This window comes from Rhodoferax sp. XS2R6, from assembly GCF_056521365.1.
The window spans coordinates 1-112,195 of sequence record NZ_JBWMAY010000006.1 but is presented as its reverse complement, the minus strand read 5'-3'; the positions used below and the strand labels follow the sequence as shown (position 1 = coordinate 112,195).

Sequence of the window (112,195 nt, the reverse complement as noted above, 5' to 3'; positions counted from 1 at the left end):
TTTGTGCGTGGCTTGTTGTCCGGTTCCGTCAAATAATTTTTCTTCCTTCTGTCCTCTTATGACCAAAGCATCGAACGACAACTGGTGGCGCGGCGGCGTCATTTACCAAATTTACCCCCGCAGTTTTGCCGACAGCAATGGCGACGGCATTGGGGATCTGGACGGTATCACCGCCAAGCTCGACTATGTGGCCGCACTGGGGGCCGACGGCATCTGGCTGTCGCCCTTCTTCAAGAGCCCGATGAAGGACTTCGGCTACGACGTGAGCGACTACTGCGACGTGGACCCGATGTTTGGCACCGTGGCCGATTTCCGCAAGTTGGTGGACCGTGCCCATGCGCTGGGCCTCAAGGTGATGATTGATCAGGTGCTCTCGCACAGCTCCGACCAGCACCCCTGGTTTGTGGAGAGCCGCGCAAGCCTTAACAACCCCAAGGCCGACTGGTACGTATGGGCCGATGCCCAGAGTGATGGCACGCCACCCAACAACTGGCTCTCCATCTTTGGCGGTAGCGCCTGGCAGTGGGACACACGCCGCTGCCAGTACTACATGCACAACTTTTTGACCAGTCAGCCGGACTTGAACTTCCACAGCCCCGAGGTGCAGAACGCCTTGTTGGACACCGTGAAGTTCTGGCTGGACCTGGGCGTGGACGGCTACCGCCTGGACACTGCCAACTTCTACTTCCACGACGCGCAGTTGCGCAGCAACCCCGCCCGCGGCCGCCCTGATGGGGAAGACCCTGCTGTCAATGCTGTGAACCCCTATGGTTGGCAGTGGCACCAACATGACAAGAGCCAGCCCGAAAACCTGGCTTTCTTGCGCCGCCTGCGTGCACTGCTAGACCAATACCCCAACACCACCATGGTCGGTGAAATTGGTGACGACGACGGCCTGGCCCGCGTGGCCGAGTACACCAGTGGTGGCGACAAGCTGCACATGGCGTATTGCTTTGACCTGCTGGGCACGGCGCACAGCGCAGCGCATTTCCGCGGCTTTGTGCAGCGTTTTGAAGAAGTGGCACCCGGGGGCTGGCCCTGCTGGGCACTGTCCAACCACGATGTGGTGCGTGTGGCCAGCCGCTGGGGCCAGGGCACGCAGACTGCCCACCCAGAGCTCTTGCGCCTGGGCGCTGCCCTGCAAATGAGCCTACGTGGCTCGCCCTGCATTTACCAGGGTGACGAGCTGGGCCTGCCCGAAGCCGACATTGCGTTCGAAGATCTGCAAGACCCCTACGGCATCACCATGTGGCCCGAGTTCAAGGGTCGCGACGGTTGCCGCACGGCCCACCCATGGGCCAAGGACTCGGCCGATCTAGGCTTCTCCAGTGCAGCCAAACCGGCGGCGCCGTGGTTGCCCGTGATCGAGCCGCACCGCGCGCTGGCGGTCGATGTGCAGGAGCGAGATGCGGGCTCGCTGCTTAACTTCTACCGTGGACTGCTGCGCTGGCGCAAAAACCAGCCAGCATTGGTCAGCGGCACGCTCACCGTGTTGCCCGTGCATCCACAGGTGCTGGCTTTTGTGCGTGCCTTTGAAGGCCAGCAGGTGCTGTGTGTATTTAACTTCAGCGACACCGCCGCGCAGTGGGACATCCCTGCGGCCTATGCGGCGTCCACGGTGCTGGCAGGTAGTGGTCTGGCCGACGCACCCCGCGCAGGCAACACGCTGCAGCTGGCACCTTGGGGTGGGGCTTACTACCAACTGGGTTAAGCTGTACGCTCAGGGGCTGGCACCATTTGGACCGTGCCGCTCTCCCCTGAAATTCCCCTGATGCCTCCCGTCACTCGCCCGCGTCTCAACACCATTGCCGGCCCCTTGCTGGGCGAGTTTTTACTGGGCATGAGTGTGGCCATGGGGGGCTTGTGGTTGGCCTCGCAGACCTCGGATGCCGCTGCCGGTGCGTTTGGCTTGGTGAACCAGATTCTGGAAACCCTGTTTGTGGTGTTCCGTGTGCTGGCGATTGGCCTGGGCGTGGTGGTGACCCAGTACCTGGGCGGTGGGCAGCATGCCGCCTCGCGGCGGGCTGCCTTGCTGGCCCTGGGGGCCAGCACCTGGGCGGGTGTTCTGGTGGTCTGTACGGTAGTGGCAGGCAATGATCTGGTGCTGGACTGGCTCAATGCGCCCGAGGCTATCGTGGCACTGGCCGCACCGTTTTTGCAGTGGTTTGCGCCTGCACTGATGCTGGAGGCCTACAACCTGAGCATGGCCTCCGTGCTACGTGCCCATCTTTTCTCGCGCGACTCCCTCAAGGTCATGATCGTCATGCACAGCAGCCACTTGCTGTTGGCCGCCGTGTTGATGCGCGGCTGGGGCGAGTGGGACGGCATGGGATTGGAGGGCTACGCAATTGCCATGCTGGTCAGCCGCGCACTGGGGCTGGTGATGCATCTGTGGTTCTGGCGCATCCGCATGCATCTGGTGCCGCAAGGGCGCGATTGGTGGGCGGCGAGCTGGAAAGACCTGGGGCCGGTGCTGCGCGTGGGCTTGCCCGGCGCTGGAGTCGAGGTAGCGTACCGCGGCGCCTTCATGGTGTCGGTGGCGGCCACGGCTCGCTTGGGTGTGACGGCACTGGCCACCCATTCTTACACCCTGCAACTGCTCAAGTATGTGCTGCTGACCAGCATGGCTATTGGGTGGGCCTGCGAGATCATGGTGGGTCGGCTGGTGGGGGCGGGGGACTTGCGCGTGGCCAACGGCCTGGTGCGCAAGGCGGTGCGCAATGGGCTGCTGGCTTCGGGGTCGCTGGCACTGCTGGCTGCGCTGGGCGCCCCTTGGCTGATGCGCATGTTTACCAAAGACCCGGCGGTGATTCAGGCCGCCCAGACTCTGTTGTGGATTTCATTGGTCTTGGAAACCGGGCGCGTATTCAACCTGATCTTGAACGGGGCCCTGCGGGCGACGGGCGACGCGATTTACCCCGCGGCCTCCAGCGTGGCCTCGCTGGTGTTGGTGCTGGGCGTGGGGTCGTTCTGGCTGGGCCGTCTGTTTGGCCTGCCTGGCATCTGGATGGCTTACGCCATTGACGAATGGATTCGTGGCTTGTTGCTCTTGGCGCGCTGGCTGTGGCGCGGTTGGTTGCCCAACGCGCGCGACAGCCGTAGACGCTTGCGCGCCGGCGAGTAAGCGACGACCTAACCAAAGGTGCAGGGCAAGACGCCTTGCACGCCGGGCTCCAAGACAAAAATGCTACCGGCCAGCGGATAACGCTCCAGCGTGGCATCGTCCAGGCCCACACGGGCGCTGGTGACCAGCAGCAGGTCCAGGTTTTTGCCACCAAAGGCCATGCTGGTGATCTGCGGCGCGGGCAGGGGTATGGTGCGCAGCAAGCTGCCTTGCGGGGTGAACTGCCGTATGCAGCTGCCGCCCCAAAACGCGACCCACACATTGCCATCGCGGTCCAGCGTCATGCCATCGGGTGAGCCCTGTTCGCCACCAAAGGTGTTCCACACGGTCTTATTGGACAACGTGCCCTCGGGCGAGAGGTCGTAGCGGTACACCGTCTCCAGGAAGGAGTCGGTGTGCAGCATCCAGCTTGCGTCGTGCGCAATAGCCGGGCCGTTGGCGATGTAGATACCGCTTTCCACCACGTCGAACTCGCCGTTGGGCGAGAGTCTTGTGAGGCGGCCGCGCTGCAGGCTGGCGTCGTCGTTGTGCATGGAGCCGGCCCAAATGCGGCCATGGTGATCGGCCTTGGCGTCATTGAGGCGCACCAGCGGTTCGTCCGGGTGTGGACTGCCGGCGGCTTCGATGCGCAGCTCCGGCTCCAGCCAAAGGCGCACAAAGCCCGACTGCAGGCCGGCCATGAAACCATCGCCATCGGCGCGCGGTACCAGCCAGCAAATGCGCTCGGGCATGGCCCAGCTTTGGCGCGTGTCCGTGGCCGGTGTCCATGCGTGCAGGGCCTTGCCGTGGATGTCGACGAAGAAGAAACGGTCGCTGGCGGCGTGCCACAGCGGGCCCTCGCCCAGCAGCAGTTCCGCAGGCCAGACGGTACGAATGGGGGGCATGTTCAGGTCCATCCGGCGTCCACCACAAAGTCTTGCGCCGTCACCATGCGGCTGTCGTCGGCCGACAGGAACAGGGCCATATTGGCCACGTCGCTGCCCACAATGCGGCCGGGCAGGCACTGGTTCTCGTCCATGGCTTTTTCTCCGGCCTCGTCCACCCACATGGTGAGTTGTTTCTCGGTCATGATCCAGCCGGGTGACAGGGTGTTCACGCGGATATTGAGCTTGCCCAGGTCACGTGCCAGGCTGCGGGACAGGCCCACGGTAGCCGACTTGCAGGTGGCGTACACGGGGTAGCCCGCGCCCTTGATCATCCAGCTGATGGAGCCCAGGTTGACGATGGAACCACCGCCCAGGCGTTTCATGCCCTCCACCACGGACTGTGCCGCAAAGAAGGCAGGGCGCAGGTTAATGGCCACACGCCAGTCAAAGTCGTCGGGCGTCACATCGGCCAGGTCGTGGCGCTGGTCGTTGGCCACGTTGTTGACCAGCACGCTGATGTCACCAAAGCGCTCCGCCGTGGTGGCAATGGCGGCCTTCAGCGCGGCCACATCAGCGGCATCGCTCTGCAAAAACAGCGGGGTGGGTCCAAACGCGGATGCGGCTTCGATGACTTGCGCGGCCGAATCGGCGTTGCGGCCCGTGAAGGCCACCTGGGCGCCCTGGCGGGCGTAGGCGATCACGATGTCCGCGCCAATGCCGGAGCTGCCGCCCGTGACAAAGACCGTGCGCCCAGCGAGGCTGGGGTAGGTCGCAAAGGTGGAAAGAGAGGGGGTTTGCATAGGAGGGTGTGAAGTTGCCTGCAAATTGTAATGGGAATGCCTAAATCATCATACAAATAAACCAGGACCGAAAATCACACAGGCGGCAGAATCACCGCCCGCTTCATCAGCGACCGGGTGTCTGACAACAGACCCGCCATCCGGTGCAGCGCACTCTGGGCGTCACGCGCCTGGATGGCTTCAAACACCTTTTGGTGGTCGGGCAGGGCCTGTTTGAAGTTCTCGGAGGTGCGGGCGCTCACGGCCAGCAGCGACTCCAATGCGCTGCCGATGATGGCGGCCAGTGGCATGAGCAGCGGGTTGTTGGTGGCCTTGAGCACGGCGGTGTGGAAGGCCAGGTCGGCCTGCACCCATTCACTGATGTCGTGGGCTGCCTGCATGGCATCCAACGCGCGCGCAATGTCGGCCAGCTGCTCAGGCTTGTGGCTGGTGGCGGCCAGTGCGGCGGCCGAGGGCTCGATGATTTCGCGCAGCTCGGTCAGGTGCTGCAAAAACTCGGCGTCCGCCCCTGTGGCGCAGCGCCAGGCCAGGATGTCGGGATCCAGCAGGTTCCACTGCTCGGTGGGGCGCACGCGGGTGCCAATGCGCGGGCGGGGCTCCAGCAGGCCTTTGGCCGCCAGCACCTTGATGGCTTCGCGCAGCGCAGTGCGGCTGACCGCCAGCTCGGCGCACAGCTGGTCTTCGTTGGGCAGCAAGGCACCGGCCGCATAGATGCCGCCGACCACCCGGCGCCCCAACTCGTTCACCACCTGGCCATGCAGGTTGCGCCCGGCATAGGTGGCGTGGTTAGGGGGTGCGGAGGGCTTCATGGGGCAGGGCGAAGGTGTTTTGCGACAAAATCGGGTTTAATCATCATATGTTTAAATTTGCCTGAACATCTACTGTGAATTCCAAAAATATGGCCGCCAACCCTGCTGTGTCGATTGTCGGTGTGGACTGGGGTACCACCCACCGCCGCGCCTATGCAATCACGGGCGATGGCCTGCTCACGCGTGAAATCTCCGATTCCGACGGCGCCCTGGCCTGCAAAGGCCGCTTTCCCGCCGCGCTGGATGCCGGCTTGCAGGCGCTGGACGTGCAAGGCACGGGCGTAGTGCTGGCCGGCATGGTGGGCAGCGCGCTGGGCTGGCACGAGGTGCCCTATGTCGACAGCAGTGTGCCGGTGCAAGACCTGGCCGCCCATGCCATGCGGGTGCCCGATGCGGCGCCCGGCGTGTCAGCCATCATCATTCCGGGCTACCGCGTGCGCAATGCGCAGGACGTACCCGATGTAATGCGCGGCGAAGAAACCCAGCTGCTGGGCGCCTGGGCCCTGGGCCACCGCAGTGGCTGGTTTGTGCTGCCCGGCACCCACAGCAAATGGGTGGAGTTATACGAAGGTCGCGTGGTGCAACTGCGCACCTATATGACCGGTGAATTGTTCGACTTGCTCAGCAAACATGGCACCGTGGCCGCGGCGGCTGGTGGCGCGATTCCCGTGTGGGACGAGACCGCCTTTGCCGATGGCGTGAGGGCCGCAGGCCACCATGCGCTGAGCCACCAGATTTTCAGCGTCCGGGCGCGTGTGGTCTGCAAGGACATGCCTGCCTCCAGCACCACCGCCTATTTGAGCGGTTTGCTGATTGGTACAGAACTCAAAGACGTGCTGCAGGGCAGCGCAGGCACGGGCCCGCAGGGCACGTTCAAGCTGCTGGGCTCGCCGCAGTTGGCGGCCCACTACCAAACCGCGGCCCAACACCTGGGCCTGTCGTTTGACATCCTCGATGCCAAGGCTGCCTTTGTGGCGGCTGTCCACCACATCCAACAGAACTGGAAACCCCTATGAGCGATTCGCTGGAACTGCTGGCGCGTGCGCGCCGCGCCCCTTTGGTGGCCATCTTGCGCGGGCTGTTGCCCGCCGAGGCACAGGCCGTGGGCGAGGCCTTGGTCGCGAGCGGTTTTCGCACGCTGGAAGTGCCGCTGAACCGCCCCGGCGCGCTTGAGTGCATTGCTACGCTGGCACGCACGCTGCCGGCCGACGCCATCGTGGGCGGCGGCACCATGCTGACCGTGGCCGATGTGGAGGCCGTGCACGCAGCCGGTGGCCGCCTGATGGTCTCGCCCAACTGCGATGTGGCGGTGATCCGCCGTGCGGTGGAGCTGGGCATGTTGTGCGCGCCCGGCGTGGCCACGCCTACGGAAGCCTTTGCGGCCTTGCAGGCGGGCGCCCATGCGCTCAAGCTGTTCCCCGCTGAGATGGTGGGCCATGGTGGTATCAAGGCGCTGAAGTCGGTGCTGCCCGCCGGGACCGATCTGTGGCCCGTGGGTGGCATCACCCCGGAAAGCATGGGCCCCTGGAAGAAGGCTGGCGCTACCGGCTTTGGTATTGGCAGCCAGCTTTTTGTGCCCGGTACGTCCGCGGCCGATGTGCTGACCCGCGGCCGCGCCTACGTGCAGGCCTGGCAAGAGGCCTAACGCTTTTTAGCCCTGCTTCAGGGCCAGGGCCCGCTCGTACAGCGCGTTGCGTGCCTCGCCCGTGATGTCCGCGGCCAGCTTGACGGCCGTTTTCAGTGGTAGTTCTTCCAGCAGCAGTTTGAGCACTCGGTCGTCTGGCGCCTGGGCGGCACTTGCAGGGGCAGGGTGAATTACCAGCGCAAATTCCCCGCGCAGCCGGTTCGCATCGGCCGCCAACCAGGCGGTGAAATCGTTGGCCGCCACCGTGGCAATGTCTTCAAATTGCTTGGTCAGCTCACGACCGATGGTCACCAGGCGCGTGTCCAGCGGCGCTAGCGCCAGGGCCAACGCCTCAATGCGGTGGGGCGCTTCCAGCAACACGACGGCGCGGCGTTCTTCCGCCAGGAGCTGCACTTCATGGGCACGCTCAGTGGCTTTGGAGGACAGAAACCCCCGGAACACAAAACCACTGTGGCCATCACCACCTTCGGCCAAACCTGCCGCGCACAAGGCCGTGGTCACACTGCTGGCGCCGGGCAGGGGGATGCTGCGCAGGCCCGCGGCACGCACCTGGGCCACCAGTCGCGCGCCGGGGTCGCTGATACCGGGTGTGCCGGCATCGCTCACATAGGCCACACGCTGGTCTTGGCGCAGGCGGTTCACTACCACCTCAGCCGCCTGGGCCTCGTTGTGCTGGTGCACGGCCAGCAGCTGGCCGGAGGATTTGTCGATGCCGTAGGCGCGCAGCATTTGCTGGGTATGGCGTGTGTCTTCGCAGGCAATGGTGTCGGCCAGCGCCAGCACATGCAGCGCGCGCAGGCTGATGTCGGCCAGGTTGCCAATGGGGGTGGCTACCAGGTACAACGCGCCCTGCGGATAATGCTGCGCACCGGCGGCCTCTTTGGCAGCGGACAGGGCAGAGATAAAAGACGCACTCATATGGGGTTCTTTCCAACACGACCAGCACGAAGCGCCACCACCAAACAGCTGGGGGACGCGGGAGAAGATGCCGCTCTGCGTTATTTGCAACGGCAGGGGTTGGTGCTGGTCACCCGCAATTATCGAACCCCCGGACGGGGTGGTGGCGAAATCGACCTGATCATGCGCGCACCCGATGGCACGCTGGTGTTTGTCGAGGTGCGCAAACGGGCTTCCAGCAGCCATGGCGGTGGTGCCGCCAGTGTGGGCGCGGTCAAGCAGCGCCGCATTGTGTTTGCGGCACAGCACTACCTGTTGCGTTTGTCACGGCTGCCGCCCTGCCGCTTCGACGTGGTGGTGCTGGACGGGGAACAGGTCGAATGGCTGCAGGCGGCGTTTGATGCATCCTGATACATCTCAAGACGCCGGGCCCCATGGGGATTTGGGTGCCGCGGTATCATCCCGCCCATGCTTGAGCAACGTATTCAACAACATTTCATTGACAGTGCCGACCTGAAATACCAGTCGGCGCAAGGCTTGAGCAAGCCGATTGCGGATGCTGTGCAAGCCATGTTGGCCTGTGTCACCAGCGGTGGCAAGGTGCTGGCCTGCGGCAACGGTGGTTCCGCCGCCGATGCGCAACATTTTGCGGCCGAGTTTGTCGGTCGTTTTGAGCGTGAACGCCCGGAGCTGGGTGCCATCGCACTGACCACCGACACCTCCATCATCACGGCCATTGCCAACGATTACGACTTCAACGTGATCTTCTCGCGCCAGGTGCGCGCACTCGGGGCCCCGGGCGACGTGTTGCTGGCGATCTCCACCAGCGGCAATTCCGCCAACGTGCTGGCCGCCATTGAGGCCGCCCATGCGCGTGAAATGGTGGTGGTGGGCCTCACGGGGCGCGGGGGCGGAAAAATGGCCCAGGTGCTGCGCGATACCGATGTGCATATCTGTGTGCCGCACGAGCGCACGGCACGTATTCAAGAAGTCCATATTTTGGCGTTGCATTGCATTTGTGACGCCGTTGATGCCCAACTGCTGGGCGAACAGGAAACCAACCCATGAATTCAAAATTGAAACGACTAACTTTGGTAGCCGCTCTCGCGGGCTCTCTGGCCAGCCTGACGGCATGTTTTCCGTTGCTCGTTGGCGGTGCCGTAGGGGGCATGCTGGTTGCCACTGACCGCCGCACCTCCGGCTCGGTGGTGGAAGACGAAGGCATTGAACAACGCGCTACAAGCCGCATTCGTGAGAACCTCGGTGACCGTGTGCATGTGAATGTGACCAGCTACAACCGCCAAGTGCTGTTGACGGGTGAAGTGCCCACTGCGCAAGACAAACAACTGGTCGAGCAGATCGTGTCGCGTGTGGACAATGTGCGCAACATCGTGAACGAGCTGGGCGTCATGGGCAATGCCAGTTTGACCCAGCGTTCGTCAGATTCCCTGGTCACCGGCCGTGTGAAGGCCGCTTTGGTGGATGCCAAAGATTTGTTTGCCAACGCATTCAAAATTGTGACCGAACGTGGCACCACCTATGTAATGGGCCGTGTGACCGAGCGGGAGGCCAAACGTGCCACCGAAGTCATCAGCTCCACGTCGGGCGTGCAGCGTGTGGTGCGGATTTTGGACATCATTTCCGAAGACGAGCTGGCCCGTTTGCAGCCACCGCCTCCCGCAGACACCAAGAAATAAAAAACGGCCCATTCAGGGCCATTTTTGTTTTGGGGCAGCGACCCGCATAGCGGCGGAGCGTGGGGACCTTATTTCAAGCGTTTGATGAGGCTGCTGGTGTCCCAGCGCTGGCCGCCCATGTGCTGCACATCGGCGTAAAACTGGTCGACCAATGCGGTCACTGGCAGGCGGGCGCCGTTGCGTTTGGCCTCGTCCAGCACCAGGCCCAGGTCCTTGCGCATCCAATCCACCGCAAAACCGAAGTCAAACTTGTCGGCCACCATGGTCTTGCCACGGTTGTCCATCTGCCAGCTCTGCGCCGCACCCTTGCCAATCACGTCCAGCACCTGGTTCATGTCCAGTCCCGCTTTTTGGCCAAAGGCAATCGCTTCACTCAGACCTTGCACCAGCCCGGCAATACAAATCTGGTTGACCATCTTGGCCAATTGGCCGGCGCCGCTGTTACCCAGCAGCGTGAAGGCGCGTGAGAACGCCATGGCCACCGGTTTGACGGTTTCAAATGCATTGGCATCACCCCCACACATCACGGTCAGCAGGCCGTTCTGTGCACCGGCCTGGCCGCCGGACACCGGCGCATCGATGAACTGCAAGCCTTTGGCCGCCGCCGCGGCGCTAAGTTCGCGCGCGATATCGGCAGACGCAGTGGTGTGGTCCACAAAAATGGCGCCGGGCTTCATGCCCGCAAAGGCGCCGTCGGTCCCCAGGGTCACGCTGCGCAAATCCGCGTCATTGCCTACGCAGCAAAACACGATGTCGGCCTGCTGCACTGCCTGGCGTGGTGTGACTGCGTGGGCATGGATGCCCAATTGGCTGCTAGCCCCCGAAAATTCTGCGCACCAAGCTATAGATTTCGTAGCGGTACGGTTGTACACCGTGACCTGGTGGCCGGCGCGGGCCAGGTGCCCGGCCATGGGGTAGCCCATGACGCCCAGGCCCAGAAAGGCGACGGAGTAAGCGGGGGACGGGTCGTAGGTTTTGTCGTTGATGTTGGGCATGGGGGAGTGTTAATCAGTTGGGGTCAGAGCACATCGCTTTCGCGAGTGGTCTGACCCCAAGGTCTCACATGATCGCGAAATTCTCGGTACCGGCGGATAGGTCGGTGGACTTGCCGCGTGCACTGTTGAGCTTGATTTGCAGGCGCAGGTCGTTCAGCGAATCGGCGTTGCGTAGCGCATCTTCGTAGGTGATGGCGTTGCCTTCGTACAGGTCAAACAGCGCTTGGTCGAAGGTCTGCATGCCGGCCTGGCGGCTCTTTTTCATGATCTCTTTTACCTCGGACACTTCGCCCTTGAAGATCAGGTCAGAGATCAGCGGCGAGTTGATCATGATCTCCACGGCAGCGACGCGGCCCTTGCCGTCCTGCTTGGGAATCAGGCGCTGCGAAACCAGAGCCTTGAGGTTCAGCGACAGGTCCATCAGCAGCTGGCTGCGCCGCTCTTCGGGGAAGAAGTTGATGATGCGGTCCAGCGCCTGGTTGGCGCTGTTGGCGTGCAGGGTGGCCAGGCACAGGTGGCCGGTTTCGGCAAAAGCCACGGCGTGCTCCATGGTCTCGCGGTCACGGATCTCACCCATCAAAATCACATCGGGCGCCTGGCGCAGCGTGTTTTTCAGCGCCGCTTCCCAGCTGTCGGTGTCCAGTCCCACTTCGCGTTGCGTCACCACGCAGTTTTTGTGCGCATGCACAAACTCCACCGGGTCTTCAATGGTGATGATGTGGCCAAAGGATTTTTCGTTGCGCCAGTCCACCATGGCTGCCAGCGTGGTCGACTTGCCCGAGCCCGTAGCACCAACCATGATGGTCAGCCCGCGTTTGGACATCACCACTTCCTTGAGCACCTGGGGCACGCCCAGTCCGTCGATGGTGGGCAACACCTGTGGAATCACCCGCAGCACCAGCCCGACCTTGCCCTGCTGGATAAACGCGTTGGCGCGGAAGCGGCCAATGCCCGCGGGAGCAATGGCAAAGTTGCTCTCCTTGGTGCGCTCAAACTCGGCCACCTGCTTGTCGTTCATGATGGAACGCGCCAGCGCCATGGTGTGGGCTGAGTTCAGCGGTTGGGGCGAGACCTTGGTGATCTTGCCGTCCACCTTGATGGCGGGCGGAAACTCGGCGGTGATGAACAAGTCGCTGCCATTGCGGCTGACCATCAGCTTGAGCAAGTCATTGATAAATTTTGTTGCCTGATCGCGTTCCATAAGAACACCTCCTTTTCGCTAAATCGACACGGTGGAGCACAAGGCTCCGCAAACCCAGGAACACCGCAGGGCCGGCTTGGCCGGACTGCTGGTGTTGCCCCCTGCAAGGGGGAAAGCGGCCACACGCAGTGGGCAAGCCGGGGGGTGTTCCACAGTCACCCCGGGAAGTTCTCTGGGATTTTGGCTTTGCCGCGGGCTTCTGCGGGGCTGATGATGTTGCGCTTTACCAGGTCGGTCAGGTTCTGGTCCAGCGTTTGCATGCCCACGCTATTGCCGGTCTGGATGGAGGAGTACATCTGCGCCACCTTGGCCTCGCGGATCAGGTTGCGGATCGCGCTGGTGCCCAGCATGATCTCGTGGGCGGCCACGCGGCCCTGGCCATCCTTGGTTTTGCACAAGGTCTGCGAGATCACCGCTTGCAGCGACTCGGACAACATGGCCCGCACCATTTCTTTTTCGTCCGCCGGGAACACGTCAATGATCCGGTCGATGGTTTTGGCGGCGCTGGACGTGTGCAGCGTGCCGAACACCAAGTGGCCGGTTTCTGCGGCCGTCATGGCCAGGCGGATGGTTTCCAGATCGCGCATTTCGCCAACCAAGATGCAGTCCGGGTCTTCGCGCAGTGCAGAGCGCAGTGCGGCGGCAAAGCTCAGCGTGTGCGGGCCCACCTCGCGCTGGTTGACCAGACATTTCTTGGACTCATGCACAAACTCAATCGGGTCTTCCACCGTCAGGATGTGGCCAAACTCGGTTTCATTCAGGTAGTTGACCATGGCCGCCAGCGTGGTGGACTTGCCCGAGCCTGTGGGGCCGGTGACCAGCACCATGCCCCGGGGCTTGAGCGCCAGGTCGGCAAAAATCTTGGGGGCGTTGAGCTGCTCCAGCGAGAGGATTTTGCTTGGAATGGTTCGGAACACCGCACCCGCGCCGCGGTTGTGGTTGAAGGCGTTGACGCGGAAGCGGGCCAGACCATCGATCTCGAACGAGAAGTCGATCTCCAGAAACTCCTCGTACATCTTGCGCTGCGTGTCGTTCATGATGTCGTACACCATGGCGTGCACCTGCTTGTGGTCCAGCGGCTCCACGTTGATGCGCCGCACATCGCCGTGCACCCGGATCATGGGGGGAAGACCGGCAGAGAGGTGCAAGTCAGAAGCCTTGTTTTTGACGCTGAACGCCAGCAGCTGGGTAATGTCCACGGAATCCTCTTTCGCTGAGATGGGCTGGGAAGGGTTTGGTACGCTTGGCAGATTATGACGATGATTGCAGACAATCTCCACGCGGTGCGCACCCGCATTGCCCAGGCGTGCACGGCGGCCGGACGGCCGGTGGACGCAGTGCAGCTGCTGGCGGTTTCCAAGACCTTTGGCCCCGATGCAGTGCAGCAGGCGTTTGACGCCGGCCAGCGTGCGTTTGGCGAGAATTACATCCAGGAGGCCGTGGAAAAAATCACCGCGCTGGCAGCTCTACCCATCGAATGGCATTGCATCGGCCCGATCCAGAGCAACAAGACCCGGCTGGTGGCCGAGCACTTTCAATGGGCCCACACGGTCGACCGCCTGAAGATTGCCCAGCGCCTGAGCGAGCAGCGCCCGGCGCACTTGCCGCCTTTGCAAGTGTGTGTGCAGGTGAATGTGGATGGCGGCCCCACCAAATCGGGCGTGGTGCCCGCCGAGGCCCTGGCATTGGCCAGGGCGGTGGCCCAGCTGCCGCGCCTGCGCTTGCGCGGGCTCATGTGTATCCCTGAGCCTGCTCCTGATTTGGTAGCTGCTTGTGCAGTATTTACAAGGGCTAGAGGCCTTTTTGATGCCTTAAATGCCGCGGGGCTGGGGCTGGACACCTTGTCCATGGGCATGAGCGCCGATGTGGACGCTGCCGTGGCCAGCGGCAGCACGCAGGTGCGGGTGGGTAGTGCGATCTTTGGGGCGCGCAGCTACCCTGCCGCGATTTAGGTGCGCACGCGCCCGTCGCCGGTCAGCATGGACAGCTCGACAAAGTTCGAGGCCACATGCTCATTGCGCGAGAAGTTCACATTGAAGCCGCCAAAAGGCTGGCCATTAATGCTTTCCATGGCGCTGATCAGGCCCTCGGCACCCCCCTTGGCGCCGGAGCGGCGCAGGCCTTCGGCCAACACGCGGGCAGCAATATAGCCCTCCATGCTGGAGAAGTTGGCGTGTACGCCACCGTTGGTCTTGCGCACCGCTTCGGCAAATTCGCGGGAGATCGGTTTGCTGCCTGTGTACGGCGATGGCACGACCTGCGAGACCACCACACCGGCGCCCTCTTTGCCCAACTCGTCGGCCAAGGCTTGGGTGCCCACAAAGGACACGTTGTACAGGCCGCCGCCATAACCCGCCTTGCGCGCCGCACGGACGTAGGCCGCGCATGACTTGTAGGCACTGATTTGCACCACCGCTTCGGGCGCGGCCGCATTGATGGTTTCCACCGCCTTGGCTACGTCCACGGAGTTGCGCTCTACCGTGGCCACGGCCACCGGCTTGAGGTTCAAGGCCGCCAGTGCCAGCGTTACGCCGTCCAGGCCGGCTTTGCCGTAGGCGTCGTTTTGGTAAAAGACTGCGACCTTGGTCAAACCCACGTGGTGCAGTTGCTTGACGATCAGTGCGGTTTCGTCGTTGTAGGACGCACGGACGTGGAAGGCATAACGGTTCATGGGCGTGCGCAAGCCCATGGCCCCGGTGAACGGGGCCACAAAGGGCACTTTGGCCTTGGTGGCCAGGGGCAGGGCGGCCAGGCTGGTGGGTGTGCCGATGTAGCCAAACAGCGCGAGCACGTCATCTTCCAGCAGTTTTTTGGTGTTTTCTGCGCAGCGCTCGGGTTCGTAGCCATCGTCTAGCTTGCGGATCTCTACGCTGCGTCCGGCTACACCGCCCTGGGCGTTGAGCTGGTCAAAGTAGAGCTTGGCACCCGCATGGAACTGGATACCCAGCTGGGCCGCAGGCCCGGTAAAGGCGGCCGACTGGCCGAGGATGATTTTGTCGGACTGGGCGTGCACAGCCGGAAACCCGGCTAGGCCCGCTGCACCGGCAGCGAAAGAGAATTGGCGACGATTGATCATCGCGCTATTGTCTATTACTTAGGGTAAACCCTGACACATTGTTACAACTTGAGATGAGTTGCCCTCTCTACTTTCCCCGTAACTGCCTACAGGGCCCCTTCCAAGGGCTTCACGCTGCCGCAGTCGCTGCCCAGCCACTTGCCGCTGGCCCGCATGTCCATGGTTTCTTCCTTGCCCTTGAGGGTGGTCACGGTCTTCATTGCCATGGTGTAGGCCTCGGTGCTGGTGTAGGTGACTTCCCCCTCGCCGCGGCTAGAGGGTTGGGTACACGCGTAGCTGAACTTCTGCGTGTTGCCCGTGCGGGGGCTGGCCGTGTGGGTGCAGCCACCCTGCTGGCGGGGCGCCACGTCGTTGCGAGCGGCCATCTCGGGGGTGATGCAGACCTTCACGGCCACGCCGCCACCGGGTGCGGTGCCCATCTGCAGCCCCTTCTTGGCCATCATGTCTTCCATCATCTTGCGTTGCTCGGGCGACATGGCCGCCATTTGTTTCTGCATCTGCGCCATGGCCGCATCCACCTTGCTGCCGGCGGCCCCCTGCATCTGGTTGGTGATTTCCCACAGACCCGGCTTCACCGTCTGGGCGCTGGCGACGGCGGTAAGCAGCATGGTGGTGCAGGCAAGAAGGGTGCGGTGCATGGCAGTCTCCGGTGGGCTGATGAGAAGACGATTGTGAGCGCCACAAGACCGTTTGCAAAGTCCGTCAGCCCAGCGGCAGGTGGGTGCTGTTCTTGACCTCTTCCATCACCGCATACGTGCGGGTTTCGCGCACGCCGGGTAATTGCCACAACACCGTACCGGCAAACTGCCGATAGGCCGCCATGTCGGCCATGCGGGTCTTGAGCAAGTAGTCAAACCCCCCTGCCACCATGTGGCACTCCATGATTTCGGGGTACACCTGCACCGCAGCCTTGAAGGCGTCAAACATGTTGGGTGTGGTCTTGTCCAGCAGTACTTCGACAAACACCATCATCCCCGCGCCCAGTTTGAGCGGGTTGAGTCGGGCCTCGTAGCCCAGGATGTAACCGTCCTTGGTGAGCCGCTGCACGCGTGCCAGCACGGCGGTAGGTGACAGCCCCACGGTTTCTGCCAGCTTGAGGTTGGAAAGGCGCCCATCCGCCTGCAGGCTGGCCAGGATGCGCAGGTCAATACGGTCGAGTTCGGGAATGTCGTTCACGGTGTGATGGGGGCCGGGCGGCCAAACAGATAGCCCTGGAAGTAGGTGCAACCCAGCGCCACGAGGGCGTCGCGTTGTTCGGTGGTTTCCACGCCCTCGGCAATTACCTGCAGCTGCAGGCTGTCGCCCAGGGTGACGATGGCGCGCACGATGCTGGCGCTGGAGTGATCCAGCAGCAGGTCGTGTACGAACGATTGGTCGATCTTGAGCTGGTCCAGTGGCAGGCGCTTGAGCACATTGAGTGAGGAATAACCGGTACCAAAGTCGTCCAGCGCAATACGTACGCCCAGCGCCTTGAGCGCGTCCATTTTTTGCACCACGCCGCCCAGGTCGTCAATCAGCTGGCTTTCTGTCAGCTCCAGTTTCAGGCGTTGCGGGTTGGCGCCGGTGGCCTGCAAAACAGACTGCACCTGGGCCACAAAGTCACTCTGGCGAAACTGGCGTGCGCTGAGGTTGACGGCAATGGACAAGCCCGCGGTGTTCTCATGCGCCGCCCAACGCACCAGCTGGGTGCAGGCAGTTTCCAGAATCCAGTGACCCAAGGCAAGAATCAGCCCGGAGCTTTCGGCCACCGGGATAAATTCTGCCGGGGACACCAGGCCCCGTACCGGATGTTGCCAACGCACCAGGGCTTCCACGCCAACGGTCTGCCCCTGTTGATTTACCTGTGTTTGGTAGTACAGCAGGAACTGCCGGGCCTCCAGCGCGCGGTGCAGGTCGGTCTCCAGCGCCGTGCGCGCGCTTACCTGCGCCTGCATCTGCGGGTTGAAGAAGCGCACCGTGTTACGCCCATCGGCTTTGGCCTGGTACATGGCCAGGTCGGCCTGTTTGAGCAGCTCGTCCTGGTCAGAGTCTGGGCCGCCAAACATGGCGATGCCGATGCTGACCGAGGTCTGGTAGCCGTGGCCGTCGAGGAGGTAAGGCTCGCTGAGTTTGCGCAGGATTTTTTCGGCCAGGTGCTGCGTGTGCACCACTGCGTCGTTGAGCGTGGGGCCCAGGCCCTGCACCATGGCCACAAACTCGTCGCCACCCTGGCGTGCCAGGGTGTCCTGCGCCCGCGTGCAGGCGGATAGGCGGGCCGCAATTTCGCCCAACAACAAGTCCCCAATGCTGTGGCCCAGGGTGTCGTTGAGGTCCTTGAAGTTGTCCACATCAATGAACATCAAGGCGCCACAGGCCTGGTTGCGCTGTTGTGCGGCCAAGGCCTGCTGCAGGCGCTCCATCAGCAGGCGCCGGTTGGGTAGTTGGGTCAGCGGGTCGTAAAACGCGAGTTGGTGAATGGCGCGTTCAGTCTGCTTTTGCTTGGAGATGTCGGTGGAGATGCCGCACAAGGCGTAAATGGAGCCGTCGGGCCGGTACAGCGGCAGCTTGACCGAGAGGTAGGTGTGCTCCAGACCTCCAAGCGCATTGCGGTTGGTCTCTTCTTCCTCGACCCGCTCACCGTGTTCCACCACGCGCAGATCGTTGATCCGCAGCTTGGCGACCGTGTGGGCATCGAAGTAACGGGCGTCCGTCTGTCCCACCACCTGTTCGGGTTGGGCGCCAAACAGCTCGCAAACCTTGCGGTTGGCATATTGGTAACGCAGCGCAGTGTCCTTGATATAGATGTACGCATCCACGCTGTCGAGAATGGTGTTGAGCCGGTCTTCGCTGGCGCGCAGGCTGCGGGTTTTTTCGGCAACTTCGCGCCGCAAGAACCACCAGGCGCCCAAGGCCAGCACCAAGACCCCACCCAAGCCACCCAGTACCCACCAAATCAGCGTGGGTACCAAGAGTCGCGGGGGCGCCTCCATCCAGTGTTTGAGCACCTGAAAGTAGTGCGAATCGGGCTGGGCTTGCCAAGTTTTCAAACTGGACTCGATGGCGGCAATCAGGTCCGCGTTTTGCCCTTTGCCGGTGGCAAAAAACAGCTGCGAGGGTTGGAACAACACGGGCGTGGACACCAGCTTGAAACGGGGTGCCTGCAAGTCGCCAAAAAAGCGGTTGGCCACAGCGGCGTCCACCTCGCCACGGGACGCCAGATTGAAGGCCTCTTGCAGGTTTTCCGCAGGCACCAGTTCGGCCTGCACACCAAAACCGGCCATCAGATTGCGCAGGTATTCTTGCTGCACAGAACCTTGCAGCACCGCAATGCGCCGGTCTTTGAGGTCCAGTGCTGAACGGATGGTCGTATCCGGGCGGGCGTAGATTTGTGACCAACTGAGCAGTGCCGGGGTGGCGTGGAAGTCAAAGAGGTTGGCCCGCTCGGGTGTGAACGCAACGTCCGGCATCAGGTCGATACTGCCGTCTTGCAAGCCCGCCAGGCAGGCTTTCCATTCGCACGGCACGGGTACCAGCGTCCAATTGTGCCGCCGGGCCATTTCCAGCGCCAGTTCGCCAAAAATACCGGATGGCTGTTGTCCGCTACTCAGGAAGATTTTGGGTTCGTTTGCGTACACACCCATGCGCACTTCGCGCGGATGGTCGGCCCGTGCGTCCCCGGCCACCCCCAGCAGGCCAGCCAACACGGCCAGCACCGTCATCCAGCGGCGCTCCCCCACAGCAAACAAACAGATCTTGGGCATGCACGGAACTCCTAAGGCGCATTCTGCGCTGCATTCTTGGCGCAAATTTGACCTCCATCAACAGACGGCGCTTTGGGCGAGCCAATATTGCAAGCAGCGAAGGGGAATTTAAATCTATTTATGGCGGTAAATATAGTGATTAATTTTGCATTAAACCCATAAAAATACGCACAAGTTCCACCTATCGCCGGAGTTTGTATGTCCCAGAGTGTCACCCCATCCCGCCTGCCCACCCCGTACCGCCCCGAGGGCGAAACCGTCTCGCACCGCCTGCAGTCGCTGGCCGCCGCGCTGGACTGGGCCGATGCCGCCCGCGTGGCCGCCCCCTGGGTGCAGGCCGTGCGCGACAACCCGCCGCCCTTCTGGGCCATGGAAAGCCTGCTTAAGGAATACCCCATCTCCAGCGCCGAGGGCCTGGCCCTGATGCGCCTGGCCGAAGCCCTGCTGCGCGTGCCTGATGCCGAGACGGCCATCGCGCTCACCACCGACCAGCTAGGCCGCGCCGACTTCGAGGCCAGCGGCGACAAGGTGCTGGCGCGCCTGTCGAGCACGGCCATTGCGCTGTCCAAACACTTTTTGCCCGACGCGCAGCACGAGCCCGGCATCATGGCCAAGCTGGGCGCGCGCACTGTGGTGGCGGCTACTTTGCGCGCCGTGCAGCTGCTGGGCCGCCAGTTTGTGCTGGGCCAAACCATGCCCGAGGCGATGAAAGAGGCCGACGTGGCGCGCAAAAAAGCCAATGTCTGCTTCAGCTACGACATGCTGGGCGAGGGCGCCCGCACCGACGCGGACGCGTTGCGTTACCTCAAGAGTTATGCGGATGCTATTGAATTCATAGCTGCTCGCGCAAATAAGACGGGGGCTTTGGCCAAAAATGACGGTATTTCCATCAAGCTCAGCGCCCTGTTTCCGCGCTACGAAGACGCGCACCGCGACCAGGTGTTGTTTGTGCTGGCGCCACGTGTCTGGACGTTGTGTATGGCCGCCGCCGCCGCCAATATCAACCTGACCATCGATGCCGAAGAGGTGGATCGGCTGGAGCTGTCGCTGGAGGTGCTCGAAGCCCTGCTGGTGCGCGTGGCCGTGCACTGCCCCCAGTGGACCGGCCTGGGCCTGGCCATGCAGGCCTACCAGACACGGGCGCTCGAACTGATTGAGCACGTCACCGCGCTGGCGCGCAAGCACCATGTCAAGCTCATGTGCCGCCTGGTCAAAGGCGCGTACTGGGACGCTGAAATCAAACGCGCGCAGGAGTTGGGCCTGCCGCACTACCCTGTGTTCACCCACAAGCACCACACCGATGTGTCCTACCTGGCCTGCGCGCGTGCGCTCTTGGCCGTGCCCGACGCCATCTTCCCGCAGTTCGCCACACACAACGCGGCCACCATTGCTGCCATCCTCCAGATGGGAGCCCGCACTGGCGCCGCCTTTGAGCTGCAGCGCCTGCACGGCATGGGCGAGGGTGTGTACCGCGAGGTGCTGAAGAACCCGCTCATCAGCTGCCGCATCTACGCCCCGGTGGGCGCGCACCGCGACCTGCTGGCCTACCTGGTGCGCCGCCTGCTGGAAAACGGCGCCAACTCCAGCTTTGTGCACCAGCTGGCCGATGAGTCGGTGGGCATGCAGGAACTGTTGATCTCGCCGCTGCGCCTGGAGCCCGAGCCCAGCCTGCCGCTGCCAGCCGCGCTGTTTGGCAGCCACCCCGGTGCCCGCGCCAACAGCACCGGCCTGGACCTGACCGTGCCCGCCATGCGCGACCCGCTGCTGGCCGCGCTGAACGCCACCCCCGTACCTGCAGTGCCCGAGTGTGATGTCAAAACCATCCCTGGCGCTTATGCTGCCTGCGCTAGCAGCTATCAAAAGTGGAGCAAGCTACCCGTGGAAGCGCGCGCCGTGGTGCTGCGCAAAGCTGCCGACGCGCTGCAAGACGCCATGCCGCAGTTCTGCGCGCTGCTGGTGAAAGAAGCCTTCAAGACCTGGGGCGACGCCGTGAGCGAGGTGCGCGAGGCGGTGGACTTTTTGCGCTACTACGCGGACGAGGCGCAGCGCATCATGCAGCCCATCAGCTGCCCGGTTGTTGCGAACGCGCAGATGGGCTACCAATACGGCGTGACCGGCGAAACCAACACCCTGCGCCTCACCGCGCGCGGCGTGTGGGTGTGCATCAGCCCGTGGAACTTCCCGCTGGCCATCTTTATGGGCCAGGTGGCCGCGGCCCTGGCCACCGGCAACACCGTGCTGGCCAAACCGGCCGAACAAACTCCCGGCGTAGCCAAGGCGGCGGTGGACCTGATGGTGGCGGCGGGCGTGCCAGCCGACGCCCTGCAGCTGCTGCACGGCGCGGGCGAGACCGTGGGCGCGGCCCTGGTGGCCCAGCCCGGCGTGGCCGGTGTGGTGTTCACCGGTTCCACCCAGGTGGCCAAAATCATCCAGCGCGCGCTGGCCGCCAAAGACGGCTCCATCGTCCCGCTGATTGCCGAGACCGGCGGTATCAATGCCATGCTGGTGGACAGCAGCGCGCTGCCCGAGCAGGTGGTGGACGCCGTGGTGCAAAGCGCCTTCCGCTCGGCCGGCCAGCGCTGCTCCGCGCTGCGCCTGCTGGTGGTGCACAGCGCGATTGCCGACGGTGTGATCGAAATGCTGCAGGGCGCGGCCGAACTGCTGGTGGCCGGCAACCCCGCCTACCTGGCTACCGACCTGGGCCCGGTGATTGACCGCGAGGCGTTTGACAACATCCAGCGCCACATTCAACGCCTGAAAAAAGAGTCAAAAGTGCTTCTGGCGACCGCAGAGTCTGCGCAAGCAGCTACGAATACGATAGCAAATCTGATTGCCCCGCACGCCTTTGAGGTGGACCAGATTGCCCATGTGGAGGCCGAAATCTTCGGCCCCGTGCTGCAGGTGGTGCGCTGGGATGGTGAGCCCGCCGAGGTGATTAACCAGATCAACGCGCTGGGTTATGGTCTCACGCTGGGTATCCAAACCCGCATCGACAGCCGCGCCCAGGCGCTGGCCGCTGCCGCCCATGTGGGCAACATCTACATCAACCGCAACATGATTGGCGCCGTGGTGGGCGTGCAGCCCTTTGGGGGCGAAGGTCTGAGCGGCACCGGCCCCAAGGCCGGCGGCCCGCACTACCTGTACCGCTTCTGCGCGGAGCAGACGGTGACGGTGAACACCACGGCCGCGGGGGGCAATGCGGCCCTGCTGGCCAGCATGCACTAAAGAAGAGGCGGCGGGCTCAGGCCCGCGCCGCCACCCACGCGGCCAGCGCCTCGGCGGGCATGGGTCGGGCAAACCAGTAGCCCTGCGCATAGTCGCAGCCGGCCTGCAGTAGCAGGTCGCGCTGCTCGGAGGTCTCCACCCCTTCGGCCACTACCTGCAGGCCCAGCGCATGGGCCATGGCCACCATCGCCTTGCACAGCGTGAAGTTGGTGGACTCGGGGTGCAGGTCACGCACAAAGGACTGGTCGATCTTGATGAAGTCGATGTCGAACTTCTGCAGGTACGACAGCGACGAATAACCGGTGCCGAAGTCGTCCAGCGCGACCTGGATGCCGGCGTCGCGCCACTCCAGCAGTTTGGCGGTCACGCCGGTGGTGCTGTCCAGCAGCACGCCCTCGGTAATTTCGATCGACAGGCTGTTACCAGGGAGGCCCATCGCTGCCAGGCGCCGGACCCAGTTGGTTTCGGGTGGGTGGGTGTGCTGGAACTGCACGGGCGAGGTGTTGATGCTGATCTGGAACGCGGGGTTCAGGCTCTGGCGCCAAGCCTGCACCTGTTGCGCCGCCTGCTCAAACACCCAGTCACCCATGGCCACAATCAGGCCACTGGTTTCCGCGATGGGGATGAAGGCGGCCGGGCTGATCAGGCCGCGCTCGGGGTGCTGCCAGCGCAGCAGCGCCTCGGCCTTGTGCACGGCGCCGCTGGCCAGTTCCACAATCGGCTGGTAGAGCAGCTGCAACTGCTGCAGGCCAATGGCGTGGCGCATATCGTTGGTGAGCCTAGCGCGTGTGAGCGCAGCCTCTTGCAGCGCCGGGGTGAAAAAGCTGAAGCGATTGCGCCCCGCACCCTTGGCCACATACAACGCCTGGTCGGCATGTTTGTACAGCGCCTCCACCTCGGTGCCATCGGCCGGATAGAGCGTCACGCCCACGCTGGCCGACACAAACACCTGCTCCAGCCCGAGCTGAAACACCTGGGCCATGGTCTGCAGCAACTTGTGCAGCAGGCCCTCCAGCCCGGTGCCGGGCGTCAATTCGGTCAGCAGCACGGTGAATTCGTCGCCGCCCATGCGGGCCACGGTGTCGCACTCGCGTACACACTGGCGCAGGCGGCGAGCCGCCTCCACCAGCAGCAGGTCGCCGTTGTCGTGGCCCAGGGTGTCGTTCACTTCCTTGAAGTGGTCCAGGTCAATGAACAGGATGGCGAGCTGCAGGCCGTCGCGCCGGCTGCGTTTGATCTCCTGCTCTAGCCGGTCGCGCAGCATGCGGCGGTTGGGAAGGCCGGTCAGGGGGTCGAAGTAGGCGTGCTGGCGCACCAGCGCTTCGGCGTTTTTGCGGTCGGTGATGTCGGTGTGCGTGCCAATCATGCGCGTGGGTTTGCCCTGCACATCACGGCTGATGACCATGCCGCGCGTGTGCACCCATTTCCAGCGGCCGTCCTTGCATTGCACGCGGTGCTCGTTGGAGTAGGTCGGGGTCAGCCCGTCAAAGTGCGCCTGGCGGTCGCGCTGCATCGCCTCCACATCGTCCGGGTGGGTGCGTTGGTCCAGCGCTTCAGGCCGGTCGGCCAGCTCGGCTTCGGTAAAGCCGTACATCTCCACCAGGCGTTTGGAGAAAAACTCGCGCCCGCTGGTGATGTGCCAGTCCCACACGCCGTCGCCCGTGCTCTCTAGCGCCAGCTTCCAGCGCTCTTCGCTGTCGCGCAGGGCGGTCTCTGAAGTTTTGCGGTCCGAGATGTCGGTGTGGGTACCAATCATGCGCAGGGGCTGGCCCTGGGTGTTGCGGCTGACGATGGTGCCACGCGTGTGGATCCACTTCCAGCTGCCGTCCTTGCAGCGCAGGCGCAGGTCCACGGCGTAACTCGGGCTGCGGCCCTGCAGGTAGTCGGTGAAGGTGGCGCTCACGCGGGGCAGGTCGTCCGGGTGCACGCGGTTCACAAACTCGTGGTTGGCGTCGGCAATTTCTCCGGTCTCGTAGCCCAGCATTTGCTGCCAGCGTTGGGAGTGGATTTGTTCCCCGGTGAGCAGGTTCCAGTCCCAGGCACCGGCGCCTGAGCCTTCGAGGGCCAGCTTCCAGAGGTTGTCGCTGCCGTCTTCAAACTGTGACCCGCTCCAGGCCCTAAAACGGTGGGGCAGGTGCAGACTCTCCAGCGTGGTGGTGGGTACTTCGGTAGGCGTGAGTGATGGGGGTGGGTCTTGGGTCACGGCACCGGGCCTGCTCTGGGTCGACATGGGCAAGCGCCCATTCATCCACTCGACTCTATCCCAAAGCCGGGCCCGCCGCCATGGTGGCTTGCCCTCTGGACGGTGGGGTGGGGCAGCACTGAAATAGGGCGTGGAAAAGCCATCTTTTGCACAAGGTTCTTGCGCCTCGGCGCAATACACTGGGCTGGGTTTGGCCATTTTTCTGCCCGCCCATCCTGCCACCAACCCGTTGGATTCGTTATGACACAGAAAAAACCAACCTCCAGCACGGAGACTTTGGCCATGCTGGGCGACCGCGTCCTGCTGAGCTACATCAGCCTGTCTGCGCTGGTCAGCATTGCCCTGGGGCTGAACTTTGTCGATTCCGGCGTGGCCGTGACGGCCACGGTGGTGTTGCTGGCCATCGCCTTTGGGGTGTTCTGGTTGGCGCGGTACACCACGGCCAGCCGGTTTGTGTTGACCTTTGTCTTGGTGTCGTTTGTGGCTTTGCACATCCAGCTCAGCCGTGGTATGTCCGAGATGCACTTTGGTGTTTTTGTGGCCCTCGCGCTGTTTCTGGTTTACCGCGATTGGCGCGTGATCCTCTTTGGTGCCGTGTTGTTTGCGGTGCACCATGTTGCGTTTGACCGGCTGCAGGCAGCGGGCTTTGGCCTGTACTGCATCACCGAACCCGACTTTGGCCGCATCATCATCCACGCCTTGTATGTGGTGATCCAGTCGGGCGTGGAGGCGGTCATGGCCATCAACATGGCCAAGGCGGCGCGCGAGGGAGACGAGCTGCGCATTTTGGTGGCACGCGTCAACCGGGACGACAGCATTTCCCTGGACGTGCAGGACACCACCACCACCACCCGGGGCGGCGAAGCGCTCAAAGCCACACTGGGCCGCATGGATATGGCGGTTGCTGCGGTGCGCAGCAGCTCCGCCAGCATTGAAGTGGCCTGCTCCGAAATTGCCAGCGGCAACCAGGACCTGAGCAACCGCACCGAACAGACCGCCGCCAACCTGCAGCGCACCGCCAGCAGCATGAGCCAGCTCACCGGCGCGGTCAGCCTGTCGGCCGACAACGCACGCGAGGCCAACACCCTGGCCATGGCCGCCAGCACCACCGCCACCAAAGGCGGCGAGGTGGTGGCCCAGGTGGTGCAGACCATGCAAGGCATCAACGACAGCTCGCGCAAGATCAGCGACATCATCAGCGTCATCGACGGCATTGCCTTCCAGACCAACATCCTGGCGCTCAACGCCGCAGTGGAAGCCGCACGGGCCGGCGAACAGGGCCGCGGTTTTGCGGTGGTGGCCAGCGAAGTGCGCAGCCTGGCCGGGCGCAGTGCTGAGGCTGCCAAAGAAATCAAGCAACTCATCAGTGCGAGTGTGGAACGGGTGGAGCAGGGCAGCGCGCTGGTTAACCATGCGGGCGAGACCATGACCGAGGTGGTGGGCAGCATCCGCCGGGTGACCGAAATCGTGGGTGAGATCAGCGCGGCCAGCGCCGCGCAGGCAACCGGTGTGGCTGAAGTGCGCGACGCCGTGGCCCAGATGGACCAGGCCACCCAACAGAATGCGGCGCTGGTGGAAGAGATGGCCGCCGCAGCCGGCAGCCTGCGCAGCCAAGCGCAAGACCTGGTGCAAACCGTGGCGGTGTTCCATGTGGACGCAGCGACATTGCGCAGGTGAGTTGCATGCAAAATGCGGCGATGCAACATAAATGCCTGCAAGGCGGTTGCCAAACAAGACGGATGTCGCGATGAAAACAGTGCAATCGGGTGGAAACCCATGGGGTGTGGGTGCAAAGGTGTCCGCCAGCGTATTGGTGTTGGTGGGCGTATTCTTTGCGGTTTTGATCACCGTCATCGGGTATTCGCTGGGCAAGGTGATTGAAGAGCGCGCCAACCGTGAGGTGGCAGACAAGACCAAGCTGGTGGTTGATCTGGTGGACGAATCGGACAAAGACCTGCGCAGCCGCGCCAATGGCCTGGGCAAGGCCTTTCAGAGCAATCTGCCCGGTGTGTTTACGCTGGATAGCGCCACGGTCGTCGAGATTGCTGGCAAGCCTACCCCCACCCTGGCGCTGGACGGCAAGCCTTTGAATCTGCAGTTTGAGCTGGTGGACAAATTCACCGCCAGCACCGGCGCCGTGGCCACCGTGTTTGCCAAAACAGGTGATGATTTTGTGCGCATCACCACCTCCCTCAAAAACGAGAAGGGGGACCGCGCCGTGGGTACCTTGCTGGACCGCGCGCACCCCGGCTACAAAGCCACCCTGGAAGGCGGAAGTTTTGTGGGCTTGGCCACGTTATTTGGCCGCCAGTACATGACACGGTATGACCCCATCAAGGACGCCAGCGGCGCTGTCGTTGGCCTGTCTTTTGTGGGGCTGGACTTTACCGAATACCTGGTCAACCTCAAGGCGACCTTGCGTGCCCTCAAGATTGGCGATACCGGCTACTTTTATGTGCTGGACGCGCGCCCCGGCAAGAGTTACGGCACCCTCATCGTCCACCCTGCGGAGGAGGGCAAGAACCTGCTGGAGGCCAGGTCGCCCGATGGCCGTGAATTCATCAAGGACATGTTGGAGCAAAAGAACGGCCTGATCCGCTACCCCTGGGTCAACCAGGAGCTGGGCGAAACCCGGGCGCGTGACAAGGTGGTGGCGTTCTCTTACCTGAAGAACTGGAATTGGGTGATTGCTGGCGGCACCTACGTGGACGAGTACACCGCAGAAGTGCGCCACCTTCGCAACCTGTTCGCCGGCATGGGGGTCTTCATGGTCTTGTTGACCGCGGGAGCCGTGTACCTGGTCTTGCGCAATATGGTGAGTCGCCCCTTGGCGCAGGCCAGCGAGGCCGCGCAACGGATTGCACAAGGCGACCTCACGGTGCAGTTGCAGTCGCGCAGCGGTGACGAGATTGGCCAGCTCACCGGCGCGATGAACCAGATTGGTGGCGGGCTGATGCAGGTGGTGCAGGCGGTGCGCCAGGGAGCCGAGAGTGTGGCCACAGCCAGCTCCGAAATTGCCCATGGCAACCAGGACCTGTCGGCCCGCACCGAGCAGCAGGCCAGTGCTTTGCAGCAAACCTCGGCCAGCATGGATGCGCTGGCCCACACCGTGCGCCAGAACGTAGATGGTGCGCAACAGGCGAACTCCCTGGCCCAAAATGCCTCCAGTGTGGCCGTGCGCGGAGGCCAGGTGGTGGGCCAGGTGGTGCAGACCATGAAGGGCATCAACGAGTCGTCCGCCAAGATTGCCGACATCATCAGCGTGATTGACGGTATTGCCTTCCAAACCAACATCCTCGCGCTGAACGCGGCGGTAGAGGCGGCACGGGCCGGTGAGCAGGGCCGTGGTTTTGCGGTGGTGGCGTCCGAGGTGCGGTCCTTGGCCGGGCGCAGTGCTGACGCAGCCAAAGAGATCAAACAACTCATCAGCGCCAGCGTGCAGCGCGTAGAGCAAGGTACTGCGCTGGTGGACCAGGCGGGCACCACCATGACTGAGGTGGTGGACAGTATCCGCCGCGTCACAGAGATCATGGGCGAGATCAGCGCCGCCAGCTCGGCGCAGAGCGATGGTGTCGCCCAAGTGGGCCATGCCGTGGCGCAGATGGACCAAGCGACCCAGCAGAATGCGGCGTTGGTAGAAGAGATGGCCGCTGCGGCCAGCAGCCTCAAAGGCCAGGCCAATGAGCTGGTGCAGACCGTGTCCGTCTTCAAGACCCAGGGGGGCTGAGTCGGGCGAGTTCGCTTATTTGCGCATCAAGGTGCTTTTGCCAAACAGCGATTCGATCAGGTCCACCGCCACCTCGGCCGTGCGGTTGCGCTCGTCCAGCGCGGGGTTGAGCTCAAACACATCCAGGCTGGCCATGCGGCCGGTGTCGGCAATCATTTCCATGCAAAGCTGCGCTTCGCGGTAGGTGGGGCCGCCACGCACCGTGGTGCCCACGCCGGGTGCAATGTCGGGGTCCAGAAAGTCCACGTCAAAGCTCACATGCAGGTGGGTGTTGGCGTCGGTCAGCGCCAGCGCCAGCTCCATGGCCGCGCGCATGCCCATCTCGTCGATGTAGCGCATGTCAAAGACCTCCAGGTCCTGTTCATGCACAAAACGCTTCTCGCCTTCGTCCACACTACGAATGCCAATCTGCCGCACCCACTTCGCTTGAATCGCCGGCACGTGGCCACCAATCTCGATCAGCTCCTGCGGGCCAAAACCGCACAGGCAGGCCACGGGCATGCCGTGGATGTTGCCGCTGGGGGTGAGCGTGTTGGTGTTGAAGTCGGCGTGCGCGTCCAGCCACAACACACGCAACTTTTTGCCCACGTCGCGGCAGTGGCGCGCCACGGCGCTAATCGACCCTATGCCCAGGCAATGGTCGCCGCCCAGCACGATGGGCAGGCGCCCGTCCTGCAGCTCGGCGTATACGGCGTCGTGCAGGCTGCGGTTCCATGCGGTGACTTCGGCCAGGTGGCGGTAGCCATTCACCGGCGGCAGCCAGGGGTTGCTGGGGCCGCTGAGGTTGCCCTTGTCCAGTACCTCCAGCCCATGGCCCTGCAGTACGCTGGTGATGTTGGCCACGCGCAGGGCCTCGGGCCCCATGCTGGCGCCGCGGGTGCCCGCGCCAATGTCGGTGGGCGCACCAATCAAGCTGATCTTGTGGTTCATGGGGTTTCCAGTTGAAACACAGGGAGGCGCTCGCCCACCAGCAGGCCGCGCGCGTTGCGAATCTCGGCTGCACGCCAGGGCTGCAGCGCCGCGCGTTGCGCATCGTCCAGCCAGCCCAGCTGGTCCAGGATTTCCACGCTGGCGGCAAACAGCGCGGGCTTGTTGCCGTCGATGATTTTGAGCGCAAAGGCCTCGCCGCGGCTTTTGCTGCCCACTACCTGCACGCCGTCCGCGCCCACCTTGCTGACCCAGTCGCCCCGGCCCAAGCGCATGAAGTCCAGGTCGTTGCGGCCGGTGCCGCTCACCATCTCGGGGTGGGCGGTCATGGCTTCACTCAGCAGCGCAAAGCTGGCGCCAAACTCGGCGTCTTGCGCGCCACTGGCCAGGCGCGCGTAGCCGCGCGCCAGATTGGAAATCGGCATGGCGAAGTTGGGTGCCGAGCAGCCGTCAATGCCGCGTGGCATGTCCTGCACGTCCATGCCCACGGCGCGCGCCACATCACGCGCAATCGCCTGCTGCAGCGGGTGGTCGGCGACCGTGTAGTCGTCCAGTGGCAGGCCGTGCTGCACGCAATAGGCCACAAAACCCGCGTGTTTGCCGCTGCAGTTGTTGTGCGCCTCCGTAAAAGTGGCGCCTTCGGGCGCGCCCTTGTCAAAGTAGCTGAACAGCAGTGGCACATGGCAGCCGCAGCGCAGGGTTTTGTAGGTGTGGCCGGCCTTGGCCAGCATGCTGTTGGCGCCGTCCACGTGCATGGCCTCGCCGTTGTGACTGGCGCAGAGCAGCGCGTTCTCGGCTTGGGTAAATCCAAACTGCGCGGGGCCACCGGCCTCCACAAAGGGCAGGGCCTGCAGGGCCTTGAGCGTGGAGCGGGTGAAGGTGACCAAATGCGGGTTGCCCGCAAAGGCCTTGAGCTGGCCGGTGCGGTTGACGACGGCCACGGCGCCAAAGTGCAGGCATTCGGGCGTGCCGCCACGGGTGAGCTGGATCAGGGGGGCAAGGTTCACGGGTTGGGGTCTCCTGCGGACAAGCGTATCCGATTTGACCCGTGGGCAGCCAGGCCTGTCTATACTGAAACGCTATCGTTACAGCCCAACTTTGCATAGCCCCATGCTGACACCCGAACAGAAAACCCGCTACCAGGAAGACGGCTTCCTCATCCTGCCCAACTTCAAGTCTGCCGCCGAGATTGCCGCCGTGCGTGCCCGGGCCGAGGCCATCGTTGAGGCCTTTGACTCCAATGAGAGCAAGACCATCTTCACCACCAACGACCAGGTGCGCCAGGTGGACCGCTACTTTCTGGATTCGGCGAATCGCATCAGCTGCTTTTTTGAGGAAGAGGCGTTTGGCGCGGACGGAGAGCTGCGCCAGGCCAAGGCACTCTCCATCAACAAGATCGGCCACGCCCTGCACGACCAGGACCCGGTGTTCGAGGCCTTCAGCCACGGCGCTGCGCTGGCCGAGGTTGCGGCGGATGTGGGCCTGACCCGGCCGCAGGTCTGGCAGTCCATGTACATCTTCAAGCAGCCCGGCATTGGCGGCGAAGTGGGCTGGCACCAGGACGCCACGTTTTTCGACACCACGCCCATCAGCGTGACCACCTTCTGGTTTGCGCTGGAAGACGCCACGCTGGACAACGGCTGCCTGTGGACCGAACCCGGCGGCCACCGTGGCCCGCGTGGCGTGCTGCGTGAGCGTTTTGAGCGCCGCGGCGACACCATCACCATGCACAAGCTGGACGCCACGCCCTGGCCCGCCAGCAATGTGAATGCGGTTCCGCTGGAGGTGAAGGCGGGCGCGCTGGTGGTCTTCCACGGGCTGCTGCCGCACTACAGCGCACCCAACCGCTCGGCCGTGTCGCGACATGCCTATACCCTGCATGCGACGGATGCCAGCACGGACTATGCGGCGACCAATTGGTTGCAGCGCGGAGCTGCAGACCCCGTGCGCGGCTTTGTGCTGGCATGATCGAGGGCTTTTCCCAGCCCTTCTGAAGTTTTTGCATGACCGCTACTTTGCCAACCGCACCCGAAACGCCCGCCACAGAGGCCCCCGTGGCAGCCCCCAAGCGCGCGGCCAAACCTGATGTTCTCCCGGTGTTGGAACACATGGCGGCGCTGTACCCCCACATGTTTGGCGCCACCTTTCTGCCCATGAAGCGCGGCGTTTTTCAGGACTTGCTGGACGCCCACCCTGATGTTTTTGAAAAAGACAGTCTCAAGGCGGCGCTCTCCCACCACGCGCGGTCCACCCGCTATCTGACAGCCGTGGCCTCGGGCGAAGACCGGTATGACCTGCAAGGCAAACCCGCTGAAGCGATGGCGCCCGAGCATGTGCACCACGCCCTGCTGGAAGTCTTCCGCCGCCGCCAGACCCGCAGCAAGGAAGACCTGCGCCCCAAGCTCGTGCAGCGCATCGTGGTGGCGTATGAGGCTTCCGGCCTGACACCCCAGGCCTACAGCGAACTGGCGCGCAGCCGCGACGAAGCCGCCAACGCAGTGCTCGACGAAGCCATGGCAGAAGCCAACGCCCGAGCCGCCAAGACCGAGGCGCTGCTGCAGGCCTTCAAAGCCAGCGGCAAATCGCTGGACGTCTTTGCCGACATGTACGGCATGGACCCGCGCGCGGTGAGTCGCATGCTGGCGCGAGCCACAGTGGCCTGACCTTTTGTATCTGGGATCTTGGCGTGGTCTGAGCCTGATTCAGCGTGGATTGACACCCACTAGCTGAGGGCTGCACCAGTCACTGCCAGACCGGCCCCGGCATCGGTGTGTGTCGATCGCCCATAAAAAAGCCCCTCAACGAGGGGCTTGGTCTTGGGCGGTAGACTGGTTTATTTGCAGTACACGCGGGCGGTGCGGGGGGTGTAAATGCCCAAGGTAATCATGCCAAACAGCACATCGGTGGCCGACTGCTCTACGGCGACGCCTGTGACCTTGTCGGCACCGCCGCACACCTTGCCAGCGTCGACCGACTTCATCTGGCCAATGCCGCTGACGAAGAAGGTTTGGCTGTCTTCAGCCTTGGCCGTTGGCATGGCCGGCAGGTCACCCGCCACGTTAAAGCGTTGGTTGGCGCAGCCGGCCAACACGGTGGCGGCGACTACGGCGATCAGAGCGGATTTCATCATTCCAAATTCTCCCTAAGTGAGTTAGCAGACAGACAGCCTGTGCATAACAAGCTGTTGAACATTGAAACCCGCTTGGCGCAGGGCGTCAAGATGAAAAACGCGGCCTTGGTGTTTTGTGCAAATCTGCAATTTGTTACAGCAAACCCTGGGTTTTCCTCTTTTCGCCATCGACGCGCCATGCCATAGTGTTTTCCATTCACATGGAGATGGGGCATGCGAATTTTTGTGTTCCTGCTGGTATTGGGTGCTGCTTCCGGCGTATTTGCCCAGGCCTGGGCGCCGCTTACGCCCGAGCCATCGGCGCCCATGGGCGCCGCCGACCGCGCATTGGTGATGCGCGCCGATGGGCAGCGCAAGCAGCTGGAAAGCTCTCTGAAAGACTATGTGGTGGCCTTTGACAGCCGCGTGGAGCGGCCCGGCGAATTGCCGCGCAAAACGGTGGGCCTGGCGATCACGTCTTTTTCTGGGAGCCCTCTGGCGCTGGCCTACGACCCGAATGGCAAAAGTATGATGGCCCAGTGGCGCTCGGAGCACACCACCGCTTTTGGTCAAATTTTTCAGTACCAAGCCTTTGTAGGTCAATCTGGCGCGGTCAACTTCGTGCTCAGTTCGCGCTTTTAGCCAACACCTCTGCTGAACCCGTTTCAGCGAAAAAACAGCGGCATCAGCAGCGATGCCAACACCACCTGCAGCCCCAGCGCCAGGCCCGCATAGGCCCCGGCATCCGCATTCACCTGCAGCGCCCGCGCCGCGCCAATGCCGTGGGATGCGGTGCCCAGCGCAAAACCGCGTGCGGCCCAGCCGCTGTGGGTGTGCGGCAGGCGCAGCAGGCTGAACAAAATCTTGCCACTGAGCGCGCCTGCCAGCCCTGTGAGCACCGCAAACACGGCCGACAGCGCAGGGATGCCGCCTATCTTTTCCGCAATGCCCATGGCCACCGGCGCGGTGACCGACTTGGGCGCCAGCGACAGCACCACATCGGCCGGCAGCCCCACGGCCCAACCCAATGCCAAGGCCGACCCGCTGGCCGCCGCGCCACCCAGCAAAGACGCGAGCAACAAGCGACCCCAGCGCTGGCGCACCTGCGCGCGGCGCTGCCACAGCGGCCAGCCCAAAGCCACCACGGCGGGGCCCAGTAGAAAGTGGATGAACTGCGCGCCCGAAAAATACGTGGGGTAAGACACGCCGGTGGCCAACAGTACCGCTGCAATCACCACCACGCTCCACAGCACCGGGTTGGCCCAGGCCGCCTGGCCCACGCGCAGGTACAGCGCATGCGCCAGTACATAGGTCACCAGCGTGGCTGTCAGGCCAAACAATGGCGTGGCCGAAAGGTAGACCCAGAGCGCGACAAAGTCAGACATCGTGCGCTTCCTCCGTAGGGCTCAGGTAGTACAGCACCAGCGCGGTCACGGCCAGGCCTATCCAGGTGGACAGCACCAAGACCAGCAGCATGCGCCCGCCATACTGGCTCAGCAGCGCCAGGTGCGTCATCACGCCCACGCCGACCGGGATGAACAGCAGCGAGAGGTGTGCCAGCAAAAAGTCGGCGCACTGCGCCACGGGCTCGCGCACCAACGGCCAGCGCAGGGCGATAAGCAAGAGCACCATACCCACCACGGGGCCGGGGAACGGCAGGTGCAGCGCTCGGGCCAGCAACTCCCCAGCGCTTTGCAGCGCGAGCAACCAGGCCAAGCCGCGCAGACCTTGCATGGCCTAGAACCGGGGCAGGTCCGGGTGCTTGACCTGGCCGCCACGCACCAGCTCGCGGCCGTATTCGGCGCAGCGCTGCAGTGTGGGAATCACCTTGCCGGGGTTCAGCAAGCCCTGGGGGTCAAACGCGGCCTTGAGCGCAAACATCTGCGCGTTTTCTTCGGCGCTGAATTGCACACACATGCTGTTGAGCTTTTCCACACCCACGCCGTGTTCGCCCGTCACCGTGCCGCCCATGGCCACGCTGGTTTCCAGAATTTCGGCGCCGAACAGTTCGCAGCGGCGCAGCTGGTCGGCGTCGTTCGCATCAAACAGGATCAACGGGTGCAGATTGCCGTCGCCCGCATGGAACACGTTGGCACAGCGCAGCTGGTATTTCTTCTCCATCTCGGCAATCGCCAGCAGGATGTCGGCCAGCCGTGCGCGGGGGATGGTGCTGTCCATACACATGTAGTCGGGGCTGATGCGGCCGCTGGCGGGGAATGCGTTTTTGCGCCCGCTCCAAAAGCGCAGGCGTTCGGCCTCGCTGTTGCTCACTGCAATGCCGGTGGCGCCCGCACTGCGCAGCACCTCGGTCATGCGGCCAATTTCCTCTTCCACCTCTTCGGGCGTGCCATCGCTCTCGCACAGCAGAATGGCCTCGGCGCTCAGGTCGTAGCCCGCGTGCACAAAGTCTTCCACCGCGGCGGTCATGGGTTTGTCCATCATCTCCAGCCCGGCGGGGATGATGCCGGCCGCAATCACGGCGGCCACCGCGTCGCCGGCTTTGCGCAGGTCGTCAAAGCTGGCCATGATGCAGCGCGCCAGTTGCGGCTTGGGCACCAGCTTCACAGTCACTTCGGTGGTCACGGCCAGCATGCCCTCGCTGCCCACCACCACGCTCATCAGGTCGTAACCCGGCGCGTCCAGCGCGTCGCCACCAAACTCGATGGGTTCGCCCTCCATGGTGAAGCCGCGCACCTTGAGCACGTTGTGCAGCGTCAGACCGTACTTCAGGCAGTGCACACCGCCGGAGTTCTCGGCCACGTTGCCGCCAATCGTGCAGGCAATCTGGCTGCTGGGGTCGGGTGCGTAGTACAGGCCCAGTGGGGCTGCCGCCTCGCTGATAGCCAGGTTGCGCACGCCGCACTGCACCGCGGCCGTACGGCTGCGTTTGTCCAGCTTCAATATCTTGTTGAACTTGGCCAGTGACAGCGTCACGCCCAGCGCATGCGGCATGGCCCCGCCCGACAGGCCGGTGCCCGCACCGCGCGCCACCACCGGCACATTCAGGCCGTGGCAGACCTTGAGCACGGCGGCCACCTGCGCCTCGGTCTCCGGCAGCGCTACCAGCAGCGGGCGCTGGCGGTAGGCGGTCAGGCCGTCGCACTCGTAAGGCGTGGTGTCCTCGGTCTGGTACAGCAGGGAGTGGGGTGCCAAATAGGGCGTTAACCCCCGTAGAATATGCGCGAGCAGCTCTGCTTTTGATAGCGATTTCTGAAGATCGGCGGGAGCGGGAGCGTTCATGGTGGGCTTTCGGGCGACGTAGTCTGCACTCTAGGGGAAAGCCGGGTTCTGTGACGTGAAGAAACTGGCGCCTAGCCCACCGCTTTTTTCAACCAGTCGGCAAAGGCGGTGACTTCCCAGCGGTCCATGGCGCCGGTGCGCCAGCACAGGTAGTGGGCGTGGGGGCTGGGCACGTTGTTGTCATACAGCCGCACCAGCGAACCGTTGTCCAGCCAGGGCGCTCCGAGTTTGAGGCGCACCAGGCCCACGCCCATGCCCGCGGCGGCGGCGTCGCACATCAGGCCAATGTCGTTGAATTGCGATCCCTCCACCGGCTCGGGCCAGTCCAGCCCGTTGGCGGCAAACCAGGTTCTCCAGGGCTCCAGCGGGCTGCGCAACAACGGGATGTTGGCTAGGTCCTGCGCGGTTTCAAACGGGCCGTGTTCGCGCACAAAGGCAGGTGAGGCCAATGGCGTCACTTCGTCCTTCATCAGACACACATACTCCATGTCGGCATAACGCCCGGGGCCAAAGCGCACCATCAGGTCCGCGTCCTCGGCCACCACGTCCAACAGGGGGATGGACACCTGCAGCGTTAGATCGATCTCGGGGTAGGCGTCGGTGAACTGGCGCAGGCGTGGAATGAGAATGGAGCGCGAAAACGTGGGTGTGACCGCTAGCCGCAGCTTGCGCTTGCCTGGCGCGGCGGATGCGCTGGGGAACTTCTGCAGGATGGCCAGGCCCTCGCGCACATGGGCCAGGTACTCGCTGCCCTCGGTGGTCAGTGAAAAATCGGCCCGGCCAAACAGCTTGGTGCCAATGATCTGCTCCAGCTGCCGCACCCGGTGGCTCACCGCGCTGGGCGTCACGAACAACTCTTCTGCTGCCAATGTGACCGACCGTAACCGTGCCAACGCCTCAAAAGTCAGCAGGCATTGGATAGGAGGGATGCGGGAGGCGCTCATGGGGGAATGATGCCACTAGTGGGCGTTGGGACTGCTGTTCGGACGTGGATCTGTGTGCTCCGGCGCCTGTGACACTTGCAACAATTCGGGGCATTTGCACCAGGGATGTTGCAATTGGCCGAAGATTGCTACACGGTGCTCGGTCTAGTATGAATTCTCTTCAACTCGAAAGCATTCTGATGACTATGCAAGCCCCGTTTTTTGGCAAACGTCCCGCAGATCCGGTCCATACCCGCCCTGGTCCGGCCCAGTCCAGTGGACTGTCGGGCTCCGGCACCAGCGATGGCGGACATACATCGGCGGCCCCGGTACAAGCCCAAGCGCCCGCACCTGCAAAGCCTGCCGGCAGCGCGGCAGCAGCCCCCCTTTCTGGTGCCCCCATCAAGGAGGGTGGCAGCAAGCTGACCGTGGGCCCCAATATCAAGCTCAAGGGAGTGGAGATCACTGATTGCGACACCCTGGTGGTCGAGGGCATGGTGGAGGCGACCATGGACTCCCGCGTGATGCAAATTACCGAGATCGGCGCCTTCAAGGGCTCGGCAGAGATTGACTATGCTGAGATCCACGGCGAGTTCAACGGCAATTTGACGGTGCGCGAGAAGCTGGTGATCTACTCCACCGGGCGGGTCACCGGCAAGATCCGTTACGGCAAGGTCGTGATCCAAGAGGGCGGGCAGCTGATGGGTGACATCCAGTTTGGTGCTGCCCACCGAGCCGAGGCCTTGCCCCCGGCCAAAATGGGCCTGCTCAACGCTGCATAAAGCGGAGCGACACCGGGCGCGGGTGAAGTAGCGCTCGCATCGATCCAAGGCGCCCCTTTTCTAGCGTTTCACGCATGGCGATGGCGTGGCAAGGCACGGCCCCGCCGCCAGGTCGCATCGCCGCTCAGGCGGCCGATCTCCTTGGGGTGCGTCGTTCGCCTGTCATCAGCCAAACTAATGTCCCCGCTGAACTGGGCGCTTTGCCGTGAAAACCGGCAAAGGCACCGTGTTTTCCCCGAGAGCAAAGCCTATTTGTGGCCGAGGTCCGTCAGTAGAATGGCCCTCTTTTTCCCCTCGGGAGTTCCCCTGTGTCTGACACCCTTGCCGTACTGCCACAGTACCTGCTCCCCAAAAAAGCCCTCACCGCCTTTGGCGGCTTGGTGGCCGGTACCCGGGGTGGCAAAGCCACCACGGCGCTGATCCGTTGGTTCATTGGCAAATACCAGGTCAATATGGCCGAGGCCGCCAACCCGGACCCCGCTGCTTACGCCACGTTCAACGAATTTTTCACCCGTGCCCTCAAAGAAGGTGTGCGCCCACTCGCCTCTGCCTCCTTTGTCTGCCCGGTGGATGGGGCCATCAGCCAGTTTGGCGCGATCCACAAAGACCAGATTTTTCAGGCCAAGGGTCACCACTACAGCACCACCGCGCTGGTGGGGGGCGACGCCAAGCTGGCGGCGCAGTTCGACAACGGCAGCTTTGCCACCATTTACCTGAGCCCGCGCGACTACCACCGCATCCACATGCCGTGCGACGGCGTGCTGCGCCGCATGATCTATGTGCCGGGCGACCTGTTCTCGGTGAACCCGACCACGGCGCGTGGCGTGCCTGGTCTGTTTGCGCGCAACGAGCGTGTGGTGTGTGTGTTTGACTCCGCCCATGGCCCGTTCGTGCTGACCCTGGTGGGTGCCACGGTGGTGGGCAGCATGGCCACGGTGTGGCATGGGGTGGTCAATCCGCCGCGCCTGCCCCAGATTACCGAGTGGCACTACGACGCCAACGCGGTCGTGCTGAAGCAGGGTGAGGAGATGGGACGCTTCTTGCTAGGTTCTACCGTCGTGATGCTTTTTGGGCGCGACCGCCTTGCGTTTGACGGCCCCTGGGCCGCGGGCAAGCCGGTGTGCCTGGGCGAAAAAATGGGCGAGACCCCTGAAAAGCCAGTATCCTGAATTGCAGGGAGACTGCAAAACTGTTGGAGTGTTTGGTATGCAAGCTTCGTCCTCTGAGACTGCGCTGACCTTGGCCGCCGGCCTGTCTTCTGCCCCCGCCCTAGAGGGGCGTGCCCCTGGGGTCGACGAGGCTGGTAGTGATTACCGCCGTACGGCGTTGCCGCGCGTTGCCGCGCTCGATGCCCTGTCTGTTCGCGCCAGTCTGTGGTTGGCCTTTGCCTGTGTATTGGTGGGAGCGGTGGTCATTGGCGTGTTTTCGCTGTTCCAGATGGGGCGGCTCAACGACTCCACCAAAGCCATTTATGAGCAAGAGTTTGCTGCGGGCCAGGCGGCCGAGCAGGCCCGCGGTCTGATTCTGCGGGCCAGCCGCGCCCAAACCCAGCTGCTGACTGCGACCACTGCCGCTGAGCGCAACACCCTGGGTGGCGACATTGAAACCAGCCTCACCCACATTGGTCAGCGTCTGGAGGTCATCAAGGGCCTGTCCAATTCTGAAGAAACGAGCGCCTCCAGCCAACAGCTTGTCGAGGCCATGGCCAACTGGACCAAACGGCAGCGCGCCTACATCACGCTGGTGAAAGAGCAGCCGCTGGACCTGATGCAGATGAGCACCGATGTGCCCACCGAAGATGCCCGCTTGCTCAACGACACCCGCAAGCTCGAAAAAATTGTGGATGCACTGGTGGAGCAGCGCTCCAAGTCTGCCGAGGCCACCATCGTGCACGCTGGCGAGATCTACCAGTCGTCCCAAACCTGGGTGGTGGGCATCATGGTGCTGTTGCTGGTGCTGTCATTGGTTATCAGTGGCTGGGTGACGCGACGTCTGGTGCGCCAACTCGGTGGCGAGCCGGCCTATGCCAAATCCATTGCCAGCCGCATTGCGCAAGGCGATTTGTCCATGCAGATTCGCCTGGAGCCCAAAGATACGGAGAGCCTGCTGTACTCGTTGCGTGACATGCAGGGCAGGTTGGCCGACACCATGCGCGAGATTGCCGGCAGCTCCAAGCAGGTGGCCAATGCCTCGCGCGAAATCTCCATGGGCAACCTGGACCTGTCGCAGCGCACCGAGCAGCAATCTGCCTCGCTGGAAAAAACTACCACCAACGTGGAGCAGATGGCCGCCATTGCCAAACGTTATGCCGACAGCGCCACCCAGGCCGCCCAGCTCTCCGGCTTGGCCACACGCTCGGCCCAGCAGGGCGGTGAGGTGGTGGCCAGCGTGGTCGCCACCATGGACAAGATCAGCAAGAGCACCCAGGCCATCCATGCCAATATTGGTGTGATTGAGGGCATTGCCTTCCAGACCAACATATTGGCGCTGAACGCTGCAGTCGAGGCGGCCCACGCGGGCGAGCAGGGCCGTGGCTTTGCGGTGGTCGCCTCCGAGGTGCGTTCGCTGGCCGAGCGCAGTGCCAAGGCGGCGCGTGAAATCAATGCACTCATCGAGGCCTCTACCTCGCAAGTGAAGGACGGTGCGCAGCTGGCACAACAAGCGGGTCAGACGATTGCCGAGATGTCGCAGAGCGTGCGGCAGGTCAGCACCGTGATGGAGGAAATCTCTGGTGCCTCGCTGCAGCAAAGTGCCGGCATTGAAGAGATCAACCGCGCCGTGGCCCAGCTCGATGACAGCACCCAGCAGAACGCGGCCCTGGTGGAAGAGGCTGCCGCAGCCGCGCAGTCACTGGACGAGCAAGCCCAGTCGCTGGACCAGCTGGTGGGACGCTTCCATTTGTAGGCCCCCACGCTCCGCCGCTGCGCGGGTCGCTGCCCCCCAAGGGGGCTAATTTGCCTTGGGGCGGCCCGGCGGCAAATTGCCCTTTCAAATGGGGCGACTGCGCGGGGCCTTATCCCGGCTACTTGAAGATCACGGTCTTGTGGCCGTTCAGCAGCACGCGGTGCTCGCTGTGCCACTTGACCGCGCGGGCCAGCACCTGGCTCTCGGTGTCACGCCCCTGGGTGGTCAGGTCTTCCACGGTTTTGCTGTGGTCCACGCGGGCCACGTCCTGCTCGATGATCGGGCCTTCGTCCAGGTCAGCCGTCACGTAGTGGGCGGTGGCGCCAATCAGTTTCACACCGCGGTCATGCGCCTGGTAGTAGGGCTTGGCACCCTTGAAGCTGGGCAAGAAGCTGTGGTGGATGTTGATGGCGCGACCTGACAACTTGCGGCACAGGTCATCGCTCAGGATCTGCATGTAACGCGCCAGCACCACCAGCTCGGCCCCTTCGGACTCAATCACCTCGTAGGCCTTGGCTTCGGCCTGCGCTTTGGTGGCTGCGGTCACCGGAATGTGGTGGAACGGCACGTTGTAGCTGGCCGCCAGCTGGTAAAACTCGCGGTGGTTGGAGACGATGGCGCGGATGTCCAGCGGCAGCAGACCACTCTTCCAGCGGAACAACAAGTCGTTGAGGCAATGGCCTTCCTTGCTGACCATGATGACGGTGCGCATGGCCTGGGCCGTGGCGTGCAGGCTCCACTGCAGCTGCAGCGGCTCGGCAAAGCTGCCCAACTGGGCGCGCAGCTCGGCATGGCTGAGCTGGCTGCAGCTGAACTGCACGCGCATGAAGAACAGGCCGGTGTCTGGGTCGTTGTACTGGGCTGCTTCTTCGATGTTGCCGCCGCGTTCCAGCAAAAAGCCCGAAACGGCGTGCACCAGACCCAGGCGGTCGGGGCAGGAAAACGTGAGGATGTAAGTCTGGCTCATGGGGCGAGATTGTCGCAGTTCCCCGGCCAGGGCCGGTGTCATGGGGGCTGGAAAGACCAAGGGGCTCCGAAGAGCCCCTGATCGCTTGGCGCGGGAAGGGTTTAGTGCACCACGACCGGGTTTTGCGCCAACACGGCGTACTGGTCCAGCGTGTCTTCCACTTCTTCCTGGGTCGGGGTGTTCACCTGCCAGGCCTGGATGTGCTGCTGGAACAGCTCGGCCCAGGAGCCATCGAGGTAGACCTCTTTGCCCGAGCGTTTGTCCACGATTTCGAAACCGTGGCGCGCCAGCATGGGCACACCCTGGGGGTAACGTTCGGTTTTTTCGGGTTGCACACCGTCTGGCTCGCCGTTGGCCAGCATGTGGGTGACGGAGAAGGATTCAGAGTCGTACAAGGTGTGCATAGTATTTTCCAGCGAGAGATACATGCCAAATGGGTGTCATCTTTGCGATTTCAAGAGTAGCAGGAAAACCGCTCTGCGGCGCAAAGCTCAGGGTTTTTGGCTGCTGGCCCACAACAAATCGAGAAAGTCGCCGTTGGATTCCGTAATGCGGATGCGAAGTGGCAAATACCTCACGCTGGGCACGTACCAGAGCTCCAGTTTCTGGCTGCGCTCGGCCGTGGGTTCGTGGGTCATCTTTATGGCGGGAAAGGTGCCGCCTGGCACCTTGATGGGCTCCAGCGCGCCGGTCTTGAAGGTCCAGTTCTCGGCATAGCGGTCGCCGACGGCCTGAAAAGTCACGGTTTTGCCCGCCGCCCACTGTTGGGGCTTGCCGGCCAGCAGGCTGGCCAGTTGCATGAATACGCTGAGCTGGTCTTGCGCGCCTGCTTCCAGTGTGGCCTCGGGCGTGTTGGCGCTGAAGGTGATCTTGCCCTGGGGGCGTACAAAGTTGGCGTTGACCTCGTCCTTGCCCAGGCGCTTGCTCACAAAGCGCAGCGGCTCCAGTCCCTGGGCGGTGAGCGTTCCCTTGCTCGTCCAGGTCTGCAGGTTCAGGCCAAATTTCCGCACCACCAGCTGCGAGGTGTAGTTGCCGCCCTCGTGCTGCCAGAGTAGCTCCGCACTGCCCGTGTAGGGTGAGGAGATCACACCCTCAAAGTCATAACTCAGGCGTACCGAGGCGGGAACGGTCACGCTTTGCGCACCAGTGAAGGCGGGCAACACGGCCAAGGCACATGCGAGCAGGCGCGCGATCAGATGGCGGCGCAATGGGGTGTGGGACATGGGAAAGGCTCAGGGTGGTTCGCTGCCGGTCCACACCATGTCCAGCACGTTACCGTTGCTCTCGGACAGGCGGATGTGGGCGGGCAAGTAGGCCAGCTTGGGGGCCAGCCAGAGCTCGGCCTTGGTGCTGTACTCGCCGGTAGGCTCGCGCGTCAGTTTGATGGCGGGGAAGGTGCCTCCCGGCACGGTGATCGCTTCTTCGGCCGAGATCACAAAGGTCCAGGTCTCGCTCTGCCGCGGGCCGATGGACTGGAAGCTGATGCTGTCACCCGCCACGTAGCGCTGCGGCTCGCCGGCCCACAGGCTGGCCAGCTGCATGAAGATACTGAGGTGGTCTTGCGCGCCGGGCCGCAAGGGCGCATCAGGCGTGTTGGCGCTGAAGACGACCTTGCCCTCCTCGCGCACAAAATGCGCCGCCACCTCGCTACCACGGCCCTTGTCGCCAAAGCGCACGGGCGCCAGGCCGACCCCGGTCAGTGCGCCCTTGCTAGTCCATTGCCGAAAATTGACCCGCCACTTGGTGGCAATCAAGCTGGCCTGGTAGTCGTCGCCATCGTGTTTCCAGCTGAGTTGGGCCCCCCCGGTGTTGCGGTTGCCATCGGTCAACGCCCATACGTCGTAATTCAGGCGCACTGGGGGCGGAAAGGCGTAGCGCTGCGAGGGCTCCTCTTCCTCCGGTTCTGGGGAGGCCGTGGCAGAGGGCTCCGGGATCCGGATAGGTCTCGGTTCTGCTATGAAATCAGGAGCTATTGGCGCAGTATCCACGTGATCTTGTGGCGAAAAAGATTCGAAATTCTCGGCTGTGGCTTCTGCCGCAGAGCGTACCGACACGGGTGCCGGGGGCTGTGGGGCAGGGGGCGTGGGGGTAACTGCCGGGGGGGCTGCTTTGGCAGGCGGCAGCACCCGGGTTTGCATGGCGATGGTGTCCGATTCTTGCCGCGCAGCGTCCGCGGCCCAGTGGAAAGGCAACGGCATGCCACCCAGCAGCCACGCGTGCACGCCCAGCACCACGGCCAGCACCAGCGCCAGGCCCTTAAGGGGCCAGGAGGGAATAGGGGTGGGGGAATGTGCGACCGGAGGCAAAGCCAAAGACATGCTGGATAGAACGCAAAAGTCCAGTGTACGGTAGACACGCGGCGGGCCCGCGAGCTAATCCCGGCGAAAATGCCCGCATGAAACTCGCTACCTACCAAGACGGCTCCCGCGACGGGCAGCTGGTGGTCGTCTCGCGCGACCTGAGCCAGGCGCACTATGCGACCCACATCGCCAACCGCCTGCAGCAGGTGCTGGACGACTGGAATTACCTCGCGCCCCAGCTGGAAGACCTCTACCTCCTGCTGAACCAGGGCCGTGCGCGCCACGCCTTCCCGTTTGACCCGGCCCAGTGTTTGGCACCGCTGCCGCGCGCTTACCAGTGGGCCGATGGTTCGGCCTATTTGAACCATGTGGAGTTGGTGCGCCAGGCGCGTGGCGCCACGGTGCCCGAGAGTTTTGCCACCGACCCGCTGATGTACCAGGGCGGCAGCGACGACCTGGCCGGCCCGCAGGCCGACATCGTGTGCGCCAACCTGGCCTGGGGTGTGGACTTTGAGGCAGAGCTGGCCGTCATCACCGGCGACGTGCCCTTGGGCTGCCCCAGCGACCGCGCCATCGACGCGGTGCGCCTCTTGGTGCTGGCCAACGACGTGACGCTGCGCAATCTGATTCCCGACGAACTGGCCAAAGGGTTTGGTTTTGTGCAGAGCAAACCGGCTACGGCGTTTGGACCCGTGGCCATCACGCCCGACGAGCTGGGCGAGGCCTGGGCGCGCGGCCGGGTGCACCTGCCCGTGCAGTGCACCTGGAACGGCCGCAAGGTCGGCATGTGCGAGGCCGGCAACGACATGAGCTTCCACTTTGGCCAGTTGATTGCCCACTTGGCCAAGACGCGCCGCGTGCGGGCCGGCTCCATCATCGGTTCGGGCACCATCAGCAACAAGGGTGTGGCGCGCAAAAACCGCACCGACTGGCCCAACGGCTACAGCTGCATTGCCGAGAAGCGCGCGATGGAAACCATCCAGGACGGCCAGCCCAGCACCGAGTACATGCAGTACGGCGACACCATCCGCATCGAGGTCAAAGGCCGCGATGGGCAGAGCATGTTTGGCGCCATCTTGCAAGAAGTGGTGCCGCCCGAAAGCCGCGGCCGAACAGCCCCCAGCGCCGCTGCGGCATCCGTTTCTGGCGATACTGCCGCACCGGCGTCCATAGACCCCAGCCCCGCGCCCTCTGCCGAGAGTGCCTCCGATTCTTCTACCGAGATCTCCGAATGAAAACACGTGCCGCCGTCGCCTGGAAAGCAGGCCAGCCCCTGACCATCGAAACCGTGGATCTGCAGGGCCCCAAATTTGGTGAGGTGCTCGTCGAAATCAAAGCCACCGGCATCTGCCATACCGACTACTACACGCTCAGCGGTGCCGACCCCGAAGGCATCTTCCCCGCCATCCTGGGCCACGAAGGCGCCGGCATTGTGGTGGACGTGGGCCCCGGTGTGACCACGCTCAAGAAGGGCGATCACGTGATTCCGCTCTACACGCCCGAATGCCGCACCTGCAAGTTTTGCCTCTCGCGCAAGACCAACCTGTGCCAGCTGATCCGTGGCACACAGGGCAAGGGACTCATGCCCGATGCCACCTCGCGCTTTAGCCTGAACGGCGATCCCATCTTCCATTACATGGGCACGTCCACCTTCAGCAACTACACCGTGGCGCCCGAAATCTCTCTGGCGAAGATTCGTGAAGACGCGCCGTTCGACAAGGTTTGCTATATCGGCTGCGGCGTGACCACCGGCATCGGCGCCGTGATCTTCACCGCCAAGGTGGAAGCCGGTGCCAACGCCGTGGTGTTCGGCCTGGGCGGCATTGGCCTGAACGTGATCCAGGGCCTGAAGATGGTGGGCGCCGACAAGATCATCGGCGTGGACCTGAACCCCGAGCGCGAAGCCATGGCGCGCCAATTCGGCATGACGCACTTTCTGAACCCCAAGGACATTGAGGCCGCCGGCGGCAACATCGTCGACGCCATCGTGCAGCTCACCGACGGTGGCGCTGACTACAGCTTCGAGTGCATCGGCAACACCAAGGTCATGCGCCAGGCGCTGGAGTGCACGCACAAGGGGTGGGGCCGCAGCATCATCATCGGCGTGGCCGAAGCGGGTGCCGAAATCAGCACCCGCCCGTTCCAGCTGGTCACCGGCCGCAAGTGGGAAGGCTCGGCCTTTGGCGGCGCACGCGGCCGCACCGATGTGCCCAAGATCGTGGACTGGTACATGGAAGGCAAGATCAACATCGACAGCCTCATCACCCACACCATGCCGCTGGAAGACATCAACAAGGGCTTTGACCTGATGAAGCGCGGCGAATCCATCCGCGGCGTCGTCATTTATTGATGAAATAGGCCGTTAGCCCATGTGGTTAGTGCGCCAGCAGCTTCTCTTTTTGTAGCAATCAATGTCCTCCTCTGCCCTTGAACTCGTCAGCGAACACGCCTGTTTTGGCGGCGTGCAGCGTTATTACCAGCATGCCTCCAGCGTCATTGGCTTGCCCATGCGCTTCTCGGTGTTTCTGCCGCCGCAGGCCCAGCGGGGCGCGGTGCCGGCTGTCATGTACCTGGCCGGGTTGACCTGCAACGAGGAAACCTTCATGGCCAAGGGCGGTGCGCAGCGTGTGGCGGCTCAGTTGGGCCTGGCGCTGATAACACCCGACACCAGCCCGCGCGGCGCTGGGGTGCCGGGCGAGGCCGAGTCCTGGGACTTTGGCGTGGGCGCCGGCTTCTACCTGGACGCCACCCAGACCGCCTGGGCCCCGCACTACCGCATGGAGAGTTACCTACTGCGCGAGCTGTTGCCGCTGGTCGGCGTGAGCCTGCCGGTGGACGTGCAGCGCCTGGGCCTGTTTGGCCACTCCATGGGCGGCCATGGCGCGCTCACGCTGGCGCTGCGCCACCCGCTGCGGTTCAAAAGCCTATCGGCCTTTGCGCCCATCTGCGCGCCCAGCCAGTGCCCCTGGGGGCACAAAGCGTTTGCGGGCTACCTGGGCGAGGACCGCGAGGCCTGGGCCGCGCACGACGCCTCGGCCCTGATGGGCCAGCGCAGCGCGCCGCTGTTTGCGCAGGGCATTCTGGTGGACCAGGGCTTGGCGGACAAGTTTCTGGAAGTGCAGCTGCACCCGCATCTCTTTGCAGCAGCCTGCGCCACGGCCGGCCAGTCGCTCACGCTGCGCCGCCACGCGGGTTACGACCACGGCTACTACTTCATCAGCACCTTCATGGAAGACCACCTGCGCCACCATGCGCAGGGGCTGGGCCTGATCGTTTAAGTCGCTGCCGAGAGCTGCACGGCAAAGGTTTTCACGCCGCGCAGCATCATCTCGATCGCCACCGACACCAGCACCAGGCCCATCAGGCGCTCGGCGGCCACCACCAGGCGGTCGCCAATGATGCGCTGGATGCGTTCGGCCGACACCAGCACCACGGCGCTGACCAGCATGGTCACGCACAAGGCACCAATCCACTCCAGGCGTTTGTCCGGCTGCTGCGATACCAGCAGCAACACCGTGGCGAGCGCCGATGGGCCGGCCACCGCGGGCACGGCCAGCGGCACGATCAGCGGTTCGGTCATGATTTCGCTTTCGGTGGTGGCCGCAGGCGGGAATACCATGCGCAGCGCAATCAAAAACAGGATCACACCGCCGCCAATTTGCAGTGACAACTCACTCAGGTTCATCACACGCAGAAAACTCTCGCCTACAAACATGAAGGTGAGCAGCAGCGCAAACGCAATCAGGATCTCGCGCAGGATGACCTTGGCGCGCCGCTCGGGCGCTACGTGTTTGAGCGCGTTGGCAAAGATGGGGATGTTGCCAATCGGATCGGTGATCAGGATCAGCAGGATGGTGGCGGAGACAAAGGTGTAATTCATCATGGCAGCAGGGCGGCCTTGTGGGCCGCTTGGGTTCAGTGTGCTGCGGAGAATAGCAGTTCGGACCTGCGGATCGCGCTCGCCGGTGCGCGATAATTGCCAGCATGTCCCCCCTGCAATCCCTGCGCCAAGCGCACGCCCTCATCCGCTGGATGTTGGCGTGTTTTGTCTTGGCCATGGGCGTCGCCGTGGCCGCGCCGGTGGTGAATCCCCAGGCCCTGTCGCTGGTGTGCAGCGCGGGCGGCAGCGTCAAACTCGTCGTGCAAGACGACGCGGGTGGCAGCGCACCCATGGCGCTGGCCCACACGCTGGACTGCGTGATGTGCCTGCCCGCCGGTGCCCCACCGGTCAGCACTGTTGCTGCCTTGCCGTTGCAGACCTTGGGCGAGGTGCAACATGCCGTGGTGCCACAGACCGTCACTTGGCGCACCGCGGACCCCGCGTCCGCACGCGGCCCACCCCACACCGCCTGATACCACCACCGGGTGCGCCTGCTGCAGGCGCGCCGGGTGTGCACGCTGGCCACTGTGTGGCCGCGTCGCTCTCTGTAGTTTGCTATTTAATTTATAGCTGCTTGCGCAATATCTACGGGGGCTAATGCCACTTTTGACCCTTAAAAGGAACCTGACCATGAAAACCACGCCCTTTGCTGCTTTGGCCTTGCTGGCCGCCTTGTCTGCTCCTGTGTGGGCGCAGTCGGTGGATGTGAAAAACGCCTGGGCTCGCGCCACGGTGCCGGGCCAGAAGGCCAGCGGCGCCTTCATGACCCTGACGGCCAAAGACGGTGCCAAGCTGGTCTCGGTCTCGTCCCCGGTGGCCGGGGTGACCGAAGTGCACGAGATGAAGATGGAGGGCGACGTGATGAAAATGCGCGCCGTGCCCCAACTCGATTTGCCCGCGGGCAAGGCGGTGGAGCTCAAGCCCGGTGGTTACCACGTGATGCTGATGGACTTGAAACAACCGCTGCAGAAAGACAGCACCATCCCGCTGACGCTGGTGTTCAAGGACGCCAAGGGCCAGCAGAGCCAAACCGAGCTCAAGCTGCCCGTGTCCCAAGCCGCCCCGGCGGGCATGGCCATGGACAAAAAGGACGCGCCGGTCGTCCACAAACACTGACTTTTTAGCGGCGCGCCATGCACCACGTCACGCATCTGCGTCCACCCCGCCGCCCCTGGGCCGCGTGGTGGGTGCTGTGCGTGTGGCTGTTGGCGGCGCTGGCGCCTGTCGCCACCCATACGCTAGCCGCCGCGTCTACGGAGGGGCCCATCCGGCTGGAGGTCTGTACCAGCAACGGCGCCCAATGGCTGACCCTGGCCCCGGACGCAGCCCCTGCGGATGCGCCCACCGAACCGGCGCCGGCCATAGGGCGCGCGCACTGCCCCTGGTGCCTGCAACCCAGCGACAACGGGGCCGCTCCGCCGCCCCACACGCCGCCGCTCTTGCGGGTGCCGCGTGGGCACCAGGCCCCGGTGGTCTGGCAGGCGCTTGTCTTCCCCACGCCGTTCTTTGTGACGGCCACGCCCCGCGGCCCGCCTGCACGCGCCTAAGCCTGTCTGCATCTCTCTCCACCGCTGGCGGTGGTGTCTGTGGCTGACTCCGACCCGACTGTCGGAGCCGCTGCGTGTCCATTTTGAAAAGATTGTTATGACTTCCATGACCCCTCCTGCGCCCGCGCGCCAACCGGGTGCGTCCCGTTTTTATGCCATGGCCTGGCGCTGGCACTTTTATGCGGGCCTGTATGTAGTGCCCTTTCTGGTGATGTTGGCGCTCACCGGCCTGGTGATGGTGTTTTTCACCGGCTTCCAGTCGCGCCTGGGCATGACCGTGCATGTGGCGCCGCAGGCCCAGGTGCAGCCGGTCACGGCCCAGGCCCAGGCGGCACTGGCGCACCTGCCTGGCGCCCAGCTCAAGGAATACATCGCCCCCAAGACGCCCGATGTGGCGAGCTGGTTTGTGTTGAACCATGCGGGCAGCACACAGGCGGTCGCGGTGAACCCGTACACGGCCGAAGTGGTAAAGCAGGTGGACAAGGAGAACACCGTGTTCGCCTGGGCCGAAAAAATCCACGGCACCCTGCTGTTGGGGGAGGGCGGCGAGCGGTTTATCGAAGTCGCCGCCGGCTTGGCCATCGTGTTGGTGGTCACGGGCTTGTATTTGTTCTGGCCCCGCAATGCCGAGCGCTGGGGGGATGCCATCGTGCCCGACTGGCGTGCGACTGGGCGCAAGTGGTGGAAGTCGGTGCACCGCAGCGTGGGGTTCTGGATGAGCGTGGTGCTGTTGCTGTTTTTGCTGACCGGTATGTCCTGGACCGGCTTTTGGGGCGCCAAGTTTGTGCAACCCTGGGGCACCTTCCCGGCTGCCAAGTGGGACGCCGTGCCCACCTCCACCCAGACCCACGCCGCGCTCAACACCGGGGGCCTGCACGAGGTGCCCTGGGGCCTGGAGCAAACACCGCTGCCGGAGTCTGGCTCGCAAGCCGGCACCCCCGGCGTGGCGGTGGGTGAACCGGTCAACCTGGATGGCGTGAACGCCCTGGCCTTGCGTCTGGGCTACACCGGCCAGTTTCACATCCAGGTACCGCAGGATGCCAAGGGCGTCTACACCCTGTCGGTCGACTCCATGAGTGGCGACCTGCGCAACCCCACGCAGGACCGCACGGTGCACGTAGACCGCTACACCGGCCGTGTGTTGGCCGAAGCGGCGTTTGCCGACTACTCGCTGGTGGCCAAGGCCATGGCCGTCGGCATTGCGCTGCACCAGGGCGACCTGGGCCTGCTGAGCGCCGTGGCCAACGTCATCTTTTGCCTGGCCATTGTGTTGTTGTGTGTGAGTGGCGTGGTCATGTGGTGGCTGCGCCGGCCGCAAGGCAGTGGCCGCCTGGCGGCGCCCAGCGTGCCGGCGCAGGCTCCGCTGTGGAAGGGCGGTGCCCTGGTCATGCTGCTCACCGCCTTGGCCTTTCCGCTGGCGGGTGGTGTGCTGCTGGCCGTGTTGCTGCTGGACTGGCTGGTCCTGTCCCGCCTGCCGGGGCTGAAAGCCGCCTTGTCCTGAGCAACACCTCGTCAGCCACCGCGCGTTGGAGTAAGCTGTGCGCCAGCGCCTGACCACCAGGCCTTTGGAGCACACATGAGCGATTCAGACACCTCGGGTTTTGGCAAGTTCGTGCCGGGTTTTGACTTTCTGCAAAACCTGGCCAAAGGCGCCAGCCAGAACATCCCGCAAATGCCCAACCTGGCCAACTGGGTCGCCCCCACGCTGAATGTGGAGGAGCTGGACAAACGTATCGAAGAGCTCAAAAACGTGCACTTCTGGTTGGAGCAAAACTCCCGCGCCTTGGGCGCCACGATCCAGGCGCTGGAGGTGCAGAAGATGACCCTGGCCACGCTCAAGGGCATGAACTTCAACCTGGGCGATGTGACCAATGCACTCAAGCTCAAGGCGGCGGACTCCATTGCCTCGGGCGTGCAAAGCGTGACCGAAAAAGCCGCCAGCACCGCCAAAACACTGTCGGACGTGGCTAGCAGCGCCAGCAAAGGTGACACCAGGGCCGCAGCCAAAGCAGCGGGTGTGCCGGGGCTGGTGGATCCGCTGCAGCTGTGGGGCTCGCTCACCCAGCAGTTCCAAAATATTGCGGCCACCGCCATGAAAGAGGCCACCACCAAAACCGCGGTGGACATGACCAAAAACATGGCCACCGGCCTGGCCAAAGAAGCCCTCAAGTCGGCCACCGCTGCCGGCAAAAAAGCGGTGGCCAAGCGCCCCGCTGCGCGTAAAACCGCCACCAAAAAATCCACCGGCCGTTAGGCGCCAGGCACATCCACCGGGGCTGGGCGCATGAAGCTGTTTCCGTACGCGCACGCCACACACCCGCAGTGGCCCATGGCGGTTGGCCTGGTACTGGCGCAGCTGCGCGCCCAGATGGCCTTGCATGGCTATGCCTCTGCGCCTACGCTGGCGCTGCTCTACATCACGGACCACTACGCGCCCCACGCCAAAGACATTCTGGAGATGCTCAGCGGTGAGCTGCCGCTGGTCACCGACTGGTCGGGCACCGTGGGCGTGGGCATTGCGGCCAATAACGTGGAGTACTTTGACGAGCCCGCCCTGGCGGTGATGCTGCTGGAGCTGCCCAGCCACGAGTACCGGGTGTTCTCCGGCATTGCGCCGCTGGGCCTGGGATTTGAGGCCCACACGGCACTGGTGCATGCCGATGGCGAGACGCCCGACCTGGTGGAGCTGATTGACGAAATGGCGGCCCGCACCGACACCGGTTACCTGTTTGGTGGCCTCTCCAGCAGCCGCACGCAGAGCGTGCAGTTTGCGGTGGCGGCCGATGGCAACCTGAGCGGCTTTGGTGCGGCCAGTGGGGTGTTGCACGGCGGCCTGAGCGGCGTGGCCTTTGGCGAGGGCGTGGGCATGGTGTCGCGCGTCACGCAGGGCTGCAAGCCGGTGTCCAAAGCGCGTGTGGTCACCGAGGCGGACCACAACGTGGTTATCACGCTGGATGGCGAACCCGCGCTGGATGTGATGTTGCGCGACCTCGGCATCAGCTTGGAGCACCCGCAGGAAGCGCTGGAGGTGGTGCGTGCCACGCTGGTGGGGCTGGTGCAGACCCCGGTTTCGGGCGTGGCCGGGGACAGTGCGCTGGTGCGCCAAACCGGTAACCTGGGCAGCGACGTGACGGTGCGCCACATCATTGGCCTGGACCCGGGGCGGCGTGGCATTGCCATTGCGGCCCAGGTGCAGACTGGCGCCCACCTGGCCTTTTGCCAGCGCAACCGCGAGGCCGCGCAGGCCGACCTGGTGCGCATCTGCGCCGAGGTGCGCGAAGAACTGGAGCCGCAGGAGCTGACGGTGGAAACCGCCTTTGCCCTGCAGCAAAGCGAAGCCGAGGCGGCGCCCCACCCGGCGCGCCGCATTGCGGGCGCGGTGTATGTGAGCTGCTCGGGCCGGGGTGGCCCGCACTTTGGCGGGCCCAGCGCCGAGCTGCAGATCGTGCGCCGCGCGCTGGGCGATGTGCCGCTGGTGGGGTTTTTTGCGGGGGGCGAAATTGCACGCAACCAGCTGTTTGGCTACACCGGGGTGCTCACGGTGTTTACCAGTGCTTAGCCCCCCATCCGGGGGCTGCAGGGGTTTGAGATGGACAATGAAAGAGGAGTGTTCTTATGGGTAACTTGAAAATTGCAACCCGGCTGTATGCCGGGTTTGGCGTGTTGGTGGCCATCATGGTGCTGGTGGTGTCTGCCGCGCTGGTGCAAATGGCGACCATGCGCGCGAGTGCCGCAGATGTGGACAACAACTGGTTGCCCAGCGTTGAAGAGGTCAATTTGCTCAACACTGCGATTTCTGACTACCGTGCGACGGAGATGCAGCACATCCTGAACACGGATGACGTGGCCAAGGCCACCATCGAGAAGGACTTGGAGAGCATTCAGGCGCGTATCAAAACCAGCCGTAGCCAATACGAAAAACTGATTAGCACCAAGGAGGAGCAAGGCCTCTACGACGAGTTCGCCGCGGCACGCGAGGCCTATTTGAAGATTCACAAAGAAGTGATGGAATTCTCCCGCCGCAATGACGCCGAAGGCGCCCGCCAGTTGCTGGAAGGCGAGTCCAAAAAGAACTTTGAACGGTCCTCCGACATTTTGGACAAGCTGGTGCTGATGAACCATGACGGCTCTGTGGCCGCTGCAAAGACGTCGGCCGAGGCGTATGTGACCGGTCGCAACATGATGGTGGTGGCAATGGTGGTGGCGGTGCTTCTCGCGCTTGTTGCTGCGACCTACATCACGCGCTCTATCACCAAGCCTTTGTCCGAGGCGCTGGATGTGGCGGCCAATGTGGCCACGGGCAACCTGACGGTGCAGGTGCACAGCAGCAGCCGTGATGAAATTGGCCAGCTGCTGCAGGCCATGAAAGCCATGCAGGACAGCCTGGTGGCCGTGGTCTCCAAGGTGCGCAGTGGTTCCGAGTCGGTGGCCAACGCCAGTGCAGAGATTGCCCAGGGCAATAACGACCTGAGCGCCCGTACCGAGCAGCAGGCCAGCGCTCTGGAAGAAACCGCCGCCAGCATGGAAGAACTCAACTCCGCCGTGAAGCAGAACGCCGACAACGCCTCCCAGGCCAACCAGCTGGCCATGAACGCGTCCACCGTGGCGGTGCAGGGCGGCGAAGTGGTGGGCCAGGTGGTTCAGACCATGAAGGGCATCAACGACAGCTCGCGCAAGATTGCCGACATCATCAGCGTGATTGACGGCATTGCCTTCCAGACCAACATCCTGGCGCTGAACGCCGCAGTGGAGGCCGCACGGGCCGGCGAACAGGGCCGCGGTTTTGCGGTGGTGGCCAGCGAGGTGCGCAGCCTGGCCGGGCGCAGCGCCGAGGCGGCCAAAGAGATCAAGACCCTGATTGGCGACAGCGTCAGCCGGGTGGAGCAGGGCACGGCGCTGGTGGACCGGGCCGGCAGCACCATGACCGAGGTGGTGACCAGCATCCGCCGCGTGACGGACATCATGGCCGAGATCAGTGCGGCCAGCCACGAGCAGAGCGCCGGTGTTAACCAGGTGGGCGAGGCCATCACGCAGATGGACCAGGTGACCCAGCAGAACGCGGCGCTGGTGGAAGAAATGGCGGCGGCGGCCAGCAGCCTCAAGAGCCAGGCGGGCGAGCTGGTGCAGACCGTGGCCGTGTTCAAGCTCTCGGCCGAACAAGGCAGCAGCCGACCTGCCCCTATGGCCGCTCCCGCCAAGACGGCTGTGCGCAGCAGCAAGCCGTCCCTGGCCTTCAAGGGGCCAGAGCGCCGGGCCGATGCCGCCCCGGTGGCCAAGGCGCCTGCCGCCAAACCCCTGGCCAGCCGGCCTGCTGCGGCAAAACCCACCGCGCCCGTGTTGACTGCGGTGGCGCCCAAGACCAGCACCCGGGTCACACCGGCGGGCGGGGACGATGATTGGGAGACTTTTTAAGCCAAATTGGCCTCTAGTACTTATGGATATTGCGTAAGATGCTATTGAATTAATAGTAGTTCTGCGCGTGACGTATCACTTGCAGGATCTTGGATGGTGCGTTTTGCACGTGTGTACGGCGCTTGCACCCACACTGATTGCAAACGTTTTGAGAACTGGTTTTCGCTGCGACGTGCAGCGTGTGCAAAAAGAGGTGTCGTATGCGTTCACTATCGAATCTGTCCGTGGCCAAGCGGCTTGGGCTGGGCTTTGCGGTGGTCTTGCTGTTGTCCATTGCTGTGATTGCCATGAGTATTTCCCGGCTGAATGCCGTGGCCGACGCGACTCAGGAGATGGTCCAAAGCCCGATCAAAACCGAGCGCATGGTGGGCGATTGGTACCGCAACATCCGTGCTGGTGTGACGCGGACCACGGCCATTGCGCGTAGCAGTGACGCCTCGCTGGTAGAGTTTTTTGCGGCCGATGCCAAGGCCTCCACCAGCCAGTCCGGCGAGCTGCAAAAAGCGTTGGAGGGGCTGATGGATACGGACGCCGAGAAGGCACTGTTCAAGGACATTGGCGAGCAGCGCAAACTGTATTTGTCATCGCGCGATGCCATCATGGTGCTCAAAAAAGACGGCCGGGTGGACGAAGCCAATGCCATGTTGGACAAAGAGTTTGTGCCCGCTGCGGCCGGCTATATGGCCAAGATGGAAGCGCTGCAGAAGCAGCAGCGGGATGAAGTGGATTCGGTGGCCCAGGACATCCAGTCCCAGCGCAATACCAGCCGCCAGTTGCTCATTGCGCTGGGCGTGCTCAGCGTGGGCCTAGGTGTTCTGTTTTCCTGGATCTTGTCGGGCTCCATCACCAAGCCCTTGGCACAAGCCTCGGATGTGGCCAGGCGCGTGTCCTCGGGGGATTTGAGTGCGCCGATTCCTGCGCACGGAACAGACGAGGTTGGCCAGCTTTTGGTGTCCTTGAAGAGCATGCAGGACAGTCTGGTGCAGGTGGTGAGCAATGTCCGCAGTGGCTCCGAATCTGTGGCCACCGCCAGTGCTGAAATCGCCCAGGGCAATAACGACCTGAGTGCGCGCACGGAGCAACAGGCCAGTGCGCTGGAAGAAACCGCCGCTAGCATGGAAGAGCTAGGCTCCACCGTCCGCCAGAATGCCGATAACGCCCGCCAAGCCAACCAGCTCGCCATGACGGCGTCCACCGTGGCCGTGCAGGGTGGCGAGGTGGTGGGCCAGGTGGTCGAGACCATGAAAGGCATCAATGACGCTTCGCGCAAGATCAGCGACATCATCAGCGTCATCGACGGTATTGCTTTTCAGACCAACATCCTGGCACTGAACGCGGCGGTAGAGGCCGCGCGTGCCGGGGAGCAGGGCCGCGGTTTTGCGGTGGTGGCCTCCGAGGTGCGTAGCCTGGCTGGACGCAGCGCCGAAGCCGCCAAGGAAATCAAAAGCCTGATCAGCACCAGCGTGGAGCGCGTGGAGCAAGGTACGGCCTTGGTCGACAAGGCCGGTGCCACCATGACCGAAGTGGTGAGCAGTATCCGTCGGGTGACCGACATCATGGGAGAAATCTCGGCGGCCAGCAACGAGCAGAGTGCCGGTGTGGCGCAGGTAGGCGAAGCGGTGACGCAGATGGATCAAGCCACGCAGCAAAACGCCGCGCTGGTGGAAGAAATGGCCGCGGCGGCCAGCAGCCTGAAGAGCCAGGCGCAAGACTTGGTGGGGGTGGTGGCAACCTTCAAGTTGGCGTAAGCTGCACCAGGATTTCCAACAGGCGAGCCACTGCACGGAGGTGCGTATGAAGCTGAGAAATCAGGTTTTGGGGTTGGGTTTGTTGGGCGTGGTCATGACCGCGCTGGTGGGCGGTGCGGGTTTGCTCAACGCGAACCGCCTGTCCGATGCCTTTGACGCTTCCATCAACGTCAGCCTGGCGCTCAGCAAGAGCCAGGAGGCGGACATGATGCATGACGCCATCCGCGGCGATGTGCTGCTCACGCTGTTCAATGCGCAGAAGAACAACCCAGCGGGCATGGCCGAAGCCGAGAAGGGGCTCAAGGAGCACGCCGACAACTTTACCGCCAACATGGCCGCCATACAGGCCTTGCCTATTTCACCCGAGGTGCGTGATCTGGTCGCCAAGGCGGCCCCGCTGGTCAAGGCCTACGCCGAATCGGCGGCCACCATCCAGACGCTGGCACGCAAGGACCTTGCGGCCGCCGAACTGGAGATCCCCAAGTTCCAGAAAGCGTTTGAAGACCTGGAGGTGGCCTTGGAGGCGCAGAGTGATGGGGTGGCCCAAAGTGTGGAGCACTTCAGCATCGAGGTGCACCGGCTGGCGGTGAATGCCAAGATCATTGTGGGCACCGGCCTGGCCATTGCGGCGGCGCTGCTGGTGGTTATCTCCTTGTGGTTGGCACGCTTGCTCTCGGCGCCCCTGGTGCAGGCGGTGGACATGGCCGACCGCTTGGCCGATGGGGACCTGACCGCCACGGTGCGCCCCGCGGGTAACGAGGAAACGCAGCGCCTGATGGCAGCGCTGGGTCGCATGCAAACCCATCTTGCCGGCATTGTGCGCTTGGTACAGCAGGGCGCACAAAGCGTGTCGTCCGCCAGTGCCGAAATTGCCCAGGGCAATAACGACCTGAGCGCACGTACCGAGCAGCAGGCCAGCGCCCTGGAAGAAACCGCAGCCAGCATGGAAGAACTCAACTCCACGGTGCAGCAAAACGCCGAAAACGCTCGCCAGGCCAACCAACTGGCCATGAGCGCGTCCACCGTGGCGGTGCAGGGCGGCGAAGTGGTGGGTCAGGTGGTAGAGACCATGAAAGGCATCAACGAGGCCTCGCGCAAGATCGGCGACATCATCAGCGTGATTGATGGCATTGCCTTCCAAACCAACATCCTGGCGCTGAATGCGGCAGTAGAGGCCGCCCGTGCCGGTGAGCAAGGCCGCGGCTTTGCGGTGGTGGCCAGCGAAGTACGCTCTTTGGCCGGCCGCAGCGCCGAGGCCGCCAAGGAAATCAAAACCCTGATCAACGACAGTGTGACCCGTGTGGAGCAGGGTACGGCCCTGGTGGACAAAGCCGGCAGCACCATGACCGAGGTGGTGGGCAGTATCCGGCGGGTGACCGACATCATGGGCGAGATCAGCGCCTCTAGCATCGAGCAAAGTGCGGGTGTGGCCCAGGTGGGCGAAGCGGTGGGCCAGATGGACCAGAGCACCCAGCAAAACGCCGCGCTGGTAGAGGAAATGGCGGCCGCGGCCAGCAGCCTCAAGAGCCAGGCCGGCGAGCTGGTGCAGGCGGTGGCTGCGTTCAAGCTCGAAGCGTAGCGATTTGTTTTTTCTCCGTGTTCCAGGACGCGTTGGGCGACAGTGAAAAACCCCAAAGAGGGTGGGAGTAGCAGCACAACATGACATAAGGAGTCATCCATGGAGCATTCAATGGCCGGGGGATCCATTTTCGGAACCATCAAGGCGCGTCTCATCGTCAGTTACCTGATCCTGGCTTTGCTGGTGGTTCTGGTGTCGGTGATGGGAATTAGCAACCTGGCGGTATCGCAGCGCAACTTTGAACACCAGGTGACGGTGATTGCCAAGGAGGATGCGCTGTTGGTAACCCTGTTTGATGCGGTCAATGCCCGGGCAGTGGCGGCCCGCAACATTGTGCTGATGGACAACGCCAGTGACATTGCCACCGAGAAGAAAAGTATTGACGTGTCGTTTGAGCGCATCAACGGGTCGATGAAGACGCTCAAGACCATGCTTTCGGCAGATGGCCCACCCGCGGTCGTTCTGCTGAAGGAAGTAGAGGAGATCGAAAAGATCGAAGGTAAATATGCGGTGGTGGCCACCGAGATTGTGAAAAACGCGCTGGCGGGCAATCGGGACGCTGCGTCTCGCCAAATCGTGACCGACTGCCGCCCTCTGCTGGTGGCCCTGGTGGCCGCGGTGGAAAAAGCCAAGCGGGAGATCCACGGCATGAGCGAGCGTGAGGTGGCTAGCTCCTTGGCGCAAGGCCAACAGCAGCGCCTGCAAATGCTGGTGGCGATTGGGGTGGCCCTGCTGGCCGCTGGAGGGCTGGCCGCCGTCATGACCCGAAAGATCACCCGACCGATTGCCAATGCGGTGGGCATTGCGCAGACCGTCGCATCGGGCGATTTGACGTCGCGCATTGACACCCAGAGCAGTGACGAAACCGGCCAGCTGTTCCGTGCCCTGCGCAGCATGCAGGAGGGGCTGGTCAAGGTGGTGGGCAGTGTGCGCAATGGCTCCGAAGCCGTGGCCAACGCCAGTGCCGAGATTGCCCAAGGCAACCACGACCTGAGTGCGCGCACGGAGCAACAGGCCAGTGCGCTGGAAGAAACCGCCGCCAGCATGGAGGAGCTCAACTCGGCGGTCAAACAAAACGCCGAAAACGCCCGCCAGGCCAACCAGCTGGCAATGAGTGCGTCCACCGTGGCGGTGCAGGGCGGCGAAGTGGTGGGTCAGGTGGTAGAGACCATGAAAGGCATCAACGAGGCCTCGCGCAAGATTGGCGACATCATCAGCGTGATTGATGGCATTGCCTTCCAGACCAACATCCTGGCGCTGAATGCGGCGGTAGAAGCCGCCCGCGCGGGCGAGCAGGGCCGCGGTTTTGCGGTGGTCGCGTCTGAAGTGCGCAGCCTGGCCGGCCGCAGTGCCGAAGCGGCTAAAGAAATCAAAACCCTGATCAACGACAGTGTGACCCGTGTGGAGCAGGGTACGGCCCTGGTGGACAAAGCCGGTAGCACCATGACCGAGGTGGTGGGCAGTATCCGGCGGGTGACGGACATCATGGGCGAGATCAGCGCCGCCAGCAGCGAGCAGAGTGAAGGTGTGGCCCAGATGGGTGAGGCCATTGCCCAGATGGACCAAACCACGCAACAAAACGCCGCGTTGGTGGAGCAGATGGCGGCATCGGCCAGCAGCCTGAAGGCGCAGTCGGATGATCTGGTCGACACGGTGGCTGTTTTCAAGCTGGTGGGGCACGCCTAGGGCTTGATGCGCTGGGGGCGCCCGATCCGGTGCGACAAAAGCCTGCCATTTAGTCAGTTTGCCGTGAACTGGCTGGGCTAGTATGAATGTCGCTATATCGCTTGCTTATTTCCTCCTTGGGAGACGTTCATGAAGTTTAGTCAGATGCCAGTGGCCGTGCGCCTGGCGTGGGCCTTTGGCCTTGTGCTGGTGGCCATGTTGTTGTCCGCTGTATTTACGCTCAATAGGTTGTCCGCTATCCAGAGCGAGCTGGAGGACATGCAGCTGGACAACAACGTGAAGATTCGGCTGGCAACCGAGATGTCCAACTCCGTGCACGTGGTGTCGCGTGTGGTGCGCAGCGTGATGCTGCTCTCGGACCCCGCAGCCAAGAGTACCGAGACCGCGAAGATCAAGAACGCGCGCGAGCAATATGACAAGTCGTGGGACGATTTGCAAAAGATGCCGGCGAGTGATGAGGGCAAACGGCTGCGTGCTGCGATTTCGGATGCCGCCCAGAAAGCCAGGCCTCTTAATACGCAGGTCCTTGCCATGTCAGACGAAGGCAAGACCGCCGAGGCGATTGAACTGCTGTTCAAGTCGGCCAACCCGGCCAACACCCAATGGCAAGTGGCGTTGGAAGAAAACATGGCGCTGCAGCAAGCGAACAACCGCAGCCAGTTTGAAGAGGCCCAAGCCAATTACACGGCCGCGCGCAATACCTTGATTGCTGTCAATGTGGTGTGTGTGTTGCTGGCCGTGTTCCTTGGCTGGCGGGTGACCCACTCCATCACGTCGCAGTTGGGCACCGAGCCCAATGTGGCCGCCAAGTTGGCAGAGAGTGTGGCCCATGGAGATTTGAGTATTCATATTGACCTCAAGCCCGGCGACACCAACAGCATGATGGCCCAGCTGATGCACATGCGTGACAGCCTGGTGAAGGTGGTGTCGACCGTGCGGCGTGGCTCCGAGTCGGTGGCCAATGCGAGTTCGGAGATTGCGCAGGGCAATAACGACCTCTCGGCCCGCACCGAACAACAGGCCAGCGCGCTGGAAGAAACCGCCGCCAGCATGGAAGAGCTGAACGCGGCCGTGAAACAGAATGCCGACAACGCGCGCGAGGCCAATCAGTTGGCTGTGAATGCGTCCACTGTGGCAGTACAAGGGGGCGAAGTGGTGGGCCAAGTGGTCGAGACCATGAAAGAGATCAACGACTCCAGCCGCAAGATCAGCGACATCATCAGCGTCATCGACGGCATCGCCTTCCAGACCAACATCCTCGCGCTGAACGCGGCGGTGGAAGCCGCACGTGCCGGCGAGCAAGGCCGCGGTTTTGCGGTGGTAGCCAGCGAAGTGCGCAGTCTGGCTGGGCGCAGTGCCGAAGCGGCCAAGGAGATCAAAACCCTCATCAGCGCCAGCGTGGAGCGTGTGGAGCAAGGCACGGCGCTGGTCGACAAAGCCGGAGTCACCATGACCGAAGTGGTGAACAGCATCCGCCGCGTGACGGACATCATGGGCGAGATCAGCGCCGCCAGCAGCGAGCAAAGTGCCGGTGTTTCGCAGGTGGGTGAGGCCATTACCCAGATGGACCAGGTCACGCAGCAAAACGCGGCACTGGTGGAAGAAATGGCGGCGGCGGCCAGCAGCCTCAAAAGCCAGGCGGGCGATCTGGTGCAAACGGTGGCTGTGTTCAAGCTGTCTGCCGCCGACCAGGGCGCCAGCCATGCACCACAGGCACCTGCCAGAAAACCCTCCTCGCCGGCCGCTTCATCGGTGCTGGCTTTTAAGCCAGCACCTGTACGCAGTGCCGCCAAACTCACCAGTGCACCCAAACCCTCCCCCAAGCCTGCGGCCAAACCGCCTGTACTGGCCGTGGCCGCACCCAAGGTCAGCACCAAGGTCACACCCGCCGGGGGCGATGAGGATTGGGAGACTTTTTAAGCCAAATATGGCTCTAGCCCTTATGGGTGCTGCGCAAGCAGCTCCTGAATTAGGAGCGTTTTTAACCCCGGGTGGTTAAACGCCGCGCGCGCGGTCGGTGTGGAACTGTTGGATGAAGGCGCCAAAGCGGCCCGCATCCAGCGCGTCGCGCACCTCCTGCATCAGGTTCAGGTAGTAGTGCAGGTTGTGCACGCTGGCCAGCATGGGGCCCAGCATCTCGCCGCAGCGGTCCAGGTGGTGCAGGTAAGCGCGGCTGAAGCCTTCGCGTCCGCCGTCCGCCCAAGCAACACCGCCGGTGCCGGCGCAGGCGTAGCAGGTGCAGGTCACGTCCAGCGGCTGCTCGTCGCTCTTGTGGCGGGCGTTTCGAATCTTCAGGTCACCATAACGGCTGAACAGCGTGCCGTTGCGCGCATTGCGCGTGGGCATCACGCAGTCAAACATGTCGATGCCGTTTTGCACACCGGCGATCAGGTCTTCCGGGGTGCCCACCCCCATCAGGTAATGGGGCTTGTGCTTGGGCAGCTTGGGGCCGATGTGCTTGAGCACGCGCATCATGTCTTCCTTGGGCTCACCCACGCTCAGGCCGCCCACGGCGATGCCGGGAAAATCCAGCGCTTCCAGGCCTGCCAGTGATTCGTCGCGCAGGTGTTCAAACATGCCGCCCTGCACGATGCCGAACAGTGCGTTGGGGTTGTTCAACCGTGCGAACTCGTCCTGGCAGCGCTTGGCCCAGCGCAGCGAGAGCTCCATCGAGCTGCGCGCTTCGCGCTCGGTCGTGATCTGGCCCTTGGTTTTGGTCTCTACCGACAAATACGGTGTGCACTCATCAAACTGCATCACGATGTCGGAGTTCAGCGTGGTCTGGATCTGCATGCTGATCTCGGGTGTCAGGAACAGCTTGTCGCCGTTCACGGGCGACGCGAACTTCACGCCTTCTTCCGAAATCTTGCGCATCTCGCCCAGGCTCCACACCTGAAAACCGCCAGAGTCGGTCAGGATGGGTTTGTCCCACTTCTCAAACTGGTGCAGGCCGCCAAACTTCTCCACCACGTCCAGCCCGGGGCGCATCCACAGGTGGAAGGTGTTGCCCAGAATGATCTGGGCGTTCATGTCTTTCAGGCTTTGCGGCATCACACCCTTGACGGTGCCGTAGGTGCCCACGGGCATAAAAATGGGGGTTTCGACCACGCCGTGGTTCAGAGTGAGGCGGCCGCGGCGCGCGTGGCTGCCCAAGTAGGCGCCATCGTCCGTGGCGGGGTCGTTGTTCAAAAGTTCAAATTTCAGCATGGGCCCTATTGTCCGTGAAGCCCTGGGCCCAAGCCAAGGGCGTGAATAATGGCAAACAAAGGAAAACACCATGCGTTGGACCCAATCAATCGCCGTCAAAAGCTTTGCCGTGGCTTTTGTGGCCACCCACATTCCCCTGCTGACCCTGGTGGCTGTGGTCACGCTGCGGCCAGACTGGTTGACGCCCCTGGGCGTGTTGCTGGCGGCCCTGGTGGCTACCTTGTTGGCCACTGCGCTGGTGATTTACGTCTTGTGGCGCATGTTTGCGCCCTTGCGTGACGCCGCCGATGGCCTGGACGGGTTTATGGCCAAGGGTGAGGCTTTGCGTTTGGCACCTGGTTCCGGTGACGAGGTGGGGCGGCTGGTGCGCGTCCTGACCCAGGCGCTGGCGCACTGGGACCGCAGCCGGGCGGCTCTGCTGCATTCGGGCGGGCAGGTTTTGCAGCGCCGCTCCGCCCTGGCGCAAGACATGGGCGGCGAACGTCTGCACACCCTGGTGCTGCTCGAAGTGGACCAGTGGACTGCGCTGGATGCCGAGGGCGACCTGGAGCGTATGGAGCAGGTGCAAACCACCTTGCTGGAGCGCCTGGCCGGAGGCACCGAGAACGGTGAACTGGTGCTGCCCTGGGGGCGCGGGCGCTTTCTGCTGGCCGTGGCCACGCGGCAGGCGGACACCTATGCGCGGGCGACGGCGCTGTGCCAGCCTTTTGTGGTGGAGGGAGATGCCCAGCCCTTCCATTGCAGCGCGGTGCTGGAAACCCGCTCGGGTACGGCCATCGGCTGGTCCAGCGCGCTGCAGCGGCTGGAGCAAAAGCTATACACGTTGCGCCAGCAGGGCGGGGATATGCAGGTGGCTTAAACCGCCGAGGGCGACGCTGCTTGGTTCAGGCCTGCACCACGCGGTTGCGGCCCTTGGCCTTGGCGGTGTAGCAGGCCGAATCAATGCGGCTGAAGCTGGCCTGCGGCGTCAGGTCCAGGTCCCAGCGCATGCAGTCCACCCCAATGCTGGCCGTCACCGGGATGTGGTGTGCGTCCCACTGTACCGGAGTACCCGCCAGGGTGCGGCACAAGGTTTGTGCCAGTTGCATGGCCTCTTCGGCGCTGGTGTCGGGCAGTAACACGGCAAACTCTTCACCCCCGATGCGGGCCACCATGTCGCTGGAGCGTTTGAACCGCTCACCCATCAGTTGTGCCACATGCCGCAGGGCGGTGTCACCGGCCAGGTGGCCATAGGTGTCGTTGATGCGTTTGAAGTGGTCCAGGTCCACCACCATCAGGGCCAGCTTGCCTTGCTGGCGCGCCGCCAGCCGCCAGTGCGCGCGAAAGGTGCTGTCGTACTCGCGCCGGTTGGCCAGGCCCGTGAGTGCGTCCAGGCGCGAGAGGCGCTCCACCTCGCTGCGGCTGGTAAGCAGGGCGTGTTCCATGGCCATTTGGGTGTCGTACTCCCCCGCACGGCGCCGGATGTGGGTGAGCTGGTACACAAAGTACCCCGCCAGTACGGTACACACCGGCCACAGGGCGGGGATGGCCAGCGCAAAGTACAGCAGCGCCGGTACCTGCAACAGCACCACCACCCACAGGGCCTGGCGCCGGTTCAGGGCATAGGTTTCACAGGCGGCCGAGCTAAAGGCAATGGTGGACACGGCGGCCACCAGAAAAGCGGTGCTCGGACCCTGTTCCAGGTGGCCCACGGCCAGGAAGAACAGGCACCACACCAGGCAGCCTGCGTCCACCAGCATCCAGTGGCGCCACCACCAGCGGTCGGCGGCCGGCGTGTCCTGCAGGTCTGGCGGCGGGGTGTGCACCCGGCGCAGGTACCAGAGCCCGCCGTACAGCGCAAAGGCCAGGGCCATGGCCCCGCCGTGTTGTGGGAGGTAGCCGCCCACCCAGGCCGTGATGGCCAGGGCGATGCCGTAAAAAATGGTGCCCGGCAGCGCGCGCTGGTACAGGTCTGCGGCAGCGCGTTGGCGGCGGTATTGCGCCAGGGTGGGGGCGCCTGTTGCATGAGGTCTTGGAGTTCCGCCATGGCATCACCTTAGCGGAAAACGTGGCGTTTTCGGGTGGCAATCCCTCGGTAGAAACCCATGCTTGCACGGCCGGGGCAGTCTCGCCTGGTCATGGGCGTGTCACAACCTTGTCATACCCGGGCACTACCGTCGCCGCTGGCGCAAACCACAGCCACCCCGTTTGACTTCGTTGTTTTCCTTGAATGAGAGCTTCCATGCCGTCTTTCTCCCCGATCGTGTCCGCCTTGGCCTTGCTGGCCTGTGCGGGCGTTGCCGCCCAAGCCCCGGCCGCTGGCCCCTACTTCAACCGTGTGGCCACCTTTGAGGCGCAGCGCAATGTGCCCGCCGGGCGCAATGTGAGCAAAAAGTCGGTGGCAGAAATTGTGGCGGTCAGTGCCGACGGCATGACACTGGCCTACACCGATGGCGAACAAATGGGCATTGGCCTGATTGACATCCGCAACCCGGCCCAGCCCAAGCCTGCCGGATTTCTGCCTGTGGAAGGCGAGCCCACCTCGGTGACCATTGCCCATGGCAAAGTACTGGCCGCCGTCAATTCCACCAAAGACTTCACCCAGCCCGCCGGGCACTTGGCGGTGTTTGACCTGGCCAGCCGCAAGGCACTGGGCACCTGCCCGCTGTTCGGCCAGCCGGACTCCATTGCCCTGGACAAAGGCGCGCGCCACGCCGTCATCGTGATGGAAAATGAGCGCGACGAAAAACTCAACAAAGGCGCCATCCCGCAGCTGCCCGGTGGCAATCTGACCATCATTCCCCTGAACGCGGCCGGCATGCCCGACTGCATCCGTTCCTACCCCGTGGCCTTGAATGGCTTGGCCGACATCGCCCCGGACGACGCAGAACCCGAGTTGGTCAAGGTCAACGCCAAGGGCATTGCCGTGGTGACCCTGCAGGAGAACAACCACATCGTTCTGATCGACGTGGCCAAGCGCCAGGTGATCAAGCATTTCTCGGCCGGCACCGTGGACCTGAAAGACATTGACCGCAAGCGTGACGGCATCATCAACCCCAGTGAATCGGCCCAAGGCCTGCTGCGCGAACCCGACGCCGTGGCATGGTTGGACAACACCCGTTTTGTGACCGCCAACGAGGGTGACTACCAAGGTGGCTCACGCAGCATTTCCATCTTCAACACCGATGGCAACGTGGAGTGGGACAGCGGGAACTTCCTGGACCACGAGGCCATGCGCCTGGGCCACTACCCCGAGGGCCGTTCGGCCGCCAAAGGCAATGAGCCTGAGGGTGTGGAGGTCGGCGTGTTTGGCAAAGACACCTTGATCTTCGTCGGCTCAGAACGCTCCTCGCTGGTCACCGTCTGGCGCGACCGGGGCGCAGGCCAGGCGCCTGAGCACCTGCAATCGCTGCCCGCTGGCAGCGGCCCCGAAGGGCTGACCGCCATTCCCCAGCGCGGCTTGCTGGTGGTGGCCAGCGAAAACGATGGCGCCGCCCGCTCCAGCGTCATGATTTATCAGCGAGGTGCTGCCGTTCCTGCGTACCCCACGCTCATGTCCAGCGACTCACCCGCTGGCCCGCCCATCCCCTGGGGCGCGATTTCTGGCACCGCAGCCGACCGCACACAGGCCGGGCGCCTGTTTGCTGTCACCGACAGCGTGTATGCCACCACCCGCATTCTGCAGCTCGACACCAACTTCACGCCTGCCTTGATCACGAATGCGATGACGGTGAGCAGAGACGGCAAACCTGTGGGCTACGACGGCGAAGGCATTGCCCAGCGCGTCGATGGTGGTTTCTGGTTGGCCTCGGAAGGCGATCCAGACAAGAAACCAGCGCCCCTGCGCAACCTGCTGCTGCGCTTGAACGCCAAGGCCGAAGTACAAGAGGAAATTGAGCTGCCCGAGGCGTTGGCACGCCACGTCACCCGTTTTGGCTTTGAGGGGGTGACCAGCACTGGCACCGGCGACCAAGAAGTGGTGTGGCTGGCCGTGCAGCGCGAGTGGAAAGATGACCCCAAGGGTTTCACCAAAATCTTGCGCTACACCCCGGCCACCAAAACCTGGGGCGTGTTCCATTACCCGCTGGAGGCCACCAAAGCCGAGGGCGGCTGGGTGGGCCTGTCGGAAATTACCGCGGTGGGTCAAGACACCTTTGTGGTGGTCGAGCGTGACAACCAGTTTGGCGACCAGGCGCTTAAAACTTTGCACACCTTCTCGGTGGCGGGGCTGACAGCTGCCGCACCCGGCGATACCAAGGTGCCGGTGGTAACCAAACGCCTGCTGCGCAACCTGGTGCCCGACCTGCAAAAGCCCCACGGTTATGTGTTGGACAAGGTCGAGAGTTTTGCGCTGGACCGTGCCGGTCAGGCCTTCGCCATCACCGACAACGACGGAGTGGACGGCTCCAACGGCGAGACGCAGTTGCTGCGCCTCGGTGTGTTGCCTGGCCTGCGCTGATCAGCGCCGGAGCGTGGCGGCTTATCGTCGCTTCAGCAGCATGGCATCGCCATAACTGAAGAAGCGGTAACCGCGGGCGATGGCCTCGCGGTACAGGCCCATCACCTGCTCGTAGCCGGTGAACGCGCTCACCAGCATCATCAGGCTGCTCTTGGGCAGGTGGAAGTTGGTCACCAGCACATCGACCAACTTGAACTGAAAACCGGGCGTGATGAAGATGGTGGTGTCGCCACTGGCAATACCGGTTTGGGCCCAGCTCTCCAGCGTGCGCACGCTGGTCGTGCCCACGGCCACGATGCGTCCGCCGCGTGCCTTGCAGGCGGCAATCGCCGCCTGGGTTTCGGGCGGCACGTTGTACCACTCGCTGTGCATTTGGTGGTCTGCCAAATTTTCGGTTTTGACGGGCTGGAAGGTGCCTGCGCCCACATGCAGTGTCACATGCGCCCGCTCCACGCCCATCGCGTCCAGTTGCGCAAACACACCGTCGTCAAAGTGCAGGGCGGCCGTCGGGGCCGCTACGGCGCCGGGATTTTTCGCAAACACCGTTTGGTAGCGCTGCACATCTTCGGGTGAGTCGCTGTGGGTGATGTAGGGGGGCAGCGGTACATGGCCGTGGCGCTCCATCAGGGTGTAGGGGTCGTCGCCCTTGTCGTTGCTCAGCACAAAGCGGTAGATGGGCCCATCCACATTCGGCCAGCGGCCCAGCAGGGTGGCGCAGAGGCCGTCTTCCTGGCCTTCCGCGCACACCATCTTGATCGTGGCACCCACCTCGGGCTTTTTGCTCACGCGCATGTGGGCCGCCACCTGGTTGCCACCCAGCACCCGTTCGATCAGCAGCTCCACCTTGCCGCCAGTGGCTTTCTCGCCAAACAGGCGGGCGTTGATGACCTTGGTGTCATTGAAGACCATAAGGTCGCCGGCACGCAACAGGCCAGGCAGGTCTTTGAAGCTGCGGTCTACCGAGGTGGCGCCTGTACCGTCCAGCAGGCGGGAGCCCGAGCGTTCGGCGGCCGGGTGCTGGGCAATCAGGGCTTCGGGGAGTTCGAAATCAAAGTCGCTCAGGGCGAAGGCACGGTCCGTACCGGGAAACGTGACGGGAGTGGGAGCTTGCATGGTGCTTGAGGGCCGGACGGGCCCGTTCCAAGGGAAAAAGACAGGGCAGAATTGTCCCATGCCCAAGAAACCTGCCCCCCGCACCGATGACGCCGCCAAGGAAGGCACGGCGAGCGGGGCGGGCGACACAAAATCCCTCGCGCAAAAAGCGCTGGAGAAATTGGGCCTGAAGCGCGACATCGACCTGGCACTGCACCTGCCGCTGCGTTACGAGGACGAGACCCGCATCGTCCAACTGACCGAGGTGCGCGAGGGCCAGCAGGCGCAGATCGAGGCCGTGGTCACGCACCAGGAGGTGACGTTTCGCCCGCGCCGCCAACTGGTGGTGACGGTGGACGATGGCTCAGACACCTGCACGCTGCGGTTTTTCAGCTTCTATGGTTCGCAGCAAAAAGCGCTGGCCGTGGGCAACCGCATCCGGGTACGCGGCGAGGTCAAGGGCGGCTTTTTGGGCCGCACCATGCTGCACCCCAGCTTCCGTGCCGCCGGAGGCAGCCTGCCCACGGCGCTCACGCCGATCTACCCCACAGTGGCGGGCCTACCCCAGCCCTACCTGCGCAAGGCGGTGCTCTCGGGCCTGGCGCGCTCCGATTTGTCCGACACCTTTGCGCCCGGCGATCTGGAGGTGTTGAGGCACGGAATTGGCCACCAGCCCTTATGGACACTGCGCGACGCGCTATCGTTTTTGCACCACCCCACGCCCGATGTGTCGCTGGACACGCTGATGGACCACAGCCACCCGGCCTGGCAGCGCCTGAAGGCCGAGGAGCTGCTGGCCCAGCAGATCAGCCAGCTGCAAAGCCGGCGCGAGCGGGCTGCGCTCAAGGCGCCGCAGCTCCAGGCGGTGGAAGGCGGCACCCTGCATGCGCGGCTGCTGGCCGCCTTGCCGTTTGGCCTGACGAATGCCCAAGCGCGTGTGGGCGCCGAGATTGCCAAGGACATGGCGCGCCCCATCCCCATGCACCGCCTTTTGCAGGGTGATGTGGGCGCGGGCAAGACCGTGGTGGCTGCGCTGGCCGCCGCCATTTGTATGGACGCCGGATGGCAGTGCGCACTGATGGCGCCCACCGAAATTTTGGCCGAGCAGCACTTTCGCAAGCTGCTGGGCTGGCTGGAGCCGCTGGGCATTACCACCGCCTGGCTCACCGGCACCCAAAAGACCAAGGAGCGCCGCGCCATGTTGGCGCTCATCGAGAGCGGCGAGGCCCAGCTGGTGGTGGGCACGCACGCCATCATCCAGGACAAGGTCAAGTTCAAGAATTTGGCGCTGGCCATCATCGACGAGCAGCACCGCTTTGGCGTGGCGCAACGCCTGGCGCTGCGCAACAAGCTGCAGCACGGCGCCGCCGCCGGGCCGCCCCAAGGCGATGCAGCCCCCTCGGGGGGCAGCGACCCGCGCAGCGGCGGAGCGTGGGGGCTAGTGCCTATGGAGCCGCACATGCTGATGATGACGGCCACGCCCATCCCGCGCACGCTGGCCATGAGCTACTACGCCGACCTGGACGTGTCCACCTTAGACGAGCTGCCGCCGGGGCGTACGCCCATCGTCACCAAGGTGGTGAACGACCACCGGCGCGATGAGGTGATCGAACGCATACGCGGTCAAATCGCGGAAGGGCGGCAGGTCTACTGGGTGTGTCCGTTGATTGAAGAGAGCGAGGCGCTGGACCTGACCAACGCCACGCAAACCCATGCCGACCTGGCCGAGGCGCTGCAGGGCGCCACGCGTGCCGACGGCCAGCCCGTGCTCATCGGCCTGCTGCATTCGCGTATGCATGTGGACGACAAAAAGGCCGTGATGGGTGCGTTCACCGCCGGGCTGATGTCGGTGCTGGTCAGCACCACGGTGATTGAGGTGGGGGTGGACGTGCCCAATGCCTCGTTGATGGTCATCGAACATGCCGAGCGCTTTGGCCTGAGCCAGCTGCACCAGCTGCGCGGCCGCGTGGGGCGCGGTGCGGCGGCCTCTGCCTGCGTGCTGCTGTACTCCACGGGCGATGCGCCAAGGCTGGGGGAGGCCGCGCGCGAACGCCTGCGCGCCATGGCCGAGACCAACGACGGCTTTGAGATCGCACGGCGCGACCTGGAGATTCGGGGGCCTGGGGAGTTTTTGGGCGCCCGCCAGAGCGGCGAGGCCATGCTGCGTTTTGCCGACCTGGCCACCGATACCGCGCTGCTGGAATGGGCGCGGGCCGAGGCACCCATGCTGCTGGACCGCTACCCGCACCTGGCCCACAAACATGTGGCGCGCTGGTTGGGCGGCAAGGCGGAGTACCTCAAGGCCTGAAGTGGCCTAAGGCACCCGCCCTGCGCGGTGTGTGTGTAGGCTTAGATGCCCTTGCAGGCGTCCAGGGCCATCAACCGTTTGTAGCTGAGGTCGGACGCTTGGTTGGCCGTTGCACTTTTGTTGAAAAAGCTCCAAACCTTGGCCGCCATGTTGTCGCCGGTGCCGGTCGTCTTGGTGAGCTCCCGCTTGGCGAGTTTGAGGGTGACCTTGCCCGCCATCTGGCAGACCTGAGCGGTGCTGACGCCGCCGCCGGAGTTCGATACCAACTGTCCCAGCACACCGTCTTTTTCTGCCGCAATCAGGCAGGTGGTCATCTTGATGCTGTCTTCCACCATGCTCTTGATAGCACCGCAGGCCAGGGGCGCTTGCACCATGAACATCGGGGGCGCTGTGAGGACAAAGCTGGCGGCGCATTCCTTGGTGATCGCTTGCTCGGATGAACGCTTGAGTACCTGGCCCATGCCTTTGACGTCCGACACCAGACTCACCATCTCTTCGGGAATCTGGCAGTAGAAGCCGGATCGGAACTCCGTGGCACAGGCGTTGACCTGGCCGGTGATGGCGCTGGTTTGGCTGTCATTGATGACCTTCGCCATTTCGGACAGGCCCATCGAGAGCGGATCGGGGAAGAACTTGGCGTACGAGCTGCAGTTGTTGCGCATCATGTCAATCACCATCGTGGCGAATGCGGCGGTCTGGTTGGCCACATCCACCGTGGTGCTGGCCACGGTGTTGGCCGCCATCACGGTGCCGCTGGCAATGGTGTTGGCCAGTTGGGTGGTTCCGCCTGCGACCGTATTGGCTGCGCTGGTGACGCCGCCGGCGGTGGCGTTGGCTGCAATGACCGCCGCATTGGCCACCGTGTTGGCCGCCATCACGGTACCGTTGGCCACGGTGTTGGCGGCATTGGTGATCCACTGGCCGGGGGATTGGCGGGGGTTCTTGTAGTAGCCCACATTCCAGTTGGCGTCGCCCTTGCGGGTGGCCGGGTTCTTGCCGGGGTACATGACGAGATTGCCGTCGTCCTGCAGGATCAGGTAGAAGTCGCCGTTGCGCGGGCCTGAAGGGCAGACGACGCCGCCCTTGTTGTCGGCGGGGCCGGTGCCGGCATAGGTGCAGAGGTTGCCGTCACCCTGAAAGATGGTGAAGAACTGGCCGGCGGGGGCAGAGACGTTGCGGCTGCACCAGTTCAGGCCGGGGTAGGTCGGGTCCTGCGGACTTCCCACCTTGTAGACACAGAAGTTTGCGTCGCCCTGCTGGACGGCGATGTAGGCCCGCGAGGCGGATTTCAGGTACTGATCGGTGGAAAGCCAGTCTCCCTTGCGCAAATACTGGCGGCCGTGGCCCGAGCTGGGGGGGCCTGCTTCAAACGCGTTCTCTACCCCGGCCATGGCAAAGCGGCCTTCACCGCGGCCGGTCGTTTGGTAGTGCTGCACCAGCGCCAGCGCGTTCAGGCGAAACGCATTGCGCAAGTCGGAGTAGCGATTGGCGTAGAACTCCGGGTCCACGCCCAAGGCCAGGGCTTCGCCGTAAGCCTTGCGGCTGGGCAGTCGGCCTTCTTTGCTGCCGTATTCCCGCCAATGCCGTGTCAGGGCACCGAAGTTGGTGCCGAAGGCTTTGGCGAGGTCGGGGTAGTACTGGCGGTAGAAATCGGGGTCAAAACCGACAGGCATGTCAAAGGGTGTGCCCAGCGGCGTGGTGTCGCGGGTCTCTTTGTAGCCCTGGGTGATGTAGTAGTTCAGCACCGCCTCGTAGCTGCGGATGTTGCGGTCCCACAGGATGTCGGGGTTGCGGGCCTGGTAGGCCGGCAGGCTGAAGACAAAGCTGCTCTGGCGGCCTTCCTTGATGCCGTAGCTCAGCCAATGTTGCTTGGCGGCTTCCAGGTTGTTGGCGCCAAAGGCCTTCAGCAGGTCGGGGTACTTGTTCAGGTAGAACGCGGGGTCCAGCACCATGAGGCGCTGGTCCTGCAAGGCGGCCCGTGCGGTTTCGGGCGTCTGCGGGCTCCAGATGCTGGGCTGGTTTTGGGCCTGCACCGCGCTGGTACACACGGCCAGGGCGGCCAGTGCGAGCAGGGGCTTGAGCAGGGTTTGGCGCCGTAGCAGCGCGGTCAGGTTAGAGGTCCACAACACAATCTTCTCCTTGAAAGGGATACGTGCAGGATTGTCGGAAGACCGGGCGGCGGTGTATGTCCCCTGTATGTGCTACATACTCGCGTCCTTCTGCCTTTTTGCTTTGGTACAACCCCCGCATGCCCGCACTGTTCCGCTCGCTCGCACGCCTTCCTGGTCTGGCCCGGGTGGGGTGGGCCGTCGCTGCGCTGGCCCTGGTTTGGCTGGTTTGGGGCCTGGAGCGCGACGCGACACGGGACGCCGGTGCCATCCAGCTCACCGCGGCCGAGGTGCTGCAGCTGTCCGACGACACCCCTGCGCCGGTGATGGTGGACAGCCGCACCCTGCCGGGCCACTGGCAGCCTGTCACGCTGCCGTTTGGCCAGACCTCGGACCTGCTGCGCCAGGCCGGCCTGGCCCAGACCCATGCCACGCGCACCACTTGGTACCGTCTGCCGGTGGCCGACTTTGCGCCCGGCACTGCACCCCTCATGCTCTACACCGCGCGCACCAAGGCCTATGGGCCCATGGCCGTGTATGTGGATGGTGTGCGCTTGCACCAGTGGCAGCTGGACGGGGCCCTGTGGTACTGGGCGCCGCAGCTGATTGCGGTGGACGCGGGCCCGCGCCTCGCGCAGCCGCGCGAGGTGCTGGTGCGCATGCAGCACGACGCGGGCAGCTACACGGCGCTGGCCTCGGTGTGGCTGGGCCCGAGTGCGGCGCTGAAGTGGCGGTTTGAGGCGCGCCAATGGCTGCAGCTGCACACCCCGGCCATGAGCGGCGGCGCGTTTCTGGCGGTGGGGTTTTTTGCCTTCTTCATTTGGGTGCGGGGCAAGCGGGTCTCGGGCTACGGCCTGTTTGCGCTGCTGGCCGCGCTGTCGTTTGTGCGGGCCCTGCACTTTTATGTGGATGTGCAGGTGGCCGACGACTGGTTTGCCTGGCTCACGGTCAACGCGCTGTTCTGGCTCATCACCGCCGTACACTTTTTGCAGATGCTGCTGCATGGCCAGCGCCAGGCCTGGCTCACACGCACCCTGCTGCTGCTCAGCGCGGTCGTGGCCTTCGCCACGCTGCCGGGTGTGGGGCAGTTGCCCAACTCGCCCCTCATCACACCACTGATCTACCCCTTTGCCATGCTGGCGGGGCTGGTGGTGTCGGGCGTGGGCATCCGCCTGTCGTGGCGGCGCTCGCTGGACGGCATGCTGCTGTCGCTGGGCGTGGCGGTGAGTACGCTGTTTGGTCTCAACGACTGGGCCATCCAGAGCAACTTTCTGGACCCCGAGAGCTGGTACCTGGGGCCTTACGCCAACTTGCTGAACTTCGTGGTCTTTTGTTACCTGATGCACCGCCACTACATGAATGCACTGCTGCAGGTGGAGCGATCCAACCAGGAGCTGGCAGTGAAGCTGCGCGCGCGTGAGGACGAGCTGGCCGAGAGTTATGGCCGCCTGCGCCAGGTGGAGCACAAGCAAACCGTGGCGCACGAGCGCCAGCGCCTGATGCAGGACATGCACGACGGGCTGGGCTCCTCGCTGCACAGCGCGCTGCGGGCGATTGAGCGCGGCCAGGTCACCGAGGAAGCGGTGGCCGACATCCTGCGCGGGTGTATTGACGACCTGCACCTCACCATCGACTCCATGGAGCCGGTGGATGCCGACCTGCTGCTCTTGCTGGCCACGCTGCGTTACCGCCTGGGGCCACGCCTGCAGACGGCGGGTATTGCCCTGCAATGGGGCGTGGTGGACCTGCCACCGCTGGGCTGGCTGGACCCGCGGCGGGCGCTGCATGTGCTGCGCATCTTGCAAGAGACGCTGACCAACACCTTCAAACACACCGATGCCACCGAGGTGCATGTGTCCACCGGGCAGGAGGCGGGCGGTGTGTTTGTGCGCATTGCCGACAACGGCCCCGGTTTTGACCCCGAACAAGCCCTGCGCAGCGGCGGTAAGGGCCTGGCCAACCAGCGCCGCCGTGCGGATGCCATTGGCGGGCAGGTGCGCTGGAGCAGCACGCCCCAGGGGGCAGTGACAACGCTGTGGCTGCCACTGCAGTCGCCGTTTGCGGAATCGCGGCCCGCACCACTATGAGCGCCGCCCTCCAACCGATCCGGGTGGCGATTGTGGAAGACGATATGGACTTCCTGCAGGCGCTGATGCAGACCGTGCAGGAAGAGCCGGACCTGCAGCTGGCCGGTACGGCCAGCACGCAGGCAGCCGGGCTGGCGCTGCTGCAGGGCCCGGCGGCCGACATCCTCATCGTCGACCTGGGCCTGCCCGATGGCTCGGGCATTGACGTGATTCGCGCGGCGGCCACGCAGTGGCCCGACTGCGGCACCATGGTCAGCACCACCTTTGGCGACGAGGCCCATGTAATTCGCTCCATCGAAGCCGGTGCCGCGGGCTACCTGCTCAAACACCGGGAGCCGGCGCGCTTGGCGGCCGAAATTCGCAGCCTGCACAGTGGTGGCAGCCCCATCAGCCCGCTGATTGCGCGCCATGTGTTGACCCGCTTCTGGAAGGCCAAGCCTGCGGTGCCCGAGGAGCGCAGCGAGGACAGCGAGGGCAAGACCAGCCTGTCGGCGCGCGAGCAGCAGGTGCTGGAGCTGATCACCAAGGGTTTCACGGCCGACGAGATCGCGCAGCTGATGCACATCTCGCGTTACACGGTGCTCACGTTTGTGCGCCGCATCTACAAAAAACTCAATGTCAGCTCCAAGGCCGAGGCGATTTACGAGGCCCACGCCCAGGGCTTGTTGCGCTGACCGGGGCCACGGGCCTGTTGCAGTGGCTGTTTTGTGGTCAAAATGGGGTCTGGCCCTCGTGGAATATGCGCAAGCAGCTCCTGAATTAATAGCAAAATATCGTTGTGAAGAAAGCCCCGGCATGCCCATCACCCCTTGTTCCACTGCGCTGCGGCGCCCTGCCTGAGCCCCACCCATGAGCGAACCCTGGCTGTGGATTGTGGGTCTGCTGACCCCGGTGGTGCTGGCGATACTGGGCTTTTATGCCTATGTGGAGTACCAGGCCCGTGTGCTGAAAACCCGCTCCGGCCCCATCCCCGGCGGCCTGCGTTTTGAGGCCCATGGCTGGAGCGTGGAGGTGCAGCGCAGCGCGCAGCAGCTGAAGGTGCAGACCCGGCAGGGCCACTACACCCGCGAGCCGGTGGCGGGCGGTGGCGCACAGGAGCAGCAGGGGCCGCTCACCGCCACGCTGCCTGCCGCGGGCCTGCAAATCGAGGTGACACGCAGCGTGCAGGCCCAGCCCGGCCAACCCGCCAAGCCCACTGGGCAGTGCAGCGTGGTGTTCCGGGCGTCGGACGAGACTGCGTTTGCCGCGGCCGAGAAACCGGGGGGCGAGCGCCACCTGCTGCGCCTGGAGCTGGTGCCCGAGCCGGTGGCGGCCAATTTTCACCAGTTTGCCGGGCAGATCCGCATGTGGGTGGACAAGCTGGACTACAACCTGGCCCAGCAAGTGCAGCTGCGCCAGCAGCGCGTGGAGGCTGAGGCCGCGGCCCTGGCCCGTGCGGAAGCCCGCGCCAAGAAAGCGGCCGAGCAGCCGGTGGCGCAAGACCTGGAGCCTGCAGCCCAGATTGCCCATTGGCGGCAGGTGGCCGGCTTCAGCGGCACCAGCGAGGTGGGCTACGCAGAAAACGGCAAGATCGACTGGTTCATTGACCTGGACCCGCGTGGGAACATCACCCTGCACGCCGACCGGCGCACCATCCACACCACCTTGCTGGGCGCCACCGTCTCCACACTGGCGGGCGAGCTGGAGGTGGGGGTGCGTGACGACTACTGGTCTGAGGCCGAGCCGGAGCTCAAGAGTTTTCGCCTCTTCAAAGGTGCGCACTCGGATGTGCGCCGTGCCTGGAAGGAGCGCCTGGAAATCCTCTGCGACAAGCTGCGCAGTGGCGAGATTTCGCCGCGCTGAGGCGGCGGCCAGGGGCGGGTATAGTGGCCCGCTTTTCTCTCAGGGTGCGGATGCTGTCACATTTACAAACACGCTGGCGTGCGCTGGCCGGCAATACGCGTGGCGTGTTGTTGGTGGTGCTGGCCATGGCCTGCTGGGCCGTGCTGGACGCCTGCAACAAACGGCTGATGGCCACGGGCATACCCCCCAAACAAGTGCTATTTTTGCAAGCCACCGTGGTGCTGGCCATGCTCGCTCCGGTGGTGGCGTGGACGCGCGGGCGCATGGTGGCCACACGCCAGCCGCGCATCCACTTGCTGCGCGCGGTGTTCATCGTCACCTCCGCCTGGTGCGCCGCCTACGCGGTGTCGCACCTGCCGCTAGCCGAGGCCAGTGCCTACCTGATGACGGGCTCACTCTTCATGCTGCCGCTGGGCGTGTGGCTCTTGGGTGAGCAGCCACACTGGCTGCGCTGGAGCGGGGTGCTGGTGGGGTTTGGCGGGGTGTTGGTGATCTTGCAGCCCGGCGCCCAAGCTTTCCACCCTGCCGCGCTGGTGGCGCTGTTCGGTGCGCTCATGGAGTCCATGCTGGGTGTGGTGCTCAAGAAGTATTCGGGGCAGGAGCATCCCATCGCCGTGTTGACCTGGAGCCAGGTGGCCTGCTGGCTCACCTTTGGCGTGTTTTCCGGCTTCAGCCTGCCCAGCGTGCCACCGGCGCTGTGGTGGCTGCTGCCGGTCGTGGGTGTGGCCGCCGCCGGCATTTACCTGAGCTACTTTTTTGCCTACCGCGCGGGCGATGCGTCGGCGGTGGAGGCGGGCAGCTTTTCGCTGCTGCTGTTCAGCCCCACACTGGGCTGGCTGGTGTTTGCCGAAACACCCGAGCTGGCCTTCTGGCTGGGCGCCGGCCTCTTGGTGTGTGGCATTGCGCTGGTGATTGTGGAACCCACGGGCCGGGTGAGAGGACAATAGCGGCATGACCCTGACCGAACTCAAATACATCGTGGCCGTGGCGCGTGAGCGGCACTTTGGCAAGGCGGCGGACGCCTGCTACGTCTCGCAGCCCACGCTGTCGGTGGCGGTGAAGAAGCTCGAAGAAGAGCTGGACGTCAAACTCTTCGAGCGCAGTGCCAACGAGGTGACCGTGACGCCGCTGGGCGAAGAAATCGTGCGCCAGGCGCAGGCCGTGCTGGAGCAGGCCGCCAATATCAAGGACATTGCCAAACGCGGCAAGGACCCGTTGGCCGGGCCGCTCAAGCTGGGTGTGATCTACACCATCGCCCCGTATCTGTTGCCCGACCTGGTGCGCCAGGTCATCACCCACAGCCCGCAGATGCCGCTGATGCTGCAGGAGAACTTCACCGTCAAGCTGCTGGAAATGCTGCGCACTGGCGAGATTGACTGCGCCATCCTGGCCGAGCCTTTTCCCGACACCGGGCTGGCACTGGCTCCGCTGTACGACGAGCCGTTTTTTGCCGCCGTGCCGACCAGCCATGCGCTGGCGGGCCAAGACCATGTGACCACGGAAGAACTCAAAAAGGAAACCATGCTGCTGCTGGGCAATGGCCATTGCTTCCGCGACCATGTGCTGGAGGTGTGCCCCGAGTTCGCACGTTTCTCCAGCGATGCCGAGGGCATCCGCAAGAGTTTTGAGGGCTCGTCGCTGGAGACCATCAAACACATGGTGGCCGCGGGCATGGGCATCACGCTGGTGCCGCGCCTGAGCGTGCCCAAGGAAGCCATGGAGCCCAAAAAACGCAAGGGCGAAGAGCCCTTTGTGAAGTACCTGCCGGTGCAGGACAACAAACCCGATGGCAGCAGCCTGCCCCCGCCCACACGCCGGGTGGTGCTGGTGTGGCGGCGCAGCTTCACGCGCTACGAGGCCATCGCCGCGCTGCGCAATGCGGTCTATGGCTGCGAATTGCCCGGCGTCACGCGGCTGTCCTGATTTTTAAGCCAAATTGGCCTCTAGACCCCGTGGATATTGCGCAAGCAGCTCCTGTATTCATAGCAAACTGGTGCCCCCTGTGTTCTCCGCCAAACTATCCCTTTACCTGGACCTGATCCGCTGGAACCGCCCCGCGGGCTGGCTGTTGCTGCTGTGGCCCACGCTCAGCGCGCTGTGGTTGGCGGCCGGTGGTTTTCCGGGTTGGCACCTCATCGTGGTGTTCACGCTGGGCACCATCCTCATGCGCAGCGCGGGCTGTTGTGTCAACGATGTGGCGGACCGCGAGTTTGACAAACACGTGAAGCGCACGGCGCAGCGCCCGGTGACCAGCGGACGCATTGGCACGCGTGAGGCGCTGCTGGTTGGCGCCGCGCTGGCGCTGGCGGCGTTTGCCCTGGTGTTGACCACCAATGCCGCCACGATTGCCTGGTCGTTTGCCGCGCTGGCCGTGGCCCTGGTCTATCCCTATGCCAAGCGTTATGTCTCTATGCCGCAGGCGGTGCTGGGGGTGGCCTTCAGTTTTGGCATTCCCATGGCTTTTGCCGCCGTTACCGGTGAAGTGCCCCTGCTGGCCTGGGCGTTGCTGGTGGGGAACTTGTTTTGGGTGCTGGCCTACGACACCGAATACGCCATGGTGGACCGTGATGATGACCTCAAGATCGGCATGAAAACCTCGGCCATCACGCTGGGGCGTTGGGATGTGCCGGCGGTGCTCAGTTTCTATGTCGTCTACTTGGCCCTGTGGTCCTGGCTGGTGCTGCCCACGCTCACGCGCCCCTGGGCCTGGTGGCTGGGCGTGGCGGTGGCCGGGGCCCAGGTGGTGTGGCACGGCACGCTGATTGCCGACCGCGGGCGCGACGGCTGTTTCAAGGCCTTTCGCCTGAACCACTGGATCGGCCTGGCCGTGTTGGGCGGGGTGCTGCTGGGCGTTTAGGCGTGACGGGGGGTGGGCTTTGCGTTAGCATGAATCCACGCCAACGCTTGGAGCCCCGCTTCCATGAAAGAGCTCGCCGGACAAGACCCCGACTCCATTGCGCGTGTACGCGCCCGGCGTTTGCGGCAGATCTCCGGCTTGGTGTTTGCAGGCCTGCTGGTGGCCACGACGGGCTATGTGTTGGAGCGCAATTGGTCCATCGTGTGGCTGTTGCTCCCCGGCATGGGCTTGATGTTGCTGTGCCTTTGGTTGAGCCAGCGTGGCCGCACCGATGCCGCAAACCTGATCTTCCTTTTCTCCTTGACCTCCGTGGTCTGCGCGCTCACCTGGGTCAGCGAGGGCATCAAGGACGTGGCGCTGCTGTCCTTCCCGGCGCTGCTCATTATGGCGGGCCTGCTGGTATCCACACGCGCCTTTTTTGTGCTGTTGGGGAGCATGGTGGCCTACCTGGTGTTTCTGACGCTGGCGACCGAAGTCTTGCACTGGCGCCGTACGGGGTATGTGAGCCCGCCCTACGAGCAGCTGCGGGATGTGCTGACGATTCTGGTCGTCAGTGGGCTGGCCATTTGGCTGATTTTGAGTGACTTGCAAAAAGCGCTGGCCAGCCTGCAATTGCAAATCACGCGTTACCGCGAATCGCAGGCGCAACTCACCTACCTCTCGCAACACGACAGCCTGACCGGCCTAGCCAACCGCAGCCTGGGCCGTGAGCGGCTGGAGCGCGCCATTGCGGTGGCGCGCCGCCAGCATCGCCGTGTGGCGGTGCTGTTTGTGGATCTGGACAACTTCAAGGTGATCAACGACTCGTTGGGCCACGCGGCGGGCGACGACTTTCTCAAACAGGTGGCGACGCGCCTGAACCAGACGCTGCGCAAGGCCGACATCGTGGCGCGCCATGGGGGCGACGAGTTTGTGATTGGCCTGAGCGATGTGAACAGCGCGGAGGATGCGTCGGGCGTGGCCACCAGTGTGCTGCTGCGCATGGAAGAGGCCTTCATGCTCAAAGACACCGAGGTGTCCACCTCGTGTTCGATTGGCATTGCGCTGTTTCCCGACGACGGTGGCGACTACGAAACCCTGATGCGCCAAGCCGATATAGCTATGTACCGCGCCAAGGAGTCAGGCCGCAATGCCTTTCGCTTTTTTGATGCCGCCATGCAGGCCGACCTGCAACACAACCTGCAGTTGGTGGCCAACCTGCGCATTGCGCTGGCGCGTGCGGAGTTTGTGCTGCATTACCAGCCGGTGTTTGACCTGCACTCAGGCGTGTTGGTAGGGGCCGAGGCCTTGATCCGCTGGCAGCACCCGGAGCAGGGTCTGTTGATGCCCGGTCATTTCATTGCCGCGGCCGAAAAAGCGGGCGTGATTGTGGAAATGGGCGAGTGGGTGCTGGCCCAGGCCTGCCAGCAGGCGGCGCAGTGGCAACGGGTGGGGGCGCCGCTGGTGCTGGCGGTCAACCTGTCGCCGGTGCAGTTTCGCCGTGGCAATGTGGAGCAGGTGGTGGAAGACGCCCTGCAGCGCTCGGGTCTGCCTGGCAGTTGCCTGGAGCTGGAGATCACCGAGTCCACGCTGATCGAGGACACCGAGCGGTTTGTGGTGTCTTTGCAGCGGCTCAAGGCGCTGGGGGTGTCGATTGCGATTGACGACTTTGGCACCGGCTATTCCAACCTTGGCTACCTGCAGCGTTTTGCGGTGCACAAGCTCAAGATCGACCAGTCGTTTGTCAAAGGCATGCTGGACAGCGAGCCGCAGCATGCGATGGTGGCCGCCATTGTGCAAATGGCCAAGGGCCTGCACCTGGTCTCCCATGCTGAGGGGATTGAGGAAGAGCGCATCCGCGATGCCTTGCGTGCCCTGGGCTGTGAGCAGGGGCAGGGCTACTGGTTTGCCCGGCCCGAGCCGGCCGAAGCGTTTGGGCGACGTCTGGTGCCGGCCGACGGGGCATAAAAAAGGCCCGCACGGTGGCGGGCCTGGCAGCGATGCAGGGGCGCTTATTTGGCGCTCAGGCACTCGCTCATGAATTTCTTGCGTGCATCGCCTGCAAGTGCCTTGGTCTTGGCGTCGGCATTGCAGGTTTTCATCTTGTTTTGCTGCGTGGTGCCCGCGTCAGCAGCGGCCCCTGCGGGTTTGGCGCTCAGGCAGTCTTTCATAAAGGCTTTGCGCTCATCCCCTGCGAGTGCCTTGGTCTTGGCATCGGCGTTGCAGGTCTTCATCTTGTTCTGTTGGGCGGAGGGGGCTTTTTCTTCAGCGGCGTGGGCGCCGCTGACTGCCAGTGCCAGACCCAAAGCCACGAGAGAGATCAGTTGTTTCATCAGTCGTCCTATCCAAAAGATGGCAGCGATGCCGCCGTTGCAGAAAAAACCCTAGCGATTACAAGCATATAACGAAAAGATGACGTGACCGTTGACGGACTGGCCCCCGGGCTTTCCCGGGGGACCCGTAAAATCGCGCCATGCTCACCGTCAAACACGATCTCCTGCAGGCGCTGGCCGCCTGCCTGGAACAACTCTCCCCCGGCTCGGGTGCCAAGGCTGCTTTTGAATCTCCCAAAGTGGCGGCCCATGGCGACCTGGCCACCACAGCGGCCATGCAACTGGCCAAGCCCCTGAAAATGAACCCGCGCCAGCTGGCCGAGACCCTGCGTGCCGACCTGCTGGCCACACCGGTCTATGCCCAATGGGTGCAAGACATTGAGATTGCCGGCCCGGGCTTTATCAATATCCGCCTCAAGCCCGCCGCCAAACAAGAAGTGGTGCGCGAGGTGCTGGGCCAGGGTGACCAATTTGGCTACCAGCCGGGCAACGGCCAGCGTGTGCTGGTCGAGTTCGTCTCGGCCAACCCCACGGGCCCGCTGCATGTGGGCCATGGCCGCCAGGCCGCGCTGGGCGATGCGATATGCAACCTGTTTGCCACCCAGGGCTACGCAGTGCACCGCGAGTTTTATTACAACGACGCCGGCGTGCAGATCCTGACCCTGGCCAACAGCACCCAGCTGCGCGCCAAGGGTTTCAAACCCGGTGACGATTGCTGGCCGGTCGACCCCGAGAACCCCGCCAGCAAGGCCTTCTACAACGGCGACTACATCCAGGACATTGCCAACGACTTTTTGGCCAAGGCCACCGTGCAGGCCGATGACCGCAGCTTCACCGCCAGCGGTGATGTGGACGACCTGGAGTCGATCCGCAACTTTGCCGTGGCCTACCTGCGCCGCGAGCAGGACAAAGATCTGCAGGCCTTCAACCTGAAGTTTGACGAGTACTACCTGGAGTCCAGCCTGTACACCAGCGGGCGCGTCGAGGCGGCTGTGAACAAGCTGGTTGCCAATGGCAAGACCTATGAGTTGGACGGCGCGTTGTGGCTCAAGTCCACCGACTATGGCGATGACAAGGACCGCGTGATGCGCAAGAAGGACGGTACATATACCTACTTCGTGCCCGACGTGGCCTACCACATCGCCAAGTGGGAGCGCGGCTTCACCAAGGTGGTGAACATCCAGGGCACCGACCACCACGGCACCATTGCCCGCGTGCGCGCCGGCCTGCAAGCAGCCGATGTGGGAATTCCCCAGGGCTACCCCGACTACGTGTTGCACACGATGGTGCGTGTGGTCAAGGGCGGTGAAGAGGTCAAGATCAGCAAGCGCGCGGGCAGCTATGTGACGCTGCGCGACCTGATTGAGTGGACCAGCAAGGACGCGGTGCGTTTCTTCCTGCTGAGCCGCAAGCCCGACACCGAGTACACCTTCGACGTGGACCTGGCCGTGGCCAAGAACAACGACAACCCGGTGTACTACGTGCAGTACGCGCATGCGCGCATCTGCTCGGTGTTGGCCAGCTGGGGCGGTGATGTGGACGGTCTCAAGGCCGTGGACCTGTCCGCACTGGACAGCCCGCAGGCCCAGGCCTTGATGCTGCTGCTGGCCAAGTACCCCGAGATGCTGACCGCCGCGGCCGAGGGCGAAGCCCCGCACGACGTGACCTTCTACCTGCGCGAACTGGCCGCCAGCTACCACAGCTACTACGATGCCGAGCGCATTCTGGTGGACGACGAAGCGGTGAAGCTGGCACGTCTGGCGTTGGTGGCCGCCACAGCCCGCGTATTGCACAATGGCTTGGCCGTGCTGGGCGTGAGTGCCCCGCAAAAAATGTGAGATTAAGTGAGAAAGCAGCACATGAAGTTTGAACGTGGCGGAACCATTGTGGGTTTCATCGTCGGTGTGGTGGTGGGCCTGGGGGCAGCCCTGGCGGTGGCGGTCTACGTTACCAAGGTGCCGGTGCCCTTTATGAACAAGAGCCAGAGCCGCAGCGCCGACCAGAATGAAGCTGAGGCGCAGAAGAACAAAAACTGGGACCCTAACGCCATCCTGTATGGCAAAAATCCTGCCCCCGCAGTGCCTCCGGCCACCACGCCAGCGTCTGCTGCGTCGGCCGCCAAAAACAAGGTCGAAGCAAAGACCGAGGCCAAAGTCGAACCCAAGGCCGATGCCAAAGCAGATGCCAAGGTCACCAAGCCCGATGCCAAGGGCGAGGTCAAGCCCGCCATGTCGGCAGACCCGCTGGGAGATCTGGCCAAGGCCAAAACCGCGGCGCCCGCAGAGGCCGATGCCTTTGTCTACTTTGTGCAGGTCGGAGCCTTCCAGAAGGCTGAAGACGCCGAGAGCCACCGCGCCAAGCTGTCCCTGAGCGGGATAGAAACCAAAATTTCCGAACGCGAACAATCGGGCCGTCCGGTGTTCCGGGTGCGCGTGGGACCTTTTGACAAGAAGGACGATGCGGACAAGGCCAAGGACAAAATGGACAAGGCTGGCATGGAGACCGCGTTGGTCCGGGTCCAGCGTTAAGCGCGGGCCCAACAGGAACTTTCTGGGTGGGGCTTTGTCCCACCAGCCTCTTTACAAGTGAGATGGACATGAAACGACGCGAATTCACGCAACTGACCACTGGTGCTGCCGTGGCCTCGGCCACTTTGTTGGGCACATCGGTACAAGCCCAAGCCAGCAAACCCAAGGCGGGAACCGATTACCAGGTGCTGGACCCACGTGCTCCTGTGGAAGCCAGCGCCGGCAAGATCGAAGTGGTGGAGTTCTTTTGGTACAACTGCCCGCACTGCAATGCGTTCGAGCCCACGCTGCAGGCCTGGATTGGCAAGTTGCCCAAAGACGTAGTGTTGCGCCGTGTGCCTGTTGCCTTTCAGGATAGCTTTGCACCGCAGCAGCGCCTGTATTTCACCCTCGAAGCCATGGGGCTGGTGGAAAAACTGCACGCCAAGGTGTTCGCCGCCATCCACGTGGAGAAGAAGAACCTTGCCAGCGGCGAGGCGATTCTGGAGTGGGTGGTCCAGCAGGGCGTGGACAAAGCCAAGTTTGTGCAGCAGTACAACTCCTTCACCGTGGTGACCAAGGTCACCAAGGCCACCCAGCTGCAAAACGCCTACAAGGTTGAGGGTGTCCCTGCCTTGGGCGTGGCCGGGCGCTACTACACCGATGGCTCCATGGCGGGCACTATGCCGCGTGCGCTGCAGGTGGTGGACGTGCTGGTGGCCGACGTGCGCGCCGGTCGCTAAGCCCCCGGGTTTTTACGCCGGGAATGGCGCCAGCCCGCAAGGGGCGGGGCTAGAATGGTTTGGCACCCATTCAACCTTTGTGGAGATTGTTCCCATGGCGCACCAGAAATTTCGGCTTGTCACCCGCAGTGACTTTGATGGCTTGGTGTGTGCGGTTCTGCTCAACGAGATGGACTTGATCGACGACATCAAGTTCGTCCACCCCAAGGACATGCAGGACGGCAAGGTGGAGGTGTCCGACCGCGACATCACCACCAACCTGCCCTATGTGCCCGGCGTGCATCTGGCCTTTGACCACCACGAGTCCGAGACGGTGCGCAACACCGGCGAACGCCCCAACCACATCATCCTGCCCGACGCCGACTCGGCCGCACGCGTGGTGTTTGATCACTACGGCGGCACCAACCGTTTCCCGGCGCGCTTCCACGACATGATGGAAGCGGTAGACAAGGGCGACTCGGCTCGCTTTAGCCACGATGAAATCATGGCTCCCACGGGTTGGGTGCTGCTGAACTACCTGATGGATTCACGCACGGGCCTGGGCCGCTTCCGTGAGTTCCGCGTCAGCAACTACCAGCTGATGATGGATTTGATCCAGTACTGCCGCCACCATGGCATCGAAAAAATCTTGCAACTGCCCGACGTGGTGGAGCGTGTGGAGCTGTATTTTGAGCACGCGGCCAAGGCCAAGGAGCAACTGCTGCGCTGCTCCACCGTGCAGGGCAACTTGTTGGTGCTGGACCTGCGCAACGAAGACACCATCTTTGCGGTGAACCGTTTTATGGTCTACGCGCTGTTCCCGCAGACCAATATCTCTATCCACGTGTTGTGGGGTTTGCAGAAGCAAAACACCGTATTTGCCACCGGCAAGTCCATCACCAACCGCACTTCCAAAACCAATATTGGCGAGCTCATGCTGGGCTACGGTGGGGGCGGCCATGCCAACGCGGGGACCTGCCAGGTCGAGAATGACCGCGCGGCCGAGGTGCTGCAGGCGCTGGTCAAAAAAATTAACGCCGACGGCTGAGTCAGCCAAGGCGCGAAATGCGCAAAGCGCTCGGTACAATGGCCGAAGCGCTTTTCGAGCAAGTTTCGTGCCTTTATGAAAAAAACTATTCTGTCGGTGTCCTTGGGGCTGGTCCTGTCCAGCGTGGCGGGGTACGCCTGGGCCGAAAAGGCCGACCGCAACAAGCCCATGAATGTGGAGGCCGATGCCCTGCGTTATGACGACTTGAAGCAGGTGAGCGTCTTTACCGGCAATGTGGTGCTGACCAAGGGCAGCATCGTCATCCGCGGCGCCCAGCTCGAAGTGCGCCAGGACCCCGATGGTTACCAGTTTGGCTTGGTAACCGGCTCGGCGGCCACCCCGGCGTTCTTTCGCCAGAAGCGTGATGGGCTGGACGAATTCATTGAAGGCGATGGCGAAACCATCGAATATGACGGTCGGGCCGACACCGTGCGCTTCATCAAAAAGGCCCAGCTGCGTCGCTTCCGCGGTGCCACGCTGGCTGATGAGGTGACCGGTGCGGCCATCTTGTATGAGAACCTCAGCGACAAGTTCACCGTAGACGGCGCACCCAAGAGTGCCACCGCGCCCGCGGGCCGTGTGCGCGCCATGCTGACACCCAAACCGGACGCCCCAGCACCCACCACCCCCCAATCCAGTCCTACCCTGCGTGCCACGCCGCAACTTGAGAAGGCCGCCCAGTGAGTGCGCCCATCCAAGAAGCCCCGGACACCAGCACCGGGCGGCTGGAAGCCCGGCATTTGCAAAAGTCCTATGGCAAACGCCAGGTGGTCAAGGACGTATCGCTGGCCGTGCGCACTGGCGAGGTGGTGGGCCTCTTGGGCCCCAACGGTGCGGGCAAGACCACCTCGTTCTACATGATCGTGGGCCTGCTGCGCGCCAGCGCGGGCGACATCACCATCGACGGTCAGTCCATCGAACACATGCCCATACACCGCCGCGCGCGCCTGGGATTGGGCTACCTGCCGCAAGAAGCCTCGATATTCCGTAAGCTGAATGTCGAAGACAACGTGCGTGCGGTGCTGGAACTGCAGCGCGACGAGGCGGGCAACCCGCTCAAGTCGACCGAGATTGAAGCGCGCCTGACCGCGCTGCTGCAAGACCTGCGCGTGGAACACCTGCGCGAGTCGCCCTCGCTGGCCCTGTCGGGCGGCGAGCGCCGCCGTGTGGAGATTGCGCGGGCGCTGGCCACGCGGCCGCGCTTCATCCTGCTGGACGAACCGTTTGCCGGTATCGACCCGATTGCGGTGATCGAAATTCAACGCATCATCAACTTCCTCAAGGGCCGTGGCATCGGCGTGCTCATCACCGACCACAACGTGCGCGAGACCCTGGGCATCTGCGACCACGCCTACATCATCAGCGACGGCCATGTGCTGGCGCAGGGCACCCCCTCCGAGATCGTGAACAACGCCGATGTGCGCCGTGTCTATCTCGGTGAGCATTTCAAAATGTGATGAAGCAAGGGCTGTCTTTACGCGTTTCCCAACACCTGGCGCTCACGCCCCAGTTGCAGCAGTCCATCCGTCTGCTGCAGCTCTCCACGCTCGAGCTCAGCCAGGAAGTGGAGCAGATGCTGGACGAGAACCCGTTTTTGGAGCTGACCGAGGACCGGGCCGAGCGCGAAGACTTTGGGCTGAATGCCGTGGATGCCACGGTCAGCGAAGGCGACCGCTTGTCCGAGAGCAGCGAGGTGGATTACGCACCCAGTGCGGTGGCGGACTACGCCACCTCGACCAGCACCAGCAGCAATGACGAAGAAGCCACGCCGCTGAGCAGCAGCGACGAACCCAACTGGGAAGGCGACGGCACCACCGAAATGACGCCCGACGATGGCGAGTGGGGCGTGGACGCCAAGGCCAACAACCTGGGTGATGACGAAGAGAAAGACGCCACCGAGCTGGCGCGCTCCACCGAATCGCTGCAGGCCTTTTTGCACCGCCAGGCCCTGAGCCTGCGCACCAATGCTACCGATGCGGCCGCGCTGCGCTTCCTGATCGAATCGCTCAACGACGATGGCTACTTGGAAGACCCTTTGGAAGAGCTGGCGCGCAGCCTGAGCCCTGGCGACGAAGAACAGCTGCAAGACCTGGTGCACCACTTCACGGTGGCGCTGGGCCTGCTGCACAGTCTGGAGCCCGTGGGCGTGGGCGCGCGTGACCTAGGCGAATGCCTGCGTTTGCAGATCAAGGCCTTGCTGGCCCAGGCCGAGGTGGATGGTGAAGACGAACGCGCCGAGCTGCTGCGGGTGGCGCTGGGCATTTGCAGCAAACCCATAGACCTGCTGGCCAGGCGTGACATCAAGCGCCTGGTGCAAATGGGCGTGGGCAGCGATGCGCTGGTGCGCGAAGCGATAGCGCTCATCGCGCGGCTGGAGCCCAAGCCCGGACGCCGCTTCATCGACGTGGAGCGCAACATCGTGGTGCCCGACGTACTGGTGGTGTCGATTGGCAAGGTCGGCGGCATGCCGAAGTTCCGCGTGCAGCTCAACCCCGAGGTGATGCCGCGCCTCAAGGTGCACGACATTTACGCCAACGTGCTGCGCAACCACCGCGGGGGGCGCGACGGTGCCGGCCACGCCGCCCTGCAGCAGCGCCTGCAGGAGGCGCGCTGGTTCATCAAAAACATTCAGCAGCGCTTTGACACCATCCTGCGCGTGAGCACGGCCATCGTGGAGCGGCAGAAAAACTTCTTCACCCACGGCGAGCTGGCCATGCGCCCGCTGGTGCTGCGCGAAATTGCCGACGAGCTGGGGCTACACGAGTCCACCATCAGCCGCGTGACCACGGCCAAGTACATGGCCACGCCGTTTGGTACCTTCGAGCTCAAGTACTTCTTTGGCTCTGGTTTGGGCACCGAGAGCGGCGGCAATGCCTCCAGCACCGCGGTGCGTGCGCTCATCAAACAGTTCATCGCCTCCGAGAGCGCCAAAAAGCCCTTGAGTGACAACCAGATCTCTGACATGCTCAAAGAGCAGGGCATCGAATGCGCCCGGCGCACCGTGGCCAAATACCGCGAGGGCCTGAAGATCGCCCCCGCCTCACTCCGCAAAGCGCTATGAACCAATTGACCCTTTTTCTCCCCTGCGCCGCTGGCGTGGAGGAGTACCTGTCGCCGGAGATTTTGCAAATCACCGGCTTGCCGCCCGGCTGCGTGACCAAGCAGCGCGGTGGTGTGGCGGTGCGCACCTCGTTTGCGCACGCCATGTTACTCAACCTGTACAGCCGCCTCTCGCAGCGCGTGCTGGTGCTGGTGTCGTACACCGAATACCGCAGCGAACAAGACCTGTACCGCGCCGGCCTGCAAGTGCCATGGGAGCAATGGTTCACGCCCAAGGAGAGCATCAAGGTTGAGGTGACCGCGCAGCACAGCCCGCTGACCTCGCTGAACTTTGCCGCGCTCAAGGTGAAGGACGCCGTGTGTGACCGCTTCCGCGAAGTGGCGGGCGGCGTGCGCCCTGACGTGAACACGCAGTGGCCCGATGTGCGCATCTACGCTCACCTGACCACCGACAGCTGCTCGCTCTATATCGACACTTCGGGCGAACCGCTGTTCAAACGCGGCTGGCGCGAGGACAAGGGCGACGCGCCGCTGAAAGAAACCCTGGCCGCGGCGATGATCGCCGCCAGCGGCTGGGCCTCGGGCGACGACGATTTGATGCCGCTGTATGACCCCTGCTGCGGCAGCGGCACGGTGGCCATTGAAGCTGCACAGATTGCCTGCAACATCGCGGCCGGCTCGCTGCGCCGCTTTGCGTTCGAAAAATACCGGCCCTTCCGCTCGCAGGAATGGGCAGACATGAAGGCCGAGGCTGCCGAGGCGGTGGTCAAACCCGAGCCAGGCCAGCCTGCGCTGATTTATGGCAGCGATGTGTCGCACCGCATGGTGGACTTTGCCCAGCGCAACGCCCAGCGCGCCGGTGTGGCCGATGTGATCGAATTCCGCGGCGGCGACGCGCTGCAGCGCATGCCTCCCATCGAGGGCGGCGGCGTGATGGTGCTGAACCCGCCCTACGGCGAGCGCATTGGCATTGGCGGCGTGGCCGGTGAAGGCGAGGGCGCACGCTTTGGCGCGCGTGAACTGGCGCAGACTGACGAGGGCGTGGACTTCTTCAACCAGCTGGCCAGCCACTGGAAGAAGAATTACAGCGGCTGGACCGCCTGGGTGCTGACGCCGGACCTGAAGCTGCCCAGCAAGATGCGCCTCAAAGAGTCGCGCCGCGTGCCCATGTGGAACGGCCCGCTGGAGTGCCGCCTGTTCAAGTTCGACATGGTCAAGGGCCGCCTGGCCAAGGGCGCTGCACCGCAGGCTTCCAACGAGCCCAATGACTGAGGGGCAGGCTGCGGGCGTGGCTGAAGGTGTCCGTCAGATCATTCTGGACACCAATATCGTGCTGGACCTGCTGGTCTTTAACGATGCGGCAACCCCCCCGCTGCGCGACGCCCTGCAGGCCGGGCGCCTGCAGTGGGTGGCCACCGCCCCCATGCGTGACGAGCTGGCGCGTGTGCTGGCCTATCCGCAGATTGCCAAGCGGCTGGCCTTTTACGGCCTGAGCGCAGAGCAGGTGTTGCAGGCGCGCGATGCCCAGGTGCAGACTCTGGACGTGCCGCCCAAGGCCAGCGTGACCTGCAAAGACCCGGACGATCAGAAGTTCATTGACCTCGCCGTCGCCCAGCGCTGCCTGGTACTGAGCAAGGACCACGCCGTGCTTTGCATGGCAAAACGGCTGCTAGCCCTTGGCGGCGCTGCGCGAGCAGCTATCGAATAGATAGCGCCTCAGCGCTGCCCGCGGTCACGGGCCAGAGTCGTACGGCCAGCGCGGTGGCTGCTGCTAGGGCCGCCAGACCACAGACCCCTGCCCACCCCCACTGCGCCAGCGCCAGGCTGCCCAACCAGGCACCGCTGGCCATGCCGATGAACATGCCACCCATCAGCACCGCATTTAGGCGGCTGCGAGCGGCGGGCTCCAGGCTGTAAACGATGGTCTGGTGCGCAATCAGGCTGGCCTGCACGCCCAGGTCAAACACCACAGCGCCCAGGGCCAGTAGCCACAGTGGGCTGTCCGTTCCCAGCGCACCCAGGCCCATGGCCAGAAACGCGGCCACCACGAGGGCCGCGCCCAGCCGCGTCACCACCTCGGGGCCACGGCGATCCGCCATGCGGCCGGCCAGCGGCGCAGCCAGTGCACCCGCCGCGCCGGCCAAGCCAAACGCACCGGCGGCAGCGCTGCCGAGGTGGGCGGGCGCGGCATGCAACATCACGGCCAGCGTGGACCAGAAGGCGCTGAACGCCACGCTGAGCAAGCCCTGCGCGAGGGCCGCGCGGCGCAGGCCGCGGTGGCGCTGCCATAGCGTGGCCAGCGTGCGCATGAGCGCCAGGTAGGGCAGCTGCGTGGTGGACGCAAAGCGCGGCAGGCCGCGCCATACGGCGACCCCCAGGAGCGCAATGCTGAGCGCTGCCGCTACAAACATGGCGCGCCAACCCGCCTGCTCGGCCACCAGGCCAGACACCACGCGCGACAGCAAAATGCCCAGCAGCAGCCCGGTCATCACCGTGCCCACAATCTTGCCGCGGCTGGCTTCGGGCGCCAACGTGGCGGCGGCGGGCACGATGTCCTGCGCTAGCGTGGCGGATACGCCAATCACCAGGCTCGCCGCTAGCATCACGCCCAGCGAAGGCGCGGCCGCAGCCGCCAGCAGCGCCAGGCACAGCACGGCGGCCTTACCCAGGATGATGCGGCGTCGGTCAAACCGGTCGCCTAACGGGGCCAGCAGCACCAGGCCCAGGGCGTAGCCCAGTTGGGTGAGTGTGGGCACCAGGCCAATGGCGGCGGGTGTGGCGCCGAATTCGGTGCCCAGTACGCCCAACATGGGTTGGCTGTAGTAGAGCGCAGCGGCGGCCAGGCCGGCGCCGGTAGCCAGCAGCAGCACCAGTGCTGCGGGCAAGGCATTGGCGGGCTTATGCGTGGAAGTGGTCGAAGTCATGGTGTTAACCCTTGGTTTGCAGTGGATGCGAGTGTGTCACTGCATAAATTGCTTGGGAACACCCGCAATTCGCACAATTGTTATACGCTCTGCGTATGAAGTCTGCCCCAGACCGTATCGAACTCATGCAGACCCTGGTGCGCATCGTGGAGGCCGGCAGCTTGTCGGCCGCCGCGGCGCAGCTGGGCACTACCCAGCCCACGGTGAGCCGGCGCCTGCAGACGCTGGAGCGCATGCTGGGTGCCAAGCTGCTGCAGCGCTCCACCCATGCCATGCAGCTGACCGAGGAAGGCCAGCGCTGCTTTGCCCATGCCAAGGAACTGCTGCAGAACTGGGACGCCTTCGAGGCCGACCTGCGCGGCAGCACCGAGGTGCCCGAGGGCACGCTGCGCGTGGTGGTGCCGCACGCCATTGGCCAGCAGCAGCTGGTGGGGCCGCTGGCCGATTACCTGCAGCGCCACCCGCGTGTGGCGGTGGAGTGGCTGCTGCACGACCGTACCCCGGACTTCATTGCCGATGGCATTGACTGCGCCATCCACGTGGGCGCGGTGGACGACCCCGCGGTGGTGGCCGTCAAGCTGGCGGAGATCCCGCGCATTGTGGTGGCCGCGCCCGCGGTGCTGGGCGATGCGCCGCCACCGGCCCATGCGGCCGACCTGGCCACGTTGCCCTGGCTGGCGCTGCGCACCTTCTACCGCAACGACATCACGCTGCGCCACAGCGACGGCACGCAGCAGCGCCTGGCGCTGAAACCGCGCATGAGCACCGACAGTCTGTACGCGTTGCGCAGTGCGGCGCTCTTGGGGCTGGGGGTGTGCGTGGCGTCCAGCTGGGCGGTGGCCGAAGACGTGGCCGAGGGCCGGCTGTTGCACCTGCTGCCCGATTGGCGCGCCGAACCGTTGCCGATTTACCTGCTCTACCCCTACGCCCACTTTTACCCGGCCAAGTTGCGCCACTTTGTAGACATTCTGCGGCCCGCGCTGATTGCAGGGTGGGGTACGCCGGCGTTGCCGATTTAAGGGTTAAATTGGCTGCTAGCCCTTGCTAGTGCTGCGCAAGCAGCTATCGAATAAATAGCAGTTTAGTGCAGGGGTGCCGGTCCACTGTGCGCCGGTGCCTGGGCTGGCAGGCGCAACACAAAGCGGGCGCCAGCGCCCGGCGTGCTGTGGGCGGTGATGCTGCCGCCCAGCACATTGGTGACCAGGTTGTAGACGATGTACAGCCCCAGGCCACTGCCGCCGCGGCCCAACTTCGTGGTGTAGAAGGGCTCAAAAATGTGCTGCAGGTTGCCCGCAGCGATGCCGCAGCCGTTGTCGGCGTACTCCAGCACCACCTCTTCGCCCTCTTGCCGGGCCTGGATGCTGATGTGGCCCTGGGCCAGACCTTCAAAGCCATGGTTCAGGCTGTTGGCCAAAAAGTTGGTCAGCACCTGCTCCAGCGGGCCGGGATAGCTGTCCAGGGCCAGGTCTGCGGGAATGGCGAGCTCCACTTGGTGCTTGGCGTTCTTGAACAGGGGCCGGGTGGTGGTCAGCACTTCGTTCACCACATCGCGCAGCGCAAAGTGACGCCTGCGTGTGCTGCTCTGGTCGACCGCCACTTCCTTGAAGTCGTTGATGAGTTTGGCTGCTTTGGTGGCATTGCGCTCGATCAACGCGCTGGCTTCTTGCAAGCGGTTGGCGGCCTTCTCCACGTCGGAGCGGCGCGCGCTACCGGACAGCAGTTTCTGGCTGAAGTCGGCCACCTCGTCCGTGAGGGTGGAGGCGACGGCCATCACATTGCCGATGGGTGTGTTCAATTCATGGGCTACGCCAGCCACCAGGCTACCCAGGGCGGCCAGCTTTTCGGACTGCACCAGCTGCCCCATGGCGTGTTTGAGTTCGGCGTTGCGGGCTTGTACGCGGGCTTCCAGGTCGCGGTTCAATTCTTCCAACGTGGTTTGGGCCCGCTTGAGGCGGGTCACGTCGATCAGGGTTTGGATGGCGCCGGTGACTTTGCCCCGTGCGTCTCGCAGAGGGGCGGCGCAGTAGCGTATCCACATGCCACCGCCAGAGCTCTCCAGCGCTTCAAAATAGTCTTCTCCTTCCAGTGCACCTGGGATGATGGGGCTCGCTCGCAACTTGCCAGCGTACAAATGTTGCAGCTCATCGACCTTGGCGCCGTCCACCAGCACGTCCAGCAGGCAGGGGCGGGCGCTGGCGTAGATGCCACGCCACGTCTCGGTGGTGCCCACCACTTCCTCCGCGTGCACACCGGTCATGCGGGTCATGTGGGGGTTCCAGAAGGTGATCTGGTGTTGTGCGTTGATGGCAAACACCGCGACCGGAAGATTTTGGTAGACCTGCTGCAGGCTGTGTTCAAACTCTTTGGCCATCACCTCCGCCTGTTTGCGGTCTGTGATGTCGCGGATGGTGGACACCGTGCGCTGGCCTTGTGCCATCTCGAAGCGGGTCATGGAGATCTCCGACCAAAACACCGAGCCGTCTTTGTGCCGCGAACGCCACTCAAAAAACTGGGCACCCTCGCGCCGGGTCTTTTCAATCCAGGCTTGCGCTTCCTCCGCACCATAGCCGGGCTCCTCGGCACTCAAATCTACCGGGCGTAGCGCGCTGACCTCGTCTTGCTGGTAGCCAAACAGCTGGCAAAAGCGGGAGTTGATTTGCACGATCTGGTTGCTGTGGGCATCGCGCACCATGATGGCGTCGGGGCTGTGGTCAAACAGGGCCTGGTAGTTGCGTGTGCTCAGGCGCTGGGCGGCCTCGGCCGCATGGCGCACCCGGATGCCGTGCAGCAGCAGGCCAATGATGACCAGCATGCTGCCAAACAGGACACTGAGCCATGGAATATGGGGGCGCAAGGACTCCATGGTGTCCTTGGGGCGCTGCAGTACCGTCGCGCCAGCAGGCAGGCGGTCCAGGTCTACGTCCCAGCGCTGCATCTGCGGGTAGTCAAAGGTGGCATGTGAGCCGCCTTCGATAAACGGCAGCGGCGTCGGTGCTGTGCCATGGAGCAGCTGCGTCGCCAGGCGCCCCGCGGTATGTCCCTGGTCCAGGCCCGACACCAAAAACCCGCCCAGCACCCCCGGGCGCATGGCCACGTCACGTGTCACGGCGACAGGGGCCTTGGCCGCTGCGGCCCAGAGATCGGTGGCTTCTTCATGGGTCAACACACGGCCATCGGCATCCCGGTTGAAGGGCAGCGCAAATACCAGGTCTTGGGGGCCGAGTTGGCCAAGCCGCTGTTCAATGGCGGCCACCGGCAGATTGCTCAGGTATTCGATCGTTGCCCCGGGGTGGGTGGCCATGCGGCTGTGCAGCGTTTCCACCTGGGCCAGGCTGGTGCGACTCTGGTCATGGATCACCACCACGCGCCGGGTCTGTGGGCGCATGCGCAGCATTTGCTGCAGGCTTTCGCCCACATCCAGGTCGTCAAACACCCCTCCGATGGCTGTGGCTTGCTGCAGGGCCGCACGCCGGCTGCTGGAGACACCGGAGAACACAATCGGAGTGTCTTTGAAGTGTTTGTCGCGCAGGCGCAGTGTGAAGTCCAGCGCGTCATCGTCTGCGGCAATCAGGACGGCGGGCGCGGTATGGCCGTATTTGGAGAGCAGCAGGTCTTCGGTGAGCTGGTAATAGCGTGCGCTGGGTGGCACATGTTTGGTGTCCAGAAAGTCCAGCTGCAGCTCGATGGGGTGTGTCAGGGCTTGCAGCTGTTCGCGCACACCGGCAATCTGGGCGTCGCTCCAGGCCATGCCGGCGTGGTACGAAGCAATCATCTGCACCCGGGCCAACTCTGCGGCGCTGGCAGGGGCCCACACACACCAGAGCACCATCCAGCAGGCCCACCGGCGCCAGTGCCGGCCGGGGTGTTGCGCTACCGGTGAGCGCCGGGTCTGCTTTGCCGTGGGCAAACCAACCTTCAGGCCGACAAGGCCAGGGAGCTGCTGTTGGCTGCGTGTTCGGGGGACAGTTTGAATACCGCCATCACCTCCACCAATGCATGCGCCTGGGTGCGCAGGCTGCTGGCGGCAGCGGCCATTTCCTCTACCAGGGCCGCATTTTGCTGGGTCGCCTGGTCCATCTGGTCCACCGCATGGCCGACCTGGGTGACTCCTGATGCCTGCTCGCCGCTGGCTGCGCTGATCTCGCCCACGATATCGGTCACCCTGCGAATGGCCCCCACCACCTCGGCCATGGTGCTACCGGCCTGGTCCACCAAGGCGGTGCCTTGCTCCACACGCGTCACGCTGTCGTTAATGAGGGTTTTGATCTCTTTGGCGGCCTCGGCACTGCGCCCGGCCAGGGAGCGCACCTCGCTGGCCACCACCGCAAAGCCGCGGCCTTGCTCGCCCGCACGCGCGGCTTCCACTGCCGCGTTTAGCGCCAGGATATTGGTCTGGAAGGCAATGCCGTCGATCACGCTGATGATGTCGGCAATCTTGCGGCTGGCTTCGTTAATACCCTTCATGGTCTCTACCACTTGGCCCACCACCTCGCCACCGCGGATGGCGACATTGGAGGCTGTCATGGCCAGCTGGTTGGCCTGGGAGGCGCTGTCGGCGTTTTGCCGCACGGTGGAGCTCAGTTCGGTCATGGAGGCGGCGGTTTCTTGCAGTGCGCTGGCCTGCTGTTCGGTGCGGGCTGACAGGTCGTTGTTCCCCTGCGCAATTTCGGCGCTCGCGGTGGATACACCCTCGGCACTGGTGCGCACGCCGCCCACCATGCGGGCCAGGTTGTCTCGCATATCGCGCAGCGCATGCATCATGTCAGCGGTTTCATCCTTGCCTTGGGGCTGGATGCGTATGCTCAGATCACCCTGGCTGATGGCCTGTGCCGAATCCACCGCCTGTTGAATGGGCCGCGTAATAGAGCGGGTGGACAGCACGGCGAAGATCAGACCGATCGCCGCTGAAAGCCCCGCCCCGATGCCCAGAATCCACTGGCCGCTGGCGGCTACGGCTTCAGTTTTTGCAACACCCGCCTTGAGTTGAACTTCCATGTGCTCAATCAGCACATCCAGTGACTTCAGGTAGGCGCTGGCCAAGGGCAGCAAGGTCGCATCGACCGCGGCAGTGACGTCTTCACCGGCCAGTTTTTTCTTCAGCAAATCGGAGCGTGGCCCGCGGTAGGCCTCCCGGACCTTGCCAATGTCGGCAAACAGGGCCTTGCCTTTGTCGTCAGTAATCATGGGCTCCAGTTCCTTTTGCAGGCCGCTGATGACCTTAGAGGTCTCGTCCATCTCTTTTTGCAGAATGCCCACGCGGTCGGTGCTGGATGCGTGCAGGGCCGCGGCAGTGCGTACCCAGTTGATACGGATGTTTTCTACCCACTTTTGGGTGAGGGAGGAGCGCTCCACCTCGACATAGGCCAGACTGTGCGCTTCCTCTTTGAGTGAGCCTAGGCGCCACATGCCAGTCAGGGCCATCAAGGCGGTGATCAGCAGTACGACCCCAAACGCCAGTCCGAGCCGGGCGCCGATGCGCAGGTTGCTTCCAATCATGCTGTCTCTCCTCGAGTTGTATACAAGACACTTTACTCCCAAGTGCGCCAAAGCAAAAGCCGGAATACTCAGGTGAATTCTGGTGCGAACGATTGCGCGCTGGCCCGCGGCCAGCTGTGGCGGTAAATCAGGGGCAGGCTGTTGAGTTCGCTGTCAATCAAGGCCCGGTTGGGCAGTTGCGTCAGGATCAGCTGTGCGAGCGACTTCACTTTGTGGTCGGTCGATCGGCGCACGATGTGGTGCGCCGTGATTCCGCTGGGGTGGCTCACACCCGCTGCCTGCACCAGCTCCTGCAGAGCATGCAGGGTTTGCTGGTGAAAGTTGTAGACACGTTCGGCCTTGTCCGGCACCACCAGCGACTGCTGGCGCAGCGGGTCCTGCGTGGTGACCCCGGTAGGGCAGTGGCCCGTGTGGCAGTGCTGCGCCTGGATGCAACCCAGTGCGAACATGAAGCCGCGCGCGCTGTTGCACCAGTCGGCCCCCAGCGCCATCAGCCGCGCAATGTCAAACGCGCTGACCACCTTGCCGGCGCAGCCCACTTTCACCCGCTCTCGCAGGCCGGCACCGCGCAAGGTGTTGTGCACCAGCAGCAAGCCCTCCTGCAGTGGCGAGCCCACATGGTCAGTGAATTCGAGTGGCGCCGCGCCCGTGCCGCCCTCGGCCCCGTCCACCACGATGAAGTCCGGCGTGATTCCGGTTTCCAGCATCGCCTTGACCATGGCGAACCACTCCCAAGGGTGGCCAATGCAGAGCTTGAAGCCGGTCGGTTTGCCGCCAGAGAGCTCGCGCAGCTTGGCGATAAATTGCATCATCTCTACCGGAGTGGAGAACGCGCTGTGGGATGCCGGTGAGATGCAGTCCACCCCCACCGGTATGCCACGTGCCTCGGCAATTTCTATCGTGACCTTGGGGCCGGGCAGCATGCCACCGTGGCCAGGCTTAGCCCCTTGGCTGAGCTTGAGCTCAATCATCTTGACCTGCGGGTCGCGCGCGTTGGCAGTGAACTTGTCGGGATTGAAGCTGCCGTCGTCATTGCGGCAGCCAAAGTAGCCGGAGGCCACCTCCCAGATCAAGTCGCCCCCATGCACGCGGTGGTGGGTGGAGATGGAGCCTTCACCCGTGTCATGGGCAAAGCCGCCGCGCTTGGCGCCGGCGTTGAGTGCCAAAATGGCGTTGGCGCTCAGCGCCCCAAAACTCATGGCTGAAATATTGAAAACGCTGGCACTGTAAGGCTGGGCCGTGTCTGCGCCAATGGTGATGCGGAAGTCGTGCGAGGCTAGCTTGGTAGGCACCACTGAATGGTTCATCCACTCGTAACCCTCGGCATGCACATCGAGCTGTGTGCCAAACGGGCGCTTGTCGGGTTCGCCTTTGGCGCGCTGGTACACCAGCGAGCGCTGCGCGCGCGAGAAGGGCGTGGCCTCGTTGTCGCTTTCAATGAAATACTGGCGAATCTCGGGCCGCACAAACTCCAGCATGAAACGCATGTGCCCAATGATGGGGTAGTTGCGCAGGATGGAGCGCTTGCTCTGGCGCAGGTCGTACACCCCAACGCCGACCAGCAGGGCAAACAGCAGCAGCGAGCCCAGGCCGGCACCTAGCGCGAGCAGGCTGAATGTACTGAGCAGCAGGCCAAACACGCACAGCCCCATAACGGTGTAGCGGACGGGGAAGATGGAATTGAGCGTGTGGAGCATGAAAAGCCTTTCTTCGGAGGGACAATACTAGCCTGCCCTCTTTTTGCACAGCTTATGCCAAACCTCACGCCTGCGGCCAACGATGTCGCCCCAGTAGATACCCTGAGTCCGGACGACTTTGACGCCCTGGACACCATTCTGGATGACTTGCGCACCCGCAACGATGAAACCCCGCAATGGGAATTCTGCGAAGGTTTTATGGCTGCGCTGGCCGTTTGCCGCCGTCCCATTGCCACCGCCGAGTCCTTTCCTGCGCTGCTGGATCTGGAGTTTCCCGCCCCCGGCGAGGCCGGCGGATTTGCCAGTGCCGAGCAGGCGCAGCAGTTTGTTCAGCTTTGGACGCGCCGCTGGGACGATGTGGTGCGCAGCCTCGGCATCGAGGTGAAGAGCCTGGACGAGGACACCGCCTACCACCCCGAAGTAATGGACGTGCGCGGTGCCGTGGCCGTGTTGCCCGAAGAAGACCGTGCCGCCATGGCCGACCAGGAGCTGCCTTCATTTGCCCAGGTGTGGGCCTTGGGCTTTATGTTCGCCGTGGAAACCTGGCCCGAAGAGTGGGCTGCACCCCGCGACAAAGAGGCCGAAAAATGGCTGGATGCCGCATTGCAATCCATCGTGGCCTTGACCGAGGACGACAGCAACGAGCCCACGATCTCCGTTTTTGATGACGACGGCCCGCCCAGCGTGAGCGAGCAGCGCATCAACGACTTTGCCGATGCCGTGTGGGCGGTCTACGACCTGCGCGAACTCTGGAGCAGCTTTGGCCCCCGCGTGGAAACCGTGCGCAAGGAAGTCGAGCCGGGTCGCAACGACCCCTGCCACTGCGGCAGCGGCAAAAAATACAAAAAGTGCCACGGCGCTTGAACCTGTTTGCCCAATAAAAAAAGCCCGCATCGCTGCGGGCTTTTTGCATTCAGAGAACTACAGGATTAGAACTTGTAGCCGACGCCGAAAGAGAAAACGCTGCTCTTGAACTTGTCAATCACAGTAGTGAACTCTTTGTCGCTGTATTGGTTTTGCATGAATTCAACTTGGTAGTAGACATTCTTGCCGCTCAAGAAGCGAGCACCAGCGCCATAACCGACACCAGACAGACTCACAGAGCTTGTGTCTGCTGCAGTGCCGCTAATGGCTGCAATTTTCCCGTATACCAAGGTGGTGTCGCTGACGGCATACCCAGGCGCGACATAAACGGCGAGAGTGTCTTTGAGTTTGAGGTCGACGCCGGTAGCAGCCCAGCGGCCAAACAAAAGATCACCCAAACCAGCGTTGACGCCAACACCTACTGTGAATTGCTGGCCAGCCGCCATTGTGTACTCAGCTTGGAGCTGGAAGTTGCTGGAGGTGCTAGTGGCGGATGTAGACGATGAGCCGTTTTTAGCGTTTTGTTCAAATGTGGCTGCAGCCACATTCACTCCGCCCAAAACGCTAAAGCCTTCAAAATTCTTGGCTTGTGCAAACGCTTGGGGTGTGACAAAGGTGGCAACGATGGCCGATGCGATCAGTAGTTTTTTCATGGTTCTGATTTGAAAAGTGATGGATGAAAGACTTTCCTCCCGAAAAGTCCATAGGGATTCTACTAGTGCCCCTACGCCCGTCACCAAGGCAGGGATGTCCCGTCATGGTGGAAAAACCCACCTGATTTAGCGGCTGTCAGTGAGTCAATCACCGTGAGCAAACGCAGTGCGGCTTCCTCGGGTGTTTTGACGTCCAGCCCCGTCTTGGCGAAGGGGGCAGAGAGCGTGGTGGCCACCGTGCCTGGGTGCAGCGCGACACACACGGCATCTGGGTGCTTGCGGCGCAGCTCAATGGCGGCAGTGTGTACCAGTTGGTTCAGGGCAGCTTTGCTTGCGCGGTAGCTGTACCAGCCGCCCAGCTGGTTGTCCCCAATGCTGCCCACCTTGGCCGACAGCGTGGCAAACACCGACTTCCCGTCCCGTGCGAGCAGCGGCAAAAAGTGCTTCATAAGCAGCGCAGGGCCGATTGCATTGATGGCAAAGTGGTGCGCCATATGCACAGGGTCCAGCTGTTGCCAGCTCTTCTCGGGGCTGTGACCTTCGCTGTGCAAATAACCGGTGGCGTCTACCAGCAAGCGCAAGGGCATGCCGGTGTCTTGCATTGTCTGGGCGCAGAGCCGAATACTGGGCTCGTCCAGCAGGTTCAACGCGGGTGAGCTCTGACGCCCCAATCCCATCACCCGTGCAAAACGTGTGTCGGTTTCCAACGCGCGTACCAGCGCTTGGCCGATACCGCCTTGCGCGCCCACCACGATGGCCAAGCCGCCTGCGGGAAAGTCGGTGCTCGGTGTCGTCCCCACCTTATTGCGCTCCGATAGGGACATGCTTCACCACCCAGTCCCGCAGCAGCGTGGCTGTTTCCTGGGCCAGCTCTTCGGGAATAAAGTGGCCTGCAGGCAAACGCCGTCCGCTTACTTTTGCCGCACACTGCGCCTGCCACAGGGCCAGGGGATCGAACAGCCGGTTCACCACCCCACGTTCGCCCCACAGCACCAGCGTATCGCAGGCAATTTTCCCTTGAGTCCCTGGCAATGTGCGGCTGGCGCGGTCGTGCTCAAGGTCGATGGACGCACTGGCGCGGTAGTCCTCGCACATGGCGTGCAGGGTGTGCGGGTCGGCAAAACAACGTTCGTATTCTGCAAGGGCGGTGGGCTCGATGTAGCCCAGGCCACCCGAGCCCCATCCCCCCAGCTTGGCATGCAGGTAGGCCAGTGGGTTGCCCCCGATCATGGTCTCCGGCAAGGGGCTGGGTTGGGTCAGGTGGAACCAGTGGTAGTAGGCCTGGGCAAAGACAAAGTCGGTAGCGGCATACATGTCCAAGGTGGGGGCGATATCGATCACACACAGGGACTGCACGCGTGCCGGGTGGTCCACGGCCAAACGGTGGGCCACACGTCCACCACGGTCATGCCCACACAGATGAAACTGGTCCACGCCCAGCGCGTCCATCAGTGCCACCATGTCCTGCGCCAGAGCCCGTTTGCTGTAGTTGCTGTGGTCAGTCAGGCCTGCGGGTTTAGCCGAATCGCCGTAGCCCCGCAAATCGGGCATCACCACGTAAAACTGGTCCTGCAGGCTTTGGGCTAGGCGGTGCCAAAGCACATGGCTTTGCGGAAAACCATGCAGCAGCAAGAGCGAGGGCCGTCCATCGGGTGGCGTGCGCGGCACCCGGGCATGAAGCCGTGTGCCATTGACCTCCCAGTCGCGCGCTTCAAACGCTTCAAACCAGGTCGTGGGCAGGGTGTCGGCGGGTGGTGGCATGGGCGGTCCCAAAGGGCAAGTGGATGGAGGAAATGGCAGGGTAATTCAATTCTTGGCTGCACGGGCAGGAGCCCCGTGTACACGTCTCTTTGTTGCGCCTATGATGGTCTGACTATCTCCATTCAGGTCGCTTGCCATGGTCGATTGGCGCCTCATTGTGGCTTCTGTGTCTTGCCTGCTGGCTATGGGCTGGAGCCATGTGTTGGCGCAGGTGCCAGCAGTTGTTTCTGTTTCCGCTCCCTTGCGCCTGGCCACCGGAGAGCTCCCGCCCTATGCCACCGCCAGTCGTCCCGACCAGGGTATTGCGCTGGAGATCGTGCGCCGCGCCTTTGGGTATGCGGGCTACGAGGTGCAGTACACCTTCAAACCCTGGACCCGGTCTCTGGAAGAAGCACGCGCCGGCCAGTGGGACGGCACGGCCTATTGGGGGCGCAACCCCCAGCGCGATGTGGGCTTCTTGATCAGCGACAACGTGCTGACCGAGCAGTGGGTCTTTGTGTACCGCGACAACCCCACTGCCAAACCCTTTGACTGGAAGGACCTGAGCGACCTACGGGGCCTGCGCGTGGGTGCCGTGCCCTCGTACACCTACACCCCGGAGTTTTGGCGTTTGCAAAAAGCCGGCACGCTGAATGTGGCGTTGGCCGGGGACGACCTGGCCAACCTGCGCCTGCTACTGGCCGGGCGGCTGGATGTGGTGCCGATGGAGCGCAATGTGGCGTGTTACCTCATGGGCGCGCATTTGGTGCCGGCCGAGGCCGCGCAGCTGCGGGCCCACCCGCGCTGGCTGACCCGCCAATTCACCACCCACCTGATGCTCAGCGCCAAGCTGCCGCAGAGTGCGGCGCGCATGCGGGCATTCAACCAGGGCCTGCGGATACTGCAGGGCTCCCACGAGTACGCAGACATGCTGCACCTGCCAGGCTGCAGTCTGAGTGCCCGCGGGCGTTAGTCCAGCCGCGGGACACTCGGGACTACTTCAGCAATTCGGCCAGTTGCGTGAGGGCATGCTGCACCGTGGCGGCGCGCACCGCGGCGCGGTCACCCGCAAAGTGTTGCACCTCGGTGTGCACGCCCGCAGGCGTGGCCCAGCCAAACCAGACCGTGCCTACGGGTTTGTCGGCGCTGCCACCGGTGGGGCCGGCTACACCGGTGACGGCTACGGCCACTTGGGCGTGGGAGTGTTGCAGGGCGCCCTGCACCATGGCGCGCACCACGGGCTCGCTCACGGCGCCGTGGGTGGCAATCAGTGCGGCATCCACACCCAGCATCTCGGTCTTGGCGGCGTTGGAGTAGGTGACAAAGCCGCGCTCAAACCAGGTGCTGGACCCGGCTAGGTCGGTACAGGCGCCGGCAATCAGGCCGCCGGTGCAGCTCTCGGCTGTGGCCAACATCCACTGGTGTTTGAGCATCAAATCGGCCACTAAAGCGCATGGATATTGCGCAACTAGCTCCTGATTTGATAGTAAGTTGGCGGAGTTCAGATGAACCTCCACAGCGCCACCACCAGCACGGTGCAGCCCGCGGCCACGAAGTCGTCGAGCATGATGCCAAAGCCGGCCTTGGTCCAGGCGCGTCGGTCGGTCTGCGGGTCCACGTGGTGGAACAGGGCATCGGCCCAGCCCACGGGGCCGGGTTTCACGGCATCAAAAAAGCGGAACAGGCCAAAGGCCATGACCTGGCCGACCAGGGAGGTCGGCGTCACCAGCCACAGCACCAGCCAGAAGGCGATGACCTCGTCGATGACCACATTGCTGGGGTCCAGCACGCCCAAGTTGCGCGCTGTGACGGTGCTGGCCCACCAGCCCACCAGGGCGCCCCAGCCAATCAGCAGCGCCCAACCGGTGTCGCCCAGCCACGGCTGCAGCGCCACAAAGGCCGCCCAGGCCCACAGCGAGCCCGAGGTGCCCGGCGCAATGCGCGACAGGCCTGAGCCAAAGCCCAGCGCCAGCAGATGCGCCGGGTGCGCGAACATGAATTTGGCGGTGGGCCGGGAGGAGGGCGGGGTCAGGGGGGCACCGCTGACGGTGTCCAGCGGAATCAAGGTCACGGGTTCACTCATGCCCCGATTATCGAAGACGCCGCAGCGCCCGCATGGCTCAGTCGTGCAGGGATGACAAAAACTGCTGTAGCTCGGGCGTTTGCGGCTTGCCAAAGATGTCGGCGGGTGGCCCCATTTCGTGCACGCGGCCCTGGTGCATGAAGATCACGCGGTTGGACACGCGGCGGGCAAAGCTCATCTCGTGCGTCACCATCAGCAGCGTCATGCCGTCCTGCGCCAAGCCTTCCACCACGCGCAGCACCTCGCCCACCAGCTCGGGGTCCAGTGCGCTGGTGATCTCGTCGCACAGCAGTACGGCGGGTTCCATGGCCAGCGCACGGGCAATCGCCACGCGCTGCTGCTGCCCGCCCGACAGCTGGTCGGCATATGCGTCAAACTTTTCGGCCAGGCCCACGCGCGCCAGCAGGGCGCGGGCATGGGTCTGGGCGCTGTCGGCGTCCTTGGCTTTCACCAGGCTGGGTGCCAGCATGATGTTCTTGCCCACCGTCAGATGCGGGAACAGGTTGAAGCCCTGAAAAATCATGCCCACGCGCTGGCGCAGCGCGCGCATGGCGGCGGCGTTCTTGTGCAGCAGGGGTTTGCTGTCCACCGTCAGCTCGCCACTCTGGAACTCTTCGAGTCCGTTGATACAACGCAGCAGCGTGCTTTTGCCCGAGCCGCTTTTGCCAATGATGGCGATCACCTCGCCCGGAGCAATCTGCAGGTCGATGCCCTTGAGCACCTCGTTGCTGCCATACGATTTGCGCAGCGCGCGGATGTCCACAATCGGCGCCGCGGTGGCGCTGGTTTCAACGGGGGGCATGCAACTTCCTCTCCAAGGATTTGGCGTAAAGGCTCACGGGGTAGCACAGCACAAAGTACAAAACGGCCACGCAGCTGAAGACGAGAAACGGGCTGTAGGTGGCGTTGGCAATCGTCTTGCCCACCTTGGTCAGTTCCATGAAACCAATCACCGAGGCCAGCGCCGTGCCCTTGATGACCTGCACCAGAAAGCCCACCGTGGGTGCCACCGCAATCTTGAAGGCCTGCGGCAGGATGACGTAGCGCAGCTGCTCGGCAAAGTTCAGCGCCAGGCTTTGGGAGGCCTCCCACTGGCCACGCGGGATAGAGGCCACACAGCCGCGCCAGATCTCGGTGAGGAAGGCGCTGGCGTACAGCGTGAGCCCCATGCCGGCCGCCACCCAGGGCGAGGTGTTGATGCCAAACAGGCCCAGCCCGTAGTAGGCCAAAAACAGCTGCACCAAAAGCGGAACGCCCTGGAACAGCTGCACATAGGCGCTCACAAACACGCCGGCGCCTGGTAGCTTGCTCAGGCGCAACATCAAGAGCAGCAGGCCCACCAGCCCACCGCCGACAAAGGCGATCAGCGAGAGGCCCGCCGTCCAGCGCAAGGCCAGCAGCAGGTTGCGGACAATGTCCCAGAGGGAAAAATCAACCATGGCCTAGCGCCTCCCAAAGAGAAAGGTGGAACCGGCCCAGTTGAGCAGGTGGCGCACCGCGAAGGACAGCAGCAGGTACAGCGCGCCGACCACGATGAAGGCCTCGAACGAGCGGAAGTTGCGGCTCTGGATCAGGTCAGCCGCGTAGCTCAGCTCTTGGGTAGAGATTTGTCCGCACACCGAGGAGCCCAGCATCACGATGATGATTTGGCTCACCAGGCTGGGCCACACTTTCTTCAACGCAGGGGGCAGCACCACGCGGGTAAAGGTTTGCAGCCGTGTCAGTGCCAGGCTCACTGCCGCCTCGATCTGCCCCTTTGGCGTGGCCTCCAGCCCGGCGCGGATGATCTCGGTGGCGTAAGCACCGAGGTTGATCACCATGGCGATGAAGGACGCCGTCTCGGCCGACAGCTTGAAGCCCGCCGCCGGCAAGCCAAAGAAGATGAAAAACAGTTGCACGATGAAAGGCGTGTTGCGGATCAGCTCCACATAACCATTCACCACGGCACGCAGCCAAGCGGCGGCGTGCTCGGCCCCAAAGCCGCGCGCCCGCACCCAGGCGCAGCCTATGCCCAGGGCCGTGCCCACCACCACGGCAGCGGCCGTGAGCGCCAGGGTCCAGCCAATGCCGGTGAGCAGCAGGGGCCACTCTGCCAGCACGGCGCCAAAGTCCAGCTGAATGCGCATGGGGATGCTCGATCAGGCCGTATCAGGCTTTACAAGGGCAAGTCACCGAGGCCGCGACCCAGCCACTTCTTGGCCATGGCTTCCAGTTCGCCGCTCTTCTTGGCGTCGGCAATGATCTCGTTGACCTTGGCCTTGAGCTTGTCTTCACCCTTGGCAATGCCGATGAAGTTGGGGCTGTCTTTGAGCAGCAGCTTGTATTCGGCAGAGAGCTGCGGGTTCTTGGTCATCATGTTGCCGGCCACCGACGCACCCAGCGCCACAAACTGCACCTGTCCTGCGGTGAACGCGGCAATGGTGGCGTTGTTGTCTTCAAAGCGTTTGGTGTCCACGCCAGACGGTGCCACTTTGGCCAGCTCCTGGTCTTCCATGGCGCCGCGGGTTACACCCACCGACTTGCCAGCCAGATCGGCAAAGCTTTTCACGCTGACGGTTTTGGGGCCAAACACAGCCTGAAAGAAAGGGGAGTAGGCGGACGAAAAGTCGATCACTTTTTCACGGTCGGGGTTCTTGCCCAGCGTGGCAATCACCAGGTCCGCCTTGCGGGTTTGCAGCGCAGGTATGCGGCTGGCGCTCACCACCACCACCAGCTCCACGGGCACGCCCAGCTTCTTGCCGATGTAGTTGGCCATGTCCACGTCCAGCCCGATGGGCTTGAGGTCGGTGCCCACAAAGCCGTAGGGTGCGGAGTCGGTCTGCACCGCCACCTTCAAGACCTTGGTTTTCATGATGTCGTCCAGCGCGGTTTGCGCGTGGGCGCCAGTGGCGGCCAGCAGGGCGCCGGTGGCCAGGGCCAGGGAGAAGGTGCGTTTGTTCAAGGGGAAGGTCATAACAGGGCTCCAAGGTAGGTTGAGGGGTCTTTGGGAGATTTGTCGCCAAGACTTGTATGCAAGTCATGTGCCAAACGGACGGGCTTGGTTTTGGTGCTTTCGCCCACGGGGCTGAGCGCACTACGCAGCTCGGCCAATGGGTCGCCGTTGGGTGTTTGCAGGCGCAGGGCATCCTGCACGTGGCCAATGTGGGCTTGCATGAGTTGCTCTGCCAGCACCCAGTCCGACTGTTCCAGCGCCTCCACAATTCGGCCATGTTCCGCACACGAGTGCGCGGCGTCGTGGGTGGATTGGTAGAGCATGGCGATCAAGGTGGTACGCGCCGTGAAGTCGCGCAGCGTGTCGGCCAGCAGGCTGTTGCCCAGGCATTCGGCCAGACACACATGGAAGTCGCCCAGCAGGTAGCTGCGCAGCCCCACGTCGGTGCCCTTCACGGCGGCCTGCTCGGTTTTGATATGTGCTTTGAGCTTTTTGATGGCGGCCTTGCTCACCTCGGTGGTGCAACGGATCAGGCCCATCTCGATCACCCGACGCGCCTCAAAAGCCTCGCGCGCTTCACTCAACGACGGCTCAATCACATACCAACCGCGCCGGCTGCTCACGGTCACAATGCCGCGCGCCGCCAGGCGGGTGAGTGCCTCGCGCACGATGGTGCGGCTGCAGTCAAACACCATGGCGAGCTGCTGCTCGCCCAGGCGTGCGCCAGGGGCGAGTTTTTGCGCCATGACGGCTTCAATGATGCGGGTGCTGATGTCAGATGCGTTGGCCATGTGGCCTGCCTGAATGCAAACTCCATGCCACTGGTATACAAGATTTGCGCACCAGGTCGGTGAGCTTGGCGCGCTTTGGTGGGGCGCCCGCGCCCCGTGTCAGTGCGTGTGCACCGTCATGACATGCCCGCGATCCACTCTGCCCAGTAGTCAATACACGCACGAATTTTGGGCAGGCGGTGGCGCTCTTGCAGCATCACGGCATAGATGGGAATGCGCGGGCTCACAAAGTGGTCTTCCAGCAGCGGCACCAGTGCGCCGCTGCGCACCCAGGGCGCGGCCATCAGGTCGTGTAGGCGCGAAATACCCACACCGTGCACCACCAGGTTCAGCAGCAGGGCGGTGTTGTCGGCGCGCGTTTGGCCCGGCACGACCAGGTCCGGCGGGGCGGGCTGGCCGGTGCGGCTCCAGCGGTTCAGGTTGGGGCTGGCGCTGTTGGCAATCAGATGGTGGCGGGCCAGGTCGTCGGGGTGCTGCGGCGTGCCACAGCGCGCTAGGTAGCGCGGCGCGGCGTACAGCGTGCGGCCGTATTCCCCAATCTGCCGCGCCACCAGCGTGTCGCTGACGGCCGAGCCGGTGCGGATGGCCACGTCAATGCCGTCGCGCGCCATGTCGGCAATGCGGTCATCGGCGTTGATGTCGATGTGCAGCAGTGGCCAGCGCTGGTACAGGCCGGCCAGGCTGGGCGCAATCACACACTCGGCCATCAGCGGGCTCACGCTGATGCGCACCCAGCCGCTGGGTCCGCTGAGCTTGCCGCTGAGTTCGCTGTCCAGCTCGGCCGTGGTGTCCAGCAGGCGCTGGCCATAGGCCAAGAGGGTGTCGCCCTCGTCGGTCAGGCTCAGGCCGTGGGTGGTGCGGTGTAGCAGGCGCACGCCGCACGCCGCCTCCAGCCGGGTGAGTGCCCGCGTCACTTGGCTCACCGGCACATTGCGCTCGCGCGCCGCGGCGGAGAGGGTGCCCAGCTTGGCAATGCGGGTGAACAGGGCGACGTCATCGAGTTGGAGTTGCATGGCGCCATTGTGCGGCGGGCGGGTTTGGTTTTGCAAATACTGCAAAACCAATATGGGTTTGGTGCGGTTTCCGAAGAGTGGTTCTATTAATAAAGTTCAAACCATCGCATCAGCCCCTGAACCCACCGGAGTCCGCCATGTTCCCAGCCACCCCCGAAACCACTGCACTCGCCCATCTGCACGACCAAGCCCGGCGCGAAGCACGCCGCCTGCGCCGCGAGGCGGTAGATGACTTCTGGCGCGGTGCCGACGCCGTGTGGCAGCGCAGCCTGGCCGGCGGCCAAGCGCTGGCCCAACGCAGCGCCACCCGCCTGAAGGCCCGCTTGGCCCGCCGCGCCTACCGTTCCACCACCACTACGAAAGCCTGACCATGCCCACCCTGCAACTCAAAATCTCGCCGCTGCAAAACCCCTCACGCTACCGCGCGCTGGCCGAGGCGCTGACCCGCATCACCCACGAACAGCTAGGCAAGCGTGCCGAAGTGACCGCGGTGGTGATTGACGATGTGCCCGCTGCGCGCTGGCATGTGGGCGGCAGCGATGTGCAGCGCCCCACGGCGCTGCTGGAGATCAGCATCACCCAAGGCACCAACACGGCGGAGCAAAAGGCCGCGTTCATCAGCACCGCCTTTGCCGAGCTGGAAGACCAGCTGGGCGCGGGCCATGGGCTGGAACCCGCCAGCTATGTGATCGTGCGCGAGGTGCCGGCCAGCGACTGGGGGTTTGGCGGGCACACGCAGGCGGCGCGGCGTATTGCGCCCGCGTCTTTGTCGCTCTCAATGTCGCTCTAAACGCTGGCTACGACTGGGTGCAGCATGCAATGCAGTACGCGGGGCGCGGTGGTGCGCAGTTTTTGTACCAAGTGGGCCAGCGCTTTGCGGTCCGCCCGAACGAGAAAACCGCTGCGGCTGTGCGCCTGTCCGCTGTGGGACCAGACGCCTTGAATCTCGCCCCCGTCCATCACCTCGGTGCTGTCCCGGTGGCAGACCACCACTTGCAGGTGAAAGGATTTGCCTGTCAGCCGCAGATCGGGGCGGGACAAGATTTGCACACCCCCTTCGCTGATGTCCAGTACCTCTGCCCGTACCGTGCCGAGTGCATGTGTTTGGAGCGCCAGGGGCCACGGGGTCGATGGGCCCATAGGCAGCAAAGGCGCCCGCGCATGGCTGCGCTGTTCAGGGAATGTCATGGTTCGTTGCCTTGGTAACGCGTGGACAATGATGGTGGCGGGCTTGCATGGCAGTGGTGTGACGCAGTGGCGGCACGTTTAGCCTCCTGACACAGCGCTGTCAGTAGCCCCCCGGCACCATCCGGGCTTCTTCAACACACCAAGGAGCCCCCTATGAAAAACGCCATCAGCTGGTTTGAAATCCCCACCACCCAACTCGACGCCGCCCAGGCCTTTTACGAAACCGTGCTCGGCCGGCCCATGCGCCGTGAAGCCATGGGCCCCAGCCAGGGGGCGGTGTTTGCCTATGACCTGGCGAGCCATGGCACCGGGGGCGCGTTGATGATGGGGCCCACGGCGCCCCGGGTTTCGCGTGCGGGTACGCTGGTGTACCTGGACGCCACACCGTCACTGGACGCCGCCCTGCAGCGCGCGGTGGGGCAGGGCGGAAAGATTGCCCAACGGCGCACGGCGCTGCCACCGGGCATGGGTTTTTTCGCCCACATCACCGACCTGGACGGCAACCGCGTCGGCCTGCACGCCCTCGCTTGATCCATGGCCCCGCGCAACAACTGGATTGCCGTGGCCTGCGCCGCGCACGCCCGCCGGGGCTGCGCGGTGCCGGAGCAGGGGTATATGCAGGTCTGCCACGGCAAGTGCGCGCCGCTCAAGCGCGTCGCGCCGGGTGACCGCGTGGCCTACTACAGTCCCACAGTCAGCATGGGGGGCAAGGACACGCTGCAGGCTTTTGTGTCGATTGGCATCGTGCAGCCGGGGGAGCCGTATGCGCATCGCGACGCCGGGCCGTCCCAAGGCGCGATAGCCCCCTTGGGGGGCAGCGCAGCACACGCAGTGGCAAGCGTGGGGGCCATGTCTGACATGGGCGGCGGCTTTGTACCCTACCGGCGCGACGTGGCCTATGTGCCCGCGCTGGAGGCGCCCATCCAGCCGCTGCTGGACGATTTTGAATTTGTGGAAGACCGCAGCCGCTGGGGTTACAAGTTCCGGTTTGGCCTGTTCCAGGTCAGCGATGCGGACATGCTGAAGATTGCGCACGCCATGCGAGCGGACATCAATTTGCTATACCTTTAGGAGCTGCTTGCGCATGCTCTACGGGGGCTAGAGGCCAATTTCATGAAAATTTATCCCACGCCAGCTTGCCTGCGATTGCCGCGGCGCAACTCACCGCTGCGCCCCACGCCATGTCCAACAGCGACAGGCCCACGGGCCAGTCTTTCAGCGTGGCCAGATTGGTCAGGTCGTAGGTGGCGTAGGCAAACAGGCCAAACAGCGCGCCGTGCACCAGGGTGCTGGTCCAGCTGCCGCTGGTTCCCTGCGGCGCCACCACAAACAGCACCAGGCCCAGTGGATACAGCGCGTAGAACAGTGCAGCGACGCCCAGCCGGGGTTCGGCCGCCATCAGATGGCCGATGCCGTTCTGGTACAGCGCTTTGGCCAGCACGCCAATCCACAGCAGGTCCAGCGCCAGCATCAGCACGGCGGTGGCTGCGTACGTCGCCACGTATTTGTTCATGCCGCCAGCTTACCCAATGCGGCGGCACTCTCGGTGCGCAGGCGCACAGAGCCACCACCACGGCGGTCCTACATTGACTCGGTTGGCGATACCGCCGTACTGGAGAGCCCCATGGACAAGTCCCATCCCCCTACCACCTTTGGCGTCTTCAAACCCGCGGGCCACACCCTCATGGCCTTTCCCACGGAAGAGGCTTTGCAGGCGGCCCAGCAGGCCTTGGCAGAGAAAGGTTTTGGCCCAGCCCGCCTGGTGCACTACACCCCCCAGGAAATGCTGGCCCAGGTGGATGCCGAGTTGCAGAGCGCCAGCCCCCTGGCCAACTTTGGCTACGAGCTGGACCTGGTGCGCCTGCACAAGGCGTTTGCGGAAGACGGCTGCAGCTTTCTGGTGGTGGAGACGCGCGACGATGCCAGCGCGCGGCTGGTGGCCGATCTGGTGCCCATCCTCCAACCGGCCACGGCACAGCGCTACGGCCGCTTCATGATCGAAGACCTGACCGAGAAGCTGCCTGGCCGCCAGCTCGACAAGAACGCTTTGCCCTCGGGGTCGCTATGAAATTGCTAGCTACTTGCGCAAGTATCATGGACGGCGGACTCAAATCCAAGTGCAACACAGTTGGAGTTTATTGGATGACGTCAGGAGAGTGCTCAAGCTTGGCCAGCCACTGGCCGTAAACCTCCAAAGGAGTCAACCAACCCAGCGTC

Annotated in this window: 105 protein-coding genes (1 of these 105 cut by a window edge); 59 read left to right on the top strand and 46 right to left on the bottom strand. The window is 63.6% G+C overall.

What is annotated here, in order from left to right:
• The 3 genes in view from AC097A_RS17720 to AC097A_RS17710 are tightly spaced (at most 60 nt apart) and all read left to right on the top strand, a layout consistent with a single transcriptional unit that may run on beyond the window.
• Positions 1-36, top strand: the 3' portion of a protein-coding gene (locus AC097A_RS17720; RefSeq protein WP_479621864.1) for a carbohydrate ABC transporter permease. Its footprint begins 1,137 nt before the window's first position; 36 of the gene's 1,173 nt are visible here — the last part of the coding sequence; the start codon falls outside the window, past its left edge; its stop codon occupies positions 34-36.
• Between the two features lie 22 nt (positions 37-58).
• Positions 59-1,711, top strand: coding sequence for an alpha-glucosidase family protein (locus AC097A_RS17715; RefSeq protein WP_479621863.1), 1,653 nt, complete (start codon positions 59-61; stop codon positions 1,709-1,711).
• Positions 1,712-1,771: 60 nt separating this feature from the next.
• The gene (locus tag AC097A_RS17710; RefSeq protein ID WP_105261650.1) at positions 1,772-3,124 is read left to right on the top strand and encodes an MATE family efflux transporter; all 1,353 of its coding nucleotides are present in this window, start codon (positions 1,772-1,774) and stop codon (positions 3,122-3,124) included.
• Between the two features lie 8 nt (positions 3,125-3,132).
• Here the strand turns inward: AC097A_RS17710 and AC097A_RS17705 are convergent, their stop codons facing one another.
• The 3 genes from AC097A_RS17705 to AC097A_RS17695 form a co-directional block, all read right to left on the bottom strand.
• On the bottom strand, positions 3,133-4,008 hold the full coding sequence (locus tag AC097A_RS17705) for an SMP-30/gluconolactonase/LRE family protein (RefSeq protein ID WP_479621862.1): 876 nt from the start codon (positions 4,006-4,008) through the stop codon (positions 3,133-3,135).
• 2 nt (positions 4,009-4,010) lie between these two features.
• The gene (locus tag AC097A_RS17700; protein ID WP_479621861.1) at positions 4,011-4,790 is read right to left on the bottom strand and encodes an SDR family NAD(P)-dependent oxidoreductase; all 780 of its coding nucleotides are present in this window, start codon (positions 4,788-4,790) and stop codon (positions 4,011-4,013) included.
• 74 nt (positions 4,791-4,864) lie between these two features.
• Positions 4,865-5,599: a FadR/GntR family transcriptional regulator gene (locus AC097A_RS17695; protein ID WP_479621860.1), complete on the bottom strand. Its 735-nt coding sequence runs from the start codon at positions 5,597-5,599 to the stop codon at positions 4,865-4,867.
• Between the two features lie 89 nt (positions 5,600-5,688).
• On the opposite strand from AC097A_RS17695, the gene AC097A_RS17690 reads away from it, so the two are divergent.
• Entirely contained in the window at positions 5,689-6,615 is a 927-nt protein-coding gene (locus AC097A_RS17690; RefSeq protein ID WP_479621859.1) for a 2-dehydro-3-deoxygalactonokinase, read from the top strand.
• Positions 6,612-7,244, top strand: a complete 633-nt coding sequence (locus AC097A_RS17685; protein WP_479621858.1) for a 2-dehydro-3-deoxy-6-phosphogalactonate aldolase — start codon at positions 6,612-6,614, stop codon at positions 7,242-7,244. Before AC097A_RS17690 ends, AC097A_RS17685 begins: the two co-directional genes overlap by 4 nt.
• 6 nt (positions 7,245-7,250) lie before the next feature.
• Here the strand turns inward: AC097A_RS17685 and rsmI are convergent, their stop codons facing one another.
• A complete protein-coding gene (rsmI, locus tag AC097A_RS17680) occupies positions 7,251-8,162 on the bottom strand; it encodes a 16S rRNA (cytidine(1402)-2'-O)-methyltransferase (RefSeq protein WP_315848783.1) in 912 nt (303 codons plus the stop codon).
• Between rsmI and AC097A_RS17675 the strand changes: the two genes are divergently transcribed.
• Genes AC097A_RS17675 through AC097A_RS17665 form a run of 3 tightly spaced genes read left to right on the top strand, consistent with a single transcriptional unit; the run spans position 8,163 to position 9,838 of the window.
• Positions 8,163-8,552 (top strand): YraN family protein, encoded by a 390-nt coding sequence (locus tag AC097A_RS17675; RefSeq protein ID WP_105261643.1) that lies wholly within the window; start codon positions 8,163-8,165, stop codon positions 8,550-8,552. It begins immediately after the preceding gene.
• A 57-nt stretch (positions 8,553-8,609) separates the two neighbouring features.
• Positions 8,610-9,209 carry a phosphoheptose isomerase gene (locus tag AC097A_RS17670; protein WP_105261642.1) on the top strand — a complete coding sequence of 200 codons (600 nt, stop codon included), beginning with the start codon at positions 8,610-8,612 and terminating at the stop codon, positions 9,207-9,209.
• Positions 9,206-9,838: a BON domain-containing protein gene (locus AC097A_RS17665; RefSeq protein WP_479621857.1), complete on the top strand. Its 633-nt coding sequence runs from the start codon at positions 9,206-9,208 to the stop codon at positions 9,836-9,838. The genes AC097A_RS17670 and AC097A_RS17665 overlap by 4 nt, the downstream gene beginning before the upstream one ends.
• Positions 9,839-9,906: 68 nt before the next feature.
• On the opposite strand, the gene AC097A_RS17660 is transcribed toward AC097A_RS17665, so the two are convergent.
• The 3 genes from AC097A_RS17660 to AC097A_RS17650 form a co-directional block, all read right to left on the bottom strand.
• Positions 9,907-10,833 (bottom strand): NAD(P)-dependent oxidoreductase, encoded by a 927-nt coding sequence (locus AC097A_RS17660; RefSeq protein ID WP_479621856.1) that lies wholly within the window; start codon positions 10,831-10,833, stop codon positions 9,907-9,909.
• A gap of 64 nt (positions 10,834-10,897) precedes the next feature.
• Positions 10,898-12,034, bottom strand: a complete 1,137-nt coding sequence (locus AC097A_RS17655; protein ID WP_105261639.1) for a PilT/PilU family type 4a pilus ATPase — start codon at positions 12,032-12,034, stop codon at positions 10,898-10,900.
• Between the two features lie 155 nt (positions 12,035-12,189).
• Complete coding sequence (locus AC097A_RS17650) at positions 12,190-13,233, bottom strand: type IV pilus twitching motility protein PilT (protein ID WP_105261638.1); 1,044 nt, start codon at positions 13,231-13,233, stop codon at positions 12,190-12,192.
• 54 nt (positions 13,234-13,287) lie between these two features.
• On the opposite strand from AC097A_RS17650, the gene AC097A_RS17645 reads away from it, so the two are divergent.
• Positions 13,288-13,986: a YggS family pyridoxal phosphate-dependent enzyme gene (locus AC097A_RS17645; protein ID WP_479621855.1), complete on the top strand. Its 699-nt coding sequence runs from the start codon at positions 13,288-13,290 to the stop codon at positions 13,984-13,986.
• Here AC097A_RS17645 and AC097A_RS17640 read toward each other — a convergent pair.
• The 4 genes from AC097A_RS17640 to AC097A_RS17625 form a co-directional block, all read right to left on the bottom strand.
• Positions 13,983-15,110, bottom strand: a complete 1,128-nt coding sequence (locus tag AC097A_RS17640) for an ABC transporter substrate-binding protein (RefSeq protein ID WP_105261636.1) — start codon at positions 15,108-15,110, stop codon at positions 13,983-13,985. The genes AC097A_RS17645 and AC097A_RS17640 overlap by 4 nt on opposite strands.
• Before the next feature lie 86 nt (positions 15,111-15,196).
• Positions 15,197-15,748 (bottom strand): DUF3617 domain-containing protein, encoded by a 552-nt coding sequence (locus tag AC097A_RS17635; RefSeq protein WP_479621854.1) that lies wholly within the window; start codon positions 15,746-15,748, stop codon positions 15,197-15,199.
• A 64-nt stretch (positions 15,749-15,812) separates the two neighbouring features.
• Complete coding sequence (locus tag AC097A_RS17630) at positions 15,813-16,277, bottom strand: Lrp/AsnC ligand binding domain-containing protein (protein WP_479621915.1); 465 nt, start codon at positions 16,275-16,277, stop codon at positions 15,813-15,815.
• Between the two features lie 5 nt (positions 16,278-16,282).
• On the bottom strand, positions 16,283-18,850 hold the full coding sequence (locus AC097A_RS17625) for an EAL domain-containing protein (RefSeq protein ID WP_479621853.1): 2,568 nt from the start codon (positions 18,848-18,850) through the stop codon (positions 16,283-16,285).
• Between the two features lie 198 nt (positions 18,851-19,048).
• On the opposite strand from AC097A_RS17625, the gene AC097A_RS17620 reads away from it, so the two are divergent.
• Entirely contained in the window at positions 19,049-22,075 is a 3,027-nt protein-coding gene (locus AC097A_RS17620) for an L-glutamate gamma-semialdehyde dehydrogenase (protein ID WP_479621852.1), read from the top strand.
• A gap of 16 nt (positions 22,076-22,091) precedes the next feature.
• On the opposite strand, the gene AC097A_RS17615 is transcribed toward AC097A_RS17620, so the two are convergent.
• On the bottom strand, positions 22,092-24,305 hold the full coding sequence (locus AC097A_RS17615) for a putative bifunctional diguanylate cyclase/phosphodiesterase (protein ID WP_479621851.1): 2,214 nt from the start codon (positions 24,303-24,305) through the stop codon (positions 22,092-22,094).
• A gap of 213 nt (positions 24,306-24,518) precedes the next feature.
• Between AC097A_RS17615 and AC097A_RS17610 the strand changes: the two genes are divergently transcribed.
• Together AC097A_RS17610 and AC097A_RS17605 are read left to right on the top strand one after the other, a co-directional pair.
• Complete coding sequence (locus AC097A_RS17610; RefSeq protein WP_479621850.1) at positions 24,519-25,955, top strand: methyl-accepting chemotaxis protein; 1,437 nt, start codon at positions 24,519-24,521, stop codon at positions 25,953-25,955.
• Positions 25,956-26,025: 70 nt separating this feature from the next.
• The gene (locus tag AC097A_RS17605) at positions 26,026-28,005 is read left to right on the top strand and encodes a methyl-accepting chemotaxis protein (protein ID WP_479621849.1); all 1,980 of its coding nucleotides are present in this window, start codon (positions 26,026-26,028) and stop codon (positions 28,003-28,005) included.
• A gap of 15 nt (positions 28,006-28,020) precedes the next feature.
• Here AC097A_RS17605 and rocF read toward each other — a convergent pair whose 3' ends face one another.
• Both rocF and AC097A_RS17595 read right to left on the bottom strand, forming a co-directional pair.
• The gene (gene rocF, locus AC097A_RS17600; protein WP_479621848.1) at positions 28,021-28,935 is read right to left on the bottom strand and encodes an arginase; all 915 of its coding nucleotides are present in this window, start codon (positions 28,933-28,935) and stop codon (positions 28,021-28,023) included.
• Entirely contained in the window at positions 28,932-29,939 is a 1,008-nt protein-coding gene (locus tag AC097A_RS17595) for an asparaginase (protein ID WP_479621847.1), read from the bottom strand. The genes rocF and AC097A_RS17595 overlap by 4 nt, the downstream gene beginning before the upstream one ends.
• Positions 29,940-30,042: 103 nt before the next feature.
• Here AC097A_RS17595 and AC097A_RS17590 point away from each other — a divergent pair, with 103 nt between their 5' ends.
• Both AC097A_RS17590 and AC097A_RS17585 read left to right on the top strand, forming a co-directional pair.
• Positions 30,043-30,900, top strand: coding sequence for a phytanoyl-CoA dioxygenase family protein (locus AC097A_RS17590; RefSeq protein ID WP_479621846.1), 858 nt, complete (start codon positions 30,043-30,045; stop codon positions 30,898-30,900).
• A 35-nt stretch (positions 30,901-30,935) separates the two neighbouring features.
• Entirely contained in the window at positions 30,936-31,595 is a 660-nt protein-coding gene (locus AC097A_RS17585) for a ProQ/FINO family protein (protein ID WP_479621845.1), read from the top strand.
• Between the two features lie 170 nt (positions 31,596-31,765).
• On the opposite strand, the gene AC097A_RS17580 is transcribed toward AC097A_RS17585, so the two are convergent.
• Complete coding sequence (locus AC097A_RS17580; RefSeq protein WP_236635355.1) at positions 31,766-32,062, bottom strand: Bor family protein; 297 nt, start codon at positions 32,060-32,062, stop codon at positions 31,766-31,768.
• Between the two features lie 213 nt (positions 32,063-32,275).
• Here AC097A_RS17580 and AC097A_RS17575 point away from each other — a divergent pair, with 213 nt between their 5' ends.
• On the top strand, positions 32,276-32,683 hold the full coding sequence (locus tag AC097A_RS17575) for a hypothetical protein (protein WP_479621844.1): 408 nt from the start codon (positions 32,276-32,278) through the stop codon (positions 32,681-32,683).
• A 23-nt stretch (positions 32,684-32,706) separates the two neighbouring features.
• Here AC097A_RS17575 and AC097A_RS17570 read toward each other — a convergent pair whose 3' ends face one another.
• The 4 genes from AC097A_RS17570 to AC097A_RS17555 all read right to left on the bottom strand — a co-directional run bounded on the left by AC097A_RS17570 (position 32,707) and on the right by AC097A_RS17555 (position 36,225).
• A complete protein-coding gene (locus AC097A_RS17570) occupies positions 32,707-33,426 on the bottom strand; it encodes an LrgB family protein (RefSeq protein WP_479621843.1) in 720 nt (239 codons plus the stop codon).
• Positions 33,419-33,775: a CidA/LrgA family protein gene (locus AC097A_RS17565; RefSeq protein WP_479621842.1), complete on the bottom strand. Its 357-nt coding sequence runs from the start codon at positions 33,773-33,775 to the stop codon at positions 33,419-33,421. The genes AC097A_RS17570 and AC097A_RS17565 overlap by 8 nt, the downstream gene beginning before the upstream one ends.
• Before the next feature lie 3 nt (positions 33,776-33,778).
• On the bottom strand, positions 33,779-35,281 hold the full coding sequence (locus AC097A_RS17560; protein WP_479621841.1) for an FAD-linked oxidase C-terminal domain-containing protein: 1,503 nt from the start codon (positions 35,279-35,281) through the stop codon (positions 33,779-33,781).
• A 71-nt stretch (positions 35,282-35,352) separates the two neighbouring features.
• Complete coding sequence (locus AC097A_RS17555; RefSeq protein WP_479621840.1) at positions 35,353-36,225, bottom strand: LysR substrate-binding domain-containing protein; 873 nt, start codon at positions 36,223-36,225, stop codon at positions 35,353-35,355.
• 179 nt (positions 36,226-36,404) lie between these two features.
• On the opposite strand from AC097A_RS17555, the gene AC097A_RS17550 reads away from it, so the two are divergent.
• The 3 genes from AC097A_RS17550 to AC097A_RS17540 all read left to right on the top strand — a co-directional run bounded on the left by AC097A_RS17550 (position 36,405) and on the right by AC097A_RS17540 (position 39,890).
• A complete protein-coding gene (locus AC097A_RS17550) occupies positions 36,405-36,986 on the top strand; it encodes a bactofilin family protein (protein WP_479621839.1) in 582 nt (193 codons plus the stop codon).
• A 308-nt stretch (positions 36,987-37,294) separates the two neighbouring features.
• The gene (asd, locus tag AC097A_RS17545; RefSeq protein ID WP_315480621.1) at positions 37,295-38,155 is read left to right on the top strand and encodes an archaetidylserine decarboxylase; all 861 of its coding nucleotides are present in this window, start codon (positions 37,295-37,297) and stop codon (positions 38,153-38,155) included.
• Positions 38,156-38,192: 37 nt separating this feature from the next.
• Entirely contained in the window at positions 38,193-39,890 is a 1,698-nt protein-coding gene (locus tag AC097A_RS17540) for a methyl-accepting chemotaxis protein (protein WP_479621838.1), read from the top strand.
• Positions 39,891-40,008: 118 nt separating this feature from the next.
• Here AC097A_RS17540 and purU read toward each other — a convergent pair whose 3' ends face one another.
• From purU to AC097A_RS17520, 4 genes are all read right to left on the bottom strand, one after another.
• Entirely contained in the window at positions 40,009-40,857 is an 849-nt protein-coding gene (purU, locus tag AC097A_RS17535; RefSeq protein WP_105261617.1) for a formyltetrahydrofolate deformylase, read from the bottom strand.
• Between the two features lie 101 nt (positions 40,858-40,958).
• The gene (locus AC097A_RS17530) at positions 40,959-41,261 is read right to left on the bottom strand and encodes a BTH_I0359 family protein (protein ID WP_322580285.1); all 303 of its coding nucleotides are present in this window, start codon (positions 41,259-41,261) and stop codon (positions 40,959-40,961) included.
• 87 nt (positions 41,262-41,348) lie between these two features.
• Positions 41,349-42,080 carry a DUF3108 domain-containing protein gene (locus AC097A_RS17525; protein WP_479621837.1) on the bottom strand — a complete coding sequence of 244 codons (732 nt, stop codon included), beginning with the start codon at positions 42,078-42,080 and terminating at the stop codon, positions 41,349-41,351.
• A 9-nt stretch (positions 42,081-42,089) separates the two neighbouring features.
• Entirely contained in the window at positions 42,090-43,175 is a 1,086-nt protein-coding gene (locus tag AC097A_RS17520; RefSeq protein WP_479621836.1) for a DUF3108 domain-containing protein, read from the bottom strand.
• A gap of 77 nt (positions 43,176-43,252) precedes the next feature.
• On the opposite strand from AC097A_RS17520, the gene AC097A_RS17515 reads away from it, so the two are divergent.
• The 3 genes from AC097A_RS17515 (at position 43,253) to fghA (ending at position 46,435) form a co-directional block, all read left to right on the top strand.
• A complete protein-coding gene (locus AC097A_RS17515) occupies positions 43,253-44,392 on the top strand; it encodes a fumarylacetoacetate hydrolase family protein (protein ID WP_479621835.1) in 1,140 nt (379 codons plus the stop codon).
• Positions 44,389-45,507, top strand: coding sequence for an S-(hydroxymethyl)glutathione dehydrogenase/class III alcohol dehydrogenase (locus AC097A_RS17510; RefSeq protein WP_315480626.1), 1,119 nt, complete (start codon positions 44,389-44,391; stop codon positions 45,505-45,507). Before AC097A_RS17515 ends, AC097A_RS17510 begins: the two co-directional genes overlap by 4 nt.
• Before the next feature lie 61 nt (positions 45,508-45,568).
• Entirely contained in the window at positions 45,569-46,435 is an 867-nt protein-coding gene (gene fghA, locus AC097A_RS17505) for an S-formylglutathione hydrolase (protein WP_479621834.1), read from the top strand.
• Here fghA and AC097A_RS17500 read toward each other — a convergent pair.
• On the bottom strand, positions 46,432-47,037 hold the full coding sequence (locus AC097A_RS17500) for a MarC family protein (protein ID WP_105261927.1): 606 nt from the start codon (positions 47,035-47,037) through the stop codon (positions 46,432-46,434). The two genes, fghA and AC097A_RS17500, sit on opposite strands and share 4 nt — an antisense overlap.
• A 104-nt stretch (positions 47,038-47,141) precedes the next feature.
• Here AC097A_RS17500 and AC097A_RS17495 point away from each other — a divergent pair, with 104 nt between their 5' ends.
• The 11 genes from AC097A_RS17495 to AC097A_RS17445 all read left to right on the top strand — a co-directional run bounded on the left by AC097A_RS17495 (position 47,142) and on the right by AC097A_RS17445 (position 60,929).
• The gene (locus tag AC097A_RS17495; protein ID WP_479621833.1) at positions 47,142-47,510 is read left to right on the top strand and encodes a DUF2946 domain-containing protein; all 369 of its coding nucleotides are present in this window, start codon (positions 47,142-47,144) and stop codon (positions 47,508-47,510) included.
• Positions 47,511-47,667: 157 nt separating this feature from the next.
• Positions 47,668-48,153, top strand: coding sequence for a copper chaperone PCu(A)C (locus AC097A_RS17490; RefSeq protein ID WP_479621832.1), 486 nt, complete (start codon positions 47,668-47,670; stop codon positions 48,151-48,153).
• A gap of 17 nt (positions 48,154-48,170) precedes the next feature.
• The gene (locus tag AC097A_RS17485) at positions 48,171-48,584 is read left to right on the top strand and encodes a DUF2946 family protein (RefSeq protein ID WP_479621831.1); all 414 of its coding nucleotides are present in this window, start codon (positions 48,171-48,173) and stop codon (positions 48,582-48,584) included.
• 97 nt (positions 48,585-48,681) lie between these two features.
• Positions 48,682-50,085 (top strand): PepSY-associated TM helix domain-containing protein, encoded by a 1,404-nt coding sequence (locus AC097A_RS17480; protein ID WP_479621830.1) that lies wholly within the window; start codon positions 48,682-48,684, stop codon positions 50,083-50,085.
• A gap of 75 nt (positions 50,086-50,160) precedes the next feature.
• A complete protein-coding gene (locus AC097A_RS17475) occupies positions 50,161-50,838 on the top strand; it encodes a PhaM family polyhydroxyalkanoate granule multifunctional regulatory protein (protein WP_479621829.1) in 678 nt (225 codons plus the stop codon).
• A gap of 30 nt (positions 50,839-50,868) precedes the next feature.
• Positions 50,869-52,143 carry an FIST signal transduction protein gene (locus AC097A_RS17470; RefSeq protein ID WP_479621828.1) on the top strand — a complete coding sequence of 425 codons (1,275 nt, stop codon included), beginning with the start codon at positions 50,869-50,871 and terminating at the stop codon, positions 52,141-52,143.
• Positions 52,144-52,199: 56 nt separating this feature from the next.
• Positions 52,200-53,996, top strand: a complete 1,797-nt coding sequence (locus tag AC097A_RS17465; RefSeq protein WP_479621827.1) for a methyl-accepting chemotaxis protein — start codon at positions 52,200-52,202, stop codon at positions 53,994-53,996.
• 200 nt (positions 53,997-54,196) lie between these two features.
• A complete protein-coding gene (locus tag AC097A_RS17460) occupies positions 54,197-55,744 on the top strand; it encodes a methyl-accepting chemotaxis protein (protein WP_479621826.1) in 1,548 nt (515 codons plus the stop codon).
• A 46-nt stretch (positions 55,745-55,790) separates the two neighbouring features.
• Positions 55,791-57,323 carry a methyl-accepting chemotaxis protein gene (locus tag AC097A_RS17455; protein ID WP_479621825.1) on the top strand — a complete coding sequence of 511 codons (1,533 nt, stop codon included), beginning with the start codon at positions 55,791-55,793 and terminating at the stop codon, positions 57,321-57,323.
• 99 nt (positions 57,324-57,422) lie between these two features.
• A complete protein-coding gene (locus AC097A_RS17450; protein ID WP_479621824.1) occupies positions 57,423-59,009 on the top strand; it encodes a methyl-accepting chemotaxis protein in 1,587 nt (528 codons plus the stop codon).
• 129 nt (positions 59,010-59,138) lie between these two features.
• Entirely contained in the window at positions 59,139-60,929 is a 1,791-nt protein-coding gene (locus tag AC097A_RS17445; RefSeq protein ID WP_479621823.1) for a methyl-accepting chemotaxis protein, read from the top strand.
• Positions 60,930-61,004: 75 nt separating this feature from the next.
• Here AC097A_RS17445 and tgt read toward each other — a convergent pair whose 3' ends face one another.
• Complete coding sequence (tgt, locus tag AC097A_RS17440; protein WP_315496304.1) at positions 61,005-62,216, bottom strand: tRNA guanosine(34) transglycosylase Tgt; 1,212 nt, start codon at positions 62,214-62,216, stop codon at positions 61,005-61,007.
• Between the two features lie 70 nt (positions 62,217-62,286).
• On the opposite strand from tgt, the gene AC097A_RS17435 reads away from it, so the two are divergent.
• On the top strand, positions 62,287-63,075 hold the full coding sequence (locus AC097A_RS17435; RefSeq protein ID WP_479621822.1) for a hypothetical protein: 789 nt from the start codon (positions 62,287-62,289) through the stop codon (positions 63,073-63,075).
• A gap of 25 nt (positions 63,076-63,100) precedes the next feature.
• Here AC097A_RS17435 and AC097A_RS17430 read toward each other — a convergent pair whose 3' ends face one another.
• Complete coding sequence (locus AC097A_RS17430; protein ID WP_479621821.1) at positions 63,101-64,069, bottom strand: GGDEF domain-containing protein; 969 nt, start codon at positions 64,067-64,069, stop codon at positions 63,101-63,103.
• A 368-nt stretch (positions 64,070-64,437) separates the two neighbouring features.
• Here AC097A_RS17430 and AC097A_RS17425 point away from each other — a divergent pair, with 368 nt between their 5' ends.
• Complete coding sequence (locus AC097A_RS17425) at positions 64,438-66,654, top strand: esterase-like activity of phytase family protein (protein WP_479621820.1); 2,217 nt, start codon at positions 64,438-64,440, stop codon at positions 66,652-66,654.
• Between the two features lie 21 nt (positions 66,655-66,675).
• Here the strand turns inward: AC097A_RS17425 and queA are convergent, their stop codons facing one another.
• The gene (queA, locus tag AC097A_RS17420; protein WP_479621819.1) at positions 66,676-67,767 is read right to left on the bottom strand and encodes a tRNA preQ1(34) S-adenosylmethionine ribosyltransferase-isomerase QueA; all 1,092 of its coding nucleotides are present in this window, start codon (positions 67,765-67,767) and stop codon (positions 66,676-66,678) included.
• A 58-nt stretch (positions 67,768-67,825) separates the two neighbouring features.
• Between queA and recG the strand changes: the two genes are divergently transcribed.
• Positions 67,826-70,054, top strand: coding sequence for an ATP-dependent DNA helicase RecG (gene recG / locus AC097A_RS17415; RefSeq protein ID WP_479621818.1), 2,229 nt, complete (start codon positions 67,826-67,828; stop codon positions 70,052-70,054).
• A gap of 41 nt (positions 70,055-70,095) precedes the next feature.
• Here the strand turns inward: recG and AC097A_RS17410 are convergent, their stop codons facing one another.
• Positions 70,096-72,183: a hypothetical protein gene (locus tag AC097A_RS17410; protein ID WP_479621817.1), complete on the bottom strand. Its 2,088-nt coding sequence runs from the start codon at positions 72,181-72,183 to the stop codon at positions 70,096-70,098.
• Positions 72,184-72,302: 119 nt separating this feature from the next.
• Between AC097A_RS17410 and AC097A_RS17405 the strand changes: the two genes are divergently transcribed.
• The 7 genes from AC097A_RS17405 (at position 72,303) to AC097A_RS17375 (ending at position 80,895) form a co-directional block, all read left to right on the top strand.
• Positions 72,303-74,249, top strand: a complete 1,947-nt coding sequence (locus AC097A_RS17405; RefSeq protein WP_479621816.1) for a sensor histidine kinase — start codon at positions 72,303-72,305, stop codon at positions 74,247-74,249.
• Positions 74,246-74,923, top strand: a complete 678-nt coding sequence (locus AC097A_RS17400; protein WP_105261593.1) for a response regulator — start codon at positions 74,246-74,248, stop codon at positions 74,921-74,923. The genes AC097A_RS17405 and AC097A_RS17400 overlap by 4 nt, the downstream gene beginning before the upstream one ends.
• A 175-nt stretch (positions 74,924-75,098) precedes the next feature.
• Complete coding sequence (locus AC097A_RS17395) at positions 75,099-76,091, top strand: hypothetical protein (protein ID WP_479621815.1); 993 nt, start codon at positions 75,099-75,101, stop codon at positions 76,089-76,091.
• 50 nt (positions 76,092-76,141) lie between these two features.
• The gene (locus AC097A_RS17390; protein WP_479621814.1) at positions 76,142-77,038 is read left to right on the top strand and encodes a DMT family transporter; all 897 of its coding nucleotides are present in this window, start codon (positions 76,142-76,144) and stop codon (positions 77,036-77,038) included.
• 4 nt (positions 77,039-77,042) lie between these two features.
• Positions 77,043-78,014 carry a LysR substrate-binding domain-containing protein gene (locus AC097A_RS17385; protein ID WP_315847829.1) on the top strand — a complete coding sequence of 324 codons (972 nt, stop codon included), beginning with the start codon at positions 77,043-77,045 and terminating at the stop codon, positions 78,012-78,014.
• Between the two features lie 79 nt (positions 78,015-78,093).
• Positions 78,094-78,948: a 4-hydroxybenzoate octaprenyltransferase gene (gene ubiA, locus AC097A_RS17380; protein WP_479621813.1), complete on the top strand. Its 855-nt coding sequence runs from the start codon at positions 78,094-78,096 to the stop codon at positions 78,946-78,948.
• A gap of 63 nt (positions 78,949-79,011) precedes the next feature.
• Positions 79,012-80,895, top strand: a complete 1,884-nt coding sequence (locus tag AC097A_RS17375; protein WP_479621812.1) for a putative bifunctional diguanylate cyclase/phosphodiesterase — start codon at positions 79,012-79,014, stop codon at positions 80,893-80,895.
• Positions 80,896-80,939: 44 nt separating this feature from the next.
• Here the strand turns inward: AC097A_RS17375 and AC097A_RS17370 are convergent, their stop codons facing one another.
• Positions 80,940-81,260 carry a PsiF family protein gene (locus tag AC097A_RS17370; RefSeq protein WP_105261588.1) on the bottom strand — a complete coding sequence of 107 codons (321 nt, stop codon included), beginning with the start codon at positions 81,258-81,260 and terminating at the stop codon, positions 80,940-80,942.
• 140 nt (positions 81,261-81,400) lie between these two features.
• Here AC097A_RS17370 and argS point away from each other — a divergent pair, with 140 nt between their 5' ends.
• The 9 genes from argS (at position 81,401) to AC097A_RS17325 (ending at position 90,305) form a co-directional block, all read left to right on the top strand.
• On the top strand, positions 81,401-83,098 hold the full coding sequence (argS, locus tag AC097A_RS17365; RefSeq protein WP_479621811.1) for an arginine--tRNA ligase: 1,698 nt from the start codon (positions 81,401-81,403) through the stop codon (positions 83,096-83,098).
• Positions 83,099-83,119: 21 nt separating this feature from the next.
• On the top strand, positions 83,120-83,788 hold the full coding sequence (locus AC097A_RS17360; RefSeq protein ID WP_479621810.1) for an SPOR domain-containing protein: 669 nt from the start codon (positions 83,120-83,122) through the stop codon (positions 83,786-83,788).
• Positions 83,789-83,856: 68 nt separating this feature from the next.
• Complete coding sequence (locus AC097A_RS17355; RefSeq protein ID WP_105261924.1) at positions 83,857-84,510, top strand: thiol:disulfide interchange protein DsbA/DsbL; 654 nt, start codon at positions 83,857-83,859, stop codon at positions 84,508-84,510.
• A gap of 94 nt (positions 84,511-84,604) precedes the next feature.
• Positions 84,605-85,537 carry an exopolyphosphatase gene (locus tag AC097A_RS17350; protein ID WP_479621809.1) on the top strand — a complete coding sequence of 311 codons (933 nt, stop codon included), beginning with the start codon at positions 84,605-84,607 and terminating at the stop codon, positions 85,535-85,537.
• Between the two features lie 75 nt (positions 85,538-85,612).
• The gene (gene lptA / locus AC097A_RS17345) at positions 85,613-86,221 is read left to right on the top strand and encodes a lipopolysaccharide transport periplasmic protein LptA (RefSeq protein ID WP_479621808.1); all 609 of its coding nucleotides are present in this window, start codon (positions 85,613-85,615) and stop codon (positions 86,219-86,221) included.
• On the top strand, positions 86,218-86,994 hold the full coding sequence (lptB, locus tag AC097A_RS17340; protein ID WP_479621807.1) for an LPS export ABC transporter ATP-binding protein: 777 nt from the start codon (positions 86,218-86,220) through the stop codon (positions 86,992-86,994). Before lptA ends, lptB begins: the two co-directional genes overlap by 4 nt.
• Positions 86,994-88,598 carry an RNA polymerase factor sigma-54 gene (rpoN, locus tag AC097A_RS17335; protein WP_479621806.1) on the top strand — a complete coding sequence of 535 codons (1,605 nt, stop codon included), beginning with the start codon at positions 86,994-86,996 and terminating at the stop codon, positions 88,596-88,598. Before lptB ends, rpoN begins: the two co-directional genes overlap by 1 nt.
• Positions 88,595-89,869: a THUMP domain-containing class I SAM-dependent RNA methyltransferase gene (locus AC097A_RS17330; RefSeq protein ID WP_479621805.1), complete on the top strand. Its 1,275-nt coding sequence runs from the start codon at positions 88,595-88,597 to the stop codon at positions 89,867-89,869. The genes rpoN and AC097A_RS17330 overlap by 4 nt, the downstream gene beginning before the upstream one ends.
• Positions 89,862-90,305 carry a putative toxin-antitoxin system toxin component, PIN family gene (locus AC097A_RS17325; RefSeq protein WP_479621804.1) on the top strand — a complete coding sequence of 148 codons (444 nt, stop codon included), beginning with the start codon at positions 89,862-89,864 and terminating at the stop codon, positions 90,303-90,305. Before AC097A_RS17330 ends, AC097A_RS17325 begins: the two co-directional genes overlap by 8 nt.
• Here the strand turns inward: AC097A_RS17325 and AC097A_RS17320 are convergent.
• Complete coding sequence (locus AC097A_RS17320; RefSeq protein ID WP_479621803.1) at positions 90,295-91,521, bottom strand: MFS transporter; 1,227 nt, start codon at positions 91,519-91,521, stop codon at positions 90,295-90,297. The genes AC097A_RS17325 and AC097A_RS17320 overlap by 11 nt on opposite strands.
• Before the next feature lie 95 nt (positions 91,522-91,616).
• On the opposite strand from AC097A_RS17320, the gene AC097A_RS17315 reads away from it, so the two are divergent.
• Positions 91,617-92,540: a LysR family transcriptional regulator gene (locus AC097A_RS17315; protein ID WP_479621802.1), complete on the top strand. Its 924-nt coding sequence runs from the start codon at positions 91,617-91,619 to the stop codon at positions 92,538-92,540.
• Positions 92,541-92,602: 62 nt separating this feature from the next.
• Here the strand turns inward: AC097A_RS17315 and AC097A_RS17310 are convergent, their stop codons facing one another.
• The 3 genes from AC097A_RS17310 to AC097A_RS17300 form a co-directional block, all read right to left on the bottom strand.
• Positions 92,603-95,428, bottom strand: a complete 2,826-nt coding sequence (locus AC097A_RS17310; protein ID WP_479621801.1) for a sensor histidine kinase — start codon at positions 95,426-95,428, stop codon at positions 92,603-92,605.
• A gap of 8 nt (positions 95,429-95,436) precedes the next feature.
• The gene (locus AC097A_RS17305) at positions 95,437-97,017 is read right to left on the bottom strand and encodes a methyl-accepting chemotaxis protein (RefSeq protein WP_479621800.1); all 1,581 of its coding nucleotides are present in this window, start codon (positions 97,015-97,017) and stop codon (positions 95,437-95,439) included.
• Between the two features lie 68 nt (positions 97,018-97,085).
• Positions 97,086-98,714, bottom strand: coding sequence for an FMN-binding glutamate synthase family protein (locus AC097A_RS17300; protein ID WP_479621799.1), 1,629 nt, complete (start codon positions 98,712-98,714; stop codon positions 97,086-97,088).
• A 54-nt stretch (positions 98,715-98,768) separates the two neighbouring features.
• Here AC097A_RS17300 and AC097A_RS17295 point away from each other — a divergent pair, with 54 nt between their 5' ends.
• Complete coding sequence (locus tag AC097A_RS17295; protein ID WP_479621798.1) at positions 98,769-99,578, top strand: UPF0149 family protein; 810 nt, start codon at positions 98,769-98,771, stop codon at positions 99,576-99,578.
• A 65-nt stretch (positions 99,579-99,643) separates the two neighbouring features.
• Here AC097A_RS17295 and AC097A_RS17290 read toward each other — a convergent pair whose 3' ends face one another.
• From AC097A_RS17290 to AC097A_RS17280, 3 genes are all read right to left on the bottom strand, one after another.
• The gene (locus AC097A_RS17290) at positions 99,644-100,231 is read right to left on the bottom strand and encodes an outer membrane beta-barrel protein (RefSeq protein WP_479621797.1); all 588 of its coding nucleotides are present in this window, start codon (positions 100,229-100,231) and stop codon (positions 99,644-99,646) included.
• Positions 100,232-100,311: 80 nt separating this feature from the next.
• Positions 100,312-101,031: an SDR family NAD(P)-dependent oxidoreductase gene (locus tag AC097A_RS17285; protein WP_479621796.1), complete on the bottom strand. Its 720-nt coding sequence runs from the start codon at positions 101,029-101,031 to the stop codon at positions 100,312-100,314.
• A 1-nt stretch (position 101,032) separates the two neighbouring features.
• Entirely contained in the window at positions 101,033-101,992 is a 960-nt protein-coding gene (locus AC097A_RS17280; RefSeq protein WP_479621795.1) for an alpha/beta fold hydrolase, read from the bottom strand.
• A 136-nt stretch (positions 101,993-102,128) separates the two neighbouring features.
• Between AC097A_RS17280 and AC097A_RS17275 the strand changes: the two genes are divergently transcribed.
• Positions 102,129-102,944: a substrate-binding periplasmic protein gene (locus AC097A_RS17275; RefSeq protein WP_479621794.1), complete on the top strand. Its 816-nt coding sequence runs from the start codon at positions 102,129-102,131 to the stop codon at positions 102,942-102,944.
• A gap of 22 nt (positions 102,945-102,966) precedes the next feature.
• Here AC097A_RS17275 and AC097A_RS17270 read toward each other — a convergent pair whose 3' ends face one another.
• From AC097A_RS17270 to AC097A_RS17235, 8 genes are all read right to left on the bottom strand, one after another.
• Positions 102,967-103,416, bottom strand: a complete 450-nt coding sequence (locus AC097A_RS17270; protein ID WP_479621793.1) for a CinA family protein — start codon at positions 103,414-103,416, stop codon at positions 102,967-102,969.
• A gap of 56 nt (positions 103,417-103,472) precedes the next feature.
• Entirely contained in the window at positions 103,473-104,054 is a 582-nt protein-coding gene (locus AC097A_RS17265; RefSeq protein WP_479621792.1) for a phosphatidylglycerophosphatase A family protein, read from the bottom strand.
• 37 nt (positions 104,055-104,091) lie between these two features.
• Positions 104,092-104,856, bottom strand: coding sequence for an amino acid ABC transporter ATP-binding protein (locus tag AC097A_RS17260; RefSeq protein WP_479621791.1), 765 nt, complete (start codon positions 104,854-104,856; stop codon positions 104,092-104,094).
• Positions 104,843-105,493, bottom strand: coding sequence for an amino acid ABC transporter permease (locus AC097A_RS17255; protein WP_479621790.1), 651 nt, complete (start codon positions 105,491-105,493; stop codon positions 104,843-104,845). The genes AC097A_RS17260 and AC097A_RS17255 overlap by 14 nt, the downstream gene beginning before the upstream one ends.
• A gap of 3 nt (positions 105,494-105,496) precedes the next feature.
• Complete coding sequence (locus AC097A_RS17250; protein ID WP_479621789.1) at positions 105,497-106,180, bottom strand: amino acid ABC transporter permease; 684 nt, start codon at positions 106,178-106,180, stop codon at positions 105,497-105,499.
• A 29-nt stretch (positions 106,181-106,209) separates the two neighbouring features.
• Positions 106,210-107,007: a transporter substrate-binding domain-containing protein gene (locus AC097A_RS17245; protein ID WP_479621788.1), complete on the bottom strand. Its 798-nt coding sequence runs from the start codon at positions 107,005-107,007 to the stop codon at positions 106,210-106,212.
• Positions 107,004-107,777: a GntR family transcriptional regulator gene (locus tag AC097A_RS17240; RefSeq protein ID WP_479621787.1), complete on the bottom strand. Its 774-nt coding sequence runs from the start codon at positions 107,775-107,777 to the stop codon at positions 107,004-107,006. Before AC097A_RS17240 ends, AC097A_RS17245 begins: the two co-directional genes overlap by 4 nt.
• Before the next feature lie 116 nt (positions 107,778-107,893).
• The gene (locus tag AC097A_RS17235) at positions 107,894-108,790 is read right to left on the bottom strand and encodes a LysR family transcriptional regulator (RefSeq protein ID WP_479621786.1); all 897 of its coding nucleotides are present in this window, start codon (positions 108,788-108,790) and stop codon (positions 107,894-107,896) included.
• A gap of 137 nt (positions 108,791-108,927) precedes the next feature.
• On the opposite strand from AC097A_RS17235, the gene AC097A_RS17230 reads away from it, so the two are divergent.
• On the top strand, positions 108,928-109,158 hold the full coding sequence (locus tag AC097A_RS17230; protein ID WP_315849740.1) for a hypothetical protein: 231 nt from the start codon (positions 108,928-108,930) through the stop codon (positions 109,156-109,158).
• A 2-nt stretch (positions 109,159-109,160) separates the two neighbouring features.
• Entirely contained in the window at positions 109,161-109,580 is a 420-nt protein-coding gene (locus AC097A_RS17225; RefSeq protein WP_479621785.1) for a tautomerase family protein, read from the top strand.
• Here AC097A_RS17225 and AC097A_RS17220 read toward each other — a convergent pair.
• Entirely contained in the window at positions 109,577-109,978 is a 402-nt protein-coding gene (locus AC097A_RS17220) for a hypothetical protein (RefSeq protein ID WP_479621784.1), read from the bottom strand. The two genes, AC097A_RS17225 and AC097A_RS17220, sit on opposite strands and share 4 nt — an antisense overlap.
• A gap of 153 nt (positions 109,979-110,131) precedes the next feature.
• On the opposite strand from AC097A_RS17220, the gene AC097A_RS17215 reads away from it, so the two are divergent.
• Together AC097A_RS17215 and AC097A_RS17210 are read left to right on the top strand one after the other, a co-directional pair.
• Entirely contained in the window at positions 110,132-110,509 is a 378-nt protein-coding gene (locus AC097A_RS17215) for a VOC family protein (protein WP_479621783.1), read from the top strand.
• A 3-nt stretch (positions 110,510-110,512) separates the two neighbouring features.
• Positions 110,513-111,049 (top strand): EVE domain-containing protein, encoded by a 537-nt coding sequence (locus AC097A_RS17210; RefSeq protein WP_479621782.1) that lies wholly within the window; start codon positions 110,513-110,515, stop codon positions 111,047-111,049.
• Between the two features lie 40 nt (positions 111,050-111,089).
• On the opposite strand, the gene AC097A_RS17205 is transcribed toward AC097A_RS17210, so the two are convergent.
• Entirely contained in the window at positions 111,090-111,491 is a 402-nt protein-coding gene (locus AC097A_RS17205) for a DUF2177 family protein (RefSeq protein ID WP_479621781.1), read from the bottom strand.
• 111 nt (positions 111,492-111,602) lie between these two features.
• Here AC097A_RS17205 and AC097A_RS17200 point away from each other — a divergent pair, with 111 nt between their 5' ends.
• Positions 111,603-112,046, top strand: coding sequence for a hypothetical protein (locus tag AC097A_RS17200; protein WP_479621780.1), 444 nt, complete (start codon positions 111,603-111,605; stop codon positions 112,044-112,046).
• The last annotated feature ends 149 nt before the right edge of the window (positions 112,047-112,195 follow it).

Excerpts from the sequence above, each read along its gene's own strand:
- AC097A_RS17715 (WP_479621863.1), top strand. The coding sequence starts at position 59 with ATGACCAAAGCATCGAACGACAACTGGTGGCGCGGCGGCGTCATTTAC.
- AC097A_RS17710 (WP_105261650.1), top strand. The coding sequence starts at position 1,772 with ATGCCTCCCGTCACTCGCCCGCGTCTCAACACCATTGCCGGCCCCTTG.
- AC097A_RS17705 (WP_479621862.1), bottom strand. The coding sequence starts at position 4,008 with ATGCCCCCCATTCGTACCGTCTGGCCTGCGGAACTGCTGCTGGGCGAG.
- AC097A_RS17700 (WP_479621861.1), bottom strand. The coding sequence starts at position 4,790 with ATGCAAACCCCCTCTCTTTCCACCTTTGCGACCTACCCCAGCCTCGCT.
- AC097A_RS17695 (WP_479621860.1), bottom strand. The coding sequence starts at position 5,599 with ATGAAGCCCTCCGCACCCCCTAACCACGCCACCTATGCCGGGCGCAAC.
- AC097A_RS17690 (WP_479621859.1), top strand. The coding sequence starts at position 5,689 with ATGGCCGCCAACCCTGCTGTGTCGATTGTCGGTGTGGACTGGGGTACC.
- AC097A_RS17685 (WP_479621858.1), top strand. The coding sequence starts at position 6,612 with ATGAGCGATTCGCTGGAACTGCTGGCGCGTGCGCGCCGCGCCCCTTTG.
- rsmI (WP_315848783.1), bottom strand. The coding sequence starts at position 8,162 with ATGAGTGCGTCTTTTATCTCTGCCCTGTCCGCTGCCAAAGAGGCCGCC.
- AC097A_RS17675 (WP_105261643.1), top strand. The coding sequence starts at position 8,163 with ATGGGGTTCTTTCCAACACGACCAGCACGAAGCGCCACCACCAAACAG.
- AC097A_RS17670 (WP_105261642.1), top strand. The coding sequence starts at position 8,610 with ATGCTTGAGCAACGTATTCAACAACATTTCATTGACAGTGCCGACCTG.
- AC097A_RS17665 (WP_479621857.1), top strand. The coding sequence starts at position 9,206 with ATGAATTCAAAATTGAAACGACTAACTTTGGTAGCCGCTCTCGCGGGC.
- AC097A_RS17660 (WP_479621856.1), bottom strand. The coding sequence starts at position 10,833 with ATGCCCAACATCAACGACAAAACCTACGACCCGTCCCCCGCTTACTCC.
- AC097A_RS17655 (WP_105261639.1), bottom strand. The coding sequence starts at position 12,034 with ATGGAACGCGATCAGGCAACAAAATTTATCAATGACTTGCTCAAGCTG.
- AC097A_RS17645 (WP_479621855.1), top strand. The coding sequence starts at position 13,288 with ATGACGATGATTGCAGACAATCTCCACGCGGTGCGCACCCGCATTGCC.
- AC097A_RS17640 (WP_105261636.1), bottom strand. The coding sequence starts at position 15,110 with ATGATCAATCGTCGCCAATTCTCTTTCGCTGCCGGTGCAGCGGGCCTA.
- AC097A_RS17635 (WP_479621854.1), bottom strand. The coding sequence starts at position 15,748 with ATGCACCGCACCCTTCTTGCCTGCACCACCATGCTGCTTACCGCCGTC.
- AC097A_RS17625 (WP_479621853.1), bottom strand. The coding sequence starts at position 18,850 with ATGCCCAAGATCTGTTTGTTTGCTGTGGGGGAGCGCCGCTGGATGACG.
- AC097A_RS17620 (WP_479621852.1), top strand. The coding sequence starts at position 19,049 with ATGTCCCAGAGTGTCACCCCATCCCGCCTGCCCACCCCGTACCGCCCC.
- AC097A_RS17615 (WP_479621851.1), bottom strand. The coding sequence starts at position 24,305 with ATGTCGACCCAGAGCAGGCCCGGTGCCGTGACCCAAGACCCACCCCCA.
- AC097A_RS17610 (WP_479621850.1), top strand. The coding sequence starts at position 24,519 with ATGACACAGAAAAAACCAACCTCCAGCACGGAGACTTTGGCCATGCTG.
- AC097A_RS17605 (WP_479621849.1), top strand. The coding sequence starts at position 26,026 with ATGAAAACAGTGCAATCGGGTGGAAACCCATGGGGTGTGGGTGCAAAG.
- rocF (WP_479621848.1), bottom strand. The coding sequence starts at position 28,935 with ATGAACCACAAGATCAGCTTGATTGGTGCGCCCACCGACATTGGCGCG.
- AC097A_RS17590 (WP_479621846.1), top strand. The coding sequence starts at position 30,043 with ATGCTGACACCCGAACAGAAAACCCGCTACCAGGAAGACGGCTTCCTC.
- AC097A_RS17585 (WP_479621845.1), top strand. The coding sequence starts at position 30,936 with ATGACCGCTACTTTGCCAACCGCACCCGAAACGCCCGCCACAGAGGCC.
- AC097A_RS17580 (WP_236635355.1), bottom strand. The coding sequence starts at position 32,062 with ATGATGAAATCCGCTCTGATCGCCGTAGTCGCCGCCACCGTGTTGGCC.
- AC097A_RS17575 (WP_479621844.1), top strand. The coding sequence starts at position 32,276 with ATGCGAATTTTTGTGTTCCTGCTGGTATTGGGTGCTGCTTCCGGCGTA.
- AC097A_RS17570 (WP_479621843.1), bottom strand. The coding sequence starts at position 33,426 with ATGTCTGACTTTGTCGCGCTCTGGGTCTACCTTTCGGCCACGCCATTG.
- AC097A_RS17565 (WP_479621842.1), bottom strand. The coding sequence starts at position 33,775 with ATGCAAGGTCTGCGCGGCTTGGCCTGGTTGCTCGCGCTGCAAAGCGCT.
- AC097A_RS17560 (WP_479621841.1), bottom strand. The coding sequence starts at position 35,281 with ATGAACGCTCCCGCTCCCGCCGATCTTCAGAAATCGCTATCAAAAGCA.
- AC097A_RS17555 (WP_479621840.1), bottom strand. The coding sequence starts at position 36,225 with ATGAGCGCCTCCCGCATCCCTCCTATCCAATGCCTGCTGACTTTTGAG.
- AC097A_RS17550 (WP_479621839.1), top strand. The coding sequence starts at position 36,405 with ATGACTATGCAAGCCCCGTTTTTTGGCAAACGTCCCGCAGATCCGGTC.
- AC097A_RS17540 (WP_479621838.1), top strand. The coding sequence starts at position 38,193 with ATGCAAGCTTCGTCCTCTGAGACTGCGCTGACCTTGGCCGCCGGCCTG.
- purU (WP_105261617.1), bottom strand. The coding sequence starts at position 40,857 with ATGAGCCAGACTTACATCCTCACGTTTTCCTGCCCCGACCGCCTGGGT.
- AC097A_RS17530 (WP_322580285.1), bottom strand. The coding sequence starts at position 41,261 with ATGCACACCTTGTACGACTCTGAATCCTTCTCCGTCACCCACATGCTG.
- AC097A_RS17525 (WP_479621837.1), bottom strand. The coding sequence starts at position 42,080 with ATGTCCCACACCCCATTGCGCCGCCATCTGATCGCGCGCCTGCTCGCA.
- AC097A_RS17520 (WP_479621836.1), bottom strand. The coding sequence starts at position 43,175 with ATGTCTTTGGCTTTGCCTCCGGTCGCACATTCCCCCACCCCTATTCCC.
- AC097A_RS17515 (WP_479621835.1), top strand. The coding sequence starts at position 43,253 with ATGAAACTCGCTACCTACCAAGACGGCTCCCGCGACGGGCAGCTGGTG.
- AC097A_RS17510 (WP_315480626.1), top strand. The coding sequence starts at position 44,389 with ATGAAAACACGTGCCGCCGTCGCCTGGAAAGCAGGCCAGCCCCTGACC.
- fghA (WP_479621834.1), top strand. The coding sequence starts at position 45,569 with ATGTCCTCCTCTGCCCTTGAACTCGTCAGCGAACACGCCTGTTTTGGC.
- AC097A_RS17500 (WP_105261927.1), bottom strand. The coding sequence starts at position 47,037 with ATGAATTACACCTTTGTCTCCGCCACCATCCTGCTGATCCTGATCACC.
- AC097A_RS17495 (WP_479621833.1), top strand. The coding sequence starts at position 47,142 with ATGTCCCCCCTGCAATCCCTGCGCCAAGCGCACGCCCTCATCCGCTGG.
- AC097A_RS17490 (WP_479621832.1), top strand. The coding sequence starts at position 47,668 with ATGAAAACCACGCCCTTTGCTGCTTTGGCCTTGCTGGCCGCCTTGTCT.
- AC097A_RS17485 (WP_479621831.1), top strand. The coding sequence starts at position 48,171 with ATGCACCACGTCACGCATCTGCGTCCACCCCGCCGCCCCTGGGCCGCG.
- AC097A_RS17480 (WP_479621830.1), top strand. The coding sequence starts at position 48,682 with ATGACTTCCATGACCCCTCCTGCGCCCGCGCGCCAACCGGGTGCGTCC.
- AC097A_RS17475 (WP_479621829.1), top strand. The coding sequence starts at position 50,161 with ATGAGCGATTCAGACACCTCGGGTTTTGGCAAGTTCGTGCCGGGTTTT.
- AC097A_RS17470 (WP_479621828.1), top strand. The coding sequence starts at position 50,869 with ATGAAGCTGTTTCCGTACGCGCACGCCACACACCCGCAGTGGCCCATG.
- AC097A_RS17465 (WP_479621827.1), top strand. The coding sequence starts at position 52,200 with ATGGGTAACTTGAAAATTGCAACCCGGCTGTATGCCGGGTTTGGCGTG.
- AC097A_RS17460 (WP_479621826.1), top strand. The coding sequence starts at position 54,197 with ATGCGTTCACTATCGAATCTGTCCGTGGCCAAGCGGCTTGGGCTGGGC.
- AC097A_RS17455 (WP_479621825.1), top strand. The coding sequence starts at position 55,791 with ATGAAGCTGAGAAATCAGGTTTTGGGGTTGGGTTTGTTGGGCGTGGTC.
- AC097A_RS17450 (WP_479621824.1), top strand. The coding sequence starts at position 57,423 with ATGGAGCATTCAATGGCCGGGGGATCCATTTTCGGAACCATCAAGGCG.
- AC097A_RS17445 (WP_479621823.1), top strand. The coding sequence starts at position 59,139 with ATGAAGTTTAGTCAGATGCCAGTGGCCGTGCGCCTGGCGTGGGCCTTT.
- tgt (WP_315496304.1), bottom strand. The coding sequence starts at position 62,216 with ATGCTGAAATTTGAACTTTTGAACAACGACCCCGCCACGGACGATGGC.
- AC097A_RS17435 (WP_479621822.1), top strand. The coding sequence starts at position 62,287 with ATGCGTTGGACCCAATCAATCGCCGTCAAAAGCTTTGCCGTGGCTTTT.
- AC097A_RS17430 (WP_479621821.1), bottom strand. The coding sequence starts at position 64,069 with ATGGCCCTGGCCTTTGCGCTGTACGGCGGGCTCTGGTACCTGCGCCGG.
- AC097A_RS17425 (WP_479621820.1), top strand. The coding sequence starts at position 64,438 with ATGCCGTCTTTCTCCCCGATCGTGTCCGCCTTGGCCTTGCTGGCCTGT.
- queA (WP_479621819.1), bottom strand. The coding sequence starts at position 67,767 with ATGCAAGCTCCCACTCCCGTCACGTTTCCCGGTACGGACCGTGCCTTC.
- recG (WP_479621818.1), top strand. The coding sequence starts at position 67,826 with ATGCCCAAGAAACCTGCCCCCCGCACCGATGACGCCGCCAAGGAAGGC.
- AC097A_RS17405 (WP_479621816.1), top strand. The coding sequence starts at position 72,303 with ATGCCCGCACTGTTCCGCTCGCTCGCACGCCTTCCTGGTCTGGCCCGG.
- AC097A_RS17400 (WP_105261593.1), top strand. The coding sequence starts at position 74,246 with ATGAGCGCCGCCCTCCAACCGATCCGGGTGGCGATTGTGGAAGACGAT.
- AC097A_RS17395 (WP_479621815.1), top strand. The coding sequence starts at position 75,099 with ATGAGCGAACCCTGGCTGTGGATTGTGGGTCTGCTGACCCCGGTGGTG.
- AC097A_RS17390 (WP_479621814.1), top strand. The coding sequence starts at position 76,142 with ATGCTGTCACATTTACAAACACGCTGGCGTGCGCTGGCCGGCAATACG.
- AC097A_RS17385 (WP_315847829.1), top strand. The coding sequence starts at position 77,043 with ATGACCCTGACCGAACTCAAATACATCGTGGCCGTGGCGCGTGAGCGG.
- AC097A_RS17375 (WP_479621812.1), top strand. The coding sequence starts at position 79,012 with ATGAAAGAGCTCGCCGGACAAGACCCCGACTCCATTGCGCGTGTACGC.
- AC097A_RS17370 (WP_105261588.1), bottom strand. The coding sequence starts at position 81,260 with ATGAAACAACTGATCTCTCTCGTGGCTTTGGGTCTGGCACTGGCAGTC.
- argS (WP_479621811.1), top strand. The coding sequence starts at position 81,401 with ATGCTCACCGTCAAACACGATCTCCTGCAGGCGCTGGCCGCCTGCCTG.
- AC097A_RS17360 (WP_479621810.1), top strand. The coding sequence starts at position 83,120 with ATGAAGTTTGAACGTGGCGGAACCATTGTGGGTTTCATCGTCGGTGTG.
- AC097A_RS17355 (WP_105261924.1), top strand. The coding sequence starts at position 83,857 with ATGAAACGACGCGAATTCACGCAACTGACCACTGGTGCTGCCGTGGCC.
- AC097A_RS17350 (WP_479621809.1), top strand. The coding sequence starts at position 84,605 with ATGGCGCACCAGAAATTTCGGCTTGTCACCCGCAGTGACTTTGATGGC.
- lptA (WP_479621808.1), top strand. The coding sequence starts at position 85,613 with ATGAAAAAAACTATTCTGTCGGTGTCCTTGGGGCTGGTCCTGTCCAGC.
- rpoN (WP_479621806.1), top strand. The coding sequence starts at position 86,994 with ATGAAGCAAGGGCTGTCTTTACGCGTTTCCCAACACCTGGCGCTCACG.
- AC097A_RS17330 (WP_479621805.1), top strand. The coding sequence starts at position 88,595 with ATGAACCAATTGACCCTTTTTCTCCCCTGCGCCGCTGGCGTGGAGGAG.
- AC097A_RS17325 (WP_479621804.1), top strand. The coding sequence starts at position 89,862 with ATGACTGAGGGGCAGGCTGCGGGCGTGGCTGAAGGTGTCCGTCAGATC.
- AC097A_RS17320 (WP_479621803.1), bottom strand. The coding sequence starts at position 91,521 with ATGACTTCGACCACTTCCACGCATAAGCCCGCCAATGCCTTGCCCGCA.
- AC097A_RS17315 (WP_479621802.1), top strand. The coding sequence starts at position 91,617 with ATGAAGTCTGCCCCAGACCGTATCGAACTCATGCAGACCCTGGTGCGC.
- AC097A_RS17305 (WP_479621800.1), bottom strand. The coding sequence starts at position 97,017 with ATGATTGGAAGCAACCTGCGCATCGGCGCCCGGCTCGGACTGGCGTTT.
- AC097A_RS17300 (WP_479621799.1), bottom strand. The coding sequence starts at position 98,714 with ATGCTCCACACGCTCAATTCCATCTTCCCCGTCCGCTACACCGTTATG.
- AC097A_RS17295 (WP_479621798.1), top strand. The coding sequence starts at position 98,769 with ATGCCAAACCTCACGCCTGCGGCCAACGATGTCGCCCCAGTAGATACC.
- AC097A_RS17290 (WP_479621797.1), bottom strand. The coding sequence starts at position 100,231 with ATGAAAAAACTACTGATCGCATCGGCCATCGTTGCCACCTTTGTCACA.
- AC097A_RS17280 (WP_479621795.1), bottom strand. The coding sequence starts at position 101,992 with ATGCCACCACCCGCCGACACCCTGCCCACGACCTGGTTTGAAGCGTTT.
- AC097A_RS17275 (WP_479621794.1), top strand. The coding sequence starts at position 102,129 with ATGGTCGATTGGCGCCTCATTGTGGCTTCTGTGTCTTGCCTGCTGGCT.
- AC097A_RS17265 (WP_479621792.1), bottom strand. The coding sequence starts at position 104,054 with ATGAGTGAACCCGTGACCTTGATTCCGCTGGACACCGTCAGCGGTGCC.
- AC097A_RS17260 (WP_479621791.1), bottom strand. The coding sequence starts at position 104,856 with ATGCCCCCCGTTGAAACCAGCGCCACCGCGGCGCCGATTGTGGACATC.
- AC097A_RS17255 (WP_479621790.1), bottom strand. The coding sequence starts at position 105,493 with ATGGTTGATTTTTCCCTCTGGGACATTGTCCGCAACCTGCTGCTGGCC.
- AC097A_RS17250 (WP_479621789.1), bottom strand. The coding sequence starts at position 106,180 with ATGCGCATTCAGCTGGACTTTGGCGCCGTGCTGGCAGAGTGGCCCCTG.
- AC097A_RS17245 (WP_479621788.1), bottom strand. The coding sequence starts at position 107,007 with ATGACCTTCCCCTTGAACAAACGCACCTTCTCCCTGGCCCTGGCCACC.
- AC097A_RS17240 (WP_479621787.1), bottom strand. The coding sequence starts at position 107,777 with ATGGCCAACGCATCTGACATCAGCACCCGCATCATTGAAGCCGTCATG.
- AC097A_RS17235 (WP_479621786.1), bottom strand. The coding sequence starts at position 108,790 with ATGCAACTCCAACTCGATGACGTCGCCCTGTTCACCCGCATTGCCAAG.
- AC097A_RS17230 (WP_315849740.1), top strand. The coding sequence starts at position 108,928 with ATGTTCCCAGCCACCCCCGAAACCACTGCACTCGCCCATCTGCACGAC.
- AC097A_RS17225 (WP_479621785.1), top strand. The coding sequence starts at position 109,161 with ATGCCCACCCTGCAACTCAAAATCTCGCCGCTGCAAAACCCCTCACGC.
- AC097A_RS17220 (WP_479621784.1), bottom strand. The coding sequence starts at position 109,978 with ATGACATTCCCTGAACAGCGCAGCCATGCGCGGGCGCCTTTGCTGCCT.
- AC097A_RS17215 (WP_479621783.1), top strand. The coding sequence starts at position 110,132 with ATGAAAAACGCCATCAGCTGGTTTGAAATCCCCACCACCCAACTCGAC.
- AC097A_RS17210 (WP_479621782.1), top strand. The coding sequence starts at position 110,513 with ATGGCCCCGCGCAACAACTGGATTGCCGTGGCCTGCGCCGCGCACGCC.
- AC097A_RS17205 (WP_479621781.1), bottom strand. The coding sequence starts at position 111,491 with ATGAACAAATACGTGGCGACGTACGCAGCCACCGCCGTGCTGATGCTG.
- AC097A_RS17200 (WP_479621780.1), top strand. The coding sequence starts at position 111,603 with ATGGACAAGTCCCATCCCCCTACCACCTTTGGCGTCTTCAAACCCGCG.